Origin of the sequence: Ornithinimicrobium cerasi, from assembly GCF_003702705.1 — a bacterium.
Classification (GTDB): Bacteria; Actinomycetota; Actinomycetes; order Actinomycetales; family Dermatophilaceae; genus Ornithinicoccus; species Ornithinicoccus cerasi.
The window spans coordinates 281,750-395,235 of the sequence record NZ_QZMN01000001.1 but is presented as its reverse complement, the minus strand read 5'-3'; the positions used below and the strand labels follow the sequence as shown (position 1 = coordinate 395,235).

Here is a 113,486-nt window from a genome sequence, read left to right as displayed (position 1 = left end):
CCACGAGGTCCAGCACGCGGCCGTTCTCCGTCACGACGTGGCGCACCCGGGCCATCCCGTCCGGCACGTCCGCCAGCGCGCGCCGCACGTCCGCGTCCTCCAGCCGCCCGGGATCCAGCTCCCGCAGGGAACCCACCCCCAGGGCCGTGGCTGCGCTCTCGCAGGCGTGGCGGCGCGCCGCATACTGACCGTCCGCGAGCGAGTGGTGCGCGCGCGTGTCGACGACGAGGACCTCGTGCCCCGGCAGGGTCCAGGCCACCGGCAGCACCGAGTGCTCCCGGGCGTCGATGAGCAGCAGGTGCTCGTCGACCGCACGCAGCGAGACGGTCTGGTCCATCCCGCCCGTGGCCGCGCCCGCCACCTCGTTCTCGGCGCGCACGCAGGCGGCCGCGAGGTCTGCGTCGCTCAGCCCGGCAAGACCCCGGACCAGGTCCCTCACCGCCACCCCCACCGAGCAGGAGAGCGCCGCCGAGGACGACAGCCCCGCACCCAGGGGCACGTGGCCGTCGACGAGGACGTCGAGGCCGAGGCCGTCCGGCAGCCGGTCCCCCAGCGCCCACACGACCCCCGCGACGTAGGCCGGCCAGCCCTCGGGACGCCCCGGTCCGACCTCCTCGACGCGCCCCTGCCACGACGAGGGCTGCTGGGCCGAGGCGATGCGCAGGACACCGTCGCCGCGGACCCGGACCGCGGCGTAGGTCCGGTGCGGCAGCGCCAGGGGCAGCGCGAACCCGCCGTTGTAGTCCGTGTGCTCGCCGATGAGGTTGACCCGGCCCGGGGCCGCCCAGACACCGTCGGGCGCCACGCCGAACCGCCGCCGGAAGCTCTGGTCGAGGGTCTCGGCGACCGTGTCGTCGTCGGCCGGCTCCAGCCAGGTCAGGTTGCTCATCGGGTCTCCTCCGCCGAGATGAGGTGGGAGTGCTCGGGCAGGAGGGGGAGCATGGGAAGGCCGACCTCGGTCAGCACCACGCCCGGCAGCACCAGGCCCTCACGGGTCCAGGGCACCACACCCCGTCCCTCGAGCACGGGGGTCGCCCCCGGTGAGGGCACGCCCACCCGGTAGCGGCGGGCCGGGTCGAGGCCGGGCAGCCGAACCCTGCCCGGACCGGTGGTGTGCGGACGCGCGACGGCCGCCACCGAGTAGAGCGCCCGGTCCCGGTCCGGCGAGACCACCCCGTGCACCCGGACGGCCTCGGCGTGGTGGTCGCCGTTGACGACCACACCCTCGTGCAGCAGCGCGCGGTGGGCCTTGTGGAAGGCGACCCAGGAGGCCAGCTCCTCGCGCTCCTCGGGGCTCGCGGACGTGAGGTCCCACTCGATGCCCAGGTGGCCCCAGATCGCCGTCCCGGCGCGGAAGGACAGGTCGTGGCGGCGGCCCGTCGTGTGGGCCCGCGGCGAACCGACGTGGGTCCCGACCCACCCGGGAGGCAGCAGCGCCATGGTCCAGCGCTGGATCTGCTGCCGCTCCAGCGGGTCGATGCAGTCGGAGGCCCACACCCGGACGCAGCGTTCCAACACGCCGAGGTCGACGCGCCCGCCCCCGCCCGCGCAGGACTCGATCTCCAGCCCGGGCTGCGCGGCGATAAGCTCGTCCATGAGGCGGTAGGCCGCCAGCGTGTGCGCGCGTACCCCCGCCTCGCCGCCGGGGGCGTGCCCCGCGTCGTTCAGGTAGCGGTTGTGGTCCCACTTCAGGTAGGCGATCTCGTAGGTCCACAGCAGGTCCAGCAGCTGGTCCCGGACGTGGGCGTAGGCGTCCGGGTGGCCCAGGTCCAGGACCTGCTGCTGCCGCGAGTCCAGGCCGCGACGCCCGCCGGCGGCGAACAGCCACTCGGGGTGGGCACGCGCGAGGTCGGAGTCCTGGCTGACCATCTCGGGCTCCACCCAGAGCCCGAACTCCATGCCCAGGCCTCGCACGTGGTCGATCAGCGGTCCGAGGCCGTCCGGCCAGACGTCCGGCGACACCGTCCAGTCACCCAGGCTCGTCGTGTCGTCGCGCCGGCCGCCGAACCACCCGTCGTCGAGCACGAACCGCTCCGCTCCCACCTCAGCACCCAGGTCGGCGAGCTCGGTCAGCCGCTCGAGCGACTGGCCGAAGTAGACGGCCTCCCACGTGTTGAGGGTGACCGGGCGCGGCCGGGTCGGCGCGTGCGGCCGGGAGCGCAGCCACGCGTGGAACCGGGCGGTCACCTCGTCGATACCGGTGCCGTGCGCGGCATACATCCAGGGGGTGGTGCAGGACTGACCGGGCGAGAGACGCACCTCCCCGTGCTCCAGCGCCTCCCCCGACCCCAGCAGCCGGGCGCCGTTGTGCAGCCGCTCGGCATAGGTCTGCTGGTTGCCGCTCCAGCCGAGGTGGACCGCCCAGACCTGCCCGTGCCGCGCCCCGAAGCCCGGCTCCCCGGCGCACAGGAGGTGCACCGCGTCCAGCCCGGTCCGCCCGGTGCGGACCTCGCGCGAGTGCACCCCGGCGGGGAAGGGCTGGCGCTGCGGGATCCGCTCGAAGGTGTGCCGCCCGGTGAAGTCGAGCAGCTCGCCGGCCTGCTCGGGCACGGGCAGGGTGTGCCGCACAGCGCCGACGACGTAGTCCTCCCCACCGGTGCTCGTCAACGTGGAACGCAGGCGCAGCAGCCCGCCGGGGTGGAGCTCGATCTCGAGCTCGATCTCCAGGTATGCCGCCACGTCGGCCGCGCGGACGACGACCCGCTGGGTGCCGTCGGGGGTGGTCGAGGCGAGCGCCGGTCCGGTGGTCCGGAAGGCGGGTGACCAGTCGCGCCCGGCCCGGGAGCCTTCCACGCCCGGCCGGCCGATCCAGGCGCGGGCGTGCTCGGGCAGCACCGGGACGGCGTCCGCCACGTCGAACGGGCTGTCGAAGAACGCCACCCGACCGGCCGTGGTGAGCGCGCTCAGGTCGTCCGTCGAGAGCTCGCCGAGGTCGGTGCCCCAGTGGCGGACCACCGGCAGCGACCCGTCAGCGAGATCGAGGACCACGGACGTGCCGGAGGCGCGGAGATGGAGGTGCTGGGGCGGCGGAGGGAGGGGCACCGCACCACCTCACTGCATGGCAGGGTCGGCTGTCCAGCCCGGGCCGCCCTGCTCGTTAGGCTTGAGGTCCACGGACGACGGGAGCGGACCACGGAGACCTCGGCGACGGCGCATGCCCAGACCCAGGTGGGACCCCGTCCCCGCCTGGTCGGTCTGGACGCCGCGCGTGCCCTGGCGATCATCGGCATGGTCGTCGTCAACGTCGGGCCGACCAACGCCGAGACCGTCCTGGAGCGGCTCTACCTCCTCCCCTTCGGCAGGGCGTCGGTGCTCTTCGTGACGATCGCCGGCCTGGGCATGGGGTTCTTCCTGCGCCGCCGGTCGGGGTGCGCCCTGTGGTCGCCGCTCGCCTGGCGGGTGCTGCTGCTCCTCGTCGTGGGGCTGGCGCTGCAGTCGACGACGCAGACGGTCAGCGTCATCCTGCCGACCTACGCGGTGCTCTTCCTGCTGGCTCCGCCGCTGTGGCGGCTGCCCACGCGGTGGCTGGTGGCGCTGACCCTGGTGGTCACCGTCGCGGGACCGGCGGTGCTCGTGCGCTACGACATCACTCACCTGGGGATCGAGGACCAGGGCCCGAGCCTGGGGACTCCCCCGGACGAGGCGCTCCGCTCCCTGCTCATCACCGGCCCCTACCCGCTGCTGAGCTGGACGGTGCCCTTCGTCGTGGGTCTGATCCTCTCCCGGGTGGACCTCACCAGCACCGCACTAGTGCGCCGGCTCGCCGTCTGGGGAGGGGTCGCAGCGGTGGGAGCCTTCGTCGTGGCGACGACGGCCACCGCCCTGCTGGGCCCGCGGGCCGACCGCGGCTGGCCGCGGCTGCTCACCGGGGTGGCGCACGGGCAGATGCCCCTGTGGCTGGTGAGCGCGACCGGGGGCGCGGTCCTCGTGATCGCGGCCTGTCTGCTGCTCGGTCGGCGTCTTGGCCGGCTCATGTCGGGCCTGGCGGTCATGGGCACCTACGCCCTGACCCTCTACGTGCTGCACGTGCTGGTCCTCGCGGTCGTCAAGCCGGACGAGGGCCTGGGCAGCTTCATCGCGGGGGCGGGCGTCAGCGCCGGGCTGCTGGCCCTGCTCGTGCTCGTCGTCGTCCTCTGGGAACGCACGGGGCTGCCCGGTCCGTTGGAGTGGGTGCTGCGCCACCCGTGGCTGCGACCACCTCCCCCCGTCGAGCACCCGACCGCCCAGGAGACCCCGCGATGACGACCGACCCCCGACGTGCCGGCGCCCTGCTCCTGCTGCCCGCCCTGCTGCTCGCCGCCTGCACGGGGGGAGTCGACCCCGCGCCGCCGGAGGCGACGGCGACCGCCGAGCCCGAGGCACGGCATACCTCCGCACCGGCACCGGACCCGGCGCCGACGACGGACGAGGCCGCGGTGACCACGGCCGCCGACCCCGGCCCGGTCCTCGGAGCCGCGGGGGTCGCCGCCGGGCACCAGCTCGCCGCGGACGCGGGCATGGAGATGCTCGAGGCGGGCGGCACCGCGGCCGACGCCGCCGTCGCTGCTGCCCTCGTCGACTCCGTCATGCAGCCGCACACCTCGGGCCTGGGCGGCGGCGGGGCCGCGGTCGTGCTCACTGACGGGGTGGCGCAGAGCTATGACTACCGGGAGGAGGTCAGCGCGACGGGGGTGATCCCCCCGTCCGGGACGGGGGTCCCGGGGTATGCCGCGGGCCTCGGCCGGTTGCACGCGGACCACGGGGTGCTGCCGTGGGAGAGCGTGGTCGCCCCGGCCGTCGAGGTCGCCACCGAGGGAGGCCCGGTCTCCGGCTTCCTCTCCGACGCGCTCGCCGACTTCGGACTCCCCGCCACCGAGGGGATGCCACAGTTCCGGCGCTCAGACGGGTCGCCCGTGCGCGAGGGCGACCTCCTGATCCAGGAGGACCTGGCCGCCACGCTGCGCACCCTCGCTGCGGAGGGACCGGGCTCCTTCTACAGCGGGAGCCTCGCCGAGCCACTGCTGCAGGAGCCCGGGCTGGACGCCGCGTCCCTCGCCGACTACGAGGTGGTGGTCTCCGAGCCGCCGCGCGGGCAGGTCGGCGAGCACGTCCTGCTCTCCGCAGCCCCGGCGCTGCCGGGTGCCGCCCTCGTCCAGCTCGCCCAGGTGGCCGAGGCCGCGGGTATCGGCGACGTCGACCCCTACTCCCCCGAGTTCGTCGACCTCCAGTCCCGGGCCTGGACGGTGGCCAACGAGTCTGTGCAGACGGTGCTCGGCGACCCCCGGTTCGTCGACGTGCCGGTCGACTCGCTCACGGACGCCGAGCGCAACGCCGGGCTCGCGGACGAGCTGCTGGCCACCGGCTCCGCGGACGACGCGGTCTCAGCGGGCCTGCCGGCCTATGAGGGCGGCGGCAACACCACCCACGTCGCCGTGGTCGACGAGGACGGGAACGCCGTCTCGATGACCAACACGATCACCCACTACTGGGGCAGCGGCCGGTCCGTGGGCGGCTACTTCCTCAACGACCAGCTGACCCGCTTCGAGGCGATGGGCAGGACGGAGGCCAACCGGCCGGAGGCGGGGCGACGCTCGGTGAGCTGGAGCGCGCCGTCGATGCTGCTGGACGATCAGGGTCGCGCGGTGCTCGTTCTCGGCACGCCCGGAGGGCAGCAGATCCCAAACACGATCGCGGCCGCCGTGCTGCGCTGGAGCCTGCACGGAGAGGGCCTGGAGGCCATCGTGCGCGCGCCCCGCTTCGTGCTGGCCGAGGGCGAGATGGCGCTGGAGACGGGTGACCTCGCGGCACCGCTGCAGGACCTGGGGTATGCCGTACGCGTGGTCGACCCGTCGCTGCGCAGCGACTTCGGCTCGTTGCAGGTGCTCGAGGTCGACTGGGAGGGCGGGGTGGTCAGCTCCGTGGCGGACGACCGCCGGTCGGCCGGTTTCCGGGTCAGCGGGCCCTAGTCCTGCTCAGCACCACTTCTGCACCAGGGCGCTCAGGACGGTCTGGTTGCGGGTCGTCGCCACTCCCAGCAGCCGTTCCAGGCGGTCGGACTGTGGCCCGCCCTGACCCAGGACGTGGTCGGTGACCACGTGCACGGCGCGGCCCACGACCAGCACGGCCACCCCGGGCTCGGTGGCGTCGGTGACCTGGGCGGAGACGCCGGGGCCGGGCTCCTCCTTGAGGAGGGACACATAGTGACGGACCACCTCGGGGCGACCGGTCGCGAGCTCCTCCCCCGCCCGGACCACCTCCACCAGCTCCTCGGGCCGGAAGGCGATCGTCGGGACCGGAAAGCCCCGGTCGGCGAGGAAGGCCTCCTCCAGCGCGTTCTCCACCGAGGCACGCGACCGGCGGGACGTCGAGAGCAGGACGTTGCCGGTGTTGATGTGGGTGGCCACGTCGCGGAACCCGGCACCCTCGACGCAGGCCCGGATCGCGTCCTTCGGGAACTTGCGGTGCGCCCCGAGGTTGATGGCGCGGAGGAAGGCGATGTATCGCGTCACCGTCGTCACACCCCGCCGGGCCTGCGAGTGTCGGCGGCGGGGATCTCCACGGTGCTGCTCATCCCGTCATGGTAGGGACGGCCCGACGGTCGTGGTCGCTCGGCCGTCGCGCGCGACCGAGGTGGGAGAGAGCCGGCAGGTCTAGGATCGGATTCACGGCTGGCAGCGCTGCTGCTGGTCGAGGCCCACGGGTCAGGTCTCGCCACCTACCCGTGGGCCGCCCTGCGCCGTCACCCCGCTGAGCCCTCGGCGGGCTCTCGGCCCGACCCTTCTGGCACGAATGTGGCACTGACCAGGTCAAGAAAGGCCCCCGAGGGCGTCTCCGCTGCTCAGAGGCCCTTCAAAGATGGTGGGCGATACTGGATTTGAAATTTTGTGAGAGGGGGCCACCACAGACCCCTTCCCGGCGTCCACTTTGCTGGTAAACTCGCAGGTCAGAGGGCATATCGACAAGGGACAAAGTTGGACACGTCTTGACGGGTTTTGACGCCGTTGTTCCTCGTATGTTCCTCGAAAGGCGATACTGGGAGGACACAAGTTGACTCGCAGGGACCATCAGTCCAGACGTGGGTTCGGGCGTGTGGAGCGGCTCAAGTCGGGGCGCTACCGGGCTGCCTACACCGGCCCCGACGGTCGTCTCTACCGGGCGCCGATGACGTTCGACGCGAAGGACGACGCCATCGCCTGGCTGTCCGCGCGCCGAGCCGAGATCGGGATGGAGGTCTGGGCGCCCCAGGCCGCTGCTCAAGGGGCACGGCGACGGGAGTCCCCGACGTTCCGCGCGTACGCCGAGCTGTGGCTGGAGACCCGCCGGACGCGGGGGCGCGAGCTGCGCCCGACGACCGGCCAGCAGTATCGGATGCTGCTGGAGCGGTTCATCTACCCGACGTTCGGCGAGGAGCGCATCGACCGGATCTCGCACGAGGACGTCAACGCGTGTACGACCAGGTGGCCCCGGGCCGGGACACCGTCAGGGCGCAGGCGTACAGCCTGCTGCGCACGATCCTCGCCGGAGCCGCGTCCGTGCGGCCCACTCCCCTCATCCCGTACAACCCGGCGCACATCCGCGGCGCCGGGAACGCCAGGCGGGCCCACCACGTGGAGCCGGCGACCCTGACCGAGCTCCAGACGATCGTCACGGAGCTGCCCGACCGCTACCGTCTGATGGCTCTGCTCGCCGCATGGTGTGCGCTCCGCTTCGGAGAGCTGGCCGAGCTACGCCGCGGTGACGTCGACCTGCGGACCGGCCGTGTCAAGGTCCGTCGTGGCGTGGTGCGCGTCGGCGGCGAGTTCATCATCGGCCCACCCAAGAGCGACGCGGGCGTGCGCGACGTCGCGATCCCGCCGCATCTGCTCGCCACGGTCAAGACCCATCTGTCTCAGCACACCGCGACCGGCAAGGATGCGCTGCTCTTCCCCGCCGCGGCCGACAGCGACCGGCACATGGCGCCGTCGACGCTCTACAAGGTCTACTACCCAGCGAGGAAGGCCGCCGGCCGACCGGACCTGCGCTGGCACGACCTGCGCCATACCGGCGCCGTCCTCGCTGCCCAGACCGGCGCAACCCTCGCCGAGCTCATGAGCCGGCTCGGCCACTCGACGCCCGGCGCGGCGATGCGCTACCAGCACGCCGCCGCCGACCGTGACGCCGAGATCACGCGGCGGTTGTCCGAGCTGCACGGCAGGACGACGCCGTGATGAGTCCCGATCGGCGTGGTCCCGCCGCGAAGCGCTCGACTCCTACCCGGCCGGCGTCCGCGCCAAGATGCGCGCCGCACTGGTGGCCGTCGCGAGCGCTCCACCGAAGCGCTTCGCCGGCGGCGGGTACTGGGAGGCGATGAAGGGTGACATGAGCGGCTGGTTCGAGGTGCGGATAGACGGGCCGGGACGTCACCACTACCGGCTCTTCTGCCTCCTCGACTACGAGGCCAAGGACGAGGACAAGCCGCTACTGGTCGTCGTCGACGGGCGGGACAAGCCGTTCCGGACGACGTTGTCGGATGCCGACTACGCCGCGGTCCGCAGGCTGGGCGTGGAGTACCGCAAGCGGAACCCGCGGTCCGTGGTCTGACGGCGTCAGGCGGGAATCCTCGTTCTGGGGCTACGCAACTTGTTGAGGTGCTCGGCAAGCTTTATCGGGTCAGCTGTCCGGCCCTCGAGCAAGGCCTGGGTGATCTGGCCGCGCTCGGCCTGGGGAATCGGCTCGACGGTGATGCGCAACCCGAGGGAAGCCGCCACCTCGGCCAACGTGCCCAGGGTCGGGTTGGCGCTTTCGGAGGACAGCAGACGACGGATGGTCGCTGGCTCCTTTCGGATGGCCCGCGCCAGCTCCGCCTTGGACATTCCGGCAGCCTCGCGCGCGTCGTTGATGGCGTTGACGACCGAGTCGATGGTCGAGATCCGCATGGACTCCACGACGTACTCGCGGAGGAACTCCGGGTCCTGCAGGTCGCGGCTCAGGTCGTCCCAGAACGCGGTGTGCTTGCTCATACCCTCCCCTTCCTGATCACCCACTAACCGTAACATAAACGCTACGTACGGGGCTGGTCGAAGAGGGCCCAGTGCCGCCGACCTCTGGTCTGAGCAGCCATCGCGGGGCCTCGATGTCGCCCAGCACCACCCCTCCGCTACCAACTTTCTCAGGGACGTGCCCGACTTTCTTGGGGGCGTGGCTCTGACCTGCGGTGATACTGACGGAGGCGGCCGGGTCGGAAAGTTCGCCCACACCCAGGGGGGGCGCTCCCGGGAGCGCTGGGGGCGCGCTGTGACCTGCAGAAACGTCGGCCACTGGACCGAAGGAGGCTGGCCAGCCGAGCTGCGGGGGGGACGCTGCTGGGGGCGCTTGGGAGGGGCGAATCCGGGAGCGCACTCACGTCATCGTCTGGGCCACATCGACGCGGTGTGGAAGGAGACGACGATGAGCGTAGCGATCTGTCTTGGGGTGGACACCCACGAACGACCGCCCATGCGGTGGGCGCGGGACCGCTGGCATGACTGGGGCCGGACGGAACCGGGCCTCTTGGTGGTCGCCGACCTGCTCGACCTGCCGGGCTGGCTGGCTCAGACGGCACCTGAAGGGCGCGATGAGGTGCTGGCGGCCCTGGCACGGACGGCCGAGCACGACGTGGTGGCGGTCTCGGTGATCACGTGGCTCCTGGTGCCTGGAGCGGTGAACCTGGCACGGCAGCTGGCGGACCTCCCGCGATGTCGACGCTCTAGTCGCCGGACAGCTGTGGTTGACGGTTCGGTCCTACCGTGGCGACCCGTCCAGGAGGGTCGCAGCCACGCTTCTGGCCCGGACACGACGGGAGGTGATGGCCGACCTCGGTGTCGGTGAGGCGGCCGTGCGTCGTGACCGTGTCTGGGCGTCGGCGGTCCCGATGGGGACGGTCCCGGAGGTGCTCGACCTCGAGACCGTGCCGGACCCCGAGCGCGAGCTGGCCGAGCTTCTCGAGGACGCTACCCGCTCGGCGCCCTGACCCGCGAGGACCGAGCCCTGCTCCTGGACGTGGCCCGGGAGGCGGCGCGGCTCAACGTACCGGCGCGACGGGGCCGGGGCGGCCTGATGACCCCGTCGGTGGCCGAGCTGGTCGCCGAGGACCACGCAGCATCGGCACGGACGGTCCGGCGCCGGGCAGCCAGAGCCGTCGCCGGCCTCCAGTCGTTCCACCGGGCGACCCCGTGACCCACCCCTGCGCCAGCCGAGACCTCCGCTTGCCTGCCAAATGTGTGTAGACGGATCCGTCTACACCGGACTACGCTGATCTCATGGGTGAGACGACGACGATCCGTATCAGTCGGGACACGCACGCACAGGTGACCCGGCTCGCGGCCGAGCGCCACGAGACGATCGACGAGACCGTGAGCAACGCGATCCGAGTGCTCCGCCAGGACGCCATGGGGCGCGACCTTGCGGCTGGCCTCACGGCCGAAGAGAGTGCGTGGCTGGATGCTGACGCCGGGTGATGTCGTCGAGCTCGATCTCGGCATGCCCTCGGGCAGCGAGGCGGGACTTCGGCGCCCGGCCATCGTGGTGACAGCCCATCGGGTCTTGCGGGGGGAACCGAACGTCGTCCAGGTCGTTCCCCTGACCCGGACGCTGCGTCACAGCAGCACCGAGGTGCTCATCGATCCCGACGAGGGAAATCGGCTGGTGGCGCGCTCGTCGGCGCAGTGCCAGCATGTGCGCTCCGTCGCCACGACACGCATTCACAAACGCACGGGAAACGTCGGCCCGGTCGTCCTCGGCGAAGTCCGCGAGACGCTTGCGCTGCTCATGGATCTGTGACTGACCGCGCGGGATGGCTTCCGGTCGGTCACTTAAGAAGCCCACTGAATCGGGGGCTCAGCGGCTGGGACCGTTACCCTTCGACGGCAACCGCCGCCGAAGCACACACGACTCTCCACTGAACCCGGGGCGGTTCACCGCTTGACCACTCCGTGAGCGGCCACGCCGGGGCATTCCCCACACACCACCAAACGAAAGGCCCTGACCGGCGTTTCCGCTGGTCAGGGCCTTTCGTATGTAGTGGGCGATACTGGGTTTGAACCAGTGACCTCTTCCGTGTCAAGGAAGCGCGCTACCACTGCGCCAATCGCCCGTGGTCGGGGTGTGACCTGTCCTGCGAGGTGGCGACGGGATTTGAACCCGTGTAGACGGCTTTGCAGGCCGTTGCCTCGCCTCTCGGCCACGCCACCATGTGAGGCACCTCGGTGGTGCTGCCTCCGAGCGGACGACCGGCCTCGAACCGGCGACCTCAACCTTGGCAAGGTTGCGCTCTACCAACTGAGCTACGTCCGCCTGCGTTCACCGTGTCGGTGACGCGAGAGGAAACATTAGCCGACCGACCGGCGGAGTCAAAATCCGGCCGGGCCCGCGTGTCACGGCGCTCAACCGGCCCGACGCTCCTCCCACCACCCGTGCAATCGCGCCCGGGGACCTCGGTACTCCGGCGGCGGCCACAGCCGTCGGATCGCCGAGTTGAGGGCCGCCCCGACCAGCACCGCCAGAGCCGTGAAGTACAGCCACACGAGCAGAACGATGGGTGCGGTGAGAGGTCCGAAGAGGGAGGTGCCACCCGAGGCGCGCTCTGCCCACTCCCGGATCGCGACCGAGGACCCCACCCACAGCAAGACCGCCAGCAGGGCGCCGGGCAGGTCGCGCAGGTACGGCGAGCGCTGCGGCGTCGCGACGTGGAAGAGCGCGGTGAGGCTCGCGATGCCCAGCAGCGCGACCACGGGCCAGTACCCGGTCGCCAGCAGGTCCAAACGTTCCGGCAGCCACCGCCGCACGTACTCGGGTCCCACGAGCACCAGCGGCAGCGTGATCCCCATGACCACCAAGCTGACCAGGTATGCCGTGAGGCTGAGCAGGCGCGTCCGCACCGGACCGCGGTCCCCACCCTGGCCGTACATGATCGCGATCGTGTCGAGGAGGACACGCAGCGCCCGGGACCCTGACCAGAGCGAGACGAGGAACCCCACCGACAGGACGTCCACCCGTCCCGCACCCAGCGTCTCGGCGAACGTGGGCATGATGAGCTCATCGACCGTCTCCGGTGTCAGGAAGCGCCGGGACCACGTCTCCAGGGCCTCGCTCACCCGCAGCAGGAGGTCGGGCCCGAACCACTCGGACGCGAAGCCGGCGCCCGCCACCACCGCCAGCAGCAGCGGCGGGAGGCAGAGCAGGGCGAAGTAGGCCGCCTCGGCGGCCAGCCCGCCGGCCCGGTGGCGGCCGGCCACCAGCGCCGTCTCGGCCACCAGCCGGGCGGCCGGCACCGCCCCCGGCACCGGGGCCAGCAACCTGCGCACCCGCTGCCGCGTCGTGGGGCGCTCGGTCACGCGATCACCGTAGACTGTCCGACCGGCGACGACGTGGTCCCCACGCCTCATCACCCCTACCCCCTGAAAGGGACCCATGGACGTCTGGCCCGGAAGCGCCTACCCCCTCGGAGCGACCTACGACGGACGCGGAGTCAACTTCGCGATCTTCTCCGAGAACGCGACCGCCGTGGACCTGTGCCTCATCGGCGAGCGCGCCAACGAGGTCGTCGTCCCCCTCACCGAGGTAGACGCGCACGTCTGGCACGGCTACATCCCCAACTGCCAGCCCGGTCAGCGCTACGGCTACCGCGTGCACGGACCCCACGCCCCCCAGGAGGGCCACCGCTTCAACCCGCACAAGCTGCTGCTCGACCCCTACGCGAAGGCGATCAGCGGGCAGATCCGCAACCACCAGGGGCTCTTCGGCTACGACTTCGGCGACCCGAACTCCTTCAACACCGACGACTCGGCGCTGCACACGATGCTCTCGGTCGTCGTGAACCCCTTCTTCGACTGGGGCCACGACCGCCCCCCGCGCCACGCCTACGCCGACTCCGTCATCTACGAGACGCACGTGCGCGGCCTGACGATGAACCACCCCGGGGTCCCGCCGGAGATCCGCGGCACCTACGCCGGCGTCGCCCACCCCGACGTCATCGACCACCTCACCCGGCTCGGGGTCACCGCCGTCGAGCTGCTGCCCGTGCACCAGTTCGTCAACGACCCCCACCTGCAGGAGAAGGGACTGTCGAACTACTGGGGCTACAACACCATCGGCTTCCTGGCCCCGCACAACGGCTACTCCGCCTTCGGGCACCGGGGGCAGCAGGTCACCGAGTTCAAGTCGATGGTCAAGGCGCTCCACGAGGCCGACATCGAGGTCATCCTCGACGTCGTCTACAACCACACCGCAGAGGGCAACCACCTCGGGCCCACGCTGTCCTTCCGCGGCATCGACAACGCCAGCTACTACCGCCTCGTCGACGAGGACCGGGCTCACTACTACGACACCACCGGCACCGGCAACAGCCTGCTCATGCGCAGCCCCCACGTCCTGCAGCTCATCATGGACTCGCTGCGCTACTGGGTCACCGAGATGCACGTCGACGGCTTCCGGTTCGACCTCGCGGCCACCCTGGCCCGGCAGTTCCACGAGGTGGACAAGCTGTCGGCGTTCTTCGACCTCGTGCAGCAGGACCCGGTCATCTCACAGGTCAAGCTGATCGCCGAGCCCTGGGACCTCGGCGACGGCGGCTACCAGGTGGGCAACTTCCCCCCGCTGTGGACCGAGTGGAACGGCAAGTACCGCGACACCGTGCGCGACTTCTGGCGCGGCAAGCCGGCCACCATGGGCGAGTTCGCCAGCCGGCTGACCGGCTCCTCCGACCTCTACGAGCACAGCGGTCGCCGCCCGATCGCCTCGGTCAACTTCATCACCGCCCACGACGGCTTCACGCTGCGCGACCTCGTCTCCTACAACGAGAAGCACAACGCGGCCAACGGCGAGGGCGGCAACGACGGCGAGGCCCACAACCGCTCCTGGAACTGCGGCGTCGAGGGCCCCACCGACGACCCCGGCGTCAGCGCCCTCCGGCTGCGCCAGCAGAAGAACTTCCTCGCCACGCTGCTCCTCAGCCAGGGCGTCCCCATGCTCGCCCACGGCGACGAGATGGGACGCACCCAGCTGGGCAACAACAACGTCTACTGCCAGGACAACGAGCTGGCCTGGATGGACTGGGAGCTCGACCCCGAGGAGCACGACCTGCTCGACTTCACGAGCCAGCTCATCCGGCTCCGCCGCGAGCACCGTGTCTTCCGCCGGCGCCGCTTCTTCGCCGGGGACGCCGACCACGGCGGGCAGAGCGACCTGGGTGACATCGTCTGGTACGCCCCCGACGCCTCGGAGATGCCGCCCCAGGGCTGGCACCAGAACGAGCAGGCCGTGATGGTCTTCCTCAACGGGGAGGCGATCACCGAGAAGGACCAGCGCGGCCGAGCCGTCATGGACGACCACTTCCTCCTGCTCTTCAACGGCCACCACGAGCCGGTGCCGTTCACCGTGCCGGACGGCATCGACACGACCACCTGGCGGGTCGTGGTCGACACCAGCGGTGACGACATCGACGACTCGATCCCGTGGGAGACGGGATCCACCCACGAGATGCCCGGTCGCGCCGTCGTCGTCCTCCAGGCCACGCCGCAGCCGGAGCTCCAGCACGGCTGAGCCGAACCCCGCGCACCCACCGGCCCGAGGGCGGTCACAGGCCGGTCAGCCGCTCCTTCTCGCCCTCGACGTCGAAGTCGGCCTCGGGCCAGCGCAGGTCCAGACCGCGCAGGTGCTCCAGGAGCAGCTGCTGGACGGCCAGCCGGGCGTACCACTTCCGGTCCGCGGGCACGACGTACCACGGCGCGTGCTCGGGGCTGCAGCGCTCGAGCAGCGCCTGGTAGGCCTCCTGGTAGGCGTCCCAGTGCGCGCGCTCGTCCAGGTCACCCGGGTTGTACTTCCAGTGCTTGTCGGGGCGGTCCAGCCGCTCCTGGAGCCGCGCCTTCTGTTCGTCGGGGGAGATGTGGAGCATCACCTTGATCAGGGTGACGTCCTCCTCGACGAGCCCCTTCTCGAAGGTGTTGATCGTGCCGTACCGGCGCTTCCACTGCGCGGGCGGCACCAGGTCGTGCACCCGCACGACCAGGACGTCCTCGTAGTGGCTGCGGTCGAAGACCCCGATCATCCCCGGCCCGGGCAGCGCCCGCCTGATGCGCCACAGGAAGGGGTGGCGCCGCTCCTCCGCGGTCGGCTGCTTGAAGGCGGTCAGCTCCACCCCCTGCGGGTCGACGGACCCGACGACGTGACGCATGATCCCGCCCTTGCCGGAGGTGTCCATGCCCTGGATGACCAGCAGCAGGCGCCTGCTGCCCCCCGCCCGGCTCATCGCGAAGAGCTGCTCCTGCAGGTGGTCCAGCTCCTCGTCAGCCGCGGCCAGCGCCGACTTCCCGGCCTCCTTGTCGCCGTCGAAGGCCGGTGTCGACCGGGGGTCGACGCCCGCCAGCACGAAACCCTCCCCCACCCGGAGGGCGTCGGTGAACGGTGCCACCGTCGTCAGCGCCGCCGTCCCCTCGGCCCTGCCCCCGCCGTCGTCGGTGCCCTTGACCTTGTCCTTCTTCTTCGCCATCGCGCCATCGTGGCACGTCACGGGCGTCACCGCCCGCGCCGTGAGCGATGATGCCGGGGTGACGCGCACCGGCACCGGTCCCCTGACCCCCGACGAACTCGCCGACTGGTATGCCGCACCGCCCGACCTCGGGTCCCGCCCCTGGGTGCGAGCCGGCTTCATCACGACCCTGGACGGGCGCACGACGGGGCCCGACGGGCGCAGCGGGACCCTCAACGCCGGCTCCGACGGCGACCACGCGGCCTTCGACCACCTCCGGGCCTGGGCGGACGTCGTTGTCGTCGGTGCGGGGACGGTGCGTGCGGAGGGCTACCGGCCGTTGCGGGGCACCGCGCTGGCGGTGGTCTCGAGCGGGGAGGTCCTGCCGGAGACCCTGCGCGGGCCCGCCGGACCGGACGCCGGCGAGGTGGTCCTCGTCAGCGGCCACGGGCGCACGCTCGGCGCCCGCGAGGCCCTCGACGCCGTCCTCGCCCACGGCTGGCGGCGGGTCGTCGTGGAGGGCGGCGCCTCGCTCCTGGCGAGCTGGCTGGCAGAGGGCGTCGTCGACGAGCTGTGCGTGACCGTCCGGCCGGTCCTCGCCGGGGGCGCGGGGCCGCTGCTCGTCCCCCCGTCCCTCACCTTCGCCGACCTGCGCGGCACCCCGACCCACCTCCTCCTCTGGGGCGGGGACGTCCTCGTCCGGACGGTGCTGCGCTGAGGACCACTGCCTCGCCCCCCGCCTGCCCCACCCCACCGGGGTCAGCGCAGGAAGGAGGCGACGAGGTCCTCCCACAACGAGGTGTTGGTGTTCCACTCCTGGCAGTGCCGCGCGCTCGGCCACACGAACGTGTGCACCAGTCCGGGCCGCCGCCGGGCCAGGTCCTGGGACGGCCCGAAGGGCACGGTCTCGTCGGTGGCGGAGTGGATGATGAAGATCCGGTGGCTGACCTCGTCGGCCCGGTCGACCCAGTTGGTGGCCGCCACGTCCACCGGCTCGGCGATCCGCAGCAGGTGCCGGGAGGCCCGGCTGCGCATCAGGCTGCGGGCGAGGTGGTCGATGGGTCTGGGGATGAGGTGCAGCTCGGCCTGGTGGGCGAGCACCGACCCCCAGTCGATCACCGGGCCGTCCAGCACGACCCGGTGCACCCGGTGGGCGACGTCCGAGCGGTTCAGCGCCTGCAGCACGATCGCCCCACCCATCGACCAGCCCACCAGGACGAGCCGGCGCGCCCCGTGCGCGAGGGCGAAGCGCATCGCGGCGTCCACGTCCCGCCACTCCGACAACCCCAGGCTGTAGCGTCCGTCGGTGCTCGGCGGGGCACCGATGTCGTTGCGGTACATGGGGACCAGCGAGGTGAACCCGAGCCGGTGCAGCACCGGCAGCGCGCGCAGGGTCTCCTCCCGCATCGCGCTGCGCCCGTGCACGAGGATCGCCCAGTCTCCGGTGTCGGCCTCCGGCGGGGGCGGCACCCGCCACGTCGGCAGGTCGCCCACGTCGGAGGTGACCAGGACGTCCTCATAATCCAGGTCGAGCGCCGAACCCGGTGTGCCGCAGTAGAAGTACTTGTTCCATCGCGCCGGTCCGGGGACCAGTTCTCCCGAGTCGACACCGAGGACCGGGCGGGTCACGGTGGCCGTTCGCCCCGTCCCCTCGGTCCCGAGCACGTCGCCCAGCCGGGCGTGCCCCGCCCCGCCCTGCAGCCACAACCCGTAGCGTCCCCGGGCGGTGGTGTCCGGGGTGGCGCGAAGGGTGACCGTCCCCTCGTCCGCGGCCACCGCGACGACCGTGCTGTCGTCCTTCTTCTCGTGCTCCGGCGTGATGATCCGGTGGGCGAAGTAGGTGGCCGTCCCCATGGACACCGCCCCGCCCAGCGCCGCGCCCCCGGCCACTCCGGCGCCCACGGCCACGGCGCGGCGCACCGCCGGGTGCGCGGTCATCACCGCACCCCCAGCACCGCGGACAGGTCGTGGTCGGTCGGCCGGTCGAGCTGGTCGTAGGTGCAGCTCTTCGGGTCCCGGTCCGGCCGCCACCGCACCAGGTGAGCGATGTGCCGGAAGCGCTCCCCCTCCAGGTAGTCGTAGCGCACCTCCGCCACCCGTTCGGGCCGCAGCGGCACGAACGAGAGATCCTTGCCGGCGTTCCACCGCGACCCAGCGTTCTTCTGCGGCGTGCGCTCCCCCTCCAGCTGCGCCGCCCAGTCCCACGGATGTCCGTCGAGCGTGGTGACGAGCGGCTCCAGCTCGGCGAGGAGCTCACGGCGCCGGGCCATCGTGAACGACGCGGCCACCCCCACGCTGCTCAGCACCCCCCGCTCGTCGTAGAGACCCAGCAGCAGGGAGCCCACGGCGTCCTCCCCGCTCTTGTGCAGGCGGTAGCCGGCCACGACGCAGTCGGCCGTCCGCTCGTGCTTGAGCTTGACGAGGACCCGCTTGTTGGGCTCGTAGACCCCGGCGGGGTCCTTGGCGATGATCCCGTCGAGACCGGCGCCCTCGAACTCGGCGAACCACCGCATCGCCACCTCCTCGTCGGCGGTGATCGGGGACAGGTGCACCGACGGCCCCACGGCCGAGGGGCTCAGCCACCCGAGCGCCTCCTCCAGCCGCGCCCGGCGGGCGGAGAACGGCATACCCGTGAGGTCCTCGTCCCCCAGCGCGAGCAGGTCGAACGCGACGAACGCGGCCGGGGTCTGCGCGGCGAGCATGCGCACCCGCGAGTCTGCCGGGTGGATCCGCTGCTGGAGGGCCTCGAAGTCCAGCCGCCGCCCGTCCGCAGTGGTCACGACGATCTCGCCGTCGACGACGCACCGCTGCGGCAGGTCACGCAGGATCGCCTCCACGAGCTCGGGGAAGTAGCGGGTGAGCGGCTTCTCGTTGCGGCTGCCGAGCACCACCTCGTCACCGTGGCGGAAGACGATCGAGCGGAAGCCGTCCCACTTCGGGTCGTACCACCAGCCGGTGGGCAGGCTCCGGCCGGGCTTGGCCAGCATCGGGCTCACGGGCGGCAGCAGCGGCAGGTGCACGTCGTCAGTCTGCCCCACCCTGCTGGTGCGGACGCGTCTCGGGCTCGACGCGGTTGCCCTGCTCGTCCCAGTGCTCGGCCACCTTCTTGCTCGGCTGCACCCGCGGCGGCTCCCCGGGCATCTTGGGGTGGTCGGGCGGGAAGCTGAGCTCGCCCAGCCCGCGCTCGAGGTCCGCCTGCCAGAGGGCGTAGGCACCGGCGACCTCGCCAGGCTGGTCGTGCATCCCCTCCCACGCGTCCCCGTGCTCGGCGAGCCACCCGGGGACGGTGTGGACGGTCAGCTCCGACGGACGCACCGCCACCAGCTCCTCCCAGGTCACCGGGACCGACACGGGGGCGCCGGGCAGGATCCGCGGGCTCCACGCCGCCGCCAGGGTGCGGTCGCGCGTCGCCTGGTTGAAGTCGACGAAGATCCGCTCGCCCCGCTCCTCCTTCCACCACGCCGTGGTCACGAGGTCGGGCATCCGGCGCTCCAGCTCGCGGGCCAGCCCGATGACGGCGTGCCGCACCTCGAGGAACTCCAGCTCCGGCCGGACCGGCGCGAACACGTGGACCCCGCGGCTCCCGGTGGTCTTGGCGAAGGGGGTCAGGCCGGCCTCCAGCATCACCTCGCGCAGCCCGAGCGCCGCCTCGACGACGTCGGCGAAGGCGCGGCCCGGCTGGGGGTCAAGGTCGATCCGCAGCTCGTCGGGGTGGTCGTTGTCACCGCTGCGCACCGGCCAGGGATGCCAGGTCACCGTGCCCATCTGCGCCGTCCACAGCAGCGTGGCCTCGTCGTCGACCACCAGCTGCGGGTGGCGGCGGCCGGACGGATAGGTCACCTCCGTCGTCCGCGACCACGCGGGCACGCCCTTCGGCGGGTTCTTGGAGTAGAACTCCTCCCCCTCGATCCCGCCCCGCACCCGCTGGAGGGTGACCGGACGGTCCGCCAGGGCCCTCAGCATCGGCCCCGCCACCGCACCCAGGTATGCCGCCAGGTCGGCCTTGGTGATGGCCTCCCCCTGGTCGGTGGCCGGCCAGACGACCTTGTCGGGGCTGGTGAGGCGCACCTCCACCGGCTCGCCGTCGGGTCCGGTCGCCTCGAGCGTCGTCGCGTCCGCAGCCATGGACGTCAACCTAGTCGGCGACGCCCCCGTGATCCACGACGTCGACGGCCCGCGCCCGGCAAAGTTCCCCCCGGAGACCCACGTGGATGCCAGCATCGCTAGCATCGCCACCATGGCGACGGTGACGGTGCGGGGGCTCGACGAGGAGGTCCGCCGCCGGCTGAAGGTCCGGGCGGCGGCCAACAACCGGTCGATGGAGGCGGAGGCCAGGGCGATCCTGACGGGGGCCGTCTGTCCCGCGGACCCCGCGGAACCCGCGGAACCCGCGGACCCGGCGGGCCGGCCGGTGGCGGCACCGGTGACGCGGGTGAAACCCGCCGGTGGTCGCCTCACGCACCGGGAGGACCGTGTCGCCGGCCTCGTCGCGGAGGGGATGACCAACCGGCAGATCGCCGCGATGCTCTTCCTCTCCGAGCGCACGGTGGAGGGCCACGTCAGCACGATCCTGCGCAAGCTGGGGTTCCACCGTCGCTCCACCGTCGCCAGCTGGTACGTGACCCGCAGCTCCGCACCCTGACCTGTCCGCGCGGGGGTGGTTCCACGGGTACCGGCAGACCGCGACGCGCCACTAGGTTCTGTCGTAGGCGTGGTCGGCCGGGGAGGGGCCTCGGTGCTGCACACGCAGGACGGGGCTCCTCATGCCGCTGCACGCCAAGGACCGGGACGCGCGACGACCGCGGGCTGCGAGACGACGCTGGGTAGCGTCGCTGACGGCAGCGGTGATGGTCCTGGGCGGCGGCCTGGCCGCGGGGGCGGCACCAGCGCCTCCGGGGCCTGACCCGGAGCAGAAGCTGCAGGCCGACGTCGTCCAGGAGCTCGAGGACCGCGGGCGTGCCACGGTCCTGGTCAGGTTCGAGGAGCGGGCTGATCTCACCGCCCCGAGCGCGATCGACTCGTGGGAGGAGCGCGGGCAGGCCGTCTACGACGCCCTGCGCAGCACCGCGGAGCAGAGCCAGGCCGCGACGCGTGAGCGGCTCAGCGCGTCGGGTGTGGAGCACACCCCGTACTTCATCAGCAATGCCATCCTCATCCAGGGTGGTGACGAGGACCTCCTGCGCTCGCTCGCGCTCGACCCGGGGGTCGAGGGGGTCTACCTACCCACGGAGTACGACCTGCCTGAGCCGCTGCCCGGCGAGCCGTCCTTCACCGCCGACGACGTCGAGTGGGGCGTGGCCGACATCAACGCCGACGACGTCTGGTCGGGCTACGGGGTGACCGGGGAGGGGATCGTCGTCGCCAACATCGACACCGGGGTGGACTACCAGCACCCGGCGCTCGTCGAGCAGTACCGGGGCAACAACGGCGACGGCACCTTCACCCACGACTACAACTGGTTCGACGCGGGCGGGGTGGGCTCGGACGAGCCGGTCGACCTCGACGCCCACGGAACGCACACGATGGGCACCATGGTCGGCGACGACGGGGGCGCCAACCAGATCGGCGTCGCGCCGGGGGCACGCTGGATCGCCGCCAACGGCTGCTGCCCGTCCGACGCGGCGCTCATCGCGGCCGGCGAGTGGCTGCTCGCACCCACGGACCTCGCCGGCGACAACCCGCTCCCCTCGATGCGACCGCACGTCATCAACAACTCGTGGGGCAGCGGTTTCCCGACCAACGACCCGTTCATGGAGGACGTCGCCGAGGCCTGGGCGGCCTCCGGCATCTTCGGGGTGTGGTCCAACGGCAACATGGGGCCCCAGTGCCAGACGTCCGGTTCGCCGGGCAGCCGGATCATCAACTACTCCGTCGGCGCCTACGACATCACGAACACCATCGCCCCCTTCTCCTCCCGCGGCGTCGGCCAGGACGGAGCGGTCAAGCCGGACATCTCGGCGCCGGGGGTGAACGTCCGCTCCTCCGTCCCAGGCGGCGGGTACGAGTCCTTCAGCGGCACCTCCATGGCGGCGCCGCACGTCGGTGGCGCGGTCGCCCTGCTCTGGGCGGCGGCGCCCGACCTCATCGGTGACGTGACCTTCACCCGCGAGCTGCTCGACGGGTCCGCCGTCGACACCCCGGACGAGCAGTGCGGCGGCTCCCCCGGCGACAACAACGTCTACGGCGAGGGACGCCTCGACGCGATCGCGCTGCTGGACTCCGCACCGATCGGCGACACCGGCCGGGTGGCGGGGACCGTCACCGACGCGGCCAGCGCGGAGGCGCTCGCCGGGGCCACCGTCACCCTGCAGGCGGAGCGCACCCGGTCCACCACCACTGCGGCCGACGGCACCTACGGCATCCGCCTCGGCTCCGGCGAGTGGGACGTCACGACGAGCAAGTTCGGCTACCTCCCCGACGCGGCGACCGTCACCGTGCCCGTGGACGACACCGTGGTCCACGACGTCGCGCTGGAGGCCGCGCCGACCGGCATGCTGTCCGGGACCGTGACCGACGGGTCCGGCCAGGGCTACCCGCTCTACGCCCGGATCAGCGTCCAGGGCCAGTCCTCCGTCGGTGCCTACACCGACCCCCTGACCGGTGCCTACACCCTGGACCTCCCGGTGGGCACGCACGTCGTCCGCGCCACCGCCCAGCTGCCCGGCTACCAGGTGGAGTCGCGCGAGGTCGTCGTCGTCGCGGCGGACGGGTCCGTGGCCGACTTCGCGCTGCTCGTCGACCCGGTGACGTGCAGCGCCCCCGGGTACACGCTGGTCCTGGACGGGACCACGGAGACCTACGACTCCCTGGCCCTGCCCGAGGGATGGAGCGTCGAGGACCTGCAGGGCGACGGGCTGGTCTGGCGCTTCGACGACCCGATGGCGATCGGCAACCTCACGGGTGGTCAGGGCGGGTTCGCCGAGGCGAACAGCATGCTCGACGTGGGGTCCGGAGACACGGTCCTCGTCTCGCCACCGCTCGACGCCAGCGCGATGACCACCGTGTCGGTCGTCTACAAGCAGCTCTTCGACACCTTCGGCGGATCCTCCGGCGCCGTCGAGGTCAGCGCGGACGGCGGCATCACCTGGGTCGTCGTCCACGAGGAGACGACCTTCGTCATCGAGGACGAGGTGACGCTCGACGTCACCGACCAGCTCGCGGGTGCCTCCCAGGCCCACGTCCGGTTCCGCTACCAGGACCCGCCGCCGGAGCCCGACCTGCTGTGGCAGGTCGACGACGTCTTCCTCGGCAGCCGCACCTGCGAGCCGCTCGGCGGCGGCCTCGTCGTCGGCTACGTGCAGGACGACCTGGAGGGCGCCGGGATCGTCAACGCCCGGGTCAGCTCCGTCGACAACCCTTCCGACGCCGGCACCAGCCGGGCAACCCCGGACGACCCGGCGCTGGACGACGGCTTCTACTGGCTGCACTCCGAGCTCACCGGCAGTCACCCGTTCCTGGCCACGGCCCGCAACTACGGCACGGACCAGCAGGACGTGACGGTGCTGGAGGGCGCTGTGGCTCGGGCCGACTTCGTGCTCGGCCAGGCGATCCTGGAGATCGACCCCACCTCCCTCACGACGACGGTGGCGCTCGGGGAGGCGGACGGTGGTGAGTTCACCGTCACCAACACCGGCACCAGCACGGCGCAGATCACCTTCACCGAGCGCCGCGGAGACTTTGAGATCCTCCGCGCGGACGGCAGCAGGATGAGCTCCCAGCAGGCTGTCGCCGCTGACGGTGCGCCGCTGGTCAGCAGGCCCGTCGAGGTGTCGGTGGGCTCGTCCGCGCTGCGCGAGGACCTCCGGGAGGCGGCGGCCGCGGCGGCCCCCGCCGACGAGCCGTGGACCGACCTGACCGACCTCCCCGTCCCGGTCACCGGCAACCGCGTCGTGAGTCTCGACGGCGTCTGGTACAGCGTCGGCGGCTTCAGCTTCACCGACTTCCCGGGCCTCTACCGCTACGACGCCCCGGCGTTGGAGTGGCAGCCCCTCGCCGCGCTCCCCGCTCCCGTCGAGCTGCCGCTCGCGGCAGCCGTCGACGGCCGCATCGTCGTGGCCGGCGGCTGGTCGGCGTCCGGTGAGCCGACGTCCGACACCTGGATCTACGACCCGGAGACCGACAGCTGGGCACCGGGTGCGCCGCTGCCGACGCCGGTGTCGTCCATGGGCGTCGCCGTGACGGCCGGTGAGGTCCTCGCGGTGGGCGGGTGCACGACGGGCTTCTGCCTCCCGCTCGTCGACACCGTCCAGGCCTACGACATCGCCAGCGACTCGTGGTCCGTCCGCACGCCCTTCCCCGTGCCGGTCGCCTTCCCCTCGTGCGGCGGCCTGGACGGCGGCGTCGTGTGCGCCGGCGGCATCGACTCGAGCGAGCAGATGCTGGACGCGACGTGGGCCTACGACCCGTCCGCGGACGCCTGGACGTCACGGGCGCCCGCACCGGCGACGCTCTTCGCCCCCGCCGCAGCCAGCGCCAACGGCCAGCTCGTGGCGGTCAGCGGCATCCAGGACGGCCAGCTCACCAACGCCTCGTGGGCCTACGACCCGGTCGCCGACAGCTGGTCGCCCCTGCCGAACGCCAACCACGCGGTCTACCGCGGCGGGGGGGCCTGCGGCTTCCTCCGGGCGGGCGGGCAGGACGACTTCGACCTCGTGTCCTCGGCAGAGCTGCTGCCCGGTCTCGACCTGTGCGCCGAGAGCGGCGCCGACGTGGAGTGGCTCGTCCTGGACACCACCGAGGCCGTCCTGGACCCCGGCCAGAGCGTCACGGTCGGTGTCACCACCGACAGCTCAGCCGTGAACCAGCCCGGCACCTACACCGCCGGCGTCGGCGTCGTGGCCAACGTCCCGGTCACCCCGGCCCCGGTGGACGTCACCATGCACGTGACCCCCCCGCTGTCCTGGGGCAAGGTGACGGGGACGGCATACCTCGAGGACTGCGAGGGCGGCCTGGTCGCCGGGGACTCCGTCGGCATCGACATCACCCCCGTGCGGGAGGGTGTCGGCGACGGCTGGCTCATCATGACCGACCAGGAGGGCGTCTACGCCCGGTGGATCAACACCCAGGTGGGCACCCTGCGGATGACGGCGCTGCTGACCGGTTTCCGGCCCGACCCCCACCTCGTGGACCTGGCGCGGGGTGGCACGGTCGTGCAGGACTTCGCGCTGCTGGACGAGGCCTGCCGCGAGAACCCGGGCCCGGTCCCGCCGGAGGTGATCCGCGTCTCGGGTCTGGACCGCTACGACACGGCGGCTCGGGTCAGCCAGCAGTTCGCCCCGGGCGTCGGAACGGTCTACGTCGCCACCGGTACGGCGTTCCCCGATGCGCTCGCCGCGGCGGCCCGGGCCGGCAGCCTGGGCGGCCCCGTGCTGCTGGTGCGCCCGACCTCGGTGCCCGGCGTCACCGCCACCGAGCTGCGGCGGCTGCAGCCGGACAGGGTCGTCGTCGTCGGGGGCACCCTCGCGGTGTCCGCGGGAGTGGAGAGCTCCCTGCGCACGCTGCTGCCGGACGCCACCGTCGTGCGTCGTGCGGGTGGCGATCGGTACCAGACGGCCGCGCTCATCGCACGGGACCTCCCCGCGGCCGACGTCGTCTACGTGGCGACCGGCGCCGATTTCCCCGACGCTCTGGCCGGGGCGGCGAGGGCCGGGTCCGTCGACGGTCCGGTGCTGCTCGTGCGGCACGGATCCGTGCCGCCGTCGACCCGGGCCGAGCTGCAACGGCTCGCGCCTGACCGCATCGTGGTGCTGGGCGGGACGCTCGCCGTGTCCGACGCGGTCGTCACGGCTCTGGGCTCCTACGGCACGGTGGAACGCGTCGCCGGGGCCAACCGGTACGCCACCGCGGCCGAGGTCTCGAGGGCGCTGGCGACGTCGCAGGACGTCTACATCGCCACCGGTCTGGACTGGCCCGACGCGCTCGCGGGCGCGGCGCGGGCCGGGGCCACCGACTCGCCCGTGCTGCTGGTGCGGACCGGGAGCGTGCCGGGACCGACCTGGGCGGCCCTCGACCGGCTCGAGCCGGGGCGGATCTTCGTCCTCGGCGGCACGCTGGCGGTGCAGGACGGCGTGCTCGAGGAGCTCCGCCTCCCCCGCTAGGGGGATGGACCTGTGGCGGCCGCCGGGCACTCGCCCGGCGGCCGCTACCAGGCCCGCGTCGTAGGCTGGTCGTCATGACCACCCACCACAGCACCCCCGCGACCGACGCCGCCCGGGGCGGCACGGACCTCCCCGTCGCCCGGACCGAGCAGGAGTGGCGCGAGCAGCTCACCCCGGCCGAGTACCACGTGCTGCGCGAGGCCGGGACGGAGCGCCCCTTCACCGGCGAGTACAACGAGACGACGACGGAGGGCGTCTACGCCTGCCGGGCGTGCGGGGCCGAGCTCTTCCGCTCCGAGACCAAGTTCGACAGCCACTGCGGCTGGCCCAGCTTCTACGCCCCGCTGGCCGAGGACCGGGTCCGCTACATCGAGGACGCCTCCCTGGGACGGACCCGCACCGAGGTGCGCTGCGGCACCTGCGGCTCGCACCTGGGGCACGTCTTCGAGGGTGAGGGCTACGCCACCCCGACCGACCAGCGCTACTGCATGAACAGCATCGCGATGACCCTGGTGCCCAAGGACGGCTGACCTGGGCTGAGCGGTCGCGCCCCGCTACGGCAGCCGCGTCACCAGGTCCTCCACCTCGACGAGGGGGCCGGTGAAGAACGGGATCTCCTCCCGGACGTGCCGCCGGGCGTCGACGGCCCGCAGCTCGCGCATCAGGTCGACGATGCGGTGCAGCTCGTCGGCCTCGAAGGCCAGCAGCCACTCGTAGTCGCCGAGCGCGAACGAGGAGATCGTGTTGGCGAGAACGTCCTTGAAGTCACGGGCCGCCTCACCGTGCTCGCGCAGCATGCGACCACGCTCGGCGGCGTCCAGCAGGTACCACTCGTAGGAGCGCACGAACGGGTAGACGCACACGTAGCGCCGAGGTGCCTCGCCGGAGAGGAACGCGGGGACGTGGCCCCGGTTGAACTCCGCCGGGCGGTGCAGCCCGACGTTGGACCACACCGGCTCCAGGTGGCGGCCCAGCTCCGTGCGGCGGAACCGCTGGTAGGCCGCCTGGACGAGCTCGACGTCGGCGGCGTGCCACCAGATCATCAGGTCGGCGTCGGCGCGCAGTCCCGAGACGTCGTACATCCCCCGGACCACGAGCCCCTGACCCTCCAGCTCCGCCAGCACCTCGCGCACCTCGGCGGCCAGCGGGCCGCGGTCCCTCGGCAGCGGGGCCGCGGACCGGAAGACGGAGTAGGCGGCGTAGCGGATCGCCGCGTTGATCTGCTCGGCCTGGTCCGGCGTCGGGGAGGTGTAGTCGCTCATGACCCCATTGTCCCGGCCGGACCGAACAGCTCCGCGACCGCCCCGCGCGCCGACGCCACGCAGGCGGGGATCCCGACGCCGTCGTAGGCCGCGCCGCACGCGGTCAGGCCGTCCACACCCGCCAGCGCCTCGCGGACCGCCGCGACCCGGTCGAGGTGTCCCACGGCATACTGCGGCAGTCCCCCGCCCCACCGCTGCACGTGGGTGTCCACAGGCTCCGGGAGGTCGCGGCCCAGCGCCTCCGCGAGGTCGCCGAGGCAGGCGCGGACCAGCTCGGCGTCGCTCACCTGCAGGGCCGCCTCCTCGCGGTGCCGTCCGACCGACGCGCGCAGCAGCGTCAGGTCACCGCCTCCCGGGGCACGGCCTCGACCGGACTCCCGGACCCAGTCCCACTTCGAGGCGCTGAAGGTCGACGCCTTCACGGTCCGGCCGTCGACCGGGGGGACGAGGAACCCGGACCCGGTCAGCGCCCCCATCCCCGAAGAGGGGAACGCCAGGGTCACCACGGCCATCGACGCGCTCTCCACCGTGCCCAGGAGCCGCGCCGCGACGGGGGCGAGGTCCCGGAGGAGGCGGGCGGCGGGCGCGGCGGGCACCGCGAGCACGACCCTGTCCGCGCGGTATGCCGTCGGCGCCGGCCGCGGGCCGGTCACCGCCTCGAACCCGCCCCCGGGCAGCTGGCCCAGCTCGCGGACGACCGTGCCGGTCAGGACCCTCGCCCCCCGCTCCTCCAGGCGGGCCGCGAGCGCCGCCGGCAGACGGTGCAACCCGCCGCGGACGGTCGCGAAGACCGGCGTGCCGGCCCGGGACTGAGTCCCCGCCGACGGGGACGGCACCAGCCGGGCGACCGCCTCGAGCAGGGAGCCCCCGCAGCGGGCCGCCTCGAACAGCTGCGGGAGCGCCGCCCTGGCGGAGAGCAGGTCGGCGTGCCCGGCGTAGACACCCCCGAGCAGCGGCTCGACCAGGCGCTCGGTGACGGCCCGGCCCAGGCGGCCCGTCACCAGGTCGGCGACCGAGACGTCCGCCTCGTCCGTGGCACCGACCCGCTCGTCGCCGGCGCGACGCACCTCCTCGTCGGTGAGAAGACCGCGCAGGGTCTCCGGGTCGGCCGGCACACCCATGAAGGTCCGGGCCGGCAACCTGTGCAGCCGTCCGCGCGACCACACCTGGGCGGGGGCACCCGTGGGGTGGACCACCTCGTCCCCCAGCCCGGCGCGGTGCATGAGGTCGACGGCCTCGGGGCGGCGGGCCAGCACGGCCTCGGCGCCCACGTCCACCGTGCAGCCCGCGACCTGCGCCTTGCTGATCTTGCCGCCCACCCTGTCCCCCGCCTCCAGCAACGTGACGGAGGCGACGGGGTCGAGGTCGAGGATGGCGTCGACCGCGGCGAGACCGGCGATCCCGCCGCCGAGGACCAGGTAGGACGGCATGGCGCCACCCTCTCACCCGGGTCGGTGCCCTGCCCCGACCGGGAGCGTCTCGTGCCTGCCGTCCGGGCCGATGCCCGTGCGCCTGTGTACCTGTGCCCCTGTGCCCCCGTGCCCCCGTGCCCCCGTGCCCCCGTGCCCCCGTGCCCCCGTGCCCCCGTGCCCCCGTGCCCCCGTGCCAAGGATCGTGACGCAGCCGTGACCGGGTCGCGGGAACGGCCCGCCCGGGGGCGGCGTCGCACGGGCGTCCACGCACGCACAGAAGGAGACGACGATGTCCACGAGGTTGTTGGTGGTGCTGGGAATGCTGCTCATGCTCCTGGGCGGGTGCTCGGCCGTCGGCGTGCGGTCCGGCGCCGACACCGCGGCGGAGCCCGCCTCCGGTGACGCCGGGACCGTGGGGGCGTTCTCCGAGGGTGCCGCGGACGACGACGGCGGTGCCGCGGGTTCGGACGGCGGCACCTCGGGTGCCGAGGAGGCCTCCCTCGACGTCGTCCCGGTCGCCGCGACGGACGCCGACGGGGCCATGATGGTGCGCCGGGTGACGCTGGAGGTGCTCGTCGAGGACGTCGCGGCGGCGGCCTCCCAGGCTCGGGCCGCGGCGACCACGGCCGGGGGCTGGGTCTCCTCCGAGGAGGTCTCCCCCGGCGACGAGGAGCGCACGGGCTGGGCGACGCTCGTCCTGCGGGTCCCCTCCGAGAGCCTCGACGCCGTGGTGGTCACCCTCGGCGAGCTCGGGGAGGTGACGGCGAGCCGGAGCCAGGCGGAGGACGTCGCCGCGGAGTACCGGGACGTCGAGGCCCGGGTGGCGACCCTCGAGGCGGGGGCGGACCGGCTCCGTGACCTGGTGGGCCAGGCGACCAGCGTGGAGTCGATCGCCGGCCTCGAGCGCGAGCTGGCCGACCGCGAGGCCGAGCTCGACGCGCTCAAGGCCCGGATGCAGGTCATGGCCCAGGACGTCAGCCGGTCGACCGTCACGCTGCACCTGGCCGAGGACCGGCAGACGCTGGCGGAGACCGTGCCGGACACCGGGCTGCTCGCCGGGCTGCGGGCCGGGTGGGAGGCGTTCGGGAGGTCGCTCACGGTCCTCCTCACCGCCACGGGGGCCCTGCTGCCGTTCCTCGCGGTGGCCGCCCTGGTCGCCGTCCCCCTCGTGCTGGTGCGCCGTCGACGCCGGCGCGGGGTGTCGGTGCCCACCGCCCCGGATAGCATCCAGGCGTGACCGACACCCAGCAGCAGCAGGAGATCAGGACGGCGCTCGAGGTGATCGACCCGGCGACCTTCGACCCGGCCGCCGAGGCCGAGCGGCGCATCGGGTTCCTGGTCCGCTACCTCCAGGAGTCCGGCCTGCGCGGCTACGCCCTGGGCATCAGCGGCGGCGTGGACAGCACGGTGGCCGGGCGGCTGGCGCAGGTCGCCTGCGAGCGCGTGCGGCTCGCGGGCGGTGACGCCCGGTTCGTCGCGGTGCGCCTGCCCTACCACGAGCAGAGGGACGAGGCCGACGCGCAGCGCGCCCTGGGGTTCATCCGTGCCGACGAGGTGCTGACCGTCGACATCGGGCCCGGCGTGGACGCCCAGTGGGAACAGCTGCTGGCCTCCGGCATGGTCGTCGGTGACGACGTGGACGACTACCACAAGGGCAACGTCAAGGCGCGCCACCGGATGGTCGCGCAGTTCGCGATCGCCGGGGTGCGCGGCCTGGCCGTGCTGGGCACCGACCAGGCCGCCGAGGCGGTCGTCGGCTTCTTCACGAAGTTCGGCGACGGGGCCGCCGACCTGACGCCGCTGTTCGGGCTGCCCAAGCGTCGGGTGCGGGAGATCGCGCGGCACCTGGACGCCCCGCAGGTGCTGGTCGACAAGGTCCCCACGGCCGACCTGGAGAGCGACAAGCCGCTGCTCGCCGACGAGGTGGCGCTGGGCGTGCGCTACGAGGCCGTCGACGACTACCTCGAGGGCCTGCCCGTCCCGGCGGAGGACGAGGCGACGATCCTGCGGTGGTACCGCCGCACCGGGCACAAGAGGGCGCTCCCCGTCACCCCGGACGGGTTCCTCGGTGACCGCTGACGGGTGACCCTCGACCGCTCACCCCGTCGAGCACCTGCGAGGGTGGGCCCGGGTCCGCCGTCAGCGCACGGAGACCTCGTGGACCAGCTCGACCACCCGGGTGAGCACGTCGGGGTCGGTGGTCGGCAGCACGCCGTGCCCGAGGTTGAAGATGTGCCCCGGTGCCGCGCGGCCCTCCTCCACGATCTCGCGGACGCGCCTCTCCAACGGCTCCCACGGGGCGAAGAGCAGCGCGGGGTCGAGGTTGCCCTGCACGGCATACCTCCCGCCGGTGCGCTCCACCGCGTCCGCGAGGCTGACGCGGTAGTCGACGCCGATGACGTCGGCGCCCGCGTCCGCCATCGGCGCCAGCAGCTCGCCCGTGCCGACGCCGAAGTGGATCCGCGGGACCTCGGGGTGGCTCTGCGCCATCCCGGCGAGGACCGCGCGGCTGTGCGGCTCGACGTGCCGCAGGTAGTCGGCGCGCGACAGGTGTCCCGCCCAGGAGTCGAAGAGCTGGACCGCGCTCGCACCGTGGTCGGCCTGGACGCGGAGGAAGGCCAGCGAGATCTGCGCGAGACGCGCGCACAGGTCGTCCCAGAGCTGCGGGTCCCCGTGCATGAGCGCCTTGGTGCGCTCGTGGTTCTTCGACGGCCCACCCTCCACGAGGTATGACGCGAGCGTGAACGGGGCGCCGGCGAAACCGATGAGGGGGGTGGCGCCCAGCTCGGCGACGAGCAGCCGAACCGACTCGGCGATGTCCGGGACCGCCTCCGGGGCGAGCTCGGGGAGCCGGTCGAGGTCGGAGCGGGCGCGCACGGGCTCGGCCACCACCGGCCCGACGCCGGCGACGATGTCCAGGTCGAGGCCCACCGCCATCAGCGGCACGACGATGTCGCTGAAGAGGATCGCCGCGTCGACCCCGTGCCGGCGCACCGGCTGCAGCGTGATCTCGGCGACCAGCTCCGGCGTGCGGCAGGACTCCAGCATGCCGACGTCCTGCCGGATCGCGCGGTACTCCGGCAGCGAGCGCCCGGCCTGCCGCATGAACCACACCGGGGTGTGCGGGACGTCCTGGCGGCGGGCAGCGCGGACGAGGGGGCTGTCGACGGGGGAGGTCACGGGGCCCAGTCTCCCACGGGGCCCGCGCCGCCCCCGGGGGTCCGGGCGTGGCGGTGCTGGCCCGCACGGTGCGCTCGGCCTACTGTGGTGACGTGGTGAGCCGGATCTCAGGGACCCGCTCGCGCCCCCGGGCCGCGGGCGGTCCCGCGACGTCCGAGAGCAGCGTCTTCACCCGGGCGATCTCCGGGCTGCGCGAGGTCGGCGTGCGCGCCGAGCTGCTGCTCGAGGAGGTCCCGGCACCGACCAGGCTGGCCCCGCACGCCGTCGCCCTCTCCGGGGAGGTCGTCCCCTCCCACCTCGAGGACGACGAGGCGATCGCGACCGGCCGCTTCGTGCTCCTGCACGACCCTGCCGAGCCCGAGCCGTGGGAGGGTGCCTGGCGGGTGGTCAGCTACGCCAAGGCGCAGATGGAGCCCGAGGTCGGTCACGACCCGCTCGCCGGCCAGGCCGGGTGGTCCTGGCTCACCGACGCCCTCGACTCCGCCGAGCTCGGCTGGGCCGCCGCGGCGGGCACCGTGACCTGCGTGACGTCCGAGAGCTTCGGTGCCCTCGTCGACCGTCCGCCGAGCGTCGAGCTCGAGATCCGCGCCTCGTGGACGCCGGTCCTGACCCCCGGGCGCGAAGACGTGGAGCTCGCCGCGCACCTGGGCGCCTGGGGTGACCTGCTCTGCACGCTCGCCGGCCTCCCGCCGCTGCCCGAGGGCGTGGTCGCCCTCTCCGGTACCCGCCGGTGACGGCCGGCCGCCAGGGCGCCGCCGACACGGACCGGACCGGCTCGGACACGGACGTCGAGACCGACTTCCACGCCCTGGACGAGCCCTCGGACGGGGTCCCCGACGTCGTCGACACCCCCGAGGGCCTGGCCCGCGCAGTCGGGTCGCTGACCGCGGGGACCGGGCCGGTCGCGGTCGACGCCGAACGGGCCTCCGGCTACCGGTACGGGCAGAAGGCCTACCTCGTCCAGGTGCGGCGGGAGGGGTCCGGGACGTGGCTCGTCGACCCGGTTCCGCTCCCCGACCTGGCGCCGCTCGCGGCCGTGCTCAGCGGTCCCGAATGGGTCCTGCACGCCGCGAGCCAGGACATCCCCTGCCTCGACGAGCTCGGGCTGCGCCCCGCCGAGCTGTTCGACACCGAGCTGGGGGCCCGCCTGGCCGGCCTGCCACGGGTCGGCCTCTCGGCCTCCCTGGAGTACTACCTCGGGGTGACCCTCGCCAAGGAGCACTCCGCCGTCGACTGGTCGACCCGGCCGTTGCCGGAGCCCTGGCTGCGCTACGCCGCGCTCGACGTCGAGCTGCTCGTGCAGCTGCGGGACCGTATGGAGCGCGACCTCGAGGAGCAGGGCAAGCTCGGCTGGGCACGGCAGGAGTTCGCGGCGCTGTGCGAGTTCGTCCCGCAGCGGGACCGCGACCCGGAGCCCTGGCGCCGCACGACCGGGACCCAGCGGCTGCGCAACCGGCGCAACACCGCGGCGCTGCGAGAGCTGTGGCTGGCCCGCGACCAGATCGCCCGGGACCGGGACGTCGCGCCGGGCAGGGTGCTGCCGGACGGCACGCTGGTGGACCTCGCGACCCGGCTCCCCAGGCACGCCTCGGCACTCGCCTCGGACAAGCCGGAGCGCTCCCACTCCAGGCAGCGCCGGGCCGAGCAGGGCATCCTGCGCTACCAGCGCACCTGGCTGGCCGCGATCCGTCGGGCGGTCGAGCTGCCCGAGGAGGAGCTCCCCGCGCCCCCGGCGCGCGGCGACGGCCCTCCCCCGGTCCGGGCCTGGGCCGACCGCGACCCCGAGGCGGCCGAACGTCTCACCGTCGCGCGGGCGGCGCTCGCGCGGCTCTCCGAGGAGGTCGACGTCCCCGTCGAGAACCTCATGACCCCCGACACGTTCAGGCGGGTGCTGTGGCGCCCGCCCACTCCTCCGACCGCCGGCAGCATCGAGGACGCCCTGGCCGAGCTCGGCGCCCGACCGTGGCAGCGCGAGCTGGTCGGTCCCGTGCTGCTCGCCGCGATCCGCCCGGCGTGATCGGTCTCCGCCCGACCATCATTCTTATCTCATATATGTGATCTACAGTGGGGCGCATGACTGAGAGCTACCTGTCCCGCATCGGTGGTCTGATCCGCGACGCCCGGCGGCACAAGGAGCTCACCCAGGCCGAGCTCGCCGTGCTGCTCGGTACCAGCCAGAGCGCGGTGGCCCGCATCGAGCAGGGCAAGCAGAACCTCTCCCTGGAGATGATCGCCCGCATCGGGGAGAAGCTCGACTCCGAGATCGTCCAGGTCAGCTCGGGCGTCCCCCAGAACCTGCGCATCGAGGGCGGGGTCAAGCTCTCCGGCGAGATCGACGTGCGGACCTCCAAGAACGCCGCGGTCGCGCTGCTGTGCGCGTCACTCCTGAACAAGGGCCGGACGACCCTGCGCAACCTGGCGCGGATCGAGGAGGTCAACCGGATCACCGAGGTGCTGACCTCCATCGGCTTCAAGATCCGTTGGCTCCCGGACTCCTCCGACCTGGAGATCATGCCGCCGGAGCGGATCGACCTCGGGGCGATGGACGAGACCGCAGCACGCCGCACCCGCACGATCATCATGTTCCTCGGCCCGCTCATGCACGAGTTCGAGACCTTCGAGCTGCCCTACGCGGGCGGGTGCGACCTCGGCACGCGGACCGTCGAGCCGCACATGATCGCCCTGCGCCACTTCGGTATGGACGTGACGGCCACGACCGGCACCTACCACGTCAGCGTCGACACGGCCCAGTGGCCGACCCGGCCCATCGTGCTCACCGAGCGGGGCGACACGGTGACCGAGAACGTCCTGCTGGCCGCCGCCCGCCACCCCGGCACCACGGTGATCCGCAACGCCTCGTCCAACTACATGGTGCAGGACCTGTGCGTCTTCCTGCAGCAGCTCGGGGTGCGGATCGAGGGTCTGGGCACCACGACGCTCACCGTCACCGGCGTCGAGCAGATCGACCAGGACATCGAGTACTCCCCCTCCGAGGACCCCATCGAGGCGATGAGCCTGCTGGCCGCCGCGGTGGTCACCGGCAGCGAGATCACCATCCAGCGGGTGCCGATCGAGTTCATGGAGATCGAGCTGGCGGTGCTGGACACGATGGGCTTCCAGTGCGAGCTGAGCCCGGAGTACACCTCCGCCAACGGGCACACCCGGCTCGTCGACCTGCGCACGATCCCGGGGCCGCTCAAGGCGCCGCTGGACAAGATCCACCCGCTGCCCTTCCCCGGCCTCAACATCGACAACCTGCCGTTCTTCGCGATCATCGCGGCCTGCGCCCAGGGCTCGACGCTCATCCACGACTGGGTCTACGAGAACCGCGCCATCTACCTCACCGAGCTCACCACCCTCGGCGCCAAGGTCCACCTCATGGACCCGCACCGGGTGATGATCGAGGGTCCCACCAAGTGGCGGGCCGGCGAGATCATGTGCCCACCGGCGCTGCGCCCGGGCGTGGTCATCCTGCTGGCCATGCTCGCCGCCCCCGGCTCCTCGGTCCTGCGCAACGTCTACGTCATCAACCGGGGCTACGAGGAGCTGGCCACGCGGCTCAACGCCCTCGGCGCCCGGATCCAGACCTTCCGGGACATCTGAGCCGGGCGGACCGCGGGCGGGCGCGACGGCATACCGGATGGGCATCGTCTGGGACGAGCGCGGCGGCGCGACGGTCGAGCGCGACGGCTACCCGCAGTCCTACGTCGACCCCGACGACCCGCTGCTGCTGGTCTTCGAGTACGTCCAGCAGCTGGCCCTGGTGCTGGAGGCGCTGCGCCCCGACCCGGCACCGCTCGCGGTCACGCACGTGGGCGGGGCGGGTATGACGCTCGCCCGGTGGGTGCACCGGGTGCACCCCGGCTCGCCGCAGATCGTGCTGGAGCCCGACGCCCCGCTGACCGAGCTCGTGCGGCGCGAGCTGCCGCTGCCGAGGGGCCACCGCATCCGGGTGCGGCCCGTCACCGGTCAGGAGGGCGTGGCCGCCCTCCGGACGGCGTCCGCGGACGTCGTGGTCGTCGACGCGTTCGACGAGGGACGGGTCCCGGGCGACCTGGCCGGCGCGGCCTGGGTCCGGGAGCTGGACCGGGTCCTCGCACCGGACGGTCTCCTGCTGCTCAACACCGCGGACGAGCCGGGGCTGCGCTGGGTCGCCCGGCTGTGCGCGACGCTGCGACAGCGTTTCGCGCACGTCGGGCAGATGGTGCTCCGCGAGGTCGCGAGCGGGAGACGCTTCGGCAACGTGGTCGTCGTGGCCTCCCACGACCCCCTCGACGACGTCAGCCTGCGCCGGGTGGCCGCACGCGCGAACTTCCCCAGCGCGTGGCGGGCGGGCGGGGAGGTCGACCGGCTCGTCGCGGGGGTGCGGCCCTTCGGCGAGACGGGTGAGGCCTCACCCGTCCCTCCCGACACCGGCGCGCTGCGGCTGCGGTGACGGCGCGGCCCCGCCCACCGGTGAGGTGGACGGGGCCGGACCGCTCGGGTGAGGGTCACCCGGCGTCGCCAGGGGACGTGCTGGTCAGAGGCTGCCGCCCTGCTCGCGGTACCCCTGCACGGTGTCCTTGGACTCCTGGGCACTGCTCTTCACGTCCGGGGCGGTCGAGGCCGCGTCCTCCTTGACGTGCTCGGCGCCCTCGGCCGCGCTCGTCCTGACCTTGTCCATGGCCTCCTGGGCCTGGGGCTTGATCTCCTCGACGACGTTCTTGGCCGCGGCGCTGACCTCCTCGGCCAGGCCGCTGTCGCGGACCTGCTCCTTCGCCGCGACGGCCAGCTCGCGCTCCTTCTCCGACCCGGGCAGGAGGGAGCCGAGCAGCCACCCTGCGCCGAGGGCGACGAGCCCGGCGGCGAGCGGGTTGCCGCGCGCCTGCTGCTTCACCGCGGAGGGGGTGGAGGCGACGGCGTCGCGGGCGGAGCCGGCGACGTCACCGACCTTCGAGCCCACGGCGGAGGCCGCCTCGGACGTGCGGCCCGTCAGGCCCGGCTCCGTGTCGTACGGGTCGCTGCTGCCCATGACCTTCTCCTTCAACGAGTGGCCGGCGCCGCGGACGGAGTCGCCGACCTTCTCGGCCTGGCGGCGTGCGATGTTGCCGGGGCTGGCGGCCTCGCCGAGGGCGTCGACGTTGCGGCTGAGGTCCGAGCGGGTCTGCTCGATCTGCCGCCGCAGGACCTCGGGGTCGTCGCTGGTGGTGGTGGGGTCGGTGGGGTAGGTGCTCATCGGTGGTCCTCGTTTCCCTTGAGTGCGTCAGGAACCTTCTTGGCGGTGTCGACGGTGTACGGCATGCCCCGTACCTTCTGCAGCTGGCTGCGACCCATCACGCCCAGGACCGCAGCGACGACGGCCCAGATCAGAGCGACGACGACGGCTGCCCAGCCCAGGTTGTCCAGGGCGTCACCGAGGGCCCACCACAGGGCGACCGACAGGAACAGCAGCGTGAAGTAGCCGGCCAGCGCAGCGCCGCTGAGCAGGCCCGCGCCCTTGCCCGCCTGGGTCGCGGACTGCTTGGCCTCGGCCTTGGCCAGCGCCACCTCCTGGCGCATCAGCGTCGACAGGTCGCGGGTGACGTCGCCGACGAGCGCGCCGACGGAATCGACCTCACCGCGGTCGTACGAGCGGTGGGCGCCGTCGATCTGCTCGGCGGGCCGGACCTCGCCCGGCGCCGCGGGTTCGCGCACGTGCGGGTCCGGGACCCGGGAGGCTCCTCCGGTGGTCGGCAGGGTCACCGGCGGTCACCGCCGTCGTCGAGCAGGCCGGCGTCGGCGGTGGCGGGGTAGACCTCGCCCCGCTCGCCGTCGAGCCCCTCGCCGTCGAGGGCGCGGATGTCGTCGTCGTACATGGCGTCCGTGGACCCGGGCATCCCGACGGGCTGGTCGTAGCCAGGGGTCGCGACCGCCGCGCCGGCGGAGGTGTAGGTGGTCGCCGCCGGACCGGGACGGCCGCCGTAGCCCTCACCGCCGAACGGGGTCGTCGTGCCCGTGGTCGCCGTGCCGCCGTAGGCGGGGACCGGCGCTCCCAGCGGGGAGCGCGCGTCCTCCGCGGAGGCCTCGTCGCGCAGTCCACGGGTGAGGCGCCCGCCGACGAGCCCGATGGCCGCGCACGCGGCCAGGAAGGTCCCCGGGTTGCGTCGGGCGTAACGGCGGACCTCGTCGAGCAGGTCGGCCGGCTCGCGCTGCTCGATCCAGCCGGCGATGCCGTCCAGCCGCTCGGCCGCCTGGCGGGCCAGGCTGGTGGCCAGGCTGGAGCTCTCGGCCCCGTCGGCCATCTGGGTCAGCTCGCCGGCCAGACCGTGCAGCCCGCCCGCCGCGCGCCGCTGCTGGTCGCTCGCCTGGGAGCCGACGTCCTGCCGCACCTGCTGGTAGAGGGACGAGATCTGGTCGCGGGCCTCGCCGGCGACGTTCTGGACCTCGGCCCCGGCCGTCTGGGCCACGGAGCGTGCCCCCTCCTTGGCGTCCGAGGCGACGCCTGCGGTCTCCTCCATCGCCACGTCGCGGGTGCTCAGGTTGGTGCCGTGCTGGTCGAAAGACTGGTCGCTCATGTGCTCCTCCTTCTGTCGTGGACCACGTGTCCACCTTCCTCCACCGTAGGAGGGGACGGCGCGGGGCGCCGGGTGAAGCGGCAGGGCCACCCCTAGGGGTGGGGCGCGGACGGGGTCAGCGCCAACGACGCACGACGCGGTGCAGGCCCTCGGCGAACACGGCCGAGCCCAGGACGAGGAACTCGGGGTAGCGCCGACGCAGCAGCGGGTGGGCCCACCGTCCCGCCACGAGCACGACGCCCGTGGCCAGCGCCATCCGCGTCGGCCTGGCCAGCGCCACGGCGCCGGCGAGGCGGTGCAGGGCGAGGTCCGACTCCCCCGCCGCGCGGGCGTAGACCTTGACCGGGATCCCGTTGCGGAGCTGGCGCCAGATCCCCGGAGCCCCGTCGGAGCGGAGGTGGTCCCGGGCCGCCGTGCGCATGGCCGGCGTGGTCAGGGGTGCCGGCAGGCGGACGCCTCGTCGGGCCAGGGCGGCGTGGACGAGGACCCCGGCCACCGAGCCGGCCGCCACGGACGCCCCGACGCGGCCGGCGCGGTGCGGCTGCGGCGCTCCGACCGCCACCACGTAGACCTCGGCCATGACCGGCCAGGACAGCGCCTCGGCGAACCCCCAGAGCAGACCTGCGGTCATCAGCTGCACGTCGCTGCGGCGCTCCAGCCAGCTGTAGAGCCTCGAGTCCGGCCAGGGGACGGCGCTGCTGTCGTCGCGCAGCGCCTGGACCGCGGCCCGCACCACCTCCGGGCTGGTGTCCCGGCAGACCACCCCCGGCAGGGGGTCGCCGAAGCGCAGCACCACCCCGGTGGGCCGGAGCCGCCCGTGCTTGGGCAGCACCTCCCCGGTGCCGCTGATCCCCACGGGCACGAGGGGGACGTCCAGGTCGGCGGCGAGGCGGAGCGCTCCGGAGCGGAACGGGCCGACCGGCTCCCCCGGTGCACCGCGGGTGCCCTCGGGGTAGATGACGAGGGCCCGGCCCTCGGCGAGCACGGGGGCGGCGGCGTCCCGCAGGGTCTCGTAGGCGTCACCCGTGCGGGCCACCGGGAGCGCCCCGACCAGGCCGGAGACGAGAGCGCGGCGCCAGGGTCGGGCGAACCAGTAGTCCGCGGCGGCCACGAAGGTCGGCCGACGGTCGGGCGGGACCGCCGTGAGCAGTGCGGCGGTGTCGGCGTGGGAGGTGTGGTTGGCCACCAGCACCATGGACCCGGAGGGCACCCGGCCGCCGATGCGCACCCCGCCGACCAGCGTCGACATCGCCCGCCAGAGCACGTGCCTGGCCCGGGCGCCCCAGGTCGCCCGGGCGGGCGGCCGGGTGGTGCGGTCCGAGCTGGAGGTGCTGCCCATGACGGTCATCCCAGCACAGCCGCCAGCGGCAGCACGATCAGGAGGGAGTCGACACGGTCCAGGAGCCCCCCGAAGCCGGGCAGCCACCGGCCGGCGTCCTTGACCCCCGCCCGGCGCTTGACCATCGACTCGAGGAGGTCACCGAGCACCCCGCCGGCCGCCACGGCCACGACCATGCCCGCGCTGAGGTGACCGAGGACGAGCAGCACGATCACGGCGCCGACCACCGCCCCGACCAGTCCCCCGACGGTCTTGTTCGGCGACAGGGGCGAGAGCGGGGTCCGGGCCCACCGGAGGCGGCGCAGGGTGCGGCCCCCCACGTAGGCCGCCACGTCGGCGGCGGCGGCGGCGAAGACGACCGCGAAGGCGTCCTCCCACAGGACCACGAGGTGGGCCAGCGACCAGCACACCCACACGGAGGCGAACGCGGTCAGGGCGGAACGTTCCACCCCCGTCGCGGCGTCGCCCCGCACGATGGCCGGCACCGCGCAGCCGAGGGCGACGACGGGGGCGAGCAGCAGCAGGTCCGGCGCCCGCCACGCGGCGAGCGGGTAGGCGACGGCCAGGACGAGCAGGATCGTCGTCTCGGCCCGGGGCAGGCCGACCAGGCGGGCGAGCTCGACGACCGCCACCACGGCCAGGACGGCGGCGAGGAGGGCGGTGCTGCCGCGACCCAGCCAGATGGGCAGGCCCACGACGGGGGCGATGAGGACCCAGGTGGTCCACCGCGCCCGCAGCTCCGGCTGCCGCAGGACCGCCACCGCCAGTCCGCCGACCATGAGGACGGCGAGGGTCAGGTAGAGGTTGAACACGCCCTGGCCGGTGACCTCCCCGAACCACGGGAGGTCCACCGGCAGCGTGAGCACGCGGTCGTGGTGCAGCAGGGTGTCCCACCACAGCCCCGGGTCGACGGTCACGGCCGGAGCTCGCCACGGGCGGTGCGCAGCCGCAGGACGGCGGTGGCCAGCGAGCCGACGACGACCAGGATGCTGATGCCGACCAGCCAGGACGGCACGGCACAGCCGAGGACCGCCAGGGCGCACCTCTCGGTCTTGCCCAGCGGCCCGCCGTTGACGCGGCTCCCCCCTGCTCCGGCGGCCGAGAGGGAGGCGAACGTCGGCAGCGTCGCGGCGACGCTGGCGACCAGCACGGCGACGAGGGCGGCGGTCGAGTGCTGTGCCGCCCACCACGCCAGGCCGGCCCACATCAGCAGATCGCCCGCCCGGTCGCCCAGCTCGTTGAGGACGAAGCCCCACGGGCGGGAGACCCCGCGGGCGCGGGCGACGGCCCCGTCCAGGTTGGCGCCCGCGAGACGCAGGGCGAGCAGCGGGAGGGCCGCCCACCACCAGCCGACGGCCAGGGCCCCGCCGGCCACGGCCGCGGCGAGGACGCCGGCCAGGGTGAAGACGTCGGGCGAGAGGCCACGCCGCTCGGCCGCCGCCACGGCTCGGCCGAGACGGCGGGTGTACCACGGTTTGAGCGCGTAGAGCCCCTGCACAGGGCGCCAGTGTGGCAGAACGCACCCCCGTCCCCGGGCCCGCGGCGGTCGTGTCGCGGCCGGTCGGTCGGGGCGGCACCGTACGGTGGGGACGTGCGCACGGCATACCTCGACCACCCGGGACCCGTCCCGATGGCCCACCGGGGCTTCTCCCTCGAGGGCCTGGAGAACACCATGGTCGCGTTCGAGGGGGCGGTGGAGCTGGGGTACCGCTACGTCGAGACCGACGTGCACGCCACCCGCGACGGGGTCGTCGTCGCCTTCCACGACCACAGCCTCGACCGGTTGACGGACCGGGTGGGGCGGATCCCCGACCTGTCCTGGCGGGAGGTGTCGCGGGCCCGGATCGGCGCTCGCCCACAGCCGGTGCCGCAGCTCGAGGAGCTGCTGGGCGCCTGGCCCGACCTGCGGGTCAACATCGACATCAAGAGCCCGGGCGCGATCCTGCCGCTGGCCCGGGTCATCGAGCGCACGCGCGCGCACGACCGGGTGTGCATCGCCTCCTTCTCCGACCAGCGCCGGCGCGAGGGTCTGATGCGGCTGACCCGCCCCGTGGTGACGTCGGCCGGTCAGACCACGGCGGCGCGGTTCCGGGCGGCGGCCGCCCTCCCCCCGCTCGTGCGGACGCCGGTGGTGGCCAGGGTGCTGGCGGGGGTCGACGGGCTGCAGGTGCCGGTGCGTCGCTCGGGTGTCGAGGTGGTGACCCCGACGACGGTCGAGGCGGCGCAGGAGGTGGGGGCGTTCGTGCACGTGTGGACGGTCAACGAGGTCCCCGAGATGGTGCGGCTGCTCGACCTGGGCGTCGACGGGATCGTCACCGACCGGGCGGACCTCCTCAAGGAGGTGCTCCAGGCGCGGGGCGAGTGGGTGGGCTGACCGGCCCGCCCGTCACGAGCAGCCGGTGAACTCCCACAGCGAGGCCGAGCCACCCTCGTCCACCCGGCGGAAGTCCGGGCCCTCCTCGGGGGCCAGGTTGCGCAGGCCGGGGGTGGTCTCCTCCCACTTGGCGTTGAGCGGGTCGTCGAAGGTGAGCGAGTCGGCATACACGTGCGTGACGCCGAGCGCGCGCACCGCGTCGCAGACCTCGGGCCGGGTGCGCCAGTCGCGGAAGTCCTGCTCGAGCACCGTCCGCTCCGGCGAGTCCGGGATGGGGCTGAGCTGGGGGAAGACGACGTCGACGCCGGCCCGGTGCAGGAGGTACGGCGAGCCCGCCACCGCCTCGCCCAGGACGACCGCGTCGTCCGGCAGCGTCGTGGCGGCCCGGTCGATCATCGCGATCTCCTCAGGCTCCAGGATCGTCCCCCACGCGATGGGGTAGGTCGTGTAGGTGGAGGCCATCACCTGGGTCTGGCTCGTCCACCGCAGCCCCGACGTCAGCGTCACGAGCATCACCACGAGGACCGCGGCCGGGACCCACAGGGGGCTCCCGAGCCGTCGGGCCGCGACCCGGGACAGCCACGAGCCCGCCCCCGCCGCGAGCATGATCGCCGGCACGAGCATCAGCTGGTTGATCCGGGACGCCTGGGTGTACCAGAAGCCGGCGAGCACCCGCAGCGGCTGCTCGGGCGGACCGGCGGCGAGCAGGGTCAGCACCGCGGCGGCGACGAGCGAGACCACCAGCCAGCGGGCGTGCCGCCACCGGAGCGCCAGCACCACCCCCAGCAGGACGAGCGCGGTGCCGACGACGTTGACCGAGGTGATCTTGTAGACGTAGATGAGCGGGTGGTCGATGAGCAGCGACCCGACGCCCGGGAGGTAGGAGTCCTGCCCGCCCCTGCGGTAGTCCATGATCGAGCGCACCGGCGGGAAGTTGACCAGGAAGACGATGGTGCCCACGATCGCCACCACCCAGACCGTCATCAGCAGCGCCGCGCGCACCGGCCGGCCCCGACGGCCCATCCGCACCAGCTGGCGCGCGAGCAGCACGGTCAGCAGCGGCAGCGCGAGGAGCACGAGGGAGAACAGCCCGGACGGGTGCGCCAGGACCACCCCGGCGACCGCCCAGAGCAGCCCGAGGGACAGCGCCAGGTGCATGCGCCACGAGAGGACGCCCCGCAGCGTGGCGATGACGAGCGCGATCGTGCCCGGCAGGCAGGCCACCGACAGCGCGAACGGCCACACCGCCAGCATCGACACCGCGATCGCCGGGAAGGCCACGTAGGAGGCGGCCAGCACGGGGACCAGCACCGTCGGCAGCGCCCGCGCCGGCCAGACGACGCGGGAGAGCGCGACCAGCCCGGCCACCCAGACGACCGACCCGAGCACCACCGAGGAGGCGTTCGCCGCCTCCGTCACGCCGGGGAGGAACGGCGCGACGGCGACCAGCCCGTGCCACGTCGCGGGGTAGAACGGGGCGGCGAGGTCGGCGTACATCGGGGACAGCCCGCCGAGCGAGCTGGCGTTGCCGGTCTCCCGCACGAACCACAGCGCGTTGAGGTGGAAGACCGCGTCCCAGGCCTGCGGCGGCTGGTCCGCGCGCCCCATGCCGGTCGTCATGGCCGCGGCGAGCACGCCGCCGCCGAGGGCCCAGGTGAGCGCCAGCCACCCGCGCTCGGTATGCCGCAGCTCGCGCTCCCCCGCGACCGTCACCCCGTCCGGGTGCTGGGTCGACCCGAGCAGGCGGCCGAGGGCGGCAGCGACCGCCACCGCGAGCAGGAGCCCGAGCAGCAGGCTGCCCAGCGACCAGCCGATGCCCACGAGGTCGTAGGCGATGGCCAGCACCCCGGACAGCCCGGAGGTGACGGCGGCCCCGCCCCCCAGCGCGAGGAGCCCACGGAACCCGAGGAGCCGCAGCACGGCATACCCCGGGACCACCCAGATCAGTGCGAGCCCGACGACGCCGGGTGCGGCCTGCGCCCAGCTCATGCGGGGAGGGGGTCACCCCCGCCGATGGTGAGGCGGGGGACGCCGGTGAACCGGTCGGGGTCGGTGACGCGGCGCCCGTCGAGGAGCAGCCGCAGGCCGGGGAGGTCGTGGGAGGAGAGCCGGGTGTACTCGGGGTGGTCGGCCTGGACGATCGCCACGTCCGCCGGCTCCCCGAGGTGGTAGGGCGTCCACCCGAGGGCGGCGAGCTCGTCGTCGTCGTACATGGGGTCGTGGACCAGGACCTCGGCGCCGCGGGAGCGCAGCGCCCCGACGGTCGCGAAGACCCCGGAGAACGCGGTCTCCTTGACCCGGCCGCGGTAGGAGGCGCCGAGGACGACGACGCGCAGCCCCTGCAGGGAGCCCAGGAGCGCCTCGGCGCGGGAGACGGCGTACTCCGGCATCGCCGCGTTGGCCTCGCGGGCGGACCGCACGACGGTGGCGTCGGCGTCGGTGGAGAGGTAGAGGCGCGGGTAGACGGGGATGCAGTGGCCGCCGACCGCGATGCCGGGGGTGTGGATGTGGGAGTAGGGCTGGGAGTTGCAGGCCTCGATGACGCGGTGCACGTCGATGCCGACGGTGTCGGCGAAGCGCGCGAACTGGTTGGCCAGCCCGATGTTGACGTCCCGGTAGGTGGTCTCGGCCAGCTTGGCCATCTCCGCGGCCTCGGCGCTGCCCAGGTCCCACACGCCGTTGGGGCGGGGCAGGTCCAGGCGGGTGTCGAACTCGAGCACCGACTCGTAGAACTCGACGGCACGGGCGGTGCCCTCAGGGCTCAGCCCCCCGACGAGCTTGGGGTAGCGGCGCAGGTCGGCGAACACCCGACCGGTGAGCACGCGCTCGGGCGAGAAGACGAGCCAGAAACCACCGGAGCCGGTGTCCGGTGACTCGCTCAGCCCGGAGATCTCCTCGAGCATGGGCTTCCAGCGGGTGCGGGTCGTGCCCACCGGCAGGGTGGTCTCGTAGGAGACGAGCGTGCCAGGGGTGAGGTGCTGCGCCAGGGAGCGGGTCGCCTCGTCCATCCAACCGAAGTCGGGGGCCCCGGTGGCCTCGTCGACGAAGAGCGGCACGACGAGCACCACCGCGTCGGCCCCGGGGATCGCGTCGCCGTAGTCGGTCGTGGCCCGCAGCCGCCCTGCCGGGACCAGCTCGGCGAGCTTGTCGGCCAGCCCGGCCTCCCCGGGGAACGGCTCCTGACCCGCGTTGACCGCGTCCACGACGCGCCGGCTGACATCGACCCCGACGACCTCGTGCGAGGGGTCCGCGTCGGCGAACTGCACCGCCAGGGGGAGACCGATCTTGCCGAGCGCGACGACCGCGATCTTCATGGGTGGAGGTGTCCGTCCTGTGGGGTGTGGTGCGTGCCCAGGATACGTGGGCGCGCGGCGCATAGTCTGACCCCGTGCCCACGACCTCGACGTTCCGCCACACCGTCCCGGACGGCACCGTGCTGCACGTCCGCAGCTGGCTCCCCGAGGGGCCGCCGCGCGCCGTCGTGCAGGTGGTGCACGGGATGGTCGAGCACGCCGAGCGCTACGCGCACCTGGGTGAGCGGCTGGCGGACCAGGGGTATGCCGTGTACGCGGCGGACCACCGCGGGCACGGCCGCACGGCGGGTGGCCCGGGCGAGCTCGGGCACCTCGGGGACGAGCACGGCTTCGCGGCCGTGGTGGACGACACGGTGGCGCTGACCGACCACCTCTCGGCGGAGCACCCGGGGGCGCCGGTCGTGCTGCTCGGGCACAGCATGGGGTCGTTCCTGGCCCGGGCCTACGCCGCCCGCCACGGCGACCGGCTGGCTGGCCTGATCCTGTCGGGGACGGCCGGCGACCCCGGGCTCTCCGGACGCCTGGGGCTGAAGGTGGCGACGCTGGAGGCGCGGCTGCGGGGGCCGCGGGCGCGCAGCCGGCTCATGGAGGCGTTGCTGCTGGGGCCGTACAACCGGGCGTTCCGACCCAACCGGACGAGGTTCGACTGGCTGTCGCGGGACGAGGCGCAGGTCGACTCCTACGCGGCGGACGAGCTGTGCGGCGGGACTGCGACGGCCGGGTTCTACCGTGACCTGCTCACCGGCCTGCTCTGGGTGAGCGAGCCGTCGACCTACGCGCGGATCCCCGCGGGGCTGCCGGTCCTCGTCGTCGGCGGCGAGGTGGACCCCGTCGGCGGGGCGGCGGCGGCCGAGGAGGTCAGCGGCCGGCTGCGCCGCGCCGGCGTCCGGGACGTGACGGTGACGGTCTGGCCCGGCGCCCGGCACGAGGTGCTCAACGAGGTCAACCGCGACGAGGTGGAGGCCGACCTGCTTTCGTGGCTCGACGCCCGCTTCCCGCGCTGACGTCCCGCTCCTGCTGCCGCTGACCGCGCGTCCGCGAGCCCCCGGGCCGGTCAGCGTCGGGCCGGTCAGCGTTGGGCCGCGAGGGAGGCGGCCATCAGGCGCAGCGGCGCCTCGCGGTGCAGGACGTGCCGCCAGTCGGACGGCAGCAGCGTGCGGGGGGTGCCGTGACGTCGCCGTGCGTGGGCGAGGTCGACGAGCTTCCGGGCGGGGGTGCCGGGGTCGAGCACGGCGCGGAGGAGGTCGTGGTCCGCCAGGCTGAGCGGGTCGGCGGCACCGGGGCAGGCGCCCAGGAGCTCCCGGGTGATCCGGGCCAGGTCGGCGCGTTCGGCCGGCGTCCACCAGCCGGGGTCGCTGCGCGTGAGGACCGCCCCGAACACGTGGATGCGTAGGAGCTTGGTGCCGACCGCGTCGCGCTCGCCCGCCGGTCGCGTCGCCAGCCACGGGTCCTCGACGAGGTGGGTGACCGCCACCAGCTGGTCCCGGACCGGTCTGGGCACGGAGGTCGTGCGGTCCGTCGCGTCCGTGCCCACGACGTAGGGCGCGGCGTCTGCGAGCGCGACCCGGGCACCTGCGTACAGCCTGATCACGAAGGGCACGTCCTCACCGGTCTGCGCCCCCGGCAGCAGGCGCGCGCCGGTGCGTTCGACGGCGGCCCGGGAGAGAAGGCCGAGGGGGGCCGAGCGGTAGCTGAGCCGGTCCCGCACCAGGTCGAGGTCGCGATGTCGCCGAAGCATGCCCGGCAGCGGTCGCAGGCGCGTCGGCGGGGTGGGGACGGGGGCGCCGTCGAGCTGGACCTGCGCCAGGACCACCTCCGCGCCGGTGCGGTGGGCCACGTCCATCCAGTGACCCAGCGCGCCGGGTGAGAGGCGGTCGTCGCTGCCCAGGATCGAGACCCACGGAGCGGTCGCCGCCTCCAGACCCGCGGTGAACGGTCCCGCCGGGCTGCCCAGCCCGTCGTGGTGCTCGAGCAGGCGGACCCGCCCGTCCGCCCTCGTCGCCTCGCTGAGGCCGGCCGCGACGTCGGCCAGGGGCAGGTCGTGGCACACCACCGTGACGCGCGCCGCCACCGCGCCGACCCCGTCGAGCACCGACCTCACGGCCTGCTCTGTCCGCCGGCGGGAGGAGTGGGTGGCGATCACCACGTCGACGTCCGGCGGCCGGTCGCCTGGACCACGTGACACTGGTTCACCCCCTGAGCCAGGGTCGGCGCGGCTCGCGCGGTGATCCACCGGACCCACTGGCTCACCCCCTGAGCCAAGGTCGGCCTGGCTCGCGTGGTGATCCACCGGACCCACTGGTTCATCTGGTGAACCGGTGTCACGGGGCGTGAGGCCGGCATACAGGGCGTCCACGCGGGCGGCGTGCTGCGCGGCGCCGTAGGCGGCCAGGACCGGCGCGGCGACGTCCTCGGCGCTCAGGCCGGCGGCGGCGCCCCACACCTGCTCGACGGCGTCCGCCCACTGCGCCGCGGGGGCACCGGGGGGGACGAGGAGCCCGGAGGGAGGAGCGACGAAGGCCCGCGGCCCGCCGCTGTCGCCGACGACGACCGGGCGCCCGCGGGCCAGCGCCTCCGCCGCCGCCACGCAGAACGTCTCGGCCCGCGTCGGCAGGAGGAACAGGTCGGACGCCGAGACGAGACCCGGCACGTCAGGCGGGTCGACGGCGCCGGTCAGAGTGAGGGGCACCGCGAGCCTGCCCGCCCGCTCGGCCGTCCGCCCGCGCAGCGGACCCTCCCCCACCCAGGTCAGCCGCGCGTCCACCCCCCGTCGCCGCAGCTCCGCCGTCGCCTCGACCGCCGTCAGGGGGTCCTTCCGGTCGATCAGCGCACCCACCGCGACCAGCTCCAGCGGCCCGCGGTCGGTCAGCGCCACCGCGGGGGCCCGGCGCGGCGCGGGGACGTCGGGACCGTCCACGATGTTCGGGACCACGACGACCGGGCCGGCCCGGAGCCCTCGCACGCCCTCGGCCAGTCCCTCGCCGACGACCGCGACGACGTCCGGACGTCGCAGCAGGGGGCGGACCGCACCGCGGGCGAGGCGCAGCGCGGGCGAGAGTGTCTCCGGCGCGGTGAGCCCGGACCAGTGCTCGGTGTGCACCCACGGCACCGCGGGTCGCCACCCGGTCATCGGCAGCAGCGCGGAGACCGCCATCGTGTGCACGACGTCGGCGTGACCTGCCAGCGCGCCGACCCGCAGCGCGGCCCGCAGCACGTGGTCCGGCCGGCGCGGGTCCATGACCAATTGCTCCACGGGGACCACTGCCCCGGCCGACGCGGCAGGTGCCCCACCCCGCCCGCCCGGGGTCACGGCATACCCCGAGGGCCCCTGCTCCACGAGCGTCGGTGCGACCAGGTGGAGCACCCGCACGTCGTGGAGCGTCGCGATCGCCGCCACGTCGCGGGCCACGAAGATGCCGGTGCCGGGGGAGGCGGCGGTGGGGTACCAGGTCGTCACCACCAGCACGCGCATGGCACCAACGTATCCCGGCACGGGCGCCCTACCCTGGGCACCGTGAAGGTTCTCAGCGTCGTCGGCGCCCGTCCCCAGTTCGTCAAGCTCGCCCCCGTGGCGGCGGAGTGCGCGCGCCGCGGCCTCGATCACGTCATCGTGCACACGGGGCAGCACTACGACCCGATGCTCTCCGACGTCTTCTTCCGCGACCTGGGCATCCCCGACCCGGACGTCCACCTCGGCGTCGGCTCCGGCGGCCACGGCGTGCAGACCGGCGCCATCCTCGGCGCCATGGACGCGGTGCTGGAGACGCAGGGACCGGACTGGGTCCTCGTCTACGGCGACACCAACTCCACGCTCGCCGGGGCCCTGTCGGCCGTCAAGCTCCACCTGCCGGTCGCCCACCTGGAGGCGGGGCTGCGCTCGTTCAACCGGCGGATGCCCGAGGAGCACAACCGGGTGCTCACCGACCACGCCGCGGACCTGCTGCTGGCGCCGACCGAGGTGGCGCGCGGGCACCTCACCGACGAGGGTCTGGGCGGCCGCACGGTGGTCGTCGGCGACGTGATGATCGACGTCCTGATGCGGGTGCGCGACGAGCTCGTCGACACCGGGGCGGTCCTGGCGGAGCTGGGTGTGCCGTCTGGCCGCTTCTCCCTCGCGACCGTCCACCGGGCGGAGAACACCGACGACCCGGACCGCCTGCGTGCGATCGTCACGGCGCTGCAGGAGGTCGACCACCCGGTCGTGCTCCTGGCGCACCCCCGCCTGCGCGCGCGGGCGGAGGAGCACGGGCTCGACCTCGACGGCGGGTCGCTCATCACCCGGCCGCCCCTCCCCTACCCGGCGCTCGTGGGAGCGGTGGCCCAGGCCAGGGGCGTCATCACCGACTCCGGCGGCCTGCAGAAGGAGGCGTTCGCGCTGCGCACCCCGTGCACGACGGTGCGCACCGAGACCGAGTGGGTGGAGACCGTGCGGCTGGGCTGGAACGTGCTCGTCGAGCCGGGTCCGGCCGTCCGCGACGCGGCATCCCGCCCCGCCCCGGCCCCGACGGACGAGGCGCCCTACGGCGACGGCTCCGCGGCCGCCGCGGTGCTGGACGCGCTCGGGAGCGCCCCGCGCCCCTGAGGCCGGCCGCCCGCCCCGTGCCGACGCAAAACGCCTTGCCGCCACCCCCGACGGCGGCAGACACTGTCGGACGTGAGTCTCTCGGTCGTCTCCGTGCCGCCGCCCGACCCGGGCGGGGCCGCCTCGCCGCCGGCGCAGGTCGCGGCCTACGCCGACCTGGTGAGCCGGGCCCTCACGGCGATCCTCGGGGACGACGACCTGGCTGACTCCGCCTCGTCCATCGCGGTGGCGTACGGCAGCCAGACGGTGCGCCGCAAGAGCCTCATCCTGGCGCTCGACGGCGACGACGTCGTCGGCGGGTCCTACGTGCGGATCCCGCTCAAGGACAACACGCACCTCGCCGAGTGCGACTTCGAGGTGGACCCCGGATCGGACCCCGGGGTCGTCATCCCGGCGCTCTGGTCGGGGGTGCACGAGGTGCTGCGCCGCGAGGGGCGCACCACCGTCCAGGTGTGGAGCTCCCACCGGGCGGACCCCACCGCCGAGCACCTGACACCGCGCACCGGCGTCGGCCGGCTGCCCCGCGACCGGGCCGCCGACACGCTGCGCGAGCTGGGGCTCGTCCTCGAGCAGGTCGAACGGCACAGCGTGCTGGAGGTCGCCCCGGCGCTCCCGGCCGCGGAGGCCGGGGTGGCCGGCGCCCGGGAGGTGGCGGGACCGGCATACCGCGCGCTGTCGTGGGTCGGCCCGACCCCTCCCGAGCACCTCGAGGGGATGGCCGCGCTGATGGCCCGGATGAGCACCGACGCACCCTCCGGCGAGCTGGAGATCGACCCCGAGGACTGGGACGCCGACCGGGTGGCGGAGCGGGACCGGGTCACCGTCGAGATGGGTCGGCTGAGCCTGACCGTGGCGGCGGAGCACGTGGCGAGCGGGGAGCTGGTGGCGTACACGGTGCTGGACCAGCCGCGGGACAAGCCCCGGGTGGCCTACCAGGAGGACACGCTGGTGCGCATCGGGCACCGGGGCCACCGTCTCGGGATGCTCGTCAAGGCCCTCAACCTTCAACAGCTCCGGGCCCACGCCCCTGACGTGGAGCGGGTCCACACCTGGAACGCCGGCGAGAACTCCCACATGCTGGCGATCAACGAGGCGCTGGGGTTCCGGGAGCGCAGCGCCGCCGGCGGCTGGCAGCTGACCGGGCTGTGACCCTCAGCCGTTGACCCGGGCGGCGAGCGTGTCGACCGCCCGGGACCAGCCCTGCACCTGCCGCTCCGCGCAGAGCTCGTGGGCGGCGACGTCGGAGGCAGCCTTGAAGCGGCGCACGTCCGCCGACGTCAGGGCGTCGAGCTCCCTGGCCAGCGCCGCCGGGGTGAAGTCGTCGGTCACGACGCCCACCCCGTGCCGGCGCACCAGGGCCGCCATCTCCGGGCTCGGGCCGACCACGAGCGCCAGCCGGCCCTGCACGAAGTCGAAGACCTTGTTGGGCAGCGCCCACAGGTGGTTGAACGAGACAGGGGGCAGCACGTAGACGCCCACGTCGTGGGCGTTGAGCGTGACGGGCAGCTGGTCGGGCGGCACCGGGGGGTGCAGGCGCACCCGGTCGGAGCCGGCATACCTGGTCCGGAGCTCCTCCAGGTAGCCGGGGTCGTTCGACATGAGGTAGAGGTCGAGCGTCATCGGCCGGGACACCAGGTCCATCGCCTCGAGGATGACATCGAGCCGGTGCCGCTGGGCGTTGCCGGAGTGGACGAGGCGCAGCGGTGCGCCGTCGGGCACCGGCGTCGGCCCCAGGTCGACGAGGTGCGGCGCGTTGACGACCACGCCGGCGCGCAGCCCGAACCGCAGTCGGTACTCGCGCGCGATGCCCTCCCCCACCGTCGTCACCGAGTCGGCGCGGGTGCCGTAGGTCCGCACGAGCCAGCGGTAGTACGGCGCGACGAAGAACCGCCAGCGCGGGTTCTCCTCGTTCTGCCGGGGGTGGTACTCGTGCAGGTCGGCGTGCACGCCGGCCGGCGGGGCGAGGTCGAGCGCGAGCGGCACGGTGTCGATGTCGTCGGCGAGGACGACGTCGAACGTGCGGGCACGACCCTCGAGCAGGTCCTCGGCGGCCACCACCACGGGGGCGCTGCGGTAGGCCGCCTCGAACCGTCGCACGGCGAGGAGCCGACGGTCCTTGTGCCAGTTCACCACGTCGTCGGGCAGGCGCAGGTGCTCGACGACGCCGTCCGGCGCCTCACCGTAGCCGAGGGTCGTCACGGCGTAGCGCTCGGCGAACAGGGCTACCTGCCGCAGCACCCGGGCGTCGGAACGCAGCGGGCTGAAGGCGATGACCAGCAGCCGCGGCCGGGGGTCCGGCCTCACGACGCGCCCCCGGCGATCGCTCTGACCGAGTCCACCCAGCGACGGGACTGCTCGGCGTCGGAGAGCTCGAGGGCGGCGGCGTGGGCCGCCGCCTTGTAGCGCCTCACCCGGTCGACGTCGAGGCTGCCGACCACCGTGGCCACGGCCCGCGCGTCGAACCCGTCGGCCACGACACCGACGCCGTGGTGGTGCACGAGCCGCGCCATCTCCGGGCTGGGGCCCACGAGCAGCCCCAGCCTGGCCTGGACGTAGTCGAACACCTTGTTGGGCAGCGCGTTGGCGTTGTTGAAGGAGCTCGGAGGGAGCACGTGCACGCCGACGTCATACCTGCTCAGGGTGGACACGAGGTCCGCGTAGGGGACGGGCGGGAGCACGCTCACCACGCCCCCGGTGAGGCTGGCGCGCTCGTGCAGCTCGTCGAGGTATCCGGGGTCGTTGGCCGTGAGGTAGAGGTCGAGGGTCACGTCGGCGCCCTCGGTCGCGGCGAGGTTTACCGCGTCGACGAGGACGTGCAGGTCGCGGTTGCGCAGGCAGGCGCCGGAGTGGACGAGCCGGATCCGGTGATCCACCGGGCCCGGCGCGAGGTCCGCCCACGGGCTGGCGTTGGTCACGACGCCGACCCGGACGCCGAACTGCTCGGCGTACTCCTCGGCGATGCGGTGACTGACGGTGGTGACCGCCGTGCAGCGCGGGAGGTAGCGGCCGCAGAGCCACGCCTGGTAGGGCGAGATCCGCCTCATCCAGGCCTCGTGCTCCTCGTGCAGCCGGGGGAAGTACTCGTGCAGGTCGGCGTGGACGCCCGCCCGCGGCCGCAGCGCCAGCGCCAGCGGGACCGCGTCGAGGTCGTTGGCCAGGACGACGTCGGCGGTGCCCGGCGCGACGGCGCTCCGCACCCACCGCACGCCGGCCTGCGCCAGGTAGGCGGCGCGGTAGGCGTGCAGGGTGATGAGCCTCCCGTCGAGGCGGTTCTGCAGTTCGTCCGGGACGCGGACGTGAGCCGTGACGCCGGGAGGAGGGGGCCCGTAGCCGCAGGTGACGACGTCGAACTCCTCCGCGAGGTGGCGCACCTGCTTGAGGACCCGGGCGTCGTCGGCGACCGGGCTGAAGGACAGGACGAGGACGCGTGGCCGGTCCTCGACGTGCAGGGCCGACGGCCGGTGGCGGCGCTCCCTCTCGCCCACCGCCTGCACGAGGTCCCGACCCCTGGTCGAGGCCCGGACGACCGCGGCCTCGAGGTGCTGGCGCACCGTCGACTCGTGGTCGAGGTTGGCCAGCGGGGAGGGGCTCAGCAGGATGTCCCAGCGGGAGGCGCGGGCGCGTCGGTCGGAGGCGGCCGCCAGGGCGTCGGTGTCCCGGGCTGTGAGGACCGCCTCCAGCAGCGCCCGGTCGGCCCGGTGCAGCGCCCGGTCCGCGTCGGGGGCCATCGACAGCAGGTCGTGGGTGAGCGCGCGCACCCACGCCGCCTCGCCGGGCGCCCAGTCCAGCGGTGAGGTCCGGCGCCGGACGGCGGCGAGGACGTGGATCCGCAGGGTCTTGACCACGATCGCGCGGCGGGCAGGTGCGGGGAGCGCGAGGACCCAGCGCCGGTCGAGGAGACGGGCGTGCGCGGCGAGCTCGTCGGCCACCGGGCGCACGGCCTCCGAGGTGCGCGCCGACCGACCCGGGTCGTCGGGGTCCGGTTCCGGCGCAAGGTCCGGGGCGGCGGCGGCCCCGGTCCCGATGACGTAGGGCGGCAGCTCGGCCGCGTAGTCGACCCGCTCCCCCGAGGCCGCGAGGCGCAGGGACAGCTCGACGTCCTCGCCGGTGACCAGCCCGGGTGTCAGGGGCTCGGGGAGCAGCCCGAGGTCCTCGAGGCTCTGCCGTCGCAGCAGGCCCAGCGGGGCGGTGCGGTAGGCGAGCCGGTCGAGCACCAGGTCGAGGTCGCGGGTCCGGCCTGGACGCGTCCGCGGCGTGGGGACCTGCTCGCCCGTGTCGGTCTCCAGGCGGGGCATCAACCACGCCGACCCGAGCTCGTCGGCCAGCCGAGCCCACGCACCCGGCGCGCCCGCGGCATACCTGTCGTCGGAGCCGATGATGCTCACGTAGCGACCCTGGGCCGCCGCCAGGCCGGCGTTGAACGGCCCGGCCGGGGAGCCGAGCCCGTCACGCACCTCGAGGTAGCGCACGTGCGCGGCGAGGTCGTCCTCCTCCGTGGCCTCCAGCGCCTCCTCGACGCGACGACGCACCTCCGCCGCGCCGAGCTCGTGGCACGCGACGGTGACCCGGACGCGGTGACCGGTGGGGAGCACGCCGGCCAGGTCGGCGCCCTCCAGGGCGGAGGCCACGGTCCACCCGACCTCGCGGCGCAGGTCGTGCACGGCGACGACCACGTCGATGTCGACGGGCGGCAGCGTGACCGGGCCGGCGCCGGGGTCGCGGCTCATGCCAGCCCCGACAGTCGCGCCTGGGTGGCGAACTCCGGGTGCGCGGCGACGACCGCGTCGAAGGTGCCACGGGCGGCGATCGTGCCCTCCCGCATGAAGCACACCTGGTCGCTGTGGCGCACCGTGGAGAGCCGGTGCGCGACGGCGATGACGGTGACCTGCCCGTGGAGCTCGCGGATCGCGCGGGCGACGGCGTCCTCGGTGGTCGTGTCCAGGGAGGACGTGGCCTCGTCGAGCACGAGGACGAGCGGGTCGGCGTACAGCGCCCGGGCGATGCCGAGCCGCTGCCGCTGCCCGCCCGAGAGCGCCAGACCCCGCTCGGCCACCCGGGTCCGCAGCCCCCCGCGCTCCCGCACCAGGTCGAGCAGCTGGGCCCGCTCGAGGGCGCGCGTCACCGCGTCCTCGTCGATGTCCTCGCCCCAGGTCAGGGCCACGTTCTGGGCCACGGTGCCGTCGAAGAGGTTGACCTCCTGAGGCACGTAGCCCACCCTCGACCGCCACGCCGCGAGCACGTCCGGCAGCGGCCGGTCGTCGACCCGGATCTGCCCCTCCTGCGGCACGAGGAGGCCGAGGAGCACGTCGACGAGGGTGGACTTCCCGGCGCCCGAGGCGCCGACGAGCGCCACCGAGGACCCCAGCGGTATGTCGAGGCTCACCTCGCGCAGCGCCGGCTCGGCCCTCCCGGGGTAGGTGAAGGCGACGTCGCGCAGCGTCAGCACCTGCGGGTCCTCCGGCAGCGGGTCCTGGCCGAGCCGCTCGGCGGCCTCGACGTAGCCCCGGGCCTCGACGATGTCGGTGATCACCGCCTCGGCGTGCGGCAGCGTCGAGGAGGTCTGGGTCATGATCGACTGGAAGCGGTTGACGCTCGGGATCATCCGCATCCCGGCGACGGCGAAGAGCGCGATCGCCTCGAACGCCTGGGCCGGGCCGCCGAGCAGGTAGGCCATCCCGCCGACGATCGCGAAGCCGAGCACGAGACCGGTGTCGGTGACGAACTTGGGCACCGAGTTGAGGAACATCAGGTTGCTCCGCGCCCGCGTCGCGTGCACCCGGTTGGCGTGCACCTCGTCGGCGACCTCCTGCGCCTTGCCGCGCAGGGTCACCTCCTTCAGGGCCCCCATCATCTCGGTCATCAGGCCGGCGACCTTGAAGGAGTAGTCGCGCCCCACCCGCCCGGCGACGACCGCGCGGGGCGAGATCACGACATACATGAGGACGGCCAGACCGCCCAGGTAGGCGAACGTGATGAGCGCGGTGAGGGGCTGCGCGACGAGCAGGACCACCAGGACCGCCGCGAAGGTCGCCAGCTCGGCCGGGAGCGACGCGGCGGGCAGCAGGAGGCCGGTGGTCGTGTTGGCGATGCCGACGTCGGCCAGACGGACCAGCTGCGCGGTGTTGCGGCGCAGCCGCTCGGTCCAGGGCGCGCGGATGTAGGCGCCGAAGAGCCGGTCGCCGATCACGAGGTCGTAGGCCGCAAGCCGCCGCGCGACCGCCCACTGCAGGACGAGGGTGGCGAGCCCCTTGAGCACGACCAGCAGGGTGATGCCCCCGAGCAGCCAGGCGTAGCGGTCCGCGGCGACCTCGCCGAGCAGCGGCAGGGTCACCGGTCGGTCCTGGACCATCGGTGCGAGGGTGAGCGCGAGCAGCGCGAGGGCGAGGATGTCGACGACGGCGAGCAGGCTGGACAGCACGGCGTAGACGAGCAGGAACCAGCGGGTCGAGGGGGGCAGCAGCGGGAGGAGCTGACGCAGCGCGCGCAGCAGCCTGCTCATCCGTCCTGCCTCATGCGCCCCATCGTAGGCTGCGGGCATGGCCGCTCCCCCCGTCGACCTGCGTCGTCTCGCGTGGCGCGCGGTCGCGGCGCTCCCCGGACCGGTGCGGCGGGTGGCGACCCTGCCGGTCCGGCGGCGCGCCGACGCCGAGCTGCGCTCGCTGACCCCCATGCCGGAGGCCGATCGCCGGCTCTACGCCGGGCCGTGGAACACCGCAGGACAGGGGTGGTCCTGGGCGCGGGCCGCCGAGCGCCACCTGCCCGGCACCGCCGCCCAGAACCTCTGGGCCCAGCGCTCGCTGGCGCAGTCGCACTTCTCCTTCCCCGCCGACCACGAGATCTCCGCCCTCGCCCAGCGCGGCCGGGTGCGGGAGATCCACGGGGAGCGGGTGCTGCGGGAGGCCACCCACGTGCTGCACGAGTCGGGGCGGGCGGTGCTCGCCGACTTCCACGCCGCCTCGATGCTCCAGGACGTGCCGGCGCTGGAGGCGGCCGGGATCTCGCACGCCGTCCTCTACCACGGCAGCGAGATCCGCGACCTGCGCGAGCACGCCGAGCGCTACCCGCACAGCCCCTACCGGGTGCCGGAGCGCGAGTGGGACGACTACTTCCGGACGCTCCAGTCGATCGTGGACAAGAACCGTGCCGACCTGCGGGAGCACGCCGCCGGCGGTGGCCGGGTGCTCGTCTCCACCCCCGACCTGCTCGACGTCGTGCCCGGGGCGTCCTGGCTGCCGCTGGTGGTGGACGTGGACCGCTTCGCCGGCGCCGCGGCGGCCGGGGTGGGACCGCTCGAGCGGGAGGTGCCGGTGATCCTGCACGCGCCCTCCAACCCCCGCCTCAAGGGCACCGGGGCGGTGGAGGAGGTGCTGGAGGGTATGCAGAGTGCCGGGCTGGTGCAGTACCGCCGCCTCAGCGGCGTCCCCCACGCGCAGATGCCAGCCTTCGTGGCCGACGCGGACGTGGTGGTCGACCAGGTCGTGCTGGGCAACCCGGGGGTGCTCATGACGGAGGCCCTGGCGGCCGGTCGGGTGGTCGTCGCGCACCTGACCGACCAGGTGCGGGGTCGCTGGGGGGCGAGCGACGAGGCGCTCCCGGTCCTGGACCGTGCGGAGGCCGACGTGCCGGTGGTGGAGGCGGACCCCGACACCCTGCGGGAGGTGCTCGAGGGCGTCCTCGACGACCGGGCGGCATACCAGGCGGTGGCGTCGCGGGGTCCCGCGTGGGCCCGGCGGCACCACGACGGTCGGGCCGCCGCCGCGGTGCTGGGCGGCTGGCTCGGCGTCGAGCCGGTGGACCGGTGAGGTGACCGGCGGGGACGGCCGGCGGCCGAGCGCGCTGATCATCTCCGGGGCCTCGTGGAACCGGATGGTCCGGGTCCCGGAGCTGCCGCGCGGCGGGCCGCAGACGATCTTCGCGGAGGGCAGCCACGAGGCTCTGGGGTCGAGCGGCGCCGGCAAGGCCCTGAACCTGCGCGTCTGCGGGATGGAGGCGGCGCTGTGGTGCCGGTTGGGCCGGGACGAGCCGGGCCGCCGGGTGCGCGAGGCGCTGTCACGGGCGGGTGTGGAGGCGCTGGTGGAGGACGACCCGGCGGGAACGATGGAGCACGTCAACCTCATGGACCCGGCGGGTGGGCGGGTCTCGGTCTTCGTCGTCCGGGGGTCGCTCGACGAGCCGGTGGGTGAGCCCTGGCGCAGCGAGCTGATCCGTCGCGCGGTCGGTGCGGACGTCGTCGCGGTGACGATCTTCGAGCAGACGCGCTCGCTCCTGGCGCCGCTGCGGGCGGCGGGCGTGCCGCTGTGGGTGGACGTGCACGACCATGACGGGGTCGACCCCTACCACCGCGACTACGTCGAGGCCGCCTCCTTCCTGCAGCTCAGCTCGGTGGCGATGCCCGGGTGGCGGTCCTTCGCCGAGGGCAGGGTGCGGGCCGGGGCGACGGCGGTGGTCTGCACGCACGGCGCGGACGGGGCGTCGGTGGTCACCGCCGAGGGCTGGGTCGAGGTTCCGGCGGTGCCGGTGGCCGAGGTGGTCGACACGAACGGTGCGGGGGACGCGTTCTTCGCCGGGTTCGCCTCCGGCTGGGTGGCCGGGCTGGACGTCCTGACGTGCGCCCGTCGCGGCGCCGAGCGGGCCGCCGCGGCGGTCGGGTCGTGGGAGCTGGCGTGAGGGGTGGCGTGGCGGTCGTGTGGGTCGCGGCGCCGGCGTGAGGGGTGGCGTCGGGGTCGCGGCGCCGGCGTGAGGGGTGGCGTCGGGGTCGCGGCGCCGGCGTGAGGGGTGGCGCACGCGGTGGACGCCGCTGGGTGATGCCTGAGCGGCGCTGTCGTGTCACCACGAACGCCCTGGCGTTACTTGTGGCACGACAGCAGGGCACAGGCATCGGGAGGCGCAGCCGAGGTGGACCAGTCGCCGGGCGCATCCACGCGCCCTCGGCCGTGGACCCGTCAGGCGAGAGGGCGGTCCCGAGACGTGCGGTCCAGAGACGTGCGGCCCCGCCACGTGCGGCCCCACGGCGTGCGGCCCCACCACGACCGTCGCCGCGGGTCGTCGGCCGCACCACCCTGCTCGGCGGTCACCTCGCCGGTCCCCCCACCGGTCACCTCGCCGACCGACCCCTCCGGTGAGCGGCTGGCGGGGCGGGCGGCGCGCCATACCTCGACCAGGGCGTCGACGTCGACTCGCCCGACCACCGGGGGCGAGGTGGTCCCGACGTGCGGGCGGCGACGGTCGGCGAGGACGCGCTCGTTGAAGTCCTCGAGCCGGGCGCGCACGGCGGCCTCGTCCGGCAGGTCCATCAGGGAGTCGGGCAAGCCCGCCTTCTCGCGGCGGAGCTGCATGGCACCGGGCAAGGCCTCGGAGAGGTCGAGCTGCTCGCGCTCGACGAGGCCGCGGACCCACCAGTCGGGGTCGGTGCGGGTGTCGACGTCACGCAGCGGCCGCCCTGCGCCCGGAAGGTCGTCGAACGCTCCCTGGCGCTGCGCCTGCTGGATCTGCTGGTCGACCCAGCCGGACACCGCCCGTGCGGTGGTGGCGGCCGTCGGGCGGGGCCGGACTCCCTGCTCCCTCAGCTGGTCCTCGGCGCGCGGGGCGCCCGGCCGCTCGCCCGCACGGCCCCACGTGGGCCGACCCTCGTCCTCGTGCTGCGTCATCCGTGACCTCCTTCGTCTCCCACGGTAGGACGCTGACGCGCGGACGGCCACGCGGCGTGCGGAGCGGCCCCGTGAGTCTCAGGTGATCGGACGGTCGCGCCTCGGCATCCGGGAGACCACCATCTCGTAGGAGTCGTCGATCGCCTCGACAAGCTCCTCGACGGGGATGCTCCCGTCGGTGCGCAGCGTGTTCCAGCCGCCCCGACCGATGTAGGCCATGACCGAGGCGTCCGCGGGGTGACGGTCCAGCCACTCGTCCGCCTCGTCGCGCCCGAAGCCGCACTTGACGCCGAGCGTGGTGGCGCCGAGGAAGGCGAAGATCTTGCCGCGATCCCCCGGACCCACCTTGGCGACCAGGTCACCCTCCCAGGGCGAGTCCGGCCAGGCTCCCGGCTTGCCGAGGGCGTGCGCATGGAGCGGATCGGTCGTCACGTCAGCAGCGTGGCACCACCGGCGCCCGTCCCACAAGCAGGTCGGGGTCAGGGCCCGCGCAGCACCACGTCGGCCGCCGCCCGGCCCGTCGCCGTGAGGCTCCGGTGGGTCCGGGCCCAGTGCACGCGGGCCTCGTCCGCCGCCGGGTCGCGGCCACCCCGGTGAGCGCGGAGGGCGGCGAGCATGGCCCGCGCGACCTGACCGACGTCATACCCGACCGTCTCGCCGAGCCCGTGCTCGGCCACGTCCGCCGCGGCCGGGCCCGGTCCGGCGAAGACCACCGGTGTGCCGCACGCGACGGCGGCGATGACCTTGGTCGGGTAGGCGAAGTCGTAGCCCACCCCGGGTCGCACGCTCACCAGCGCCGCGGCGGCTCCGCGCTGCCACGCAGCCGCCTCCGCCGGTGGCGCGAGGGGTCGCAGCTCGATCGCACCGCTCGGAAGATCGTCCCGGATGCGCTGCAGCGCAGGCCAGCTGGAGCCCTGACCGAGGAAGACCAGGCGCGCGCGCGGCTCCTCACGCACCACCTCGCGCATGGCCTCGGCGAAGATCTCGGCACCCTGCCACTCCGAGGCCGTCCCGGCATACACGAGGTATGGCGTGCCCGGCGCCTCGGGGTGCGGGTCGCCTACGGGGGTGAAGACGTCGGTGTCGATGCCGTTGGGCACCACCGTGACGCTGGCGCCGGAGTCAGGACCGACGAGCGCGCGCACCCGTGCCGCAACCCCGTCGGAGACCGCCACCACGTCCCGGGCGCCGCGGAGCGCGAAGCGCTCGACCCACCGCATGACGCCGACGACGGGTGCCGGCGCCCCCATCGAGGCGGTGGCGTCCGACCAGACGTCGGCGGCGTAGTAGACGTAGGGGATCCGGGGCCCACGGAGCCCCCGCGCGGCGAGGATCACCCGGGCCACCGCCCCGGTCGTGGGGGGCGGCTCGACGACGACGACGTCGGGCCGCGGCACCGTGAGCAGGCGGAGCGCCAGCGGCAGGTCGAAGGAGAGGTAGGGCAGGTAGCCGCGCACGTACCCCGTGCTGTCGCGCAGCGCCGGCCATCGGGAGACGGTGACGCCTCCCCCGGTGTCCTCCGCGCCCGGCCCCCGCGACGGCGCGCCCCGCAGCGACGGCGGTGGCGTGGTCGTGAGGACCTGCACGGAGGCCCGGTCGGCCAGTGCGCGCACCAGCGCCGTGAGCCGGAACGTCGCCGCGGCTGACTCGGGCGCGAAGATGCGCGTGGCGAGGAGGACGCGCAGGGTCAAAGCGTGACGGTCCGGCCGGTGGCCGCGGACTCCAGGACGGCCTCGACGACGCGGAGGGTGTTGACGCCCTCGGTCATCGAGACGGTCTCCGAGGGGCGGCCCCAGAGGGCGTCGCGGAAGCCTTCCTGCTCGACCAGCAGGGGCTCGCGCCGGGCCAGGGCGAAGCGGGTGGAGTCGCCCTCGGACACCCCGCGGAAGGCCGAGACCCGGTCCCACTCGGTCGTCACGTCACCGTTCTTCACCAGCGTCAGGTCACCGGTGAGCGTGTTTGCGATCAACGCACCCTTCTCCCCGGTGGCCACGGTCTCGCGGATCTTCACCGGCGAGAGCCAGTTGACCGTGTGCGAGACGATGATCCCGCTGGCCAGCTGCCCGGTCACCACGACCATGTCCTCGTGCTGACGCCCGGAACGGTGCGTCACCTCCCCCGCCACCCGCTCGTACGTCGACCCCGCCAACCAGGCCGTCAGGTCGATGTCGTGCGTGGCCAGGTCCTTCACCACGCCCACGTCGGCGATCCGCGCCGGGAACGGACCCTGCCGGGACGTGGTGATCTGGTAGATCTCCCCCAGCTCACCGGCCCCGATCAGGCGCCGCATCTCCAGCAGCGCCGGGTTGCACCGCTCCACGTAACCGACCGCACCGACCAGCCCCGCCGCCGCGAACGCGTCCGCGACCCGCTGCCCCGAGGCCACCGTCGCCGCGATCGGCTTCTCCACCATCGTGTGCACCCCGGCCTCGCACAGCGCCAGCGCCACCTCCTCGTGCAGGTACGTCGGCACCGCCACCATCGCCGCGTCCAGCCCGGCCCCGATCAACGACGCCACGTCCGGCAGCACCTCCAGGCCACCGGCCACCCCGTGCCGGTCCCCCACCGGGTCGGCCACCGCCACCAGCTCCATGCCCTCCACCGACCGGATCACCCGGGCATGGTGACGACCCATCGAGCCCAGCCCGATCAACCCCATCCGCACCGTGCCACCCTCCGGCAGCACCCCCGCCGACCCCGGCCCCGGCGCCGACCGCATACCCGCGCTCACGCGCCCGCCCCCAGCACCGCGTGCACCGCCGCCGCGACCCGCTCCAGGTCACCGGTCGACAGGGACGGGTGCACCGGCAGCGAGATCACCTCCGCCGCCGCCCGCGCCGTGACCGGCAGCTCCCGCTCCGGCGCGAACCGCGCCAACGACACCAGCTCGTGGTTCGGCGTCGGGTAGTACACCCCGCACCCCACCCTGTGCTCCTCCCGCAACGCGGTCACCACCCGGTCCCGCTCCGCACCGCTGGCACCGGCCACCCGCACCGTGTACTGGTGGTACACGTGCGTGCACCCCTCGCGCACCGGCGGCACCACCACGACATCACCCAGCGCCGCGTCCAGCCACGCCGCGTTCGCCTGCCGCTGCGCCGTCCACGCCCCGACCTTGCCCAGCTGCACCCGACCGATCGCCGCGTGGATGTCCGTCATCCGGTTGTTCAGCCCCACCACCTCGTTCGCGTACTGCTTCTCCATCCCCTGGTTGCGCAGCAGCCGCACCCCCCGCGCGATCTCCTCGTCCGCGCACGAAACCATCCCGCCCTCCCCCGACGTCATGTTCTTCGTCGGGTACAGGCTGAACATCCCGAACACCCCGAACGACCCCACCGGAGCACCCCCGTACGTCGCCCCGTGCGCCTGCGCCGCGTCCTCGAACAACGCGATCCCCGCCTCCGCCGCCACCGCACCCAGCGCGCCCAGCTCCGCCGGGTGCCCGTACAGGTGCACCGGCATCACCGCCGCCGTCCGGTCGCTCACCGCCGCCCGCACCGACTCCGGGTCCAGGTTGAACGTGTCCTCGCTGATGTCCGCGAACACCGGCGTCGCCCCCGTCAGCGCCACCGAGTTCGCCGTCGCCGCGAACGTGAACGAGGGAACGATCACCTCATCCCCCGCCCCGATCCCCGCCGCCAGCAACCCCAGGTGCAACCCCGAGGTCCCCGAGTTCACCGCCACGCACGTCCGCCCGCCCACCAGCACGTCGGCGAACTCCCGCTCGAACGCCGCGACCTCCGGCCCCTGGGCCACCATCCCCGAGCGCATCACCCGGTCCACCGCCGCCCGCTCCTCCTCCCCGATGATCGGCCTCGCGGCAGGGATCATGGGGAGCTCGTCCGTGCGCTCAGTCATGGGTGGTGCCTTCCTCGGTCAGGGTGCCGTCGTGCTCGGTGTAGGTCGTGCCGGTGGTCGGGCAGCGCCAGCGCCCGGGGGTGTCGGTGCTCTCCAGGGGGTGGCCGGCGCGGCCGACCCAGCCGACCTGACGGGCCGGGACGCCCACCACGAGCGCGTGCGCCGGGACGTCACGGGTGACGACCGCCCCCGCGGCGACGGTGGACCAGGCGCCGATCGTCACGGGCGCCACGCAGACCGCGCGCGCCCCGATCGAGGCCCCCTCCTCCACCGTCACGCCCACCGCCTGCCAGTCGGCGGCGTCCTTCAGGGAGCCGTCCGGGTTGATGGCCCGCGGGAAGGTGTCGTTGGTCAGCACCGCGGCGGGTCCGACGAAGACGCCCCGGGCCAGCCGCGCCGGCTCGTAGACGAGGGCGTAGTTCTGGACCTTGCAGTGGTCCCCGAGCTCGACCCCCGTGCCGATGTAGGCGCCGCGTCCCACGACGCAGCCCCGGCCGAGGACCGCCTGCTCCCGCACCTGCGCGAGGTGCCAGACGGAGGTCCCGTCCCCGATGACGGCCTCCGGGGAGACGTCGGCGCTGTCGACGATGCGTGTTGCCACGGGACTCCTTGATCGGGTACGGGAGGATGGTGCCATGACCCTATCGCCCCCGATCGAGGACGCCTGGCTGGTGATCCCCCTGTTCAACGAGGCGACCGTCATCGAGGACGTCGTCCGGCGTGCGCGCCCGATCTTTCCGCACATCCTCTGCGTGGACGACGCCAGCACCGACGACTCGGCGGCCCGGGCGGAGGCCGCGGGCGCCGTCGTCGTGCGCCACCCCTTCAACCTCGGTCAGGGCGCCGCGCTCCAGACGGGTATGGCGTACGCGCTCGGCGCGACGGACGCGGCATACCTGGTGACCTTCGACGCCGACGGCCAGCACCGGGTCGAGGACGCGGCAGCGATGGTGGAACGTGCTCGCCAGGAGGATCTCGCCGTCGTCTTCGGCTCGCGGTTCCTCGACGACCGCACCCGGCCCGGGCTGCTGAAGAAGGTCGTGCTCAAGGCCGCCGTGTGGCTGACGAACCAGCAGACCGGGATGCGGCTGACCGACGCCCACAACGGGCTGCGTGTCCTGCGCCGGGACGCGGCCACCGCGCTGGACCTGCGGCAGAACCGGATGGCCCACGCGACCGAGATCGTGCTGCAGCTGGGGCGCACCGGCCTGCCCTGGGCGGAGCACCCGGTGCACATCGTCTACACCGACTACAGCAAGGCCAAGGGCCAGTCCCTGATCAACTCGGTCAACATCCTCGTCGACACGATCCTGAAGTGAGGCCGGACATGTTCGCCGCGACCACCGGGGGCGACGGGATCGTCGACCAACCCCTGATCAAGATCCTCCTGCTCGTGGCCATCGTGGTGATCACCGCGATGCTCAACGCCTCCAGCGCGGGCGCGCGGCACCAGGCGGTGCGCCGCCTCATGCTCGGCGGCTTCGTGCTGCTCGCCGCCATGGCGGTGCTCTTCCCGGTGCTGCTCACCCGGGTGGCGCAGGTGCTCGGCGTCGGCCGTGGCGCGGACCTGCTCCTCTACGGACTCACGGTGTTCTTCCTCGGCTACGTCGCCTCCTCCTACCGGCGCATGAGGCACATGGAGCAGCAGGTGACCACGCTCGCGCGGGAGATGGCGCTGCGGGCGGCGATCCACGACACGAAGGGCCATCACGTCCGGCCGGGCACCACGACCGGGGAGAAGCGAGAGCGCCTCGAGGGTCACGGCGACCCTGGGCATCAGCAGGGGCACAACCATGATGGTCGCCTCGGGGGCCGAGGCGACCATCGGCGCCCTGCCGGCGACATCGATCCGCAGGCCCCCCCACCCCGCCCCGTCGGCTCGTAGGACCCCTGGCCCGCCGGCCCCGCTCGATCGTCGGGCCTCCCGGGGCAGCAGCGACTCAGGTGAGTGGCGCGTGCACGCCATCCGAGGTGCGGCCGGGCCGTAGCCACTCAGGTGAGTGGCGCGTGCACGCCATACGAGGTGCCGCGAGCTACACCCTCATCTCCCCGAGGTGCTCGACCAGCAGCCGGTAGATGCGCTCATCGGCGGCCGCGACGATCCCGCGGGGCCGGCTGCGGGGGCCGTAGACCTCCCCGTCCGTCGTGCCGACCACGCCGCCGACCTCCTCGATCATGAGCGCACCGGGCACGTGGTCCCACGGCATCGTGCCGCCGTAGACCAGCCCGTCGCAGCCCCCCGTCGCCAGCTGCGGGTAGTCGATCCCGCAGCTGACCCAGGTGAGCCCCATCGGTCCGACCGGCCCGAGCGTGGTGCCGACGCTGCGGCGCGTGGAGGTGCGGACGTCCAGGTCCTCGGGCGCCTCGGGGGCCGCGGCGCGTCGGACCTGCACCCCGTCGCGCCACAGGCCGGACCCGCGCTCGGCGACGTAGGCCACCTCGTGCTGCGGCTGCCAGATCCACGCGCGCACGGTCTGCCCGGCCACGACCTCGGCCGCCATCACCGCGTGGTCGGGCGAGCCGTGGACGAAGTTGCGGGTCCCGTCGACGGGGTCGACGGTGAAAGCGTGGTCGGCCGCCCGGAAGGCGTCGAGGAGCCGCGCATCCCCGGCATACTCCTCCTCCCCCAGGACCATGGCCTGCGGGTATGCCGCTCGCAGGGCACGCGCGATCAGCACCTCGGCCTCCCGGTCGGCGACAGTGACGAGGTCGCCCGGGTGCGTCTTGGAGCTGATCTCGGCCTGGACGAGCGCGCGGAAGCGGGGGTTGATGACCGCCTCCGCCGTCTCCTGCAGGAGGGTCAGCACGGCGTCGGTGTCCATCGGCCTGGGCATGGACCCAGCGTGTCACGCCCGCCCCGGTGTCCCGAGGGGGGTGGGCGTGCGCGTTCAGTCGGTCAGCGGGGCACGGTGCACCTTGTGCGCGGCGGCCTGCGCGACGGGGCGGACCACCATGCGGTCGATGTTGACGTGGCCGGGCAGCGAGACGACCCAGGCCACGCACTCGGCGACGTCCTCCTGGGTCAGGGGGTCCTCGACGCCGGCGTACACCTTCGCCGCCGCCTCCTCGTCGCCGTGGAGCCGGGTGAGGGAGAAGGACTCGGAGTTCACCATGCCGGGGGCGATCTCGCTGATCCGCACCCTCGTGCCGTTGAGCTCCAGGCGCAGGGTGTCGACGACGGCGCGCTCGGCATACTTCGCGGCGCAGTAGCCACCGCCACCCTCGTAGGCCACGCCCCCGGCCGTCGACCCGATGACGACGATCGTGCCGTGCTCGGCCGCGCGCAGGGCCGGGAGGAGCGCCTTGGTGACCGACACCGTGCCGAGGACGTTCGTCTCGAACATCGTCCGCCAGCCATCCAGGTCGGCCTCCGCGACGGGGTCCATGCCGAGCGCGCCACCGGCGTTGTTGACGAGCACGTCCAGACGGTCGCCGACCTCGGCGGCCAGCCGGGCGACGTCCTGCGGGTCGGTGATGTCGACGGCGAGCGCGCGTCCGCCGATCTCGTCGGCGACCTCCCGCACCCGGTCCGCCCGGCGCGCGGTGACCCACACGTCATACCCGTCCTGCGCGAGACGCACGGCGCAGGCACGCCCGATTCCGCCGCTCGCGCCCGTCACCACTGCCGTCGGTCGAGTGCTCATGCGGTCGAGTATGCCGACAGCGCCGGTGATCCTCTCGGTCCGCCTCGACCCGGAGCGGGGCGCGCGGCGGGCGGGCGTCGTCCACACCCTCCCGACCGGGCGACACGCCGTCCACATTATCGAACACCTGTCTGAAGATGACCCTGGCTCCGCGTAGCATGGGAGCAGGAGAGGACGCCGGGGAGGGCGACCACGACGAGACCACCGGAGGGGGTGGGGAGGATGGGCGCTCATCCTGGCGTGGCGCACCGCGTCGAGGAGGTGCGGGCGGAGCTGCTCAGCCTCGACGTCGCCGCGTTGGACGACACCGAGCGACTGAGTCTGCTGCGCTCGATGGAGGACCTCACCCGGTCGCTGGCCGCCCTCGACGTCCGCACCCAGGCGGCCTTCGCGACGTCGCAGGTCGCGGCCCAGAAGGCCGCTGGCGTGCCCGCGCGGCGGCGGGGACGGGCCGTGGCCGACGACCTTGCCGCCGCGCGCAAGACCTCTCCCTACTGGGGCAGCCGTGACCTGAGCAGCGCTCGAGCCCTGGTCGAGGATATGCCGCGCACGCTCGAGGCGCTTCAGGCAGGCACCATCAACAGCTATCAGGCACGGCTGATCACCGAGGCGACCACGTGCCTCGACCGCGCCGACCGGGTCGAGGTCGACGAACGACTGGCCGCCTCGCTGGAGGGAGCCAGCAGCCGCGAGATCGGCAGCGCGGCGCGCGCGCTCGTCTACGCGGTCGACCCGGCCGGTTTCGTCCGACGCGCCCGCCGCGCAGCCCAGGACCGGGGTGTCTCCGTCCGTCCCGCCCCGGACGTGATGGCGACCCTGTCCGCCAGGCTGCCCGCCCCGGCAGCCGTCGCGTGCTACAAGGCGCTCCGTCAGCACGCCGTCGCCGCGCGGGCCAGCGGCGACCCGCGCGGGCTCAACCAGCTGATGGCGGACGAGCTGGTGGCGCGCCTGACCGGGCGCGCGGTCGTCGACGGGATCGACGTCGAGGTCGGACTGGTCATGACGGATGCCGCGGTCTTCGGAGGAGCCAGCGACGCGGCCGACCTGGAGGGCTACGGACCGATTCCGGCCGAGATGGCGCGCGACCTCCTCCGAGCCACTGTCGGCGACGAGGCGACGCCAGAGGGGACGGGCACGACCGTGCCGCCACCGTGTCCCGAGGGCGGACGGTGCACGACCTGGGACTGCCGCCTCGCGCACGGCGCGCCCCCACCCGCCGCCGGCCCCGCCGTCTCAGCCTCCGCCACCCCGACCCCCGCCTCGGGTTCCCCCACCCCACGCCCCGCCAGCTCAGTCTCCTCCACCCCGACCCCCGCCTCGGGTTCCCCCACCCCACGCCCCGCCAGCTCAGCCTCCCCCACCTCAGGCTGCCCCACCCCAGTGTCCGCCACCTCAGGTACGGGCCAGGGCGAGGGGTCGGCAAGGGCCGCCCAGGCGTGGGTGCGCCGGCTCTACGTGGACGCCGTGACCGGCCGGCTCGTCGGTCGTGATCCCCGCCGACGGGTGTTCACCGGCTCGGTGCGGGCTTTCGTCATCGCCCGGGACCGCACCTGCCGCAACTCCTGGTGCGGGGCGCCGATCCGCGACGTCGACCACGTCCTCCGGCACAGCGAGGGCGGGACCACGGACGCTGACAACGCGCGGGGCCTGTGCCACCGCTGCAACCTCGCCCGGGAGCGTGAACGACATCGCGAGCCGCGGGAGGAGTCCTACCGGCCACCGCCCCCGGTGCTCACCTCGCTGCACGGCCGCATCTCCCCAGGTGTCGACGGGGTCGACGGGGTCGACGGTGTCGACGGTGTCGAAAGGCTAGGTCCTCGTGCCCCCGACTGCTCCCGGCCGGACGTCGCGTGAGACACGCATCTGGTTCGTGGGCCTCGACGGGCCGGGGACCCGACAGGCCGGGGACCCGACGGGCCGGGGACCCGACGGGCCGAGGGTGCCGTGATCACGGAGTCACCTCGTGCTACGGACCGTCCCGTCGGAGCAGCTGCTCGGTGCCCGACAGCACCAGGACGGCGCAGGTGAGCCAGATCGCCCCGCCCGGCCCCAGGGGCGCCACCACGAGTCCTGCCAGGAGGGGGAAGGCAACCTGACCGATCCGGTTGCCCATGAGGCGTACCGCCAGGGCCTGGGAGCGCCAGTGGATCGGGACGCGGGTGGAGATCATCGTCATGGTGAGCGGCTGCCCCAGCCCGAGGAAGAACCCACCCACCGCCAGGAGGAGGCCAGCGAGCAGGGGGTCACGGATCAGGACGGGGGCCACCGTGAGGGAGAGGCCGGCGCCGAGGACCGACGTGCTGAGGAGCGACCTGCGCGACAGACGTCGGGAGAGGAACGGGAGCATGACCCGCGACACGAACCCGGCAGCGCCGCGCACGGCGAGGAGCCAGCCCACGACGACCGGAGAGACGCCGGCACGCTCCCCCACCACGGGCAGGAAGGCGATGACGATGTCCATCGTGGCCAGCAGGGCCATCGAGGCGAACATCGCCGAACCTACGCCCCGGACCCCCAGGATCTGCCGCACGGGCGCCCGCGCCGCGACCTGGTTCTCTGTGCCGGGGCTCCGGCGAGCCGTGGGCAGGGCCCCCACGGGGACCAGGAGCGCCGGCAGCGCGAGCAGGGCGAGGCCGCCCCCGGCCCACAGCGCCAGGTCGATGTCGGCCAGCCGCCCAGCCGCCTCGACCGAGCCGGCCCCGACGAGAGCCCCGCCGATCAAGGGTCCGAGTGCCTGGCCCACGCTGTACGAGGCGGTGAACCAGCCGAAACCCAGGTCCAGGTCCTCGTCGCGGGAGTACCGCGCGATCGCCGCCTGGCCGGTGATGGTGAAGAGGAGGTGCCCGACCCCCACGACGACCGTGCCCACGGCCACGCCCCAGACGTCCGGGGCGAGCGCGACGGCCGCCGCGCCGACCGCGAGCACCAGCGCCGAGCCCTGGACAAGCCTGAGCAGGCGCGGTCGCCGGTCGGTGAGCCGCGCGAGGGACAGCGCCACCAGCAACGGCACGACGGCGTACGCCGCCGTGACGAGACCGATCGTGGCCCCGTCCGCCCCGAGCGCGAGGAGCTTGTAGGACGTGACCGGTCGGACGACGTTGAGCGCCCCCTGGCAGAGGACCCCGGCCGCGACGAGCAGCCAGAGCCAGCGTCGCGCCCCCCTCAGGACTGCGCCGGCTTCACCGCGATCACGGGCACGGCCGCCTCGAGCAGGATCTGCTGTGCGGCGGAGCCCAGGAGGAGCTTGCCCACGGGGGTCCGGTGGCGCAGCCCGATGACGATGCAGGTGGCACCGACCTCGCCGGCGACGTCCAGCAGCTCGCCGACGACGTCGCGGCTGCGCCCGTCAGGGAGCCGGACGCTGACCTGGACGCCCTCGCCGGAGATCTCGTCGGCGGTGACGCTCTGTCCGGACAGCGGGAAGACCAGCAGGTCCTCCCCCCGGCGTCGAGCCTCGTCCAGGGCGGCGTCCTGTGCTGCGACGCCCTCCGGCGTGGTGGTGTGGGCGAGCACGACGGTCATCGGCGACACCTTCCAGTTGACGAAACGCGACGTTCTTGACGCGACGTAAGCCATAGTAGAGGTCTGTCACGCGAGGAGAGCAGGACGACATGAGCACCGCAGCCGGCAGCCAGCCCCCCACCGAGGCCGCTCCCCGGACCGACGCCGACCACGGGAGGGCGCGCCGAGGGCCTGTGCCGATGATCGTCTACGGCCTGGTGGCCGCCCTGATCGTCGGGTGGGCGCTCACCGCGTCCGTGCGCTCGGCCCACAGCGGCCAGGACCTGCGTGCCAACCTCACCCTCATCGCCCCCGCGGGGGCGGGCGGTGGCTGGGACACCTTCACGCGCGAGCTGCAGGCGGCGATGCGCGCTCAGAAGGTCGTCAACAACGCCCAGGTCGTCAACATCCCGGGCGCCGGCGGGACCATCGGGCTGGGCAAGTACAGCACCATGGACGGGCAGGCCGACACGCTGCTGACGAGCGGCACGGTGATGGTCGGGGCGATCGCGCTCAACGACTCCCCCGTCACGCTCGAGGACGTGCGCCCGATCGCCAGGATCTCCGAGGAGTACGACGTCATCGTCGTGCCGGCCGACTCGCCCTACCAGTCCATCGACGACCTGGTCGCCGACTGGACGCAGGACCCCAAGGCCTTCCCCTGGACCGGGGGGTCGGCGGGCGGCCTGGACCATCTCATCGTCGCCGACCTGGCGCTGAAGAACGACATCGGTCCCGACGAGGTCACCTACATCCCCAAGTCCGGTGGGGCCGAGGCCATCCAGGTGCTCACCTCGGGCGGGGCGCGGGCGGCGGTCAGCGGCTACAACGAGTTCGCCGACCAGATCGAGGCGGGCCGGATGAGGGGTCTGGCCATCGTCTCCCCCGAGCCGGTCGAGGGCATCGACATGCCGACCCTCGTGGACCAGGGCTACGACGTGGCCATGACCAACTGGCGGGGTCTGCTCGCTCCCGCCGGGATCACGGACGAGCAGTTCGCGGAGCTGGAGGAGATCGTCGCCGAGACGGTCCAGACGCCGGAGTGGAAGGACGCGATGGAGCGCAACAAGTGGGCCGACGTCTTCCTCGTCGGACCGGAGCTGGAGGACTTCCTCGTCGAGGACACCGCGACGATCGAGGCCCTGGTCGAGGAGCTGGGCCTGTGAGCAGCCCGACGGGTCCGACACCCGAGACCTCCGCGCAGCTGCAGGACGTCCCGCCCCCGGTCCGCACGGCCGTCGGGACGGACACCGCCGACCGCGGTTTCTGGCACGGTCGCTCCGGGCTCGTGCTGGCCGCCCTGATGGTGGCCTTCAGCCTCTACCTCGTCTACGGCATCGTCACCATGGAGGTGCCGGAGGGGACCGACTTCCCAGGCCCGGCGTTCTTCCCCACGATCCTCGTGGTGGTCGCGCTGGTCCTCGCCGTACTCCTCGTCCTGCACTACCTGCGCTCACCGGAGGTGCCCGAGGCCCCGGCGTCCCCGGACGGCCGGACCTGGCGCACGCACAGCGACTGGACGTCGGTCGCCTGGTGCGTCGCCGGCTTCTTCCTCTTCGCCCTGACCCTGGAGTGGCTCGGCTGGATCCTCGCCGCCGCCCTGCTTTTCTGGTTCGTGGCCCGGGGTATGGGGTCGCGCCGCCCGGTCTTCGACGTCACCCTCGCCCTCCTCATGTCCTCGGCCGTCTACCTCGCCTTCGCCGAGGGGCTCCAGCTCAACCTGCCGGCCGGCTTCCTCGGAGGGATCTGACATGGAGTCGATCGAGCTGCTGCTGCAGGGGTTCGGCGGTGCGCTGACCCCCGCGAACCTGATGTGGGTTCTCCTCGGGTGCCTGCTCGGCACCGCCGTCGGCGTGCTCCCCGGCCTCGGGTCCTCGATGGCGGTCGCCCTGCTGCTGCCGATGACCTTCGCCCTCGACCCCACCGCCGCCTTCATCATGTTCGCCGGTGTCTACTTCGGCGGGCTCTTCGGCGACTCCACGATGGCCATCCTCATGAACACGCCCGGGCAGGCCTCGGCCATCGCCTCGACCTTCGAGGGTCACCGGATGGCCAAGGACGGGCGGGCGGCCCAGGCGCTGGCCACCGCGGCCATCGGGGCCTTCATCGGCGGGATGACCGCGGCCGTCGTGGTCGTCTTCCTGGCCCCCCAGCTCGCCGCGTGGTCGGCCAACTTCGGCTCGGCCGAGTTCTTCGCCCTGGCCCTGTTCGCCTTCGTCGCCACCTCCTCGGTCGTCTCGGACTCCGCCGTCAAGGGCCTCGCCTCGCTGGTGCTGGGCCTGGGCATCGCGACCGTCGGCATCGACGCCACGTCCGGGACGGAGCGCGGGACCCTGGGGGTCCCCGAGATGTTCGACGGCATCTCCCTCGTCACCGTCACCGTGGCCGTCCTCGCGCTGGGCGAGGTGTTCCACATGGCCGCCCGCATCCGGCGTGACCCGCACGCCGTCGCCATGCGCCCCTCAGGCCGCCCCTGGCTGAGCGGCGCGGAGTTCCGCGAGGCCGCCCCCGCCTGGGCGCGCGGGACGGCGATCGGCCTGCCCTTCGGCGTCATCCCCGTCGGCGGCGCCGAGGTCCCCACGTTCATGGCCTACGACCTCGAGCGGCGCCTCGACCGGCGTCGGGCCCGCCCCACCTTCGGCCGCGGCTCGATCCGCGGTCTCGCGGCCCCCGAGGCGGCGGGCAACGCCACCACGGGCACCGCGATGGGTGCGCTCCTCGCGCTGGGCCTGCCTGTCTCGGCCACCGCGGCCATCATGCTCGCGGCGTTCCGCCAGTACGGCCTGCAGCCCGGACCTCTGCTCTTCGACCGCGCCCCGGACCTCGTCTGGTCCCTGCTCGCCAGCTTCTTCGTGGCCATGGTCGTGCTGCTCATCATCAACCTGCCCTTCGCCCGGATCTGGGCCAAGCTCCTGCTCATCCCGCCCCCCTACCTCTACGCCGGCATCACCATGTTCTGCGGGCTGGGCGTCTACGCCACGTCGGGGTCGCGCTTCGACCTGTTCATGCTGCTGGGTATCGGGATCGTCGGCTTCGTCCTGCGCCGGCACGGCGTCCCGCTGGCGCCGCTGATGATCGGCATGGTGCTGGGACCGCTCGCCGAGACGTCGCTGCGCGACGCCCTCCTCTCCTCCAACGGGGACTACTCGGTCCTCGTGGGGAGCTGGATCACCCTGCTCCTGTATGGCGTGCTGCTGCTGGTCGTCCTCCTCACCGTCCGCAGCAAGATCGTCAGCAGGACCCGCAAGGACGTCTGAGCACCCGCGGCGGAAAACCCGTTGCGCCTCGCGGCCGTGTCGGGTCACCCTGGTCGCCTGACCTGAGCGCGCACGGCATACCGCCCGCGCCCTGACCGGAAGGAGGAGCGATGTCCGACGCATGCCGCGGTCCCCGGACCGTCCTCGCCCCTCTTCCTCTCAGGAGTTCTCGTGCACAGTGCACACCCACGCACCACCACGGGTGACGTCGACCCGTTCTTCGTCTTCGACTACGTGCCGATCGACCAGGTCGAGACGGCCACCGACCAGCAACGCCCCACGACCTACTGGGACGTCGAGCGCGGCCAGCGCGGGCCCCAGCCGGTCCCGGCCTGGCTGGTGACCGACGCCGGCGCGCTCGACACCGAGCTCGGCGTGCTCAAGACCGGCAAGGAGGCCGACGTCTTCCTCCTCGAGCGGGCCGCGCGGCACGCCGCCGGCCGGGGCGAGGCGTGCCTGCTCGCCGCCAAGCGCTACCGGGACGCCGAGCACCGCAGCTTCCACCGCGACAGCCTCTATGTGGAGGGTCGCGGGGTGCGCCGCAGCCGCGACCAGCGGGCCCTCGAGCGCAAGTCCGGCTACGGCCGCCAGATCGCGGCCGGGCGCTGGGCCCAGGCCGAGTGGGTGGCCCTGTGCACGGCCTGGGACGCCGGCGTGCCGGTCCCCTACCCGGTGTCGGTCCAGGGCACCGAGCTGCTCATGGAGTTCGCCGGCGCACCCGACGGCGCGGCCGCCCCCCGGCTGGCCCAGGCGCGGGCCGACGTCGACCTCCTCGACCACTGCTGGGAGCAGGTGGTGCAGATCGTCCTCGGTCTGGCCGGGATCGGCTGGGCCCACGGGGACCTGTCGGCCTACAACCTGCTCCTGCACGGTGAGGTCGTCCTGGCGATCGACATGCCCCAGGTCGTCGACGTCGTGGCCAACCCTCGCGGGCCGGAGCTGCTGCACCGCGACTGCGCCAACGTCGCGACGTGGTTCGGGTCCCAGGGCGTCCGTGCGGATGCGGACGCGCTGTTCGCCGAGGCCGTGGCGCTGGCGCTGTGACGGGCGGCCGGTGCCCCGAGGGGACACCACCGAACCGGGCAGGTCGGAGCCTGCCCGGGCCGGTGGTCCCAGGGGTGCGACTGACCTCAGGCCAGCTCGGCCGTCAGGGTGATCTCGGTGCCGGCGAGGGCCTGCGACACGGGGCAACCGGTCTTGGCCTCCTCGGCGATCCGCTGGAAGTCCTCCTCGCCGAGGTCGGGGACCTGGCCGCGCACGGTGAGGTGGATGCCGGTGATGCCCTCGCCCGGCACGAAGGTGACGTCCGCCCGGGTGTCCAGCTGGGTCGGCGGCGTGCCGGCCTTGGCCAGCATGTTGCTGAAGGCCATCGAGAAGCACGCGGCGTGGGCCGCGCCGATGAGCTCCTCGGGGTTGGTGACCTTCTGGCCCTCCTCGGTGCGACCCTTCCAGTGAATGTCGAACGTTCCCAGGCCGGAGCTGTCCAGGCGGGCGGTGCCCGATCCCTCGAAGAGGCTGCCGTTCCAGGTCGCGCTTCCGGTGCTGACGAGTGCCATGTGTGTCTCCTCCTCGTGCGGTCGGGCGATCCGGCCGCGTCGTCCCCCATCCTGCCGATGCCCGGACCGGCGGGCAACGCGGGGGCGGTCCCGAGGAGTCCTGGCGGTCAGAGGCCCGGGTCGACCGCGGCGACCCCCGGGGCACCGGCCACCTCGTCCGTAGCCCTCTCGATCGCCTCGACGTCCGCCGCGAGCTCGCGCTCCAGACGCTCCCGCTGCTGCGGCGAGAGGTCCACCAGGGCGAGCTGGGCCCGTGTCTCCTCGGCCACCTCCCGCGCCTGGTCCACCCGGACCAGCCCGAGCCGCACGGCGTGCGCGGCGGCCCCCGCGTAGGTGTCGAAGACGTGCACCCCCTGCTCGGCCCAGCGGGCTCGAGCGGCGGGGTCGAGGTCGGTGACGTTGTGCAGCAGCGTCCCGACGATGTGTCCCGGGTCACGCTGGTGCATCTGCGCCCCCACCTGCCCGTCCGCCTGCCCGCTGTCCCCGATGAACACCATGCGGCACTCCGGGAAGAGCAACCGGTCGCGCTCCATGTTCTGGATCTTGCGCTCGGCGATCCGCTCCTTGGTGTGCAGGTTGAGGAGGCTGCCGCCCAGCACCGCGTGCGGCGGCAGGCCCAGCTCGGACAAGCCGTTGAGCGTGTACTGCTCCACCAGCCCCCGAGGCCCGCCGGGACGCGCGGTGACGAAGGTCAGGTCACCCGGCCGGGAGGGCTCCTCGGCCGCCCCCTCGTCGAGAGCGTGGAGCAGGGCCACGATCCCCGGGTAGACCGTCCCCCTCGGGTAGCGGTCGTCGTGGATGGCGCACTTGAGCGTGTCGTCGATGTCGCACAGGACCCGGAGGTCGGACGTGGGGTCGACGCTCGCCTGCTCGGCGATGTGCGCGAGGACACGCTCCCGCAGGTCCTCGTCGAGGTCGGTGAAGACGAGGTGCTCGAGGTCGTGGTGGTCACCGGTCGCGTTCAGCCGGTACTTCAGGTCGTGGAAGCTCCCACCGGTCCGGGACAGCAGCACGTCGGCGATCGTCTCCTGGTGCTCGCGCTGCCTGACCACCGGGTGCAGGGCCCCGACCACCGTCGCCAGCGACGTCGTCGACAGGTCCCCTCGACGCTGGTGGAGAAGCAGGTCGACCAGCTCGGTCCGGTGGTCAGGCCCCCAGACATGGTCGTCGATGTCACCGATCACGCCGTCGAGGTCGAGGTCGCCCAGGACCGCGTCGAGCTCGGCGGGCGGTGCCTCGCGCAGGATCTCGATCACCTGCCGCTCGGCGTCCGCCCCGGTGCGCCAGCCCGAGGTGAGTGCGGTGATCTGGGTCGCGCGGGGGTCCATGTCACTCCTGAGCAGGTATGCCGTCAGCGCGCCACCCGGAGCGCCGCGGGGAGCAGGGTCAGCTCGGCCCCGACGATAGCCGGTATGACGTCGCCGTCCACCTGGGCCAGGACCGGGTCACGGGAGGTGACCACGACCCTCCGGGCGTCCCGGTAGCGCAGGGCGGGTCGGTCGACGGGGTAGCGCCCACCCCGCCCGTCCCCGACCCTGCCCAGACCGGTGGCCGCGATGCGCGCCCAGTCGAGCGGTCCGGAGGGCGCCACGAGGACGGTGTGCAGCACGCCGTCGTCCAACCTGGCCCCGGGGACCACCCGCGCACCTGCCGGCAGCCGGGCGGCGTTGACCGCGAGGAGGGTCCACAACGGCCCGGCGTCGACCGTCGCGCCGTCGATGATGAGGTCCAGGGCGTGCCCAGCGTGGCGCAGACGGCGCACCCCGGGCAGGAAGTAGGCCAGCCAGCGCAGCCGCTCCTTCAGGGCCGGGGTCACGGCGGCCAGGGTCGCCGCGTCGTGACCCAGCCCCGCGACGACGAGGAAGGGATGGCTGCTCCACCCACCGGCGGCGTCGGCGAGCGTCGCCCGGCCGAGGTCCGTGGGCCGGCCCGGCGCAGAGACGGCCTTGCGCGCGGCCTGCCGGAGGTCGCGCGTCCCCAGCAGCGCGCTGCGGGCGAAGAGGTTGGCGGTCCCGACCGGGACGACGCCGAGGACGACGTGCGCGGGAGGTGGTCCGGTCGCGTCGTCAGGTGCGGTCGCGTGGCGGGCGGCGGTCGCGTCGGCCGGTGCGGCTTCCTCCGCGGGTGCGGTCGCGGCAGGGAGACCGTTCGCCCCGGCCGCAGCGGTCGCGAGGGCTCCGGCGACGAGCCGGACCGTGCCGTCACCGCCCGCGACGACGATCCGACGCGCACCCCTCGCCAGCGCCTCCCGCACCTGGCCGGGGCCCGGGTCGCGGACGGTCGTGCTCAGGACGAGCGGACCGGGGTCGCCGACGTCGGAGCAGGCCCGCTCGACGGCGGCGACCGCCTCCCGCGCGCGACGGGACACCGGGTTGACGACCAGCGCGACCCGAACGACGTGGTGCGAAGGCCGCAGCCCGCTCAGGCCGTGCGTCCCGTGAGCGAGCTCGCGAGCCGGCCCGAGAGCGAGGTCGCGACGGAGTCCGCCGTGAGGCCGATCCGGTCCAGGACCTGGGCCCGGGAGCCGTGGTCGAGGAACTGGGCGGGGACGCCGTAGCCGTGCACCGGCACGGTGAGGCCCTCGTCGTCGAGCCGCTGCCGCACCTGCCCGGCCACCCCGCCCACCACGCTGTCCTCGACGACCGCGACGGTCCTCGCGCCGCGGGCGAGCTCGACCAGGTCATCGCTCACCGGCAGCACCCACCGGGGGTCGACGACCATGACCGAGCGACCCTCGGCCTGCAGCTTGTCGGCCACCTCGAGCGCCGTGGCCGCCATCGACCCGATGCCGACGACGAGCAGGTCGACCGGGTCGAGCGCGGACAGATCCCCGGCTGGGCCCCGCTCGGGCTCGCGGAGCACGTCCACCGTGCCGACGGTCCGCACCGCCTCGAGCGGCGCACCGACCGAGCCCTTGGGGAAGCGCACCACCGTGGGGGCGTCCTCCACCGTGACCGCCTCGCGCAGCGCCCTCGCGACCTGCTGGCCGTCACGCGGTGCGGCGACCCGCACACCGGGCACCATGCCGAGCAGGGTCAGGTCCCACATCCCGTTGTGGCTGGCTCCGTCGGTGCCCGTCACCCCGGCGCGGTCGAGCACGAAGGTGACGCCCTGGCGGTGCAGCGCGCAGTCCATGAGGAGCTGGTCGAAGGCCCGGTTGAGGAAGGTGGCGTAGACGCAGACCACCGGGTGCAGGCCCGCGTAGGACAACCCGGCCGCCATCGTCACGGCGTGCTGCTCGGCGATGCCGACGTCGAAGACCCGCTCCGGGAAGCGCTCCGCGAAGGGCTGCAGGCCGACCGGGATGAGCATCGCGGCGGTGATCGCGACGATGTCCTCCCGCTCCTTGCCCAGCCGCACCAGCTCGTCGCTGAACTCGTCCGTCCAGCTGCGCCCGCTCAGCTCCAGCGGCAGACCGGTCTCGGGGTTGATCTTGCCGACCGCGTGGAAGCGGTCCGCCTCGTCCGCCGTGGCGGGGTCGTAGCCGTGGCCCTTCTCGGTGAGGGCGTGCACGAGCACCACCCCGCCGAAATCGTGCGCCCTGCGCAGGGCCGTCTCCATCGCCTCGACGTCGTGACCGTCGACCGGTCCGAGGTACTTCAGGCCGAGATCCTCGAACATCCCCTGCGGGCTGACGATGTCCTTCAGGCCTTTCTTCATGCCGTGGAGGGTGTCGTAGACCTGTCGGCCGACCACGGGGGTGCGGTTCAGCTGCCGCTTGCCCCAGGACAGCACGCTCTCGTACTCCGGCGTCGCGCGCAGCGAGGCGAGGTAGTCGGCCATGCCGCCCCGGGTGGCCGCGTAGGACCGCTCGTTGTCGTTGATGACGATGATGAGGGGCAGGTCGCGGTGCTCGGCGATGTTGTTGAGCGCCTCCCACACCATCCCCCCGGTGAGCGCACCGTCCCCGATGACCGCGACGGTGTGCCGTCCGGTCTCGCCGCGCAGCTTGCGCCCGCTCGCGATGCCGATCGCCCAGGACAGCGAGGTCGAGGCGTGGGAGTTCTCGACGACGTCGTGGTCGGACTCGGCCCGGCTCGGGTAGCCGGACAGACCGCCCTCCTGGCGCAGGGTGGAGAAGTCGTGCCGGCCGGTGAGGAGCTTGTGCACGTAGCCGATGTGCCCGGTGTCGAAGAGGATCGTGTCGCGGGGGGAGTCGAAGACCCGGTGCAGGGCGATCGTCAGTTCGACGACGCCGAGGTTGGGGCCGAGGTGGCCCCCGGTCCGGGACACCGACGTGATGAGGTAGTCCCGGATCTCCGCCGCCAGCTGGTCGACCTGTCGCCGTGACAGCCCCTTGAGGTCGCTGGGGCCGGTGATGGTGCGCATGAGTGCCACAGGGGTGCGTCCTTCTGCGGTCGTCTCGACCACGTCGGCGATGAACCCCGCCAGTGTAGGTGGCGCACGCTGGGGAGTGGCTGTACGCCCGTGGTGACCGCGCCTCAGCGCATCGGGGCACGCAGCCGCAGCGCCTCCAGGAGCAGGCCCGCGGACCGGTGGGCGGCCCGCAGCCGCAGCCCCTCGCGCGCCAGCGCGTCGAGGACGTCGCCGAGGCTCCCCGGCGGGAGCAGCGGCCCCAGCTCCGGACGCACGTCCCGCCAGGCGCCGCGCATCGCCTCGAGCTCGGACTGGAGGTGCCGGGTCGCGATCCAGGCGAGGGCTGCGGGGTGCTTGCGCCAGGCCCGGTAGGAGCGGTAGTCGGCCGGGCACTGGTCCAGCAGCCAGGACACCGCAGCCTCCTCCCAGCCCGGCACCCCCGCGGGCGGGACCCGGTCCGGCCATCCTGGAGGTCCGCTCGACATACGAACAAGTGTACGACTCCGGTCCGACACCGGGCGCGCGACGGCATACCCGGTGCACCATGGTCCGATGGCGACCTCCAAGGACCCCACCCACCGGCTCGACCGCAAGGTCTACGAGGCCGAGCTCTTCCGGCTCCAGGGTGAGCTGGTCAAGCTCCAGGAGTGGATCCGCGACACCGGGCAGCGCGTGGTGGTCCTCTTCGAGGGGCGGGACGCCGCCGGCAAGGGCGGCGCGATCAAGAGGGTCACCGAGTACCTCTCCCCCCGGCAGACGCAGATCGTCGCCCTGCCCGCCCCGACCGAGCGGGAGCGCACGCAGTGGTACTTCCAGCGCTACGTCGAGAACCTCCCGGCCGCCGGCGAGATCCGCCTCTTCGACCGCTCCTGGTACAACCGCGCCGGGGTCGAGCGCGTCATGGGCTACTGCACCCCCGAGGAGCACCGGCGCTTCCTGCACCAGTGCCCCATCTTCGAGCGGATGCTCGTCGAGGAGGGGATCATGCTGCGCAAGTACTGGTTCTCGGTCTCCGACGACGAGCAGGAGCGGCGCTTCCGCTCGCGGATGAAGGACCCGATGCGCCGGTGGAAGCTGTCCCCCACCGACCTGGAGAGCCTGACCCGCTGGGAGGCCTACAGCCGCGCCAAGGACGAGATGCTCGTCCACACCGACATCCCCGAGGCCCCGTGGAACGTCGTGGAGAGCGACGACAAGCGCTCGGCGCGGATCAACATGATCGCCCACCTGCTGGCGAGCATCCCCTACGAGGAGGTGGAGCTGCCCCGGCTGCGGATGCCCGAGCGCCCGGCCTCGACGGGCTACGAGCGCACCGACCGCTCGCTGCAGACCGAGGTGCCCGACCACGCCGCCGAGGTCGGACGGCGCGAGGGCAGGCCCGTGCACCGTCGACACCGGGAGGACATGGGGTGAGGACGCCCCCGGTGGGGCGGGGCGCGACGGTCAGGCGAGGCCGTGGCGAGCCAGCGGCCCGGCCAGCTCGCGCTCCTCGTAGGACAGGTGTGAGAGCAGCGTGTCGGTGAGCAGGTCGACGCTGCGGCCCAGCTCGTCCAGGGCCGCGCTCCCCGCCTGCCCGTAGGTGTCCTGCCCGACGAGCTCCACCAGGGCCCGGTCGAGCCGGTCCAGCACGTCGGCGATCACCTCGTGCTCCTCCTCGAGCCGGTCGAGCACCGGCCCCACGCCCGGCTCGGAGCGGCGCAGGTGCGGGAAGACCGACCGGTCCTCGAGGGTGTGGTGCCCGGTCACCATCCGGCAGTACGACTCGCAGAACGCCCCCAGCGTCCAGTTGTTCTGGCGCATCGCCATCGTGTTGATGACCGAGCGCGCCTGGCCGACCTCGAGGTGTCCGCGGCGGACCTGGTCCACGACGTCGCGCACCCGCGCGAGCTCAGCGCGCAGGTGGTCGTGGACGTCGACGAGGTGCTGGGGCGCCGCGAGCTGCTGACGTGTGTAGGCCGTCGGCGCGCCGGCGGGCGAGGGGGTCCTCGGGCGGGCGGCCTCGTCCCACGCCAGCTCGCCGGTGAGCCGCGTGCCGTCGTCGGGCGTGGGACTGACGCCCACCTCCACCGGTGCGGTCCCGGCCCCCGGGGCGGGCCGGGCTCCCCCGGCCGCTTCGACCCTGTCCATGTCCCTGTCCCCGTCCACCGCCCGGCCGGTGTCGACGAGATCGCGCAGCGCGGGCCCCACCTCCTCCGCGAAGATCCGGACCGTGACCGGGTCGTCCGTGGCGAGGACGAAGGAGGACATGCCCTCCTCCAGCACGAGCGCCGCGAGCTGCTCGGCCCAGTCCTCGGCGTGGCCGTGGAGCCCGTCGCCAGCACCGCGCCTCTGCCCGAGGGTCCCGTGGACGTTGTAGAGGCGCACGACGTCCTCGGGCGCCCGGCCCGCCCTGACCGCAGCCTCGTCGATGCGCGCGTTCGCCTCCGCCAGCCGCGCGGGCGGCAGGTAGCCCATGCTGGGCAGCCACCCGTCGGCCAGGCGCCCGGTGACGCCGAGCATCCGCGGCCCGTAGGCCCCGACCCAGATGCCCGGGCTCCCGCCCGGCTGCGGTCCGGAGCGCAGGCCTCGCACCCGGTAGTGCTCGCCCTCGGCCCGCACCGAGCCCTCGCCCCGCCAGAGCTGGCGGGCGATGTCGATCGCCTCGACCAGCGCGTCGACGGCCTCCCCCGGGCTCCGGCGAGGGCCGCCCGCAGCCACGATCCCGTCCCAGAAGGCACCGGCGCCGATGCCGAGGTCGGCACGTCCGCCGGAGAGCAGGTCCAGCGTCGCGATGGTGCGCGCGAGCACGACCGGAGCCCGCAGCGGCAGGTTCGCGACGTTGTGCGAGAGGCGCACCCTGGTCGTGCGGGCGGCGATCCAGGTGAGCAGCGTCGAGGTGTCGAGATGCCCCGCGTTGTAGGGGTGGTCCTGGATGCTGACCAGGTCCAGACCCGAGCTGTCGGCAAGGACCGCCAGGTCGACCGCCCGTTGCGGGTCCGCCGCGTCAGGGGTCGGGAAGATGCCGAGCCGCACGTCGTGGCCGTAGTCGGTCACCGGCTCACCCTCCCACCCGCGGCGGCGCTCATGACCCGGCGACGCGGACCTGGATGCGGTTGGCCCACGGGTCCTCGAAGGAGACCGTGCGCCCGTCGTCGGCGGCCTGCACACCCACGTGCCGCATCCGCTCCGTCAGCGCGCCGACGTCGTCGCTGGTCGGCAGCTCGATGTCGACCTGCCCCAGGCCCAGCGTGGGGAAGCGCCGGCCCGCGCCGCGGCTCGTCCAGACGTTCATCGCCATGTGGTGGTGGTAGCCGCCGGCGCTGACGAACAGCGCCTGGTTGCCCAGCTCGGCGGTCGTGTCGAAACCGAGCCGGTCGACGTAGAACTCGCGAGCGGTGCGGGTGTCCCCCACGGAGAGGTGGACGTGGCCGACGACCGCGTCCGAGGAGCCCGGCGCCTGCAGCGCCTCCGGCGTGAGGTGCTGGCGGAGGAAGTCGTTCGGGTCGAGGTGGAGGGTGGCCATCTCGACCTGCCCGTGCACCCAGCTCCACTGCGTCCGGTCGCGGTCCCAGTAGAGCTCGATCCCGTTGCCCTCGGGGTCGTCGAGGTAGAACGCCTGGCTGACCAGGTGGTCGGCGCTGCCGGTGAACCGCTGCGGCGCCTGCTGCGCGACCGAGGCCAGCACGGCCGCGAGGGCGGTCCGGGTCGGGAAGAGGATGGCGGTGTGGAACAGCCCTGCGGACCCGGGCGTGGCGTGCCGCAGCTGCGGGCTGTGCCGCAGGTGCACCACCGGTGTCGTCCCGCGGCCGAGGGTGACGACGGGGCCCTCCTCGGAGATCACCTGGAGGGTGATGACGTCACGGTAGAACGCCGTCATGCCGGCGAGGTCGGCGACGTCGAGCGTGACCGGACCCATCGTGGTGTCGGCGGCGAGACGGTCTGGGCTGGTGGACTGCAGGGTCATGACGCTCCTCAGTGTATGACGTGTCACCTATCTTAACCCCGGGGCCGTCCCCGGCATTCCCCAGACCGTCGGGCCGGAGGTGGACCGCTGCACGCGGACGCCCCGTCGACCGGGTGGTCGACGGGGCGTCCCAGGGCCGGGCTCGGGCGTCAGGCGCCCACGAGCGAGCGCAGGACGTACTGCAGGATGCCGTCGTTGCGGTAGTAGTCGGCCTCGCCGGGGGTGTCGATGCGCACCACCGCGTCGAATTCCGCAGACTCGCCGGACTCCTTGGCCGCCGTGACCTTCACGGTGCGGGGGACGCCACCGTCGTTGAGCGCCGTCACGCCGCTGACCGAGAAGATCTCGGTGCCGTCGAGCCCCAGGGACTCGGCGGTCTCACCCTGGGGGAACTGCAGGGGCAGCACGCCCATCCCGATGAGGTTGGAGCGGTGGATGCGCTCGTAGGACTCGGCGATGACGGCCTTGACGCCCAGCAGTCGGGTGCCCTTGGCCGCCCAGTCGCGCGAGGACCCGGAGCCGTACTCCTTGCCGGCCAGGATCACCAGCGGCGTGCCGGCGGCGGCGTAGTTCTGCGCGGCGTCGTAGATCGTCTCCTGCGGCCCGCCGTCCCTGGTGAAGTCCCGGGTGAAGCCACCCTCGACGCCGTCCAGGAGCTGGTTGCGCAGCCGGATGTTGGCGAAGGTGCCGCGGATCATCACCTCGTGGTTGCCTCGGCGCGAGCCGTAGGAGTTGAAGTCCTTGCGGTCGATCCCGTGCTCGGCCAGGTAGCGCCCCGCGGGGCTGTCCGCCTTGATCGAGCCCGCGGGGCTGATGTGGTCGGTCGTGACCGAGTCGCCCAGCCGGGCCAGCACCCGCGCCCCGCTGATGTCCTCCACCGGAGCTGGCTGCGCCTGCATGCCCTCGAAGTAGGGGGGCTTGCGGACGTAGGTGGAGTCGTCGGCCCACTCGAAGGTGTCGCCGGCCGGGGTCGGCAGCGACTGCCAGCGCTCGTCACCGGCGAACACGTCGGCGTAGTCCTCGGTGAACATGTCCCTGCTGATCGAGGTCGCGATCGTGGACTCGACCTCCTCGGGCGAGGGCCAGATCTCCTTGAGGAAGACGTCCTCACCGTCCTTGCCGCGGCCCAGCGGCTGGGTGTCGAAGTCGAAGTCCATCGTCCCGGCGAGCGCGTAGGCGATGACGAGCGGCGGGGAGGCCAGGTAGTTCATCTTCACGTCGGGGTTGATCCGGCCCTCGAAGTTGCGGTTGCCGGAGAGCACCGAGACGACGGCGAGGTCGTTCTCGTTCACGGCGGCCGACACCTCGTCGATGATCGGGCCGGAGTTGCCGATGCACGTGGTGCAGCCGTAGCCGACGAGGTGGAAGCCCAGGGCTTCCAGGTAGGGCCACATGCCCGCCTTCTCGAAGTACCCCGTGACCACCTTCGACCCCGGTGCCATCGAGGTCTTGACCCACGGGGGCACCGACAGCCCCTTCTCGACGGCGTTCCTGGCCAGCAGCGCCGAGGCCATCATCACCGAGGGGTTGGAGGTGTTGGTGCAGGAGGTGATCGAGGCGATCGCGACGTGACCGTGGTCGACGGACGCCTCCTCGCCCGCGATGGTCACCGGCACCGGGTTGCTCGCGCGCCGCACGCCGGGCGCGGCCGGCTCCGCGTGGTGCGGGTGACCGTTGCCGTGGTCGTCGTCGCGGGCGTCGTGCGAGGGGGCGTCGGAGGCGGGGAAGGTGCCCGCGAGCTCCAGGTCGACCTCGCTCTGCACGGACCCGCCACCGTCGGCGTAGTTCGCCAGGTCGGCGTGGAACTGCTCCTTGGCCCCCGACAGCGCGATGCGGTCCTGGGGTCGCTTCGGGCCGGCGATCGAGGGCACGACCGTGGACAGGTCCAGCTCGAGGCGCTCGCTGTAGCGCGCCTCGGCGTTGCCCGAGGGCTCCAGCCACATCCCCTGCTCGCGGGCGTAGGCCTCGACCAGGGCGACCTGCTCGTCCGAACGACCGGTCAGGCGCAGGTACTCGAGGGTGACCTCGTCGATCGGGAAGATCGCGCAGGTGGAGCCGAACTCCGGGCTCATGTTGCCGATCGTGGCCCGGTTGGCGAGCGGCACCTGGGCGACGCCGTCCCCGTAGAACTCGACGAACTTGCCGACCACCCCGTGCTCGCGCAGCATCTCCGTGATGGTCAGGACGACGTCGGTCGCGGTGGCGCCCGCGGGGATCGCGCCGGAGAGCTTGAAGCCGACGACGCGGGGGATGAGCATCGACACCGGCTGCCCGAGCATGGCTGCCTCCGCCTCGATGCCGCCGACGCCCCAGCCCAGCACGCCCAGGCCGTTGACCATCGTGGTGTGCGAGTCGGTGCCGACGCAGGTGTCGGGGTAGGCGAGCAGCTCCCCGCCGACCTCGCGCGTCATGACGGTCCGGGCGAGGTGCTCGATGTTGACCTGGTGCACGATGCCGGTGCCCGGGGGGACGACCTTGAAGTCCTCGAACGCCGTCTGGCCCCACCGCAGGAACTGGTAGCGCTCGCCGTTGCGCTGGTACTCGATCTCGACGTTGCGCTCGAAGGCGTCCGAGCGGCCGAAGACGTCGATGATGACGGAGTGGTCGATGACCAGCTCGGCGGGGGCCAGCGGGTTGATCTTCGTCGGGTCGCCGCCCAGGTCGACCATCGCCTCGCGCATGGTCGCCAGGTCGACGATGCAGGGCACGCCGGTGAAGTCCTGCATGACGACGCGGGCGGGCGTGAACTGGATCTCGGTGTCGGGCTCGGCGGCCTCGTCCCAGCCGGCGAGCGCGGTGATGTGGTCGGCGGTGATGTTCTTGCCGTCCTCGGTCCGCAGGAGGTTCTCCAGCAGGACCTTCAGCGAGTAGGGCAGCGTCGCGGCCCCGTCCAGACCGCCGATCCGGTAGATGCCGTAGCTCCGGCCACCCACCTCCAGCGTGCCCTTGGCACCAAAGCTGTCGGGGTTCGTGCTCAACGTTCGCTCCTTCGCTCACCGTGCTATTTATCTTGACATCAAGATATCTCATCCGGCCGCCGGTGGGCAACCGGCGGCACGCGGGCGGACGCCCCCATCCTGCCGCACCCGGCCACGGCGCACGCGGTCACGGTCCGCCGGGGCCGCGCCACGGCATACCGGCGGGGGGTGCGTCAGTCCGTCGGGTCGGCCGTGGGCACGAGCAGGGCCAGGCACTCGACGTGGTGGGTCATCGGGAAGGCGTCGAGCACCCGCAGCGCGGCCAGCTCCAGCCCCACGGCCCGCGCGGTGGCGAGGTCCCGGGCCAGGGCCGCGGGGTCGCAGGCGACGTAGACGACCGCCCGGGGGGCGAGGCGACCCAGCGCCTCGACCACCTTGCGGCCGGCGCCGCTGCGGGGCGGGTCGAGGACCACGACGTCGGGGCGGTCGTCGACCGCGACGAGCCGGGCCAGAGCGCTCTCGACCGGTTCGGCGACGGCGTCCGCCCAGGGGCGACCCTGGAGGTTTCGCCGGGCGGACCGGGTCGCCGTCCGGTCCGCCTCCACCGCGAGCACGCTGCCGCCGGGACCCACCGCGTCGGCGAGCGGCACGGCGAAGAGCCCCACGCCGGAGTAGAGGTCGAGAGCGCGCTCCCCCGGCCGGGGGTCGAGCCACGCCAGCACCTGCTCGGTGAAGATCGCCGCCGAGCCGGGGTGCACCTGCCAGAAGCCCCGGGCGGACAGGGTGAACTCGTGCGGGCCGACCCGCTCGGTCACCTCGGGCACCTCTCCGGCCGGGGCCGGGGTATGCCGCTTCCCCGCCGCCCGCCGGGTCGCGGCCCGGCCGCGGGGGCGCTGCCCACGACGCGGTCGCGGCGGCGCGGCGAGGACGAGCGGCACGACGACCGGGTCGCCCACCGACGGGGCGACCGCGTCCAGCGCGACGGCGGCGTCGTGGGTGCCGGGCCCGTCGAAGACGCCGGTCGCCAGGACCTCCGGCGTGGCGATGCGGCAGTCGTCCACGGGGAGGACCTCGTGGGAGCGGTGCCGGCGCAGGCCGCTCGCCCGGCGCCCGTCGGCACCGACGGCCACCGTGACCTCGACCCGGGTCCGCCACCGCAGGCCGTCGACGTCGCCGGGGACCGCCTCGCAGGTGATCCCGAGCGCGGAGACCGCCTCGGGGGAAAAGCCGCCGAGGCGCACCAGCTGCTCGGCCACGACCGCGGCCTTGAGGTCGCGCTGCGCCCCAAGCGCGACGTGCTGCCAGTCGCAGCCGCCGCACCGCCCCGGCCCCGAGAACGGGCACGGCGGCACCACCCGGCCGGGCGACGGGACGAGGATCTCGACGGCGTCCGCGCGCACGAACCGGCCCCCCGGCCCCAGCTCGGTGACCCGTGCCCGGACGCGCTCCCCGGGCAGGGTGTGCCGGACGAAGAGGACCAGGCCGTCCCCGTCGCGCCGGGCCACGCAGTGCCCGCCGTGGGCGACCGGGCCGACGTCGACGACGAGCACGTCCCCGACGGCGGGACCGGCAGCCCCCGGGGGGCCGCCGGGCGGGTCAGCGCTCGCGGTGCTCATCCTGCTCGCGCTCCAGGCTCGCCGAGAGCATGCGCTCGGTCACGTCGTCGGCCCCTCCGCCGTCGTCCGTCTGGCGCGTGTGACCGGTCGCGAGCATCATCCCCATGACGACGATGGCGAGGAGGTAGGCGGGCCAGCCGAGCCCGATCTTGGCAACCCCGAGCCAGGCCACCTCACCGGCGAGGTAGAGCGGCAGCATGATGGCGATGCGCAGCGTGAAGAGGGCGACCAGCACCCAGGTCAGACGGCTGCACACGGCCACCAGGCCGCGGTCGCGGCGCCACGCCGCGGGCCGCTCGGCGAAGTCGGGGTCCCCGATCGCGACGATGAAGCCGACGAGGGGCCAGCGCGCGAGGATGGAGACGAGGGCACCCACACCGTAGAGGGCGCTGATGATGATGCCGGGCAGGAACGCGTCCTCGGCCTGCCCGGATCGCAGCGCGAAGAAGGCGGCCAGGGCGGTCGCCACCACCGCCGAGCCGAGGAAGCGCCAGGACCCGCCGAGGAGCTGCCGCACGACGGCGAGGACGACGAGGAGCGCGGCGGCCGCGACGACCGCGGACCGCACGGAGTCCGTGACCAGCCAGGTGACGACGAGGGCGACCGTCGGCAGGGCGGTCTCCAGGGACCCGTACCAGCCGCCGAGGGCGTCGCTCACCCGGCGGCGGATGACCTGCTCGACGGTGGCCTCGGCGAGCCCGGCGACAGGACGGCCGTCAGAGCCGGCCCCCGCGCCGGGCAGCTGCTCCCCGGCAGCGCTCACGTGAACTCGGGGTTGGAGGGCGCCTTCGGCGCCTCGGTGGGCGCAGCCTCGGGCGGACGGTGCCGCCCGGCACCGTCCGTCGAGCCACCGTCGGGGCTCGAGGCCGGACCGGCACCCCGGCGGATGCCGGCCAGCTGGGTGGCGTCCTGCCGGGCGAGGGAGGGCGCCTGCTGCGCGACCTGCTCGGCCGCGGCGCGGGCCGCCTGCTCGCGGCGGGCCTGTGCCTGCTTGGCCGCGGCCTCCAGGACCCCCTGGGGCGCGGTGAGCTCGAGCACCTCGCGGGGCGGGCGGGGCTCGTCCCCGCGCCGGACCACGATGCTCCGGACGAAGGACAGGACGGGGGCCATCTGGGCGTCGTCGGCGGCCGCCGGGCCGTTGACGACGACGCGCAGGAACCAGCGCGGCCCGTCGATCCCCAGGAAGCGCGCAGGCTGGAAGGCGACCCTCCCGTCGGGGGCTCGCCCCGGCATCCGGGCGTGCAGCTCCTTGCCCATCACGCCCTTCACCGTCTCGGCCGCGCCACCGGCGTCCACGAGGCCCCGGGCGATCTCCGGCCGCAGCTCGTCCCACAGGCCCAGCGTGCGGGGGGCGGCGAAGACCTGGACCTGGGCCTGCGAGGCGCCGAAGGTGACCGTCGCCCCGACGACCCGGCCGGTGCCCTGCTCGATGTCGAGCCGCATCTGCATGCCCGCGACGGCCGGCAGCCGGAGCGCGCCCAGGTCGACCCGTCCGTCGAGGTCGGGCCACTCGGCCACGTCGTAGGGCCCGTCACCGGCCCGGTCCCAGTCCCGGTCCACGCCCGGCTCCCCCGGCGCGGGCTCGGGACGGATGACGTCGTCCGCGCCGTCCCCGACGAGCACGTCGACGTCGTCCACGGACGCGTTCTTCTTCCGGCCAAACAGTCCCACGGGTGACTCAGTCCTCCAGGTCGTGCTGATCACGCGGATCAGCGGTCGCGCGCCCGACGGGCGCGCCGGTCGGATCGGTGTCGCTGGTCGTACCGGTGTGCCCGTGGCCGCCGGCACCCCGCTCGGAGCCGGGCAGCTCGTCGACCACCTCGAACACCGGGGTGGCCACCTGCTGCACGACGAGTTGCGCGATCCGGTCGCCACGTCGCACGGAGAAGGCCTCCCGGGTGTCGGTGTTCACCAGGTTCACCAGGATCTCCCCACGGTAACCCGCGTCGACGGTCCCCGGCGCGTTGACGATCGACACCCCGTGCCGCGCGGCCAGCCCGCTGCGCGGGTGGACGAACGCGGCATACCCCGGTGGGAGGGCGATCGCCACGCCGGTCGGGACCAGGGCGCGCTCCCCCGGCGCCAGCGTGCGGTCCTCGCGCGCGTGCAGGTCGACCCCGGCGTCCCCCTCCCGGGCCTGCCGGGGCACCGGCAGCGCGGGGTCGAGGCGTCGCAGCGCGACGGGGACGGTCAGCATCCGGGCGTCAGGCGGCGCACTCGGAGCAGACCGGCAGCCCGCCGACCTCCTTGGCGAGCTGGCTGCGGTGGTGCACCAGGAAGCAGCGGGAGCAGGTGAACTCGTCCTGCTGCCGCGGCAGCACGTGGACGGACAGCTCCTCGTTGGACAGGTCCGCCCCCGGGAGCTCGAACCCCTCCGCCTGGTCGGTCTCGTCGATGTCGACCTGACCGGAGCTCTTGTCGTTGCGCCGCGCCTTGAGCTCCTCCAGGGAGTCCTCGTTGAGCTCGTCGTCGGTCTTGCGCGGGGCGTCGTAGTCGGTCGCCATGTCCTCTCCTTCGAAAGTCCTTCGTGAAGCGTCGTCAGCGGTCCAGAACGCGTGGGGCACCGGTTTTGTGCCCGAGGCACCGGACGGCGCACTCGCCCCTGCTGTCGGGCGGATTGTGCCCTATGGACGGTCCCCGGCGCGAACCGGGCCGCTCACGCTTCCGCGAGCGCCTCCAGCAGCGCCCGGTGGGCGGTCGGGCCGCCGGCCACGACGAGGTCGCCGGAGGGCGGGGAGTCGGGCGAGGCGCCGCTCACCCGACCGCCGGCCTCGGTGACGAGCAGCACCCCGGCCGCGACGTCCCACGCGCTCACCCCGCGCTCGTAGTAGGCGTCGACGCGGCCGGCGGCGACGTGGCACAGGTCCAGGGCCGCCGCGCCCATCCGCCTGATGTCGCGGACGCGGGGCAGCAGGTGGGCGACCGTCGCCGCCTGCCGGACCCGGGCCTCCCGGTCGTAGGAGAACCCCGTCGCGACGAGCAGTCCCTCCAGGTCGGCCGCGCCCGAGACCGCCAGGTCCGCGGTATGCCGTGCGCCCCCCGGTCCGCGCGTCGCCAACCGGGCACCGCCGCCCGCGTGGGCCGAGAACGTCTCCCCCGTGCGGGGGTTGACGACCGCGCCGGCCACGCTCGTCCACGCACCCGGGACGGTGGGGTCACCGACGACGACGGCGACGGACACGGCATACGCGGGGAGGTCGTAGAGGTAGTTCACGGTGCCGTCGATCGGGTCGAGCACCCAGGTCAGCCCCGAGCTGCCGGAGGTGTGGCCGTCCTCCTCGCCGAGGATGCCGTCGTCGGGGCGGACGGCCGCGATCCGGTCGCGCAGCAACCGCTCGGACCGCGTGTCCATCACCGTGACGACGTCGAGGTCGGTGCTCTTGGTGTGGTGCACGACCGTGTGGTCGGGCCTCTCGTCGAGCACCAATGCGCCAGCCGCCTGGGCGAGGTCGACGGCGAGGGCCTCGAGCGCCGCCCGGTCCTCGAGCGGGACGGTGGTGGGGTCGGGGGCCCTCACGCTCAGTCGCTGCCGCAGGCGGCAGGCTTGGCCACCCGCAGGTTCGGGCAGCAGCCGGGCAGGCAGACCGCGGGCCGCGGGTCGCTGCCCGGCCAGGTCGGCAGCGGCACGTCCTCGGCGCGGGCCTGAGCGGCCCGCTCCAGGACCAGGTCGACCAGGCCGACGACGAACTCCGTGTCGGTCCCCACCGTCGGCACGCGCAGGACGTCCATCCCCAGCCCCTGCGCCGTCTCCTGCGCCTCGGTGTCCAGGTCGAAGACGACCTCCATGTGGTCGGAGACGAAGCCGATCGGCGCCAGGACGACGTGCTCCACGCCCCGGCCGTGCAGCGCGCGGAGGTGGTCGTTGACGTCCGGCTCCAGCCAGGGCTGGCTCGGCGGACCGGACCGCGAGCAGTAGGTCAGGTCGTGCCCCACCTCGGCGCCCAGGGTGCTGGCGACCTCGGCGGTGATGGCGGCGGCCAGCTCGCGGTGCTGGGAGGAGTAGAGGTTGCCCTCGCTGTCGCCGGGTCCGGAGGTGTCGTCCATGGCGGTCGGCAGGGAGTGGGTGACGAAGACGACGTGCGGGGTGGTGCCGGTGCGCTCCCGCACGGCCCGGACGCCCTCGGTGACGATCCGGGCGTTGGCCCGGGAGAAGCCGGGGTGGTTCCAGTACTGCCGCACCTTGTCGACGTGCACCGTGCGGCCCTCGGCCGCCAGCTCGTCGACGGCCGCCGCGATGTCCTCCCGGTACTGCCGGCACGAGGAGTAGCACGAGTAGGCGCTGGTGGTCAGGGCCAGCACCGAGGTCATCCCCTCCTCGGCCGCCTGCCGCAGCGTGTCCACGAGGAACGGCTCCGAGTTGCGGTTGCCGAAGAGGACGGGCAGCGAGATCTCCCGTCGCTCCATCTCCTCCCGGAGGGCGTCGACGAGGGCCCGGTTCTGGTCGTTGATCGGGCTCCGCCCCCCGAAGTGCAGGTAGTGCTCGGCGACCGCCTCGAGGCGCTCGTCGGGGATCCCGCGACCGGCGGTGACCCGCCGCAGGAACGGCATGACCTCCTCGGGGGCCTCCGGTCCGCCGAAGGAGGTGAGGACCACCGCCTGGTAGGGGAAGAGGCGGGTGTCGTCCTCGCGGGACAGGCCCTCCTCGAGCTCGGCCACCACCTCGTCCTCGGTGGCCCGGACGGGCTCGACCGGCCCGGGGGGCAGGTCGGCCCCCGGACCGCTGGCCGTCCTCGTCTCGTCGGCGGGGTCCACGGTCGGCTGCGTCATGGGTTGGCTCCTGTCGGGCGGGGGGTGGGGACGTTGAGGTCGAGGACGATGGCGGTGACGCGCATCACGAAGACGAGGGCGGCGGACAGCACGAGGACGACGGGGCCGAGCGCGTCGAGCGCGTCCGCCAGCACGACGACCACGGCGCCCAGGACGGCGGGCACGGCATACACCTCGCGCCGCAGCACCTCGGGGACCTGACCGACGAGCACGTCCCGCAGGGCGCCCCCGCCCACGGCCGTGATGCCCCCGACGAAGACGCAGGCCAGCGGCGGCGCCCCGAGGTCGACCGCCTTGGCGGCGCCGGAGACGGCGAAGACGGCGAGCCCGACGGCGTCGAGGTACTTGACGAGGCGGGTGATGTAGCCGAGGCGGACGTCGGGGTTGCGGCGGCGCAGCTCGCGCAGGCGGGGAAGGAGGAGGACGACGACGACCCCGGCGGCGAGGACGCTCCCGGCGTACCACGGGTTGGAGATGCCGACCGGGGGCAGGTCACCCAGGAAGACGTCGCGGATGATGCCGCCCCCCAGGCCGGTGACCCAGGCCAGGACCGCGATGCCGAAGAGGTCCAGCCGGGCCCGGATGCCGACCAGTCCGCCGGAGATGGCGAACACGAAGATGCCCACGACGTCGAGCGCGAGGAGCGCGTGTTCGGGCGGCACGGTCATGGCCAGCTCAGCGTAACCACCCGCCCCGGCGGCGTGCCCTGTCGGTCCGGCGGGGCTGCGGGTGGCACAGTGGTGAACCATGCAGCAGCTCCAGTTCACCGAGCTCGACGACGGTGGTCGCCTCGTCGTGGTCGCCGACGACGGCACCCGGTATGCCGTTCCCGTGGACGACCGCCTGCGGGCGGCGCTGCGAGCCCGCCCCCACGCACCCACCCCGCAGCGCACCGGCTCGGCCGCCACCCCCCGCGAGGTCCAGTCGATGATCCGCGCCGGGCAGACGGCGGAGGAGGTCGCCTCGGCGACGGGCTGGGACCTGGCGCGGGTGCAGCGGTTCGAGGGGCCGGTGCTCGCCGAGCGCGAGCACGTCGTCGGCCTGGCGCGCGCCGCCGCCGTGCGCGCCCAGGGACGCACCGACGGGTCCCACACCCTGGAGCGGCGGGTGCGGGAGCGCCTGCAGACCCGCGGGGTGCGGTCGGAGGAGATCGCCTGGGACGCGGCCCGGACCGAGGCGCAGGGCCCGTGGACGGTGCTCGTCGTCTTCAGCGCCGGGGGGCGCGAGCGGCGGGCGGCCTGGCACTACGCCGTCCCCGACCGCTCCCTGGAGGCGCTGGACGACGAGGCCCGGTGGCTCAGCGAGGACGAGCAGGCGCTGCCCGGCGGGCTGGCCGGGCACCCCCTGCTCGGGACGGCGGCCGGCACGGACGAGGCCAACGACCTGATGGCCACGATGCGGGCCCGGCGGCAGCGCCGCACGGCGACGCGGCGGCCGCGGCGCACGGAGGGTACGGAACGGCAGGACGACGCTCAGGACCCCTCCGCGGGCGCTCCCGGGGCCGGTGGCGAGCTCGTCGACGAGGTGCTGCCGATCGAGGACTTCGACTTCGACCACGCGCAGCAGGGCGACCCGCCGGCCGCGCACTCCCGGGGGTCGGCCGCCGAGTCACCCTCGCCCGTCGTGGCGCCCGGTGGCGAGGGTCTGCACGACGGGGGCCCGCACGACGGGGGCCCGCACGACGGGAACGGGCACGACGGGGCCGGCCACGGCGAGCCCGGGCACGGCGACGACGCAACCCCGGAGGACCCGTCCGCCCGACGGCGGCGGGAGCGCCGCCGGCTGCGCATCCCCAAGCTGCCCGCTGCGGTGGGCGGTCCTGACGGGTCTGACGGGGAGTCGGAGCCGGAGGGCACCTACGCCCGGACCGCCGACCCCCTCGAGGTGAGCTTCGACGAGTTCTTCGGGACGGATGAGGAGGACGTCGACGAGACGGGGCTGGACGCCGAGGATGACGTCGACGAGGAGGAGCTGGACGCCGAGGATCTGGACGGGGCCGACGCGCCGGACGACGACGTCGACTCTCTCGCGGGTGGCCGTCCGGACGAGGAGCCGGGTGCGCAGGGTGACGTGTCGACCGGCCAGCACGGCGGGCACGAGGCCGACGGGGACGCCGGGGCGCCTGCCGCCGCGGGCGGGAGCCAGGCCACAGCCGACGCCGCTCCCGAGGACGAGACAGACGCCGGCGCCCGGCGCAAGGGCCGCACGAGCGTGCCCAGCTGGGACGACATCATGTTCGGGTCGGGCAACCGGCGCCGCTGAACGACCCCTGCACGTCGGTCAGCCGTCAGTCGGCCGGTCCGTCCGCCCGCCCGGCCGAGGACGTGGGCAGCGCGCACAGGTCGAGGTCGAAGGGCAGCACGTCGGTCGAGATCGCCTGGGCCCGGGCGGCGGAGGAGTGCATCCGACGCATGTAGTGGCGTCGGCACAGGACCTCGTACTCGACGGTCGGGACCGGGCCCTGGTCCGTGCCCGCGACGTCGCCGACCACCACCTGCTCACCCTCGACCACCATGACGCCGTCGACGACGCGGGCGTTGACCGTGGCCGGGCGCCCGCACCAGCACAAGGCCTGGACCTGCAGCTGCTGCGTGCGGTCCGCCAGCTCGATGAGGCGTCGGGACCCGGGGAACAGCTCGGTGCGGAAGTCCGCGGTGATCCCGAAGGCGAAGACGTCGACCCCCATCTCGTCCACCAGCCGGGCGAGCTGCTCGACCTGGTCGGGGGTGTAGAACTGGGCCTCGTCGCAGATGAGGTAGTCGACGCGGCGCCCGTTGGTCACCTGCTCCACCACGAGGTCCCAGAGGTCGAGGTCGTCGTCCACCTCGAGCGCGGGCTTGGTCAGACCCAGGCGCGAGGACAGCACGGCCTCCCCCGACCGGTCGTGCTGGGTCAGCAGCAGCCCGGACCGGCCCCGCGTCGAGTGCGTGTGGTCCATCTGCAGGGCCAGCGTCGACTTCCCGCAGTCCATGGTGCCGGTGAAGAAGACGAGCTCAGCCACCCGCGCAGTCTACGGAGCCGTGGGACGGGCGCCGAGCCGCCTCCCGTGTCACCCGGCCCCCACCCGACCCGCACCCGGTCCCTCACCCCTGGTGGACCAGCAGGGGGATCGCCGTCTCGGCGTCGGTGATCGAGCCGTGGTGGCCTCGCAGCCGCAGCACCTCCGGCCGCAGGAGGCGTGAGTCGAGCACCGTCGCGTCCCCCAGCATGGCCACCACCAGGTCACCCAGGCGCTCCCGCACGCCCTCGCGGACGGGTCCGAACCAGCCGGCCTCGACCGCCTCGTCCCGGGTCAGGACGACGGCGTCCTCGCCCAGCTCGGCCCGCCAGGTCGCGGCCACGTCGGTGGCGGCACCGCGGACGCACCAGACCTGCGGGGCGCGCGGCTCTCCCGCGAGCAGCGAGACCCCCTCGTCGAGGACGTCGCCCAGGGCGAGGTCGCGCCGCCGGGACAGCGGCGCCTCGGTCATGCCGTGGTCGCTGGTGACGACGACCACGGTCCCCTCCGGCGCGGCCTGCACCACCCCGGCCACGAACCGGTCCACCGCCTCCACCGCCTCCCCCCACTCCAGGGAGCCCGGACCGTGCACGTGACCCGCCTTGTCGACCTCGTCCCAGTAGGCGTAGACGAGCGCCCTCCCCCGCCGCCCGGCCTGCCCCAGCGCCGCCAGGACCCCCTCGGTGCGCTCCTGCGCGGACTCGGCCGCGGCATACCCCCCGCCCCGCAGGGCCGCCCGCGTGAACCCGGAGCCGTCGAAGGTGCCCCGGGACACCGTGGTCACCGTCACGTCGCGGCGGCCGGCCTCCTGGAGGAGGGTGCGGTGCGGCTGGTAGCGGGTCGGTTCGGGGCCGCCCTTCCAGGACAGGTGGTTGAGGAGCTGCTGCCCACCGCGCAGGCCGGTCTGCCAACCGATGACCCCGTGGTCGCCGGCGCCGCGGCCGGTCCCCAGGCTCGACAGGCTCGTGGCGGTCGTCGAGGGGAAGCCGCACCGGGCGTCCGGCACGGCCGGCCCCAGGGTGCGCAGGAACGGGGCGTGCCCGGTGCGCCGCTCGAGCTGGCGCGACCCGAGGCCGTCGACGAGGACCACGACGACCCGCCGGGTCTGCGGCAGCTGCCACCGCGGCTCGGGTATGCCGTCGGGCAGCCCCGCGCCGAGGGCCAGGAGGGCGGCGGGCAGGACGGAGGCGAGCCCCTCGCCGGGGCCCGGGGGCTGGTATCGCTGACGGGCCTCGGCGACCTCCCGGCTCACCGGCCCAGCCGGGCGGACAGCTCCTGGGCGAAGGCCAGCGCCCGCTCGAGCCGGTCGACGCCGTCTGACTCGGCCGCCACCCGCAGCGAGATGTCGTCGCTGGAGATGGTCCCCTCGTAGCCGTGGTCGCCCTCGCACTCCGGGTCCTCGCACAGCCCGGGCAGGAGGTCGACCCGGGAGACGGCCCCCCAGCCGAGGGTGAGCGTGATCGCGCGCCCGTCGAGGCTGCCGTCGTAGTTCTCGGGGTCGGGCACGACGTGGGTGAGCATGACGCCGCGGACCTGGCGCAGGGGCACGGTCTCGCTCGTGGCCGTCGCCATCCGCTGGCGCTCCGGCCCCTCGTGGTCGTCGGCGTGGGCGATGACCAGGCGGCGGTCGGTCAGCACGAGGACGGTCAGGTGGTTGCGCACGGCCTGCTCGTCGAAGGTGGTCTCCGCGTGCACGAGGTGGCTGACGACCTGGTCGCGGCCCACAGCGGTGAGCACGACGTCGTGCACGACGGCCGGGAGGTAGCCCGCCTCCTCGATGTCGGTGACGAGGGAGTCGGGCAGCGGTGACCTCAGGCGACGGACCATGGGGCCCATCGTGCCACTCCCCTCAGGCCAGCATCGCCCGCCGTTCGGCGTCGGTGCGGGTCGGTGCGGGGGCCACCCGCGCGTGCGCGCCCAGGACCTCGATGCCGTCCTGGTGCGCCATCACCGGGTTGAGCCGCAGCGAGGCGAGCTCGGGATGGTCGTCGGCCAGGACGGACACCCGGGCGATGAGGTCGTGCAGGGCACCGTGGTCGACCGGCATTGCGCCGCGGTAGCCGTCGAGCATCGGTGCCGCCCGGATCGAGCTGACCAGCCGGACGACGTCCACGTCCGTGAGCGGGGGGAAGCCGTGCGAGACGTCCCCGAGCAGGTCGACCGGCAGCCCCGCGACCCCGAAGCCGACCACCGGCCCGAAAAGCGGGTCCTCGGAGGTGGTGATGTCGACCGCCACCGAGCCCGGAGGGGCCATCTGCTGCAGCGCGATGCCCTGGGCGCCGATCGGGGCGAGCATGGCGTCGAGGTCGCGGTAGGCGGCGCCCACGGCCTTGGGGTGTCGCAGGCCGGTGCGGATCCACCCCTGGCCGGGCTGGTGCTGCAGGAGCGGCGAGGTCGCCTTGAGCACGACCGTGCCGCGCAGCTGCTTGTATGCCTCCACGGCCTCCTCGTCGGAGCCCACGCTGATGCTGGGCCACATCGCGATCCCGTAGGCCGCGAGCAGCTCGGTGGTCTCCTCGCCCGACAGGTCGGCGCCGCCCGGGGCCCGGGCGAGGGCCGACTCGACGATGTCGTGGACGGTGCGGCGGTTGATGCCCTCGGGCCGGACCCGCTCGCCGCGGTCGGTGCGCAGCCAGTCGGCGTAGTTGGTGGCGGCCGCCAGCGCCCGGACGGCGTCCTCCGGCGTGGGGTAGGCGGGGACGCCGGTGCCCGGGGTGACCCCGCGCATACCGAGAAAAGTTGCGACGCAGGGTTTCTCGTGGGTGGCGACCGCGTCGGCGACGGCCTGCACCACGTCGGGGTCGATGTCCGCCACGGGCGGGATGAAGCAGGCGATGAGCGCGTCGACCCGCTCGTCCTCCAGCGCGGCCTCGACCACCCGGCGGAACTCCTCGGTCACCGCCTCGGAGCTGACCGCGACCGGGCCGTGCACGACCTCGAGGTCGCGGGAGCGGGCCGCGCCGGAAGCGAGCCCGCCCAGGGCGTGGCTGTTGGTGACCACCGCGACGCGTCTGCCGGCCGGCAGCGGCTGGGTCTGGACCAGCTGGGCGACGTCGAAGAGCTGGTGCAGGTTGTCGGCGCGGATGACACCGGACTGGCGCAGCATCTGGCCGAAGGCCTCGGGGCGCTCGTGGGTGGAGCGCACCCGGATGCCGGCCCCGCTGCCCCCGCCGCCGGACTTGACGACGATGACCGGCTTGATGCTGGCCAGCTTGCGGGCGATCCGGGAGAACTTGCGCGGGTTGCCCATCGACTCCAGGTAGAGGCCGACGGCGGTGGTCGCCTCGTCGTCCAGCCAGTACTGCATGAGGTCGTTGCCGGAGATGTCGACGCGGTTGCCCGCGGAGGCGAAGCTGGAGATGCCCAGCCCGCGCCGCTGCGCCGAGGCGAGCACGGCGACGCCCAGGGCCCCGGACTGGGCGAAAAGACCCAGCCCGCCGTGGCTGGGCAGGTGTCCCACGTCGGCGATCGAGGCGTTGAGCCGCACCGCCGGGTCGTTGTTGATGAGGCCGAAGCTGTTGGGGCCCAGCACCCGCATCCCGTGGCCGCGCGCGCGGGCGAGGAGCTGACGCTGCAGCTCCTCGCCGTCCGGTCCGGACTCCGCGAACCCCTCGCTGGCGACGACCAGGGCCTTGACCCCGGCGGCGGCGCACTCGTCGACGGTCGCGAGGACGTCCTGCGCCGGGACGGCGACCACCGCCATGTCGACCCCGCCCTCGATGTCGGCGACCGAGGCGTAGGACGGGTGGCCCGAGATCAGGGTGCCCGGCTCGGCACGGCTGTTCACGGCGTAGGCGCTCCCGGTGAAGCCACCCTGGACGATGTCGTCGAAGAAGGCCCGCCCGACCGTCCCCTGGCGGCGGCTCGCGCCGATGACGGCCACCGTGGCCGGGTTGAGCACCTGACGCATCGAGCGCGCCTCGGACCGGTGCTCGCGGGACATGCGGACCGCACGGGAGGCGTCGGTGGGCTCGATGTCGAAGGAGACCGCGATGACGCCGTCGTCGAAGGCGTGGGACACGCCATACCCCGCGTCCTTGAAGACACCGATCATCCTGCGGTTCTGCGGGAGCACGTCGGCGACGAACCGACGCACCCCGGACTCCCGCCCGATGTCGGCGAGGTGCTCGAGGAGGACCGAGCCGATCCCGCGACCCTGGTGGTGGTCGGACACGTTGAACGCGACCTCGGCGACGGTCCCGCCGGGATCGATGCGGTCGTAGCGCCCGATGCCGGCCAGCCGGTTGTTGATGAGCATGACGAGCGCGACGCGGTCGGAGTAGTCGACGTGGGTGAAGCGGTGGACGTCACGGTCGGACAGGCGCTTGATCGGGGCGAAGAAGCGCAGGTAGATGGACTCCTCCGACTGGTTCGCGTGGAACTCGTGGATGGCCTCGGTGTCGTCCGGCACGATCGGGCGGACGTGCGCGACCATCCCGTCGGCCAGGACGACGTCGGCCTCCCACTCCTGGGGGTAGCCGGGGGGCAGCTCCGACTGCGCGGTCATGAGGCCACTATGGCAGGACGATCCTCGGCTGCTCGGTCCAGGTGCGGCCGCCGTCGTCGCTCGTCCACCGGGCCGAGAAGGCCGGGAACTCCCCGCCGTAGGCGTACGGTCCGCCATAACGGAAGGTCTCCCCGCCCAGGGCCCGGACGTCGACGAGGTACTCGCCCGTGGCGTCGAGGGTCCGGTCCCACTCGCCACCGACTCCGACGTGGACACCGCCGTCGGTGGCGAGCACGAGGTGGGTCCCGTCGTTGCTGGCGAGCCCGAGGACCTCCTCGCCCTCGACCGTCGCGACCTCCTCCCAGCTCGAGCCGCCGTCGGCCGAGGTGAAGATCCGGTCGGTGTCCCAGCAGTAGCTCACGAGACCGTCCGCGCTGTCGGGGGCGGTGTCGATCCAGCACCCCGCGTCCGGTGGCTCGACGACGGTCGCCACCTCCTCCCCGTCGGCGATCCGGTAGGTCGCGTTCCCGTAGCTCACGTAGACCGCGTCGTAGGTCGCACCCAGGCCGGCCCTCGGGGTCGACGACGTGAATGCCTTGCTCGGTGCCAGGCCGGAGTTGGGCGTCCAACCCTCTGGGAGGGGAAGACCGTTGGTGAGATCCGGGCCCCCGGGCGAGAGACCCTCCAGAGTCGCCATCCGGCGCCCGCTGGTGGCGTCGTTGGTGGTGACGTCGGTGATGACGACCTCCGCGCAGCTGTCGTCCTCATCGCCCTCGCATCCAGCGGTCACCACGACCAGGGTCGAGCGGAAGGTCTCGACGCCGATCGGCAGACCGCGGGTCGGCACCCAGACCGCCGTCCTCCCGCGGTCGTCGGAGCGGAACATTCCCTGCGGGCCTTCACCCATGCTGCCCCACGTCCAGATGCTGTCCCGGGCGGCGACGGAGGCGTTGTCCCCGAAGCCCAGATCGACCCGCAGGTCCCAGGACTTCCCCGCGTCCTCGCTGACTGCCAGCCCCACGGCGAGCCCGTCCGTCGGCCTCGGGGCGTACTCGAACTGCGCCACGCGCAGGTCGCTCTCCTCCCCCGTCGGCTCCATCACGTACCAGACGTCGACGTCCGGGTCGGGCGCGGTCAGCGTGAAGGGCTCGGGGTCGCCCGACTCCCCGTCGGTCGTCCCGTCGCCAGGGTCGGCGGTCTCCCCCGGCGGTGTCGGCTCCGGCGCGGTCGGCTCCTGAGCGGTCGGGGGATCCGTCCCCGGCGGGTCCGCGGGCTGCTGCTCCCCGCCCTGCCCCTGGTCCGAGGGCTGGACGTCGGTCTGACCCGGCCCCGCAGGAGCAGCCGGCTGCGCACCCGGGCCCGAGCCCCAGAGAGCGAACGCGGTGGCTACCGCCGCCGCCGACGCGGCCGCGGCGCCCCCGAGGAACCACATACCCCGGGAGCGGGTGCGTGCCTCCCGGGCGCGCAGGCTGATCGCCTCCCAGGTCTCGTCGTCGGCCTGGTGCTCCACGACGCGGGAGCGGTGGGTCTCGAAGAAGTCCTCGACCTGACGGTCGCGGTCGTCGTGATTGCTCATCGGGCACTCTCCAGGGTTGCGGCGAGCCGGGCCCGGGCCTCGTGCAGGTCTCGCTTGATGGTGCCGTCGGCCTTGCCGAGCTGGCGTGCGACCTCGGTCACGGTGAGGTCGGCGAAGTAGTGGAGCAGGACGGCCAGCCGCAACCGGTCCGGCAGCGACTCGACCGCCTCCCGCACCGAGAGCGACGTCGCTGTGTCGGGACCGTGCGCCACCGCGGTCTCGGGGTCCAGCCCGCCCTGGAACCGCTGGTAGGAAGCCCGCTCGCGCCCGCGCTTGCGCCAGTGGTCCTTCACGAGGTTGCCCACGGTCGTGTAGAGCCACGGGCGCGGCTGGTCCACGCCGGGCCAGCTGTTGATCAGCCGCACGAAGGCGTCGGTGGCGAGGTCGTGGCCCAGGTCGCGGTCCCCCACGAGGTGCGTCGCCCAGCCGGCCAGGGCGCCGAAGTGGGCCAGGTAGACCTCCCGGACGGCGGCGTCGACGTCGACCACCGTCCGGGTGCGCGCACGAACCCGTGCGGGGCGGTGCTCGAGCGCGAAGGTCGTCATGTTCTCTGGGACGCCGGACGCCCGCCCATGGTTGGGGGTGATGTGGCTCACACTCCCCCTTCCGCCTCTGTCGCGGCTAGCGTCTCACGACGCGGCGTCGCTGTGCAGGAACGCGCGGCGGGTGTCACGATGCCCGGCATGGAGCTGCGCGAGGTCGTCCGGCGGCGGGGCATGGTGCGGGCCTTCGACCCGGACCGGCCGGTGCCCGAGGGGGTCGTCGACCGGGTGCTGCGGCACGCCGTCCGGGCGCCGAGCGCCGGGTTCAGCCAGGGGTGGGACTTCGTCGTGCTGGACGACCCGGGGTCACGCGAGCTGTTCTGGGAGGTCACCACGGACCCCGGGTCGCACCCGGACCGGTGGCTGCGGGGGGTGTCGGCGGCGCCGGTGCTCATCCTGTGCTGCTCGGACCCGGGGGCCTACCTGTCGCGCTACGCGGAGCCCGACAAGGGCTGGGAGGACGGGGACGTGGCCCGGTGGCCGGTGCCCTACTGGGACGTGGACAACGGGATGGCCGCCATGCTCATGCTGCTCACCGCGGTGGACGAGGGCCTGGGTGCCCTCTACTTCGGGGTCCCGCCGCCACGGCAGGAGACGGTGAAGGAGGCGTTCGGGGTCCCGGAGCAGCGGCGGGTCGTGGGCGTCGTCGCCCTCGGGCACCCGGCGCCCGACCTGTCCGTCCAGGCGCAGGGCTCCGCGACGACGCGTCGGCGCCGGCCGCTCCAGGAGGTCGCGCACCGGGGGCGGTTCGGCGTCCCGTGGTCCCCCGGCCAGGCGGAGGGGTAGGTCGTCGCGTCCCCCCGGCCGTCGCTCAACCGCGGTCGCGCAGCAGCCGCACGGCGGCGGTGGCGGCCAGCACCATGCCCACGAGCAGCAGGAGGGCGGCCGTCGCGGCCACCGCGGGGTTGTCCGGCGCCAGCACCTGGGCCAGCGGGCCAGCCACGACGACGAGCACGGCTGCGAGGGCGAGCAGCACCTCGGGCGAGTGGTCGAGCGGGTGCCTGGCGTGGTCGGTGATCGGTCGGGCCGGGGCCCGGTGCGGGTGGACGTGCGTGGTCATGAGCGCTCCCCTTGCTCTCCGTCGGGCGACCGACCGCCGCCCATACCCTCATGACGTCGCAGAGGGAGGGATTGTTGTGCGCGCCGACCCTTCGTGACCGATTCGTGACCTTGGGCGGCCCGAGGCCCTCGCCCGCATCGATGTCCGGCGCTGTCGTGCCACAGACGTCGCGGGGGCGATCACCGTGACACGACAGCCGAGCACAGCCATGGGAGGCGTGAGTGGGGGTGCGGAACAGCTGCGACCGAGGGCGGGCAGCTAGCGCTGCCCGGCGAGGAACGCGTCCACCTCGGCGCGGGTCGGCGCGGTCGCCGGGCCCCGCCGGGTGACCTTGATGGCGCCGGCCGCGTTGGCTCGCCGTGCCGCCTCGACCCAGGGCGTCCCCAGGGCCCGTTCGGCGCAGAGCACCCCGGTGTGCGCGTCCCCGGCGCCGTTGGTGTCCACCGGCGTCTGCGGGTACCCGGGCACGTAGGTGGTCTCACCGCCCTCCCGCACGAAGCACCCCTCGGGCCCATCCCGGACCACGACGACGGCACCGTCGGGGAGGTGGGACGCGACGGCCGCGCACGCGGCCTCGACGTCCTCGACGCCGGACAGCTCCAGCGCCTCCTCGGCGTTCGACGTCCACACGTCGGTCAGGGCGAGCACCCGCCGGGCGACGTCCGGCAGGTCGGCCAACGCTGCACCGGGGTCCAGCACGACGTCGACCCCCGCGGCCAGCCCCTCGAGCCAGGCCAGCAAGGGGTCCCGGGTCGGCGCGTAGAGGCTGTAGCCGGTGACGCAGACGAGGTCACCGGCCACCGGGGCGCTGGTGCCGAGCGAGTCCACGCTGATCCGCCGCTCCGCCCCGTAGGTGGTCACGAAGGTGCGCTCGGCCGTCGGCTCGACCTGGACCACGCAGATGCCGGTGTCCTCCCCGGGCACGGGCGGCGCCGTCACCCGCACGCCCTCGGCGGCCAGGGCGGCGCGCACCAGGTCGCCGTTGGGCCCCGTGCCGTGCGCACCGGCGTGGACGGCAGGGGCCCCGGTGCGCGCGGCGGCGAGCAGGATGCTCACCGCGCCCCCGGCGTAGCGGGTGTAGCTCGTGGCGTTGACGTTGCCACCCCGCACCGGGAGCCGGGGCACCTCCAGCACGACGTCGACCAGGGCCTGGCCGGTGTGGATCACTCTCGCGGTCACGCCGACCAGCCTGCCACGATGGGGCCATGACCTCCCCCACCGCGCGCGTCCTGTCCGGGCTGCCCGGCATCCGTCCCTGGCTCGAGGACCTCTACCGCCACCTGCACGCCCACCCCGAGCTGTCCATGGCCGAGGAGGCCACCGCCGCCCGGGTGGTGCAGGAGGTGCGCGGTTTGCCGCAGGGCCAGGACCTGGAGGTCGTCACCGGGATCGGCGGCACGGGGGTGGCGGTCGTCGCCCGCAACGGGGACGGCCCCACCGTGCTGCTGCGCGCCGACATGGACGGGCTCCCGGTGCTGGAGGACACCGGTCTCGACTACGCCTCCCGGGTGTTCGCGAACAACCGGCAGGGCGAGCGCGTCCCCGTGATGCACGCCTGCGGCCACGACACCCACGTCGCGACCCTGCTCGGCGCGCTCCGGCTGCTTCTGGCGGAGCGGAACGCCTGGCGCGGCACGCTCGTCGCGGTGTTCCAGCCGGCCGAGGAGCAGGACAACGGGGCCGAGGCGATGGTCGCCGACGGCCTCGTCGACCGGCTGCCGCGGCCGGACGTCGCCCTCGGCCAGCACGTCCTCCCCGGGCCGGCCGGCTCGGTCCAGATCGCCGCGGGACCGATCATGGCCAGCTGCGACGACTTCCGGATCACCCTGCACGGCAAGGGAGGTCACGGCTCGTCCCCGCACACCGCGATCGACCCCGTCGTCATGGCGGCCTCCCTGGTCATGCGCCTGCAGACCGTCGTCTCCCGGCAGGTCTCCCCCCGCGCCACCGCGGTCGTCACCGTCGGGCGCATCGCGGCGGGGACGAAGACCAACATCATCCCCGCGCACGCGGTGGTCGAGGGCACCGTGCGCACCTACGACGACGACGTCGCTCGACACTGCCTCGAGGTGATCGACCGCACGGCGCGGGCCGAGGCCGCGGCGTGGGGGGCGCCGGACCCCGAGGTGGAGACGTACGACCACCTCCCGGTCACCGACAACGACGAGGGGGCCACCGAGGAGGTCCACCGGGCGCTGGTCGCCGAGCTGGGCTTGCAGAACGTGCGCGTCTTCGAGCCGGAGATGGGGTCCGAGGACTTCTCCGAGCTGCCCCGGGCGTGGGGGATCCCCTACTGCTACTGGGGGTTCGGCGCCTTCGACGCCGAGGCATGGGCCAGGTCGGAGGCGGCCGGCACCCAGGCCGCCGACTTCCCGGACAACCACTCACCGCACTTCGCCCCCGTGCTCCAGCCCATGCTCGACACAGGTGTCCGGGCCATGGTGGCGGCGACGATGGCCTGGGTCGGCCACTGACCGCGCGTCCCGGCGGACCCGCCGGACCCGCCGGACGGGAGTGTCACTGGGCGGTCCAGCCGCCGTCCATCACGTAGGACGCGCCCGTCACCATGCCCGCGTCGTCGGACACCAGGAACGCCACGAGGGCCGCGACCTCGGCGGGCTCGATCATGCGCTTGACGGCCGAGCGGGTGAGCATGATGCCCGACACCACCTCGCTCTCCGGTATGCCGTGCGTGCGCGCCTGGTCCGCGATCTGGCTCTCGACGAGGGGCGTCCGGACGTAGCCCGGGTTGACGCAGTTGGAGGTGACGCCGTGCGGCGCCCCCTCGAGGGCGGCCACCTTGGACAGCCCCTCCAGCCCGTGCTTGGCGCTCACGTAGGCGGACTTGAACTCCGAGGCCCGCAGGCCGTGGGCCGAGGAGACGTTGACGATGCGCCCCCACCCCTGGGCGTACATGTGCGGCAGCGCCGCCCTGACCAGCAGGAAGGGTGACTCCAGCATCAGCCGGTGGATGAGGCGGAAGTCCTCGACGACGTACTCGTGGATGGGCGCCACCCGCTGGATCCCGGCGTTGTTGACGAGCACGTCGCACTCGAGCTGCAACTCCTCCAGCGCGGCCGTGTCGGAGAGGTCGACGACCCAGGCCTCCCCGCCGATCTCGGCGGCCAGGCGCTGGGCCGGCCCGGCGTCGCGGTCGGCCACGATGACCCGGTAGCCGTCCTGCGCGCTGCGCCGGGCCACCGCCTCGCCGATGCCGCTGGCCCCACCCGTCACCAGCACGGTCCGTCTCGTCACGTGTCAACTCCTCCTGCGGTCGACCACCGGGTCCGCGGGGCGGACGGGTGGCTCGGGCGTGTCCCTCGCCAAGCATCCTCAGCGGCCGTGTCGCCGTCTGTCCATGTCGCAGCGGCACACGAGGACCGACACCATTGTGTGAGGGCACGACATAGAAGACCGGGTGCCTCCGCCCTACGGTGAGTCCCCATGACCCCTCCCGATCCCCGGCCGGTCGCCCTGTCGGCGCGCGGCCTGACGAAGGACTTCCGTGGCTTCCGCGCCGTGAAGGACGTCGACCTCGACGTCGTCGACGGCGAGGTGCACGCCCTGGTCGGGCCCAACGGTGCCGGAAAGACGACGCTGTTCAACCTGCTCACCGGCTTCATCCCGCCGACCGCGGGCACCATCACCGTGCACGGCAGGGACATCACCGGTCGGACCCCGGAGCAGATCGCCCACGAGGGTGTCGCGCGCTCGTTCCAGATCACCAGCCTCTTCGACCACCTCAACCCGCGCGAGCACGTCGAGCTCGCGCTGCAGGGCATGGCCGGCGGCGGGCTGCGCTTCTGGCGCTCCGACTCCGTGCTGCGCCGCTTCCGGGGCCGGGCCGAGGAACTCGTGGAGGAGGTCGGTCTCGCCGACCTCGTCGAGCGGCCTGCGGGCGAGCTGGCCTACGGGCAGAAGCGGGCCCTGGAGATGGCGCTCGTGCTGGCCCTGGACCCCAAGGTCATGCTCCTGGACGAGCCCACCGCGGGCATGGGCCGGGAGGACGTCGACCGGACCATCGCGCTCGTCCGGCGGATCGCCACCGGACGGACCGTCGTCTTCGTCGACCACAACATGCACGTCGTCGGCTCGCTCGCCGACCACGTCACCGTGCTGATGGCCGGCGAGGTCCTGGCCCGCGGCACCTACGACGAGGTCCGGACCGACGAGCGCGTCATCACCGCCTACCTCGGGGAGGACAGCCATGCTTGAGGTCCGCGGGCTCGACGCCTTCTACGGCGACGCCCAGGCCCTGCACGGGGTGGACGTCACCGTCGCCCCCGGCGAGGTCGTCACCCTGGTCGGCCGCAACGGCGCCGGCAAGACCACCCTGCTGCGCTCGGTCATGGGGCTGCACAGCGACGTCCGCGGCACGGTCACGCTCGACGGTGAGGACATCACCGGCCTGCACCCGCACCAGCGCGCCCGGCGCGGGCTGGGCTGGGTGCAGGACGACCGTGGGATCTACGCCTCCCTGTCGGTGGAGGAGAACCTCACCCTCCCCCCCGTCACCGACCCGGGCTCCGCGTGGAGCCTGTCCCAGGTGTATGACGCGTTCCCGGTCCTCGCGGACCGTCGCCGCGCACCCGGCACCACGCTCTCCGGCGGGGAGCAGCAGATGCTCGCCGTCGCACGGGTGCTGCGGACCGGGGCCCGGATGCTCCTGCTCGACGAGCCCAGCGAGGGGCTCGCACCGGTCATCGTCCAGCGCATCCGCGACATCCTCCTGGAGGTCAAGGCGCGCGGGACCACGGTGCTGCTCGTCGAGCAGAACGTGAAGTTCGCCGCCACGGTCGCCGACCGGCACTACGTCCTCGCGGAGGGCTCGGTCGCGGCCGACCTCGACAACGCGGAGTTCACGGCCCGCCAGTCCGAGCTGCTGGAGTACCTCGGCATCTGACCGCCCAGCCGCGCACCCGGGACCGGCCGGCCCACGCCATACCTCCAGACCCCAGACCCCCCGACTCCCCAGCCCCTACCCCCACCCCGCTGCCAGCCAGCACCTCGAAGGAGAGAACATCACCATGAGCACCAAGCGCATCGTGGCGACCGCGGTCGTGACCGCCGGCGTCCTGGCCCTGTCCGCCTGCGGCAACGCCGGCCCCGGCGGAGCCGGCAGCGACGAGTTCACGGACGGCAAGCTCGTCCTCGCCGTCCTCAACGACCAGAGCGGTGTCTACAAGGACCTGTCCGGCCCCAACTCGGTCAAGGCCGTGGAGATGGCGGTCGCCGACTTCCAGGAGCGGCACGGCGACGACGCCGTCGTCGAGGACGTCGAGGTCACCTTCGCCGACCACCAGAACAAGCCGGACGTCGCCAACACCAAGGCCCAGGAGCTCTACGACCGGGAGAGCGCCGACATCATCCTCGACGTCCCGACCTCCTCCGCCGCGCTCGCGGTGGCCACCCAGGCCGCGGAGAAGGAGAAGCTCTACTTCAATATCGGCGCGGCCACCACCGAGCTCACCAACGCCCAGTGCAACAAGTACACCTTCCACTGGGCCTACGACACCTACCAGCTCGCCAACGCCACCGGCACGGCCGTGACCGAGGGCGGGGCGACCGACTGGCAGATCATCTACCCCGACTACGCCTTCGGCCAGGACATGGACAAGTCGTTCACGGCGGCGATCGAGGCGGCCGGGGGCACGGTGGGCGACCACATCGCGACCCCGTTCCCCAACGACAACTTCTCCACCTTCCTCACCCGGGCGGCCAGCGCGGAGCCGGACGTCATCGGCACCATGCAGGCCGGCGGTGACCTCATCAACCTCGTGAAGCAGTACAACGAGGGCGGCTACGTCGACCAGGGCATCGAGCTGGCGGTCGGCCTGATGTTCATCACGGACATCCACTCCCTGGGTGTCGAGGCGTTCAACGGCGTCAACTTCGCCGAGGCCTGGTACTGGAACTTCGACGACGAGAACCGCGCGTGGGCCGACCGCTTCATGGAGGAGACCGGCACCCGGCCGAGCTTCGCCCACGCGGCCAACTACTCCGCCGCGACCCAGTACCTCGAGGCGGTCCAGGCCGAGGGGACCGACGACGCCGACACGATCGTGGGGCACCTGGAGGGCAAGGAGATCGACGACGTCTTCCTCAAGAACGGCAAGATCCGGGCCGAGGACCACCGCGTCATCCACGACGTCTACCTGGCCCGCGTCAAGACCGCCGACGAGGTCACCGAGGAGTGGGACTACGAGGAGATCCTCGCCACGATCCCGGCCGAGGAGGCCTTCAAGCCCGTCGAGGACAGCACCTGCAGCTTCGGCTGACCCAGCCGGACCGACCGACGAGTGGCCGGGCGCCCCGTCCCCCCGCGCGGGGCGCCCGGCCTCGTCCCCGCCGAGGAGAGGCATGAACGAGATCCTGCAGTACACGCTCCAGGGGCTGGCCGCCGGGAGCTTCTACGCCCTGGCCGCGCTGGGCCTGGCCATCATCTTCGGCGTCCTCGGCGTGGTGAACTTCGCGCACGGAGCCTGCTACATGCTCGGCGCAGTCGTGGCGGCCGTCCTCCAGGACCTGCTCGGGCTGAACTTCTGGCTGGCGCTGCTCGTCGTGCCGGTCGTGATGTTCGTCTTCGGGGTCGTGATCGAGAGGCTGCTCGTCAGCCGGCTCATCGCGCTCGATCCCCTCTACAACTTCCTCCTCACCTTCGGCCTCACCCTCCTGCTCGTCGACCTCGTCAAGCGGCAGTACGGCGTCTCGGGCCTGCCCTACACCCGCCCCGACCTGCTGACCGGGCAGATCACCCTCGGCGCCCTCCGGCTGCCCACCTACCAGGTGTTCGTCCTGGCCTTCTCGCTCCTCGTCTGCGCCGCCGTCTGGCTGCTCATGACGCGGACCCGCATCGGGATGATCGTGCGGGCCTCGACCGAGAAGTCCGAGCTCACCCGGGCCCTGGGCGTGGACGTCAACCGCTGGGTGACCCCGGTCTTCGGCTTCGGCATCGCGCTGGCCGGTCTCGCCGGGGTGCTGGCCGCCCCGTTCCGGGCGATCACCGCCGACATGGGGTCCAGCTTCATCATCATCCTCTTCGCCGTCGTCGTCATCGGCGGCCTCGGGTCCATCGTCGGCGCGGTCGTCGCCGGCTTCATCGTGGGCCTCGTGGAGGCGTTCGGCCAGGCCTACGCCCCCGCCCTGTCCCAGATCGCGATCTTCGTCCTCATGGCCCTGGTCATCCTCGTCCGACCCGCCGGCCTGTTCGGACGGGAGGAGAACGCATGAGCTCGCCCACCTCGACCTCCGACGCGACCGGGACCGGCGCCGCCCTCGCCGGCACGGGCGGCTTCCTGGGCCGCTCCCGACGCGGCTGGCTGCTGGTCGGGCTGGGCCTCGTCCTGGCCCTGGCCCTGCCGTGGTTCGTCTACCCGCCGGTCGCCATGGACATCGCCTGCTGGGCGCTGTTCGCCGTCGCGCTCGACCTGCTCCTGGGGTATGCCGGTCTCCTCTCCTTCGGGCACGCGGCCTTCTGGGGCGGGTCCGCCTACGTCGCCGGGCTGGCGGCGATCGAGTGGGGGCTGCCGTTCCCGCTCGCCGCCCTGCTGGGGGCGGTCTTCGCGATGGCCCTCGCGTGGCCCGTCGGCGTGCTCTCGGTGAGGCGCAGCGGGATCTACTTCGCGATGGTGACCCTGGCCTTCGCCCAGATGCTCTTCTTCGTCGTCAACCAGTGGCGCGGGCTGACGGGCGGTGAGAACGGCCTCCAGGGTGTCCCCGCGCACTTCTTCGGGGTAGAGGCGGTGGAGGACCAGGCGTTCTACTTCTACTACGCCGCCCTGCCGATCATCGTCGCCGGCATGTGGTTCGCCTGGCGCGTCGTGCACTCCCCCTTCGGGCGGGTCCTCGTCGCCACGCGCGACAACCCGGCCCGGGCGCGGGCCCTGGGTTACGACGTGGAGCGCTACCGGGTGCTGGTGTTCGTGCTCTCCGCCGGCCTCGCCGGACTGGCGGGCGGCATCTTCGCCATCAGCCACGGGTTCGTCTCGCTGCAGGAGGTGGCCTGGCAGACCTCCGGCAAGGTCGTGCTCATCACGGTCCTCGGGGGTATCGGCACCCTGTGGGGCGGCATCGCGGGTGCGGTGGTCATCGTGCTCCTGGAGGACTTCCTCGCGTCCTCGGGCTTCGACGGCATCGGCATCATCACCGGTGCGGTCTTCATCGTCGTCGTGCTGCTCTTCCGCCGGGGGGTGTGGGGCACCCTGTCCGACCTCCTCGGCCGGCGCACGGGCCGGAGCCACGCGGTGGAGCGATCCATCAGCGCCGGGGACGGCGAGGAGCCCACCGCCTGACCCGACCCCCCGTGGTCACGCGGGCCGGTCCGGCGGGCCCTCGGTGCAGCACGTCGGGGCGGTGCCCAGGCGGCACAGGCACGAGGCGAGGACGGGCACGTCCGCCCGGTCCGTGGCCGCGTACAGCCGGGGCTCGATCTCGGAGGCCAGCTCCCTCCGGCCCAGCCGGACCAGGCACTCGTGGTAGCCGTGGAGGGCCCAGACGTTGCCGGGGTGCTGCAGCGACCTCGGCAGGGTGTCGTCCAGACCGAGGTCGGCCCGGTAGACCCGTTCGGCCTCCTCGACCCGGCCCTGCTCGAGCAGCAGCGCCCCGTAGGCGTGCCGGGTGGGCTGCATCCAGCCCCACGGCTCGTCGTAGGGAAGAGCGTCGTCGAGCTCGATCGCACGGCGGAGGTGCTCGAACGCCTCCTCGACCCGGCCCCGGCGGTAGTCCACCTCCCCGTCGAGCATCGCGTCCGCCACCTGCAGGAGGTCCAGGCTGGTGTTGTTGAAGAGCATCCTGGAGGCCGGCACCCGGGCGACCGCGCTCCTGAACAGCTCGCGCTCGCGCTCCGCGGCGTCGACCTGGCCCAGGGCCGCGTGGGCCACCCCCTTGCCGTAGTGCAGCATCGCCGTCGTGGTGCAGTAGAGGTCGGGGTCCTGCGGCAGGGGCAGGCTGACGAGGTCCTGCCACCTGCCGAACCGGACCAGCGCGTGGACCTTGACCGGCACGAAGGCCTCGAGCCAGTCGGCCATCGGCGGGAGGTCGACGAGCAGCAGCGCGCGGGGGATCTCCGCCTCCAGAGCCTCCGCGGCGCGCAGGGCGTCACCGCTCCGCCCCAGGAACATCGCGGCATACACCTGGAAGTGCAGGTTGTGCGCACGGTAGAGCGTGGAGAAGTTCAGCGGCCCCCGGGCCGCCACGAAGGCGGCGTCGGCTCGCGACGCGGCCTGGTTGACCACCAGGGCCTGCTCGTAGTCCCCGACGAGGACGTGCAGGTGGCTGGGCATGTGCTCCAGGTGCCCGGCGTCCGGGACCAGACCGCGCAGCCGTTCGGCGACGGGCAGAGCCACCTCGGGGGTGGGAGACATCTCCATGAGGTGGATGTACATGTGCAGGAGGCCGGGATGCCGGTCGCCACCCGGCCGCACGAGGGCCTCCTCGAGCACCGTCCTGGCCTCCAGGGTGCGTGACCCTTCCGCCGGTTGGCCGGTGCGCCCGTCCCACAGCCGCCAGGCGGTCAGGTTCATCAGCGCCCCGGCGTAGAGGCAGGCCACGTCCGGGTCGTCACGGTGCTCGTCGTGGACCGCACCCATCGCCTCGGCGAAGGCGTGCTCCCACGCCTGGCACTCCTCGACCGGGCGGTCCGCCGGATACCTGACCTGCAGGGCCGCGATGAGTGCCCGCTCGACGGGCGTGCACCCCTCGGATCCTGCCAGTGCCGCCGCCGCGCTGGAGCGGGCGCGTTCCAGGACCTGACGCGCCTCGTCCGGTGTGAAGAAGTCCCACGGCTTGTTGTAGTTGGGACCCAGGGCCAGGGCCACCCCCCAGTGGGCCATGGCGCAGGTCGGATCGTGCTCCAGCGCCGTCCGGAAGCAGAGGTCGGCCTCCTCGTGGTTGAACGCCAGGGTCCAGACCAGCCCCCGGGTGAACCACACCCCGGCCTCCTCGGAGCGCGTCGTCACCGCACGGGTGTAGGTGCCGAGGTCGAAGGGGTACGCCAGGCCGGTCGCGTCCGTGCTCATACCCCCGCATTCTCCCTCGTCGTCTCGCTCCCCGCCCACGACGGGCCGCAGCACCCGCGTCGCGTCAGGACAAGACCCGGTGCAGGCGCAGGGCGAGCTGCAGCTCCAGCAGCCGGTCGGGGGCCTGCCACCCCGGCCCCAGCAGCTGGCCGACGCGGTCGAGGCGCTGGGTCACGGTGTTGGGGTGGACGTGCAGCCGCTCCCCCGTCCGGCCCAGGCGTCGGTCCTCCGCCAGCCACGCCTCGAGCGTTCCGACGAGCCCGGTGCGCC

General features: G+C 73.6%; 102 protein-coding genes, 3 tRNA genes and 1 pseudogene (2 of these 106 running past the window's edge). 42 read left to right on the top strand and 64 right to left on the bottom strand.

Annotation, left to right across the window (positions count from 1 at the left end; translation table 11 throughout):
* Both galK and D4B81_RS01845 read right to left on the bottom strand, forming a co-directional pair.
* Positions 1-889 carry the 5' portion of a galactokinase gene (gene galK, locus D4B81_RS01850; protein ID WP_122260800.1) on the bottom strand. Its footprint begins 323 nt before the window's first position, so 889 of the gene's 1,212 nt are visible here — the first part of the coding sequence; its start codon is at positions 887-889; its stop codon lies beyond the left edge, outside the window.
* Positions 886-3,042: an alpha-galactosidase gene (locus D4B81_RS01845; RefSeq protein ID WP_122260799.1), complete on the bottom strand. Its 2,157-nt coding sequence runs from the start codon at positions 3,040-3,042 to the stop codon at positions 886-888. The genes galK and D4B81_RS01845 overlap by 4 nt, the downstream gene beginning before the upstream one ends.
* Before the next feature lie 126 nt (positions 3,043-3,168).
* Between D4B81_RS01845 and D4B81_RS01840 the strand changes: the two genes are divergently transcribed.
* Together D4B81_RS01840 and D4B81_RS01835 are read left to right on the top strand one after the other, a co-directional pair.
* The gene (locus D4B81_RS01840; protein WP_161964959.1) at positions 3,169-4,242 is read left to right on the top strand and encodes a DUF418 domain-containing protein; all 1,074 of its coding nucleotides are present in this window, start codon (positions 3,169-3,171) and stop codon (positions 4,240-4,242) included.
* The gene (locus D4B81_RS01835; protein ID WP_122260797.1) at positions 4,239-5,945 is read left to right on the top strand and encodes a gamma-glutamyltransferase; all 1,707 of its coding nucleotides are present in this window, start codon (positions 4,239-4,241) and stop codon (positions 5,943-5,945) included. The genes D4B81_RS01840 and D4B81_RS01835 overlap by 4 nt, the downstream gene beginning before the upstream one ends.
* Positions 5,946-5,951: 6 nt before the next feature.
* On the opposite strand, the gene D4B81_RS01830 is transcribed toward D4B81_RS01835, so the two are convergent.
* Positions 5,952-6,488, bottom strand: coding sequence for a DUF1697 domain-containing protein (locus tag D4B81_RS01830; protein WP_202613525.1), 537 nt, complete (start codon positions 6,486-6,488; stop codon positions 5,952-5,954).
* Positions 6,489-7,068: 580 nt separating this feature from the next.
* On the opposite strand from D4B81_RS01830, the pseudogene D4B81_RS19275 reads away from it, so the two are divergent.
* The 3 genes and pseudogenes from D4B81_RS19275 to D4B81_RS01820 all read left to right on the top strand — a co-directional run.
* Positions 7,069-7,359: pseudogene (locus D4B81_RS19275) on the top strand (site-specific integrase); the annotation flags it as partial.
* Positions 7,360-7,424: 65 nt separating this feature from the next.
* The gene (locus D4B81_RS01825; protein ID WP_202613524.1) at positions 7,425-8,186 is read left to right on the top strand and encodes a tyrosine-type recombinase/integrase; all 762 of its coding nucleotides are present in this window, start codon (positions 7,425-7,427) and stop codon (positions 8,184-8,186) included.
* A gap of 67 nt (positions 8,187-8,253) precedes the next feature.
* Positions 8,254-8,559 carry a hypothetical protein gene (locus D4B81_RS01820; RefSeq protein WP_202613523.1) on the top strand — a complete coding sequence of 102 codons (306 nt, stop codon included), beginning with the start codon at positions 8,254-8,256 and terminating at the stop codon, positions 8,557-8,559.
* Positions 8,560-8,564: 5 nt separating this feature from the next.
* On the opposite strand, the gene D4B81_RS01815 is transcribed toward D4B81_RS01820, so the two are convergent.
* Complete coding sequence (locus tag D4B81_RS01815) at positions 8,565-8,978, bottom strand: helix-turn-helix domain-containing transcriptional regulator (protein ID WP_122260795.1); 414 nt, start codon at positions 8,976-8,978, stop codon at positions 8,565-8,567.
* A gap of 824 nt (positions 8,979-9,802) precedes the next feature.
* Here D4B81_RS01815 and D4B81_RS17950 point away from each other — a divergent pair.
* The 4 genes from D4B81_RS17950 (at position 9,803) to D4B81_RS01805 (ending at position 10,776) form a co-directional block, all read left to right on the top strand.
* Positions 9,803-9,967: a hypothetical protein gene (locus tag D4B81_RS17950; RefSeq protein ID WP_161964958.1), complete on the top strand. Its 165-nt coding sequence runs from the start codon at positions 9,803-9,805 to the stop codon at positions 9,965-9,967.
* A 29-nt stretch (positions 9,968-9,996) separates the two neighbouring features.
* On the top strand, positions 9,997-10,173 hold the full coding sequence (locus tag D4B81_RS17945) for a hypothetical protein (protein ID WP_161964957.1): 177 nt from the start codon (positions 9,997-9,999) through the stop codon (positions 10,171-10,173).
* A gap of 83 nt (positions 10,174-10,256) precedes the next feature.
* Positions 10,257-10,454 (top strand): hypothetical protein, encoded by a 198-nt coding sequence (locus tag D4B81_RS01810; protein WP_122260794.1) that lies wholly within the window; start codon positions 10,257-10,259, stop codon positions 10,452-10,454.
* Positions 10,438-10,776 (top strand): type II toxin-antitoxin system PemK/MazF family toxin, encoded by a 339-nt coding sequence (locus tag D4B81_RS01805; protein ID WP_122260793.1) that lies wholly within the window; start codon positions 10,438-10,440, stop codon positions 10,774-10,776. The genes D4B81_RS01810 and D4B81_RS01805 overlap by 17 nt, the downstream gene beginning before the upstream one ends.
* A gap of 241 nt (positions 10,777-11,017) precedes the next feature.
* Here the strand turns inward: D4B81_RS01805 and D4B81_RS01800 are convergent.
* The 4 genes from D4B81_RS01800 to D4B81_RS01785 all read right to left on the bottom strand — a co-directional run bounded on the left by D4B81_RS01800 (position 11,018) and on the right by D4B81_RS01785 (position 12,329).
* A tRNA-Val gene (locus D4B81_RS01800) sits at positions 11,018-11,089 on the bottom strand.
* Between the two features lie 26 nt (positions 11,090-11,115).
* A tRNA-Cys gene (locus D4B81_RS01795) sits at positions 11,116-11,186 on the bottom strand.
* 30 nt (positions 11,187-11,216) lie between these two features.
* Positions 11,217-11,289: transfer RNA gene (locus tag D4B81_RS01790), tRNA-Gly, on the bottom strand.
* 89 nt (positions 11,290-11,378) lie between these two features.
* Positions 11,379-12,329 carry a YihY/virulence factor BrkB family protein gene (locus tag D4B81_RS01785; protein ID WP_161964956.1) on the bottom strand — a complete coding sequence of 317 codons (951 nt, stop codon included), beginning with the start codon at positions 12,327-12,329 and terminating at the stop codon, positions 11,379-11,381.
* A gap of 76 nt (positions 12,330-12,405) precedes the next feature.
* Between D4B81_RS01785 and glgX the strand changes: the two genes are divergently transcribed.
* Positions 12,406-14,535, top strand: coding sequence for a glycogen debranching protein GlgX (gene glgX / locus D4B81_RS01780; protein WP_122260791.1), 2,130 nt, complete (start codon positions 12,406-12,408; stop codon positions 14,533-14,535).
* Positions 14,536-14,569: 34 nt separating this feature from the next.
* Here the strand turns inward: glgX and D4B81_RS01775 are convergent, their stop codons facing one another.
* Complete coding sequence (locus D4B81_RS01775; protein ID WP_122260854.1) at positions 14,570-15,481, bottom strand: polyphosphate kinase 2 family protein; 912 nt, start codon at positions 15,479-15,481, stop codon at positions 14,570-14,572.
* Between the two features lie 40 nt (positions 15,482-15,521).
* Between D4B81_RS01775 and D4B81_RS01770 the strand changes: the two genes are divergently transcribed.
* Positions 15,522-16,178, top strand: a complete 657-nt coding sequence (locus D4B81_RS01770) for a dihydrofolate reductase family protein (RefSeq protein WP_161964955.1) — start codon at positions 15,522-15,524, stop codon at positions 16,176-16,178.
* 41 nt (positions 16,179-16,219) lie between these two features.
* Here the strand turns inward: D4B81_RS01770 and D4B81_RS01765 are convergent, their stop codons facing one another.
* The 3 genes from D4B81_RS01765 to ligD are packed head-to-tail and all read right to left on the bottom strand — an operon-like array spanning position 16,220 to position 19,585.
* Positions 16,220-17,398, bottom strand: a complete 1,179-nt coding sequence (locus D4B81_RS01765; protein ID WP_122260789.1) for an alpha/beta hydrolase — start codon at positions 17,396-17,398, stop codon at positions 16,220-16,222.
* Entirely contained in the window at positions 17,398-18,480 is a 1,083-nt protein-coding gene (locus tag D4B81_RS01760; RefSeq protein WP_122260853.1) for an ATP-dependent DNA ligase, read from the bottom strand. The genes D4B81_RS01765 and D4B81_RS01760 overlap by 1 nt, the downstream gene beginning before the upstream one ends.
* A gap of 4 nt (positions 18,481-18,484) precedes the next feature.
* The gene (gene ligD, locus D4B81_RS01755) at positions 18,485-19,585 is read right to left on the bottom strand and encodes a non-homologous end-joining DNA ligase (RefSeq protein WP_122260788.1); all 1,101 of its coding nucleotides are present in this window, start codon (positions 19,583-19,585) and stop codon (positions 18,485-18,487) included.
* 112 nt (positions 19,586-19,697) lie between these two features.
* Between ligD and D4B81_RS01750 the strand changes: the two genes are divergently transcribed.
* The 3 genes from D4B81_RS01750 to msrB all read left to right on the top strand — a co-directional run bounded on the left by D4B81_RS01750 (position 19,698) and on the right by msrB (position 26,087).
* Positions 19,698-20,102, top strand: coding sequence for a helix-turn-helix domain-containing protein (locus tag D4B81_RS01750; RefSeq protein WP_202613522.1), 405 nt, complete (start codon positions 19,698-19,700; stop codon positions 20,100-20,102).
* A 121-nt stretch (positions 20,103-20,223) separates the two neighbouring features.
* Positions 20,224-25,557, top strand: coding sequence for a cell wall-binding repeat-containing protein (locus tag D4B81_RS01745; protein ID WP_122260787.1), 5,334 nt, complete (start codon positions 20,224-20,226; stop codon positions 25,555-25,557).
* Positions 25,558-25,631: 74 nt separating this feature from the next.
* The gene (gene msrB / locus D4B81_RS01740) at positions 25,632-26,087 is read left to right on the top strand and encodes a peptide-methionine (R)-S-oxide reductase MsrB (protein ID WP_122260786.1); all 456 of its coding nucleotides are present in this window, start codon (positions 25,632-25,634) and stop codon (positions 26,085-26,087) included.
* Positions 26,088-26,111: 24 nt separating this feature from the next.
* Here msrB and hemQ read toward each other — a convergent pair whose 3' ends face one another.
* Both hemQ and hemG read right to left on the bottom strand, forming a co-directional pair.
* Entirely contained in the window at positions 26,112-26,819 is a 708-nt protein-coding gene (gene hemQ, locus D4B81_RS01735) for a hydrogen peroxide-dependent heme synthase (RefSeq protein ID WP_122260785.1), read from the bottom strand.
* Positions 26,816-28,249, bottom strand: a complete 1,434-nt coding sequence (gene hemG, locus D4B81_RS01730; protein ID WP_122260784.1) for a protoporphyrinogen oxidase — start codon at positions 28,247-28,249, stop codon at positions 26,816-26,818. The genes hemQ and hemG overlap by 4 nt, the downstream gene beginning before the upstream one ends.
* A 271-nt stretch (positions 28,250-28,520) precedes the next feature.
* Here hemG and D4B81_RS01725 point away from each other — a divergent pair, with 271 nt between their 5' ends.
* A complete protein-coding gene (locus D4B81_RS01725) occupies positions 28,521-29,468 on the top strand; it encodes a DUF4349 domain-containing protein (RefSeq protein WP_122260783.1) in 948 nt (315 codons plus the stop codon).
* A complete protein-coding gene (gene nadE / locus D4B81_RS01720; RefSeq protein ID WP_122260782.1) occupies positions 29,465-30,310 on the top strand; it encodes an ammonia-dependent NAD(+) synthetase in 846 nt (281 codons plus the stop codon). Before D4B81_RS01725 ends, nadE begins: the two co-directional genes overlap by 4 nt.
* A gap of 60 nt (positions 30,311-30,370) precedes the next feature.
* Here the strand turns inward: nadE and hemE are convergent, their stop codons facing one another.
* A complete protein-coding gene (gene hemE / locus D4B81_RS01715) occupies positions 30,371-31,411 on the bottom strand; it encodes a uroporphyrinogen decarboxylase (RefSeq protein WP_237565745.1) in 1,041 nt (346 codons plus the stop codon).
* Between the two features lie 47 nt (positions 31,412-31,458).
* Here hemE and D4B81_RS01710 point away from each other — a divergent pair, with 47 nt between their 5' ends.
* From D4B81_RS01710 to D4B81_RS01695, 4 genes are read left to right on the top strand one after another with little or no spacing between them, the layout of a single operon-like run.
* Positions 31,459-32,145: a DUF3000 domain-containing protein gene (locus D4B81_RS01710; RefSeq protein WP_272914049.1), complete on the top strand. Its 687-nt coding sequence runs from the start codon at positions 31,459-31,461 to the stop codon at positions 32,143-32,145.
* Positions 32,142-33,428, top strand: coding sequence for a ribonuclease D (locus tag D4B81_RS01705; RefSeq protein WP_122260780.1), 1,287 nt, complete (start codon positions 32,142-32,144; stop codon positions 33,426-33,428). Before D4B81_RS01710 ends, D4B81_RS01705 begins: the two co-directional genes overlap by 4 nt.
* Before the next feature lie 56 nt (positions 33,429-33,484).
* Positions 33,485-35,014 (top strand): helix-turn-helix domain-containing protein, encoded by a 1,530-nt coding sequence (locus D4B81_RS01700; protein WP_122260850.1) that lies wholly within the window; start codon positions 33,485-33,487, stop codon positions 35,012-35,014.
* Positions 35,015-35,051: 37 nt separating this feature from the next.
* Positions 35,052-35,846, top strand: coding sequence for a spermidine synthase (locus D4B81_RS01695; RefSeq protein WP_122260779.1), 795 nt, complete (start codon positions 35,052-35,054; stop codon positions 35,844-35,846).
* Between the two features lie 84 nt (positions 35,847-35,930).
* Here the strand turns inward: D4B81_RS01695 and D4B81_RS01690 are convergent, their stop codons facing one another.
* From D4B81_RS01690 to D4B81_RS01665, 6 genes are all read right to left on the bottom strand, one after another.
* Positions 35,931-36,626: a DUF3618 domain-containing protein gene (locus tag D4B81_RS01690; protein WP_122260778.1), complete on the bottom strand. Its 696-nt coding sequence runs from the start codon at positions 36,624-36,626 to the stop codon at positions 35,931-35,933.
* Positions 36,623-37,132, bottom strand: coding sequence for a phage holin family protein (locus tag D4B81_RS01685; protein ID WP_122260777.1), 510 nt, complete (start codon positions 37,130-37,132; stop codon positions 36,623-36,625). Before D4B81_RS01685 ends, D4B81_RS01690 begins: the two co-directional genes overlap by 4 nt.
* Positions 37,129-37,944, bottom strand: a complete 816-nt coding sequence (locus D4B81_RS01680) for a hypothetical protein (RefSeq protein WP_122260776.1) — start codon at positions 37,942-37,944, stop codon at positions 37,129-37,131. Before D4B81_RS01680 ends, D4B81_RS01685 begins: the two co-directional genes overlap by 4 nt.
* 115 nt (positions 37,945-38,059) lie before the next feature.
* Positions 38,060-39,283, bottom strand: a complete 1,224-nt coding sequence (locus D4B81_RS01675; RefSeq protein WP_161964954.1) for a lysophospholipid acyltransferase family protein — start codon at positions 39,281-39,283, stop codon at positions 38,060-38,062.
* A gap of 5 nt (positions 39,284-39,288) precedes the next feature.
* On the bottom strand, positions 39,289-40,200 hold the full coding sequence (locus D4B81_RS01670) for a phosphatidate cytidylyltransferase (protein ID WP_237565744.1): 912 nt from the start codon (positions 40,198-40,200) through the stop codon (positions 39,289-39,291).
* Positions 40,197-40,781 carry a CDP-alcohol phosphatidyltransferase family protein gene (locus D4B81_RS01665; protein WP_122260774.1) on the bottom strand — a complete coding sequence of 195 codons (585 nt, stop codon included), beginning with the start codon at positions 40,779-40,781 and terminating at the stop codon, positions 40,197-40,199. The genes D4B81_RS01670 and D4B81_RS01665 overlap by 4 nt, the downstream gene beginning before the upstream one ends.
* A gap of 93 nt (positions 40,782-40,874) precedes the next feature.
* Here D4B81_RS01665 and D4B81_RS01660 point away from each other — a divergent pair, with 93 nt between their 5' ends.
* Positions 40,875-41,657: a glycerophosphodiester phosphodiesterase family protein gene (locus D4B81_RS01660; protein WP_122260773.1), complete on the top strand. Its 783-nt coding sequence runs from the start codon at positions 40,875-40,877 to the stop codon at positions 41,655-41,657.
* A gap of 12 nt (positions 41,658-41,669) precedes the next feature.
* On the opposite strand, the gene D4B81_RS01655 is transcribed toward D4B81_RS01660, so the two are convergent.
* A complete protein-coding gene (locus tag D4B81_RS01655; RefSeq protein WP_122260772.1) occupies positions 41,670-43,646 on the bottom strand; it encodes a DUF6541 family protein in 1,977 nt (658 codons plus the stop codon).
* A complete protein-coding gene (locus D4B81_RS01650) occupies positions 43,643-44,971 on the bottom strand; it encodes a nucleotide sugar dehydrogenase (RefSeq protein WP_122260771.1) in 1,329 nt (442 codons plus the stop codon). Before D4B81_RS01650 ends, D4B81_RS01655 begins: the two co-directional genes overlap by 4 nt.
* A gap of 74 nt (positions 44,972-45,045) precedes the next feature.
* Between D4B81_RS01650 and D4B81_RS01645 the strand changes: the two genes are divergently transcribed.
* Entirely contained in the window at positions 45,046-45,975 is a 930-nt protein-coding gene (locus D4B81_RS01645) for an alpha/beta hydrolase (RefSeq protein ID WP_122260770.1), read from the top strand.
* A 65-nt stretch (positions 45,976-46,040) separates the two neighbouring features.
* Here the strand turns inward: D4B81_RS01645 and D4B81_RS01640 are convergent, their stop codons facing one another.
* Positions 46,041-48,443: a glycosyltransferase gene (locus D4B81_RS01640; RefSeq protein WP_122260769.1), complete on the bottom strand. Its 2,403-nt coding sequence runs from the start codon at positions 48,441-48,443 to the stop codon at positions 46,041-46,043.
* 42 nt (positions 48,444-48,485) lie between these two features.
* On the opposite strand from D4B81_RS01640, the gene wecB reads away from it, so the two are divergent.
* Together wecB and D4B81_RS01630 are read left to right on the top strand one after the other, a co-directional pair.
* Complete coding sequence (gene wecB, locus D4B81_RS01635) at positions 48,486-49,553, top strand: non-hydrolyzing UDP-N-acetylglucosamine 2-epimerase (RefSeq protein WP_122260768.1); 1,068 nt, start codon at positions 48,486-48,488, stop codon at positions 49,551-49,553.
* Positions 49,554-49,625: 72 nt separating this feature from the next.
* The gene (locus tag D4B81_RS01630) at positions 49,626-50,702 is read left to right on the top strand and encodes a GNAT family N-acetyltransferase (RefSeq protein ID WP_122260767.1); all 1,077 of its coding nucleotides are present in this window, start codon (positions 49,626-49,628) and stop codon (positions 50,700-50,702) included.
* A gap of 3 nt (positions 50,703-50,705) precedes the next feature.
* On the opposite strand, the gene D4B81_RS01625 is transcribed toward D4B81_RS01630, so the two are convergent.
* From D4B81_RS01625 to D4B81_RS01615, 3 genes are read right to left on the bottom strand one after another with little or no spacing between them, the layout of a single operon-like run.
* Complete coding sequence (locus D4B81_RS01625) at positions 50,706-51,857, bottom strand: glycosyltransferase family protein (RefSeq protein WP_122260766.1); 1,152 nt, start codon at positions 51,855-51,857, stop codon at positions 50,706-50,708.
* Positions 51,854-54,280, bottom strand: coding sequence for a glycosyltransferase family protein (locus D4B81_RS18650; protein WP_122260765.1), 2,427 nt, complete (start codon positions 54,278-54,280; stop codon positions 51,854-51,856). The genes D4B81_RS01625 and D4B81_RS18650 overlap by 4 nt, the downstream gene beginning before the upstream one ends.
* Positions 54,277-56,052, bottom strand: a complete 1,776-nt coding sequence (locus D4B81_RS01615) for an ABC transporter ATP-binding protein (RefSeq protein ID WP_122260764.1) — start codon at positions 56,050-56,052, stop codon at positions 54,277-54,279. Before D4B81_RS01615 ends, D4B81_RS18650 begins: the two co-directional genes overlap by 4 nt.
* A gap of 37 nt (positions 56,053-56,089) precedes the next feature.
* Here D4B81_RS01615 and D4B81_RS01610 point away from each other — a divergent pair, with 37 nt between their 5' ends.
* Positions 56,090-57,355: a hypothetical protein gene (locus tag D4B81_RS01610; RefSeq protein WP_122260763.1), complete on the top strand. Its 1,266-nt coding sequence runs from the start codon at positions 56,090-56,092 to the stop codon at positions 57,353-57,355.
* A gap of 1 nt (position 57,356) precedes the next feature.
* The gene (locus D4B81_RS01605; protein WP_122260762.1) at positions 57,357-58,220 is read left to right on the top strand and encodes a carbohydrate kinase family protein; all 864 of its coding nucleotides are present in this window, start codon (positions 57,357-57,359) and stop codon (positions 58,218-58,220) included.
* A gap of 275 nt (positions 58,221-58,495) precedes the next feature.
* Here D4B81_RS01605 and D4B81_RS01600 read toward each other — a convergent pair whose 3' ends face one another.
* From D4B81_RS01600 to D4B81_RS01575, 6 genes are all read right to left on the bottom strand, one after another.
* Positions 58,496-59,200, bottom strand: a complete 705-nt coding sequence (locus D4B81_RS01600) for a DnaJ family domain-containing protein (RefSeq protein WP_122260761.1) — start codon at positions 59,198-59,200, stop codon at positions 58,496-58,498.
* Positions 59,201-59,278: 78 nt separating this feature from the next.
* On the bottom strand, positions 59,279-59,632 hold the full coding sequence (locus D4B81_RS01595) for an MmcQ/YjbR family DNA-binding protein (protein WP_122260760.1): 354 nt from the start codon (positions 59,630-59,632) through the stop codon (positions 59,279-59,281).
* Between the two features lie 47 nt (positions 59,633-59,679).
* Positions 59,680-60,891: a glycosyltransferase gene (locus D4B81_RS01590; protein ID WP_122260759.1), complete on the bottom strand. Its 1,212-nt coding sequence runs from the start codon at positions 60,889-60,891 to the stop codon at positions 59,680-59,682.
* The gene (locus tag D4B81_RS01585) at positions 60,888-61,919 is read right to left on the bottom strand and encodes a Gfo/Idh/MocA family protein (RefSeq protein ID WP_122260758.1); all 1,032 of its coding nucleotides are present in this window, start codon (positions 61,917-61,919) and stop codon (positions 60,888-60,890) included. The genes D4B81_RS01590 and D4B81_RS01585 overlap by 4 nt, the downstream gene beginning before the upstream one ends.
* An 8-nt stretch (positions 61,920-61,927) precedes the next feature.
* The gene (locus D4B81_RS01580) at positions 61,928-63,058 is read right to left on the bottom strand and encodes a DegT/DnrJ/EryC1/StrS family aminotransferase (protein WP_122260757.1); all 1,131 of its coding nucleotides are present in this window, start codon (positions 63,056-63,058) and stop codon (positions 61,928-61,930) included.
* Positions 63,051-63,659, bottom strand: a complete 609-nt coding sequence (locus tag D4B81_RS01575; protein ID WP_122260756.1) for an acyltransferase — start codon at positions 63,657-63,659, stop codon at positions 63,051-63,053. Before D4B81_RS01575 ends, D4B81_RS01580 begins: the two co-directional genes overlap by 8 nt.
* 34 nt (positions 63,660-63,693) lie before the next feature.
* Between D4B81_RS01575 and D4B81_RS01570 the strand changes: the two genes are divergently transcribed.
* Both D4B81_RS01570 and D4B81_RS01565 read left to right on the top strand, forming a co-directional pair.
* Positions 63,694-64,377 carry a glycosyltransferase family 2 protein gene (locus tag D4B81_RS01570; RefSeq protein WP_122260755.1) on the top strand — a complete coding sequence of 228 codons (684 nt, stop codon included), beginning with the start codon at positions 63,694-63,696 and terminating at the stop codon, positions 64,375-64,377.
* Positions 64,374-64,943: a DUF2304 domain-containing protein gene (locus tag D4B81_RS01565; protein WP_202613520.1), complete on the top strand. Its 570-nt coding sequence runs from the start codon at positions 64,374-64,376 to the stop codon at positions 64,941-64,943. Before D4B81_RS01570 ends, D4B81_RS01565 begins: the two co-directional genes overlap by 4 nt.
* Positions 64,944-65,091: 148 nt before the next feature.
* Here D4B81_RS01565 and D4B81_RS01560 read toward each other — a convergent pair whose 3' ends face one another.
* Both D4B81_RS01560 and D4B81_RS01555 read right to left on the bottom strand, forming a co-directional pair.
* Positions 65,092-65,892 carry an inositol monophosphatase family protein gene (locus D4B81_RS01560; RefSeq protein ID WP_237565743.1) on the bottom strand — a complete coding sequence of 267 codons (801 nt, stop codon included), beginning with the start codon at positions 65,890-65,892 and terminating at the stop codon, positions 65,092-65,094.
* 54 nt (positions 65,893-65,946) lie between these two features.
* Positions 65,947-66,702: an SDR family NAD(P)-dependent oxidoreductase gene (locus D4B81_RS01555; protein ID WP_122260753.1), complete on the bottom strand. Its 756-nt coding sequence runs from the start codon at positions 66,700-66,702 to the stop codon at positions 65,947-65,949.
* Between the two features lie 222 nt (positions 66,703-66,924).
* On the opposite strand from D4B81_RS01555, the gene D4B81_RS17940 reads away from it, so the two are divergent.
* Positions 66,925-68,556 (top strand): DUF222 domain-containing protein, encoded by a 1,632-nt coding sequence (locus D4B81_RS17940; protein ID WP_161964953.1) that lies wholly within the window; start codon positions 66,925-66,927, stop codon positions 68,554-68,556.
* Between the two features lie 112 nt (positions 68,557-68,668).
* Here the strand turns inward: D4B81_RS17940 and D4B81_RS01535 are convergent, their stop codons facing one another.
* Positions 68,669-69,841 carry an MFS transporter gene (locus D4B81_RS01535; RefSeq protein ID WP_337189855.1) on the bottom strand — a complete coding sequence of 391 codons (1,173 nt, stop codon included), beginning with the start codon at positions 69,839-69,841 and terminating at the stop codon, positions 68,669-68,671.
* Between the two features lie 23 nt (positions 69,842-69,864).
* Entirely contained in the window at positions 69,865-70,224 is a 360-nt protein-coding gene (locus D4B81_RS01530) for a universal stress protein (protein ID WP_122260751.1), read from the bottom strand.
* Positions 70,225-70,313: 89 nt separating this feature from the next.
* On the opposite strand from D4B81_RS01530, the gene D4B81_RS01525 reads away from it, so the two are divergent.
* The 4 genes from D4B81_RS01525 (at position 70,314) to D4B81_RS01510 (ending at position 74,504) form a co-directional block, all read left to right on the top strand.
* Positions 70,314-71,369, top strand: coding sequence for a tripartite tricarboxylate transporter substrate binding protein (locus D4B81_RS01525; RefSeq protein ID WP_237565742.1), 1,056 nt, complete (start codon positions 70,314-70,316; stop codon positions 71,367-71,369).
* Positions 71,366-71,953, top strand: a complete 588-nt coding sequence (locus tag D4B81_RS01520) for a tripartite tricarboxylate transporter TctB family protein (protein ID WP_237565741.1) — start codon at positions 71,366-71,368, stop codon at positions 71,951-71,953. The genes D4B81_RS01525 and D4B81_RS01520 overlap by 4 nt, the downstream gene beginning before the upstream one ends.
* Before the next feature lies 1 nt (position 71,954).
* Positions 71,955-73,460 carry a tripartite tricarboxylate transporter permease gene (locus tag D4B81_RS01515; protein ID WP_122260750.1) on the top strand — a complete coding sequence of 502 codons (1,506 nt, stop codon included), beginning with the start codon at positions 71,955-71,957 and terminating at the stop codon, positions 73,458-73,460.
* A gap of 171 nt (positions 73,461-73,631) precedes the next feature.
* Complete coding sequence (locus D4B81_RS01510; RefSeq protein ID WP_122260749.1) at positions 73,632-74,504, top strand: serine protein kinase RIO; 873 nt, start codon at positions 73,632-73,634, stop codon at positions 74,502-74,504.
* Between the two features lie 86 nt (positions 74,505-74,590).
* Here D4B81_RS01510 and D4B81_RS01505 read toward each other — a convergent pair whose 3' ends face one another.
* The 5 genes from D4B81_RS01505 to D4B81_RS01485 all read right to left on the bottom strand — a co-directional run bounded on the left by D4B81_RS01505 (position 74,591) and on the right by D4B81_RS01485 (position 79,818).
* Positions 74,591-75,016, bottom strand: coding sequence for an OsmC family protein (locus D4B81_RS01505; protein ID WP_097186382.1), 426 nt, complete (start codon positions 75,014-75,016; stop codon positions 74,591-74,593).
* A gap of 107 nt (positions 75,017-75,123) precedes the next feature.
* A complete protein-coding gene (locus D4B81_RS01500) occupies positions 75,124-76,344 on the bottom strand; it encodes a hypothetical protein (RefSeq protein WP_122260748.1) in 1,221 nt (406 codons plus the stop codon).
* A 23-nt stretch (positions 76,345-76,367) separates the two neighbouring features.
* On the bottom strand, positions 76,368-77,399 hold the full coding sequence (locus D4B81_RS01495) for a diacylglycerol/lipid kinase family protein (protein WP_272914050.1): 1,032 nt from the start codon (positions 77,397-77,399) through the stop codon (positions 76,368-76,370).
* Between the two features lie 38 nt (positions 77,400-77,437).
* Positions 77,438-79,354, bottom strand: a complete 1,917-nt coding sequence (gene dxs / locus D4B81_RS01490) for a 1-deoxy-D-xylulose-5-phosphate synthase (protein WP_122260746.1) — start codon at positions 79,352-79,354, stop codon at positions 77,438-77,440.
* Positions 79,355-79,458: 104 nt separating this feature from the next.
* The gene (locus D4B81_RS01485; RefSeq protein ID WP_097186386.1) at positions 79,459-79,818 is read right to left on the bottom strand and encodes a hypothetical protein; all 360 of its coding nucleotides are present in this window, start codon (positions 79,816-79,818) and stop codon (positions 79,459-79,461) included.
* A gap of 67 nt (positions 79,819-79,885) precedes the next feature.
* Here D4B81_RS01485 and ppk2 point away from each other — a divergent pair, with 67 nt between their 5' ends.
* On the top strand, positions 79,886-80,746 hold the full coding sequence (ppk2, locus tag D4B81_RS01480; RefSeq protein ID WP_122260745.1) for a polyphosphate kinase 2: 861 nt from the start codon (positions 79,886-79,888) through the stop codon (positions 80,744-80,746).
* A gap of 30 nt (positions 80,747-80,776) precedes the next feature.
* On the opposite strand, the gene D4B81_RS01475 is transcribed toward ppk2, so the two are convergent.
* From D4B81_RS01475 to D4B81_RS01425, 11 genes are all read right to left on the bottom strand, one after another.
* Positions 80,777-82,366 (bottom strand): LLM class flavin-dependent oxidoreductase, encoded by a 1,590-nt coding sequence (locus tag D4B81_RS01475; protein WP_122260744.1) that lies wholly within the window; start codon positions 82,364-82,366, stop codon positions 80,777-80,779.
* Positions 82,367-82,394: 28 nt separating this feature from the next.
* Positions 82,395-83,276 (bottom strand): VOC family protein, encoded by an 882-nt coding sequence (locus D4B81_RS01470; protein ID WP_122260743.1) that lies wholly within the window; start codon positions 83,274-83,276, stop codon positions 82,395-82,397.
* Between the two features lie 149 nt (positions 83,277-83,425).
* On the bottom strand, positions 83,426-86,254 hold the full coding sequence (locus D4B81_RS01465; protein WP_122260742.1) for an aconitate hydratase: 2,829 nt from the start codon (positions 86,252-86,254) through the stop codon (positions 83,426-83,428).
* 173 nt (positions 86,255-86,427) lie between these two features.
* A complete protein-coding gene (locus tag D4B81_RS01460) occupies positions 86,428-87,810 on the bottom strand; it encodes a class I SAM-dependent RNA methyltransferase (protein WP_122260741.1) in 1,383 nt (460 codons plus the stop codon).
* Positions 87,791-88,573, bottom strand: coding sequence for a DUF3159 domain-containing protein (locus D4B81_RS01455; RefSeq protein ID WP_122260740.1), 783 nt, complete (start codon positions 88,571-88,573; stop codon positions 87,791-87,793). The genes D4B81_RS01460 and D4B81_RS01455 overlap by 20 nt, the downstream gene beginning before the upstream one ends.
* Positions 88,570-89,481, bottom strand: coding sequence for a DUF3710 domain-containing protein (locus D4B81_RS01450; RefSeq protein ID WP_161964951.1), 912 nt, complete (start codon positions 89,479-89,481; stop codon positions 88,570-88,572). Before D4B81_RS01450 ends, D4B81_RS01455 begins: the two co-directional genes overlap by 4 nt.
* Before the next feature lie 7 nt (positions 89,482-89,488).
* Positions 89,489-90,007, bottom strand: a complete 519-nt coding sequence (gene dut / locus D4B81_RS01445; RefSeq protein WP_097186394.1) for a dUTP diphosphatase — start codon at positions 90,005-90,007, stop codon at positions 89,489-89,491.
* Between the two features lie 7 nt (positions 90,008-90,014).
* Entirely contained in the window at positions 90,015-90,314 is a 300-nt protein-coding gene (locus D4B81_RS01440) for a DUF4193 domain-containing protein (protein ID WP_097186395.1), read from the bottom strand.
* 152 nt (positions 90,315-90,466) lie between these two features.
* The gene (locus D4B81_RS01435) at positions 90,467-91,327 is read right to left on the bottom strand and encodes an inositol monophosphatase family protein (RefSeq protein WP_237565740.1); all 861 of its coding nucleotides are present in this window, start codon (positions 91,325-91,327) and stop codon (positions 90,467-90,469) included.
* Between the two features lie 2 nt (positions 91,328-91,329).
* Positions 91,330-92,577: a ferrochelatase gene (locus tag D4B81_RS01430; protein ID WP_122260738.1), complete on the bottom strand. Its 1,248-nt coding sequence runs from the start codon at positions 92,575-92,577 to the stop codon at positions 91,330-91,332.
* Positions 92,574-93,245 (bottom strand): trimeric intracellular cation channel family protein, encoded by a 672-nt coding sequence (locus D4B81_RS01425; protein ID WP_122260737.1) that lies wholly within the window; start codon positions 93,243-93,245, stop codon positions 92,574-92,576. Before D4B81_RS01425 ends, D4B81_RS01430 begins: the two co-directional genes overlap by 4 nt.
* Positions 93,246-93,324: 79 nt before the next feature.
* Between D4B81_RS01425 and sepH the strand changes: the two genes are divergently transcribed.
* On the top strand, positions 93,325-94,839 hold the full coding sequence (sepH, locus tag D4B81_RS01420; RefSeq protein WP_122260736.1) for a septation protein SepH: 1,515 nt from the start codon (positions 93,325-93,327) through the stop codon (positions 94,837-94,839).
* Positions 94,840-94,864: 25 nt separating this feature from the next.
* Here the strand turns inward: sepH and D4B81_RS01415 are convergent, their stop codons facing one another.
* The 6 genes from D4B81_RS01415 to D4B81_RS01390 all read right to left on the bottom strand — a co-directional run bounded on the left by D4B81_RS01415 (position 94,865) and on the right by D4B81_RS01390 (position 102,194).
* On the bottom strand, positions 94,865-95,578 hold the full coding sequence (locus tag D4B81_RS01415; RefSeq protein ID WP_122260735.1) for a thymidine kinase: 714 nt from the start codon (positions 95,576-95,578) through the stop codon (positions 94,865-94,867).
* A gap of 82 nt (positions 95,579-95,660) precedes the next feature.
* Positions 95,661-96,827, bottom strand: coding sequence for an alkaline phosphatase family protein (locus D4B81_RS01410; protein WP_122260734.1), 1,167 nt, complete (start codon positions 96,825-96,827; stop codon positions 95,661-95,663).
* Positions 96,824-97,402 (bottom strand): DUF5998 family protein, encoded by a 579-nt coding sequence (locus D4B81_RS01405; protein ID WP_097186981.1) that lies wholly within the window; start codon positions 97,400-97,402, stop codon positions 96,824-96,826. Before D4B81_RS01405 ends, D4B81_RS01410 begins: the two co-directional genes overlap by 4 nt.
* A 22-nt stretch (positions 97,403-97,424) precedes the next feature.
* Positions 97,425-100,082, bottom strand: coding sequence for a bifunctional acetate--CoA ligase family protein/GNAT family N-acetyltransferase (locus D4B81_RS01400; RefSeq protein WP_122260733.1), 2,658 nt, complete (start codon positions 100,080-100,082; stop codon positions 97,425-97,427).
* Positions 100,083-100,089: 7 nt separating this feature from the next.
* Positions 100,090-101,598, bottom strand: coding sequence for a hypothetical protein (locus D4B81_RS01395; RefSeq protein ID WP_122260732.1), 1,509 nt, complete (start codon positions 101,596-101,598; stop codon positions 100,090-100,092).
* Complete coding sequence (locus D4B81_RS01390) at positions 101,595-102,194, bottom strand: RNA polymerase sigma factor (RefSeq protein WP_202613519.1); 600 nt, start codon at positions 102,192-102,194, stop codon at positions 101,595-101,597. The genes D4B81_RS01395 and D4B81_RS01390 overlap by 4 nt, the downstream gene beginning before the upstream one ends.
* 87 nt (positions 102,195-102,281) lie before the next feature.
* On the opposite strand from D4B81_RS01390, the gene D4B81_RS01385 reads away from it, so the two are divergent.
* Positions 102,282-102,926: a nitroreductase family protein gene (locus tag D4B81_RS01385; protein WP_122260843.1), complete on the top strand. Its 645-nt coding sequence runs from the start codon at positions 102,282-102,284 to the stop codon at positions 102,924-102,926.
* 25 nt (positions 102,927-102,951) lie between these two features.
* Here D4B81_RS01385 and D4B81_RS01380 read toward each other — a convergent pair whose 3' ends face one another.
* Both D4B81_RS01380 and D4B81_RS01375 read right to left on the bottom strand, forming a co-directional pair.
* Complete coding sequence (locus tag D4B81_RS01380; protein ID WP_122260730.1) at positions 102,952-103,200, bottom strand: hypothetical protein; 249 nt, start codon at positions 103,198-103,200, stop codon at positions 102,952-102,954.
* Positions 103,201-103,458: 258 nt separating this feature from the next.
* Complete coding sequence (locus D4B81_RS01375; RefSeq protein ID WP_237565739.1) at positions 103,459-104,379, bottom strand: PfkB family carbohydrate kinase; 921 nt, start codon at positions 104,377-104,379, stop codon at positions 103,459-103,461.
* Between the two features lie 26 nt (positions 104,380-104,405).
* Between D4B81_RS01375 and D4B81_RS01370 the strand changes: the two genes are divergently transcribed.
* The gene (locus tag D4B81_RS01370; RefSeq protein ID WP_122260728.1) at positions 104,406-105,674 is read left to right on the top strand and encodes an amidohydrolase; all 1,269 of its coding nucleotides are present in this window, start codon (positions 104,406-104,408) and stop codon (positions 105,672-105,674) included.
* 43 nt (positions 105,675-105,717) lie between these two features.
* On the opposite strand, the gene D4B81_RS01365 is transcribed toward D4B81_RS01370, so the two are convergent.
* Positions 105,718-106,455, bottom strand: coding sequence for a 3-hydroxybutyrate dehydrogenase (locus D4B81_RS01365; protein ID WP_122260727.1), 738 nt, complete (start codon positions 106,453-106,455; stop codon positions 105,718-105,720).
* A 189-nt stretch (positions 106,456-106,644) separates the two neighbouring features.
* On the opposite strand from D4B81_RS01365, the gene D4B81_RS01360 reads away from it, so the two are divergent.
* From D4B81_RS01360 to D4B81_RS01340, 5 genes are all read left to right on the top strand, one after another.
* Positions 106,645-107,415 carry an ABC transporter ATP-binding protein gene (locus D4B81_RS01360; protein ID WP_097186407.1) on the top strand — a complete coding sequence of 257 codons (771 nt, stop codon included), beginning with the start codon at positions 106,645-106,647 and terminating at the stop codon, positions 107,413-107,415.
* Positions 107,408-108,103: an ABC transporter ATP-binding protein gene (locus D4B81_RS01355; protein WP_122260726.1), complete on the top strand. Its 696-nt coding sequence runs from the start codon at positions 107,408-107,410 to the stop codon at positions 108,101-108,103. The genes D4B81_RS01360 and D4B81_RS01355 overlap by 8 nt, the downstream gene beginning before the upstream one ends.
* A 124-nt stretch (positions 108,104-108,227) precedes the next feature.
* Complete coding sequence (locus D4B81_RS01350; RefSeq protein WP_122260725.1) at positions 108,228-109,478, top strand: ABC transporter substrate-binding protein; 1,251 nt, start codon at positions 108,228-108,230, stop codon at positions 109,476-109,478.
* Positions 109,479-109,560: 82 nt separating this feature from the next.
* Positions 109,561-110,430, top strand: a complete 870-nt coding sequence (locus tag D4B81_RS01345) for a branched-chain amino acid ABC transporter permease (protein WP_122260724.1) — start codon at positions 109,561-109,563, stop codon at positions 110,428-110,430.
* Positions 110,427-111,491, top strand: a complete 1,065-nt coding sequence (locus tag D4B81_RS01340) for a branched-chain amino acid ABC transporter permease (RefSeq protein WP_122260723.1) — start codon at positions 110,427-110,429, stop codon at positions 111,489-111,491. The genes D4B81_RS01345 and D4B81_RS01340 overlap by 4 nt, the downstream gene beginning before the upstream one ends.
* Positions 111,492-111,506: 15 nt before the next feature.
* Here D4B81_RS01340 and D4B81_RS01335 read toward each other — a convergent pair whose 3' ends face one another.
* Both D4B81_RS01335 and D4B81_RS01330 read right to left on the bottom strand, forming a co-directional pair.
* Entirely contained in the window at positions 111,507-113,216 is a 1,710-nt protein-coding gene (locus D4B81_RS01335; RefSeq protein WP_202613518.1) for a tetratricopeptide repeat protein, read from the bottom strand.
* Positions 113,217-113,280: 64 nt separating this feature from the next.
* On the bottom strand, positions 113,281-113,486 hold the final stretch of the coding sequence (locus tag D4B81_RS01330; protein WP_122260722.1) for a helix-turn-helix domain-containing protein. The gene runs 1,693 nt beyond the window's last position; the window shows 206 of its 1,899 coding nt (coding positions 1,694-1,899); its start codon lies beyond the right edge, outside the window; the stop codon is at positions 113,281-113,283.

Coding starts and splice junctions, on each gene's coding strand:
- D4B81_RS01640 (WP_122260769.1), bottom strand. CDS start 48,443: ATGCGCGTGCTGGTGGTGACGACCTGGTACCCCACCGCCGCCTCCCCC.
- D4B81_RS01655 (WP_122260772.1), bottom strand. CDS start 43,646: ATGAGCTGGGCGCAGGCCGCACCCGGCGTCGTCGGGCTCGCACTGATC.
- hemG (WP_122260784.1), bottom strand. CDS start 28,249: ATGCCGTCCTACCTGGTCCTCGGCGGCGGGATCGCCGGTCTCGCCGCG.
- hemQ (WP_122260785.1), bottom strand. CDS start 26,819: ATGAGCGACTACACCTCCCCGACGCCGGACCAGGCCGAGCAGATCAAC.
- D4B81_RS01805 (WP_122260793.1), top strand. CDS start 10,438: ATGCTGACGCCGGGTGATGTCGTCGAGCTCGATCTCGGCATGCCCTCG.
- D4B81_RS01485 (WP_097186386.1), bottom strand. CDS start 79,818: ATGTCGAGCGGACCTCCAGGATGGCCGGACCGGGTCCCGCCCGCGGGG.
- D4B81_RS17950 (WP_161964958.1), top strand. CDS start 9,803: ATGGCCGACCTCGGTGTCGGTGAGGCGGCCGTGCGTCGTGACCGTGTC.
- D4B81_RS01555 (WP_122260753.1), bottom strand. CDS start 66,702: ATGAGCACTCGACCGACGGCAGTGGTGACGGGCGCGAGCGGCGGAATC.
- msrB (WP_122260786.1), top strand. CDS start 25,632: ATGACCACCCACCACAGCACCCCCGCGACCGACGCCGCCCGGGGCGGC.
- D4B81_RS01690 (WP_122260778.1), bottom strand. CDS start 36,626: ATGAGCACCTACCCCACCGACCCCACCACCACCAGCGACGACCCCGAG.
- D4B81_RS01775 (WP_122260854.1), bottom strand. CDS start 15,481: ATGGCGAAGAAGAAGGACAAGGTCAAGGGCACCGACGACGGCGGGGGC.
- D4B81_RS01355 (WP_122260726.1), top strand. CDS start 107,408: ATGCTTGAGGTCCGCGGGCTCGACGCCTTCTACGGCGACGCCCAGGCC.
- D4B81_RS01750 (WP_202613522.1), top strand. CDS start 19,698: ATGGCGACGGTGACGGTGCGGGGGCTCGACGAGGAGGTCCGCCGCCGG.
- D4B81_RS01570 (WP_122260755.1), top strand. CDS start 63,694: ATGACCCTATCGCCCCCGATCGAGGACGCCTGGCTGGTGATCCCCCTG.
- glgX (WP_122260791.1), top strand. CDS start 12,406: ATGGACGTCTGGCCCGGAAGCGCCTACCCCCTCGGAGCGACCTACGAC.
- D4B81_RS01530 (WP_122260751.1), bottom strand. CDS start 70,224: ATGACCGTCGTGCTCGCCCACACCACCACGCCGGAGGGCGTCGCAGCA.
- ligD (WP_122260788.1), bottom strand. CDS start 19,585: ATGGCTGCGGACGCGACGACGCTCGAGGCGACCGGACCCGACGGCGAG.
- D4B81_RS01385 (WP_122260843.1), top strand. CDS start 102,282: ATGGAGCTGCGCGAGGTCGTCCGGCGGCGGGGCATGGTGCGGGCCTTC.
- D4B81_RS01675 (WP_161964954.1), bottom strand. CDS start 39,283: ATGGGCAGCACCTCCAGCTCGGACCGCACCACCCGGCCGCCCGCCCGG.
- D4B81_RS01345 (WP_122260724.1), top strand. CDS start 109,561: ATGAACGAGATCCTGCAGTACACGCTCCAGGGGCTGGCCGCCGGGAGC.
- D4B81_RS01585 (WP_122260758.1), bottom strand. CDS start 61,919: ATGCGGTCGGCGCCGGGGCCGGGGTCGGCGGGGGTGCTGCCGGAGGGT.
- D4B81_RS01820 (WP_202613523.1), top strand. CDS start 8,254: ATGCGCGCCGCACTGGTGGCCGTCGCGAGCGCTCCACCGAAGCGCTTC.
- D4B81_RS01745 (WP_122260787.1), top strand. CDS start 20,224: ATGCCGCTGCACGCCAAGGACCGGGACGCGCGACGACCGCGGGCTGCG.
- D4B81_RS01500 (WP_122260748.1), bottom strand. CDS start 76,344: ATGGACCCCCGCGCGACCCAGATCACCGCACTCACCTCGGGCTGGCGC.
- D4B81_RS01815 (WP_122260795.1), bottom strand. CDS start 8,978: ATGAGCAAGCACACCGCGTTCTGGGACGACCTGAGCCGCGACCTGCAG.
- D4B81_RS01725 (WP_122260783.1), top strand. CDS start 28,521: ATGTCCACGAGGTTGTTGGTGGTGCTGGGAATGCTGCTCATGCTCCTG.
- D4B81_RS01765 (WP_122260789.1), bottom strand. CDS start 17,398: ATGACCGCGCACCCGGCGGTGCGCCGCGCCGTGGCCGTGGGCGCCGGA.
- D4B81_RS01680 (WP_122260776.1), bottom strand. CDS start 37,944: ATGAGCGACCAGTCTTTCGACCAGCACGGCACCAACCTGAGCACCCGC.
- D4B81_RS01700 (WP_122260850.1), top strand. CDS start 33,485: ATGACTGAGAGCTACCTGTCCCGCATCGGTGGTCTGATCCGCGACGCC.
- D4B81_RS01370 (WP_122260728.1), top strand. CDS start 104,406: ATGACCTCCCCCACCGCGCGCGTCCTGTCCGGGCTGCCCGGCATCCGT.
- D4B81_RS01505 (WP_097186382.1), bottom strand. CDS start 75,016: ATGGCACTCGTCAGCACCGGAAGCGCGACCTGGAACGGCAGCCTCTTC.
- D4B81_RS01835 (WP_122260797.1), top strand. CDS start 4,239: ATGACGACCGACCCCCGACGTGCCGGCGCCCTGCTCCTGCTGCCCGCC.
- D4B81_RS01350 (WP_122260725.1), top strand. CDS start 108,228: ATGAGCACCAAGCGCATCGTGGCGACCGCGGTCGTGACCGCCGGCGTC.
- D4B81_RS01650 (WP_122260771.1), bottom strand. CDS start 44,971: ATGAAGATCGCGGTCGTCGCGCTCGGCAAGATCGGTCTCCCCCTGGCG.
- D4B81_RS01560 (WP_237565743.1), bottom strand. CDS start 65,892: ATGCCCAGGCCGATGGACACCGACGCCGTGCTGACCCTCCTGCAGGAG.
- D4B81_RS01425 (WP_122260737.1), bottom strand. CDS start 93,245: ATGACCGTGCCGCCCGAACACGCGCTCCTCGCGCTCGACGTCGTGGGC.
- D4B81_RS17940 (WP_161964953.1), top strand. CDS start 66,925: ATGGGCGCTCATCCTGGCGTGGCGCACCGCGTCGAGGAGGTGCGGGCG.
- D4B81_RS01600 (WP_122260761.1), bottom strand. CDS start 59,200: ATGACGCAGCACGAGGACGAGGGTCGGCCCACGTGGGGCCGTGCGGGC.
- D4B81_RS01405 (WP_097186981.1), bottom strand. CDS start 97,402: ATGGTCCGTCGCCTGAGGTCACCGCTGCCCGACTCCCTCGTCACCGAC.
- D4B81_RS01515 (WP_122260750.1), top strand. CDS start 71,955: ATGGAGTCGATCGAGCTGCTGCTGCAGGGGTTCGGCGGTGCGCTGACC.
- D4B81_RS01525 (WP_237565742.1), top strand. CDS start 70,314: ATGAGCACCGCAGCCGGCAGCCAGCCCCCCACCGAGGCCGCTCCCCGG.
- D4B81_RS01400 (WP_122260733.1), bottom strand. CDS start 100,082: ATGACCGCGCAGTCGGAGCTGCCCCCCGGCTACCCCCAGGAGTGGGAG.
- D4B81_RS01340 (WP_122260723.1), top strand. CDS start 110,427: ATGAGCTCGCCCACCTCGACCTCCGACGCGACCGGGACCGGCGCCGCC.
- D4B81_RS01430 (WP_122260738.1), bottom strand. CDS start 92,577: ATGACGCAGCCGACCGTGGACCCCGCCGACGAGACGAGGACGGCCAGC.
- D4B81_RS01580 (WP_122260757.1), bottom strand. CDS start 63,058: ATGACTGAGCGCACGGACGAGCTCCCCATGATCCCTGCCGCGAGGCCG.
- D4B81_RS01380 (WP_122260730.1), bottom strand. CDS start 103,200: ATGACCACGCACGTCCACCCGCACCGGGCCCCGGCCCGACCGATCACC.
- dut (WP_097186394.1), bottom strand. CDS start 90,007: ATGCTGACCGTCCCCGTCGCGCTGCGACGCCTCGACCCCGCGCTGCCG.
- D4B81_RS01610 (WP_122260763.1), top strand. CDS start 56,090: ATGGCCGCTCCCCCCGTCGACCTGCGTCGTCTCGCGTGGCGCGCGGTC.
- D4B81_RS18650 (WP_122260765.1), bottom strand. CDS start 54,280: ATGAGCCGCGACCCCGGCGCCGGCCCGGTCACGCTGCCGCCCGTCGAC.
- D4B81_RS01395 (WP_122260732.1), bottom strand. CDS start 101,598: ATGAGCAATCACGACGACCGCGACCGTCAGGTCGAGGACTTCTTCGAG.
- D4B81_RS01360 (WP_097186407.1), top strand. CDS start 106,645: ATGACCCCTCCCGATCCCCGGCCGGTCGCCCTGTCGGCGCGCGGCCTG.
- ppk2 (WP_122260745.1), top strand. CDS start 79,886: ATGGCGACCTCCAAGGACCCCACCCACCGGCTCGACCGCAAGGTCTAC.
- D4B81_RS01695 (WP_122260779.1), top strand. CDS start 35,052: ATGGGCATCGTCTGGGACGAGCGCGGCGGCGCGACGGTCGAGCGCGAC.
- sepH (WP_122260736.1), top strand. CDS start 93,325: ATGCAGCAGCTCCAGTTCACCGAGCTCGACGACGGTGGTCGCCTCGTC.
- D4B81_RS01810 (WP_122260794.1), top strand. CDS start 10,257: ATGGGTGAGACGACGACGATCCGTATCAGTCGGGACACGCACGCACAG.
- D4B81_RS01615 (WP_122260764.1), bottom strand. CDS start 56,052: ATGAGCAGGCTGCTGCGCGCGCTGCGTCAGCTCCTCCCGCTGCTGCCC.
- D4B81_RS01470 (WP_122260743.1), bottom strand. CDS start 83,276: ATGACCCTGCAGTCCACCAGCCCAGACCGTCTCGCCGCCGACACCACG.
- D4B81_RS01440 (WP_097186395.1), bottom strand. CDS start 90,314: ATGGCGACCGACTACGACGCCCCGCGCAAGACCGACGACGAGCTCAAC.
- D4B81_RS01335 (WP_202613518.1), bottom strand. CDS start 113,216: ATGAGCACGGACGCGACCGGCCTGGCGTACCCCTTCGACCTCGGCACC.
- D4B81_RS01460 (WP_122260741.1), bottom strand. CDS start 87,810: ATGAGCACCGCGAGCGCTGACCCGCCCGGCGGCCCCCCGGGGGCTGCC.